A 115,343-nucleotide genomic window follows, 5' to 3' on the forward strand; every position below is an offset into this window, starting at 1 on the left:
GAAATTAGTTGGCCATAAGGAGAATTTAAGCGAATATGAAATTGGTTTCCTGGAATGTGAATGGAATTAGAGCTTGTGTTAAAAAAGGATTTTTAGATTACTTTAAAGATGTGGATGCAGATATTTTTTGCCTTCAAGAAACTAAGCTTCAAGAAGGGCAAATTTCACTTGAATTGGAAGGGTACCATCAATATTGGAATTATGCATTGAAAAAAGGATATTCAGGTACAGCCATATTCACAAAGGAAAAACCGCTTTCAGTGAAATATGGTGTTGGGGAGATGGACGAGGAGCCCGAAGGCAGAATCATAACATTGGAATTCGAGAATTTCTATATGGTGAATGTATATACACCCAATGCCAAAAGGGATTTATCAAGGCTTGATTACCGTCTCGAGTGGGAAGATGGGATGATTGATTATCTTAAAGAACTGGATTTGGTTAAGCCGGTTATTTTCTGTGGGGACCTCAATGTTGCACATCAGGAAATCGACTTGAAAAACCCGAAACCTAATATTGGGAATTCCGGATTCACTAATGAAGAACGTGGAAAGATGACTGAATTACTTGATGCAGGGTTTATCGATACATTTCGCCATTTTTATCCTAACCAGGAAGGTGCCTACACTTGGTGGTCATATATGGCAAAAGTAAGGGAGCGAAATATCGGTTGGAGAATCGATTATTTCATTGTTTCAAAACGGCTGACGGATTCTTTAATTGAGGCTAACATTCACTGCGATGTCATGGGAAGTGATCATTGCCCGGTTGTCTTGGAAACTACCCTCTAAATCGAATAAATCCGGGTAAATGGGGATACTAATGGTTATCCATATTCAATAGGAGGTAGACTATGAACACATTTATCGTGGGCTTTCATCAAGAAGATAATGTAGACAGCATGCAAGTGCAAAAATTGACGGCTGCTGAGTTTGAAAAAACAACATCACGCGGTTTTCGCAGGTTATTTGAACTGGATACAAATATCGGTTATTTCGTTTTTTTTGATGCAGAAGATGATGAGGGTGATTTATCTCATCTTGTTTTACAGTATGAAGAAGATAACCAGGATCCAAGTGATTGTTACTCCTTTACTAAAAATGATTTTTATGAGTTCATGGCACTTTATTTACAAGGCATGGATGAAGTGGAAGTTGAAGGAGAAGAAGTGGAAGATGATGACAATGAAGAGTATGGACCAATCCATCATCTTGCCCATTTGATGTTTCATATTGTTGAAGAAGGAAAATCCGTAAAGCCTTAACGCTCGAGTGAAGAGATGAAAGGTACTTGTGAGCTTTGTGACAGGGGTGAGATTGAACTGACCATCCATCATTTAACTCCTAGAGAGTTAGGAGGAAGCCTTTTACCAATTGCCTATCTCTGTAAACCATGTCATAAACAGATTCACGCATTGTATTCAAACCGAGAGCTGGCGATCCGCCTATATAACGTAGTTTTGCTGAAAGATGATGAAGCATTAAAAAAATACGTAAAGTGGATTAAAAACAACCGGTTACTAGGGCAGTTAAGATTAAAAAATCAAAAACCAAATAATGCAAAAGCCCATCTTTAATAGATGGGCTCTGTTTGTCGACAAAAGGTTAAATGAGAGTTTTATTAATATCGAGGGATCAATACTTGGGTGCCCTACTTCTGAATACATTTCTCCAGGTGACGGGGACACAAGGTGGTATAAAGCGATAATTTCAATTTGTCTCGGTGAATAGTTTGATGTTTCGAAAGCATAGTGGTCAACTAAAGTGAATTATAACCATAATTTTAAAACAAGATTTGGTTATACTTTTTTACTGTTTTATATAGGCGAAACCCTCACTGGATTGAAGAAATTTGCAAGACTCCTGCCGAATAAGTGGCTGGCCGAGACACCAAAGACGCTTGCGGCGAGGAGGCTTGGCAGACAGTCGGAGGAAAGGGAGCGGATTTCTGAAAACAACTGTAACGATTATAAAGAAAAAACTGTAGATAAACTCGCTTTTCTTCGAGATTGTCTACAGTCTGAGTCCATCTTTAATAGATGGGCTTTTGCATATATTCAGCTTGCTTTATTTTTCAACCGGTCCAGTAAAAATCCACCTTTAAAATAACGTGGTTCATATGAAATGATGAAAGCCTTAGGCTCAAACTTTTCAACGGTTGCTATCAATTCTTGTTCCCGGTTGCGTTTTGTCAATATTTCCATTCGATAACGGTTGCTATCCCTGCCCTCGCCCGTATAAAGAGTGACACCAAATCCATTATTCCTCAATGTATCAACTAAGGGTTCATTTTTGGTTTGGGTATTAACGGTTACATTTATAAAACCGATGGCGAGTTTTTGCTCAATTTTCGTACCAAAAATTATTCCGATTCCAAAACCGACTGCATATACAACCATGGCGAGTATACTTTGGTCACCGCCAAATACAAGGGATAAACCAAAAACGTATACTAACATTTCTGCGATACCCAGAATCGAGGCAAGTATGGTAATATTTTTTACTAAGAAAATGGTTCGCAGCGTGTAAATCGGAACATAAATAAGTTGTAATAGTAGAATCAGAAGTATTTCTTTCAAATGAGCACCTCACCAATATCTTCAAGTTAATTTAGATGTTTCACCTCTGGGAATGTTCATACCATATGTAACATCTTCCATTATCTAACCACAAAATAATAGAAGAATTCAATGGGAAATATTATGTATTTTTTGTGGCATTTACATTGAGGACGAATTATGTTTTTATAAGATTTTTAAATATTCTTTTTTTTATTAATTTGGTATCATTATCCTTATCAATTTAATATGGGGGAATGATCATGATTAATTATGATGGACGGATATTCAGAGCTAAAGTCAATTCTGAAAATGGAGAAGTATCAGGAAGTACATCCTTCCACTATTCACAAGAAGGTTCAATTCTTTCAGCAAGTTATCAGGGCGGAGAGGTTGTTAAGGGAACTTTAATAGGGCTTGTAAATATGGATGGATCTCTGGAATTCAGGTATAATCATATCAATGAAAAAGGTGAAATTAGAGGAGGTAGTTGTCTTTCCACCCCTGAAATGCTGCCTGATGGAAGGATACGCTTGCATGAAAAGTGGAAATGGTCAGATCTCGAGCAGAGTGAAGGACACTCCATCATAGAAGAAGAGATAAAATAACAATCTACATAGAGGGGTTTGAGGACAATTACTACTATTTGTTTAGTGCGGCATGGTCAAACAGATTGGAATGCACTGGGAAAACTTCAGGGGCAGACTGATATCCCTTTAAATGAACTAGGAAAGATACAGGCACGGCAATGTGGTGAATTTTTGTCAAAAGAGGATTGGGATGTAATTATTTCAAGCCCTCTAAAAAGGGCAAGGGAAACGGCTGATATCATTTCCCATTATATTGAAGTCCCGGTTATCGAAAAAATGGAATTCATAGAAAAGAATTTTGGTGTCGCTGAAGGAATGACAGCGGCTGAAAGGAAAGCAGCATTCAAGGATAAAGTATATCCGGGTCAGGAAAATCAGGATTCTTTACAATACAGGCTGATGAATGGGCTCCAGGAAATTCAAAAGGAGTATCCCGAAAAGAAAGTTATACTTGTTGCACATGGCGCTGTCATTCATTTCATTTTACGGTTGATGTCAAACGAGTCTATCGTTTCCAACGAAATGCGTTTGTTCAATGCATGTTTGAGTACGATTAGATTTGATGTCGATTCCTGGATAATAGATGATTTCAATCAAGTGAATCATTTAACTTAGTTTGTTTAGCGTCAAAAAATGGGTCTGGATGATATTCAGGAACTAATGAAGGAAAGAAGGAAATCATGACTAATAAGACGGCATTGATTTTAGGGGCTACAGGTGTGGTTGGTACCCAGTTGGTTAAAGAGATAAGCAACAGCAAAATTTATAAGGAAATCCACTTGCTGACAAGAAGGGAAATGAAAATCACGGAACCCAAGTGCACAGGACATGTTGTGGATTTTGAAAATTTATCCAAGTGTGCCGATTTGTTCAACGTCACCGATGTTTTCATTTGTTTAGGTACAACGATCAAGAATGCAAAATCGAAGGAAGCTTTTCGTAAAGTCGATTATGATTATGTAATCGAGGCAGCTAAAATGGCGAAAGCGTCCGGTGTTGAAAAATTACTCGTTATAACAGCCATGGGAGCCGATTCCAAATCAAAGTTTTTCTACAGTCGTGTTAAGGGCGATGTGGAAGGAACACTACAACACCTAGAATTGAATTCTGTCCATATATTTCGCCCATCCTTACTTCTTGGAGAACGAAAGGAATTTAGGGCAGGTGAAAAGATTTCTGGTATGCTAAGTTCCTTTGCTAAATTTCTCTTTGTGGGCCCATTACGTCCATATCGTGCCATAGAAGCAAACAAAGTAGCTGCTGCAATGTATGCTGCGGCCCAAACGACGGCACGAGGATATCATTTTTATAATTCTGATGAAATAGAGAAACTTGCAACAAAGAGTTAATTATTAATTAGTGAAACGAGCCTCAAAAGGCTCGTTTTTTTAAAATAAAAGCCAATTTTTATGGAGAATTCATGCCCGTTTAAGAAGAAAAGGGATCTGTTTTTATGAAACTATTGATGCTGGAAAAGCAATTGAAGCTAATGATAAAGGTTGGCAGGTATAGATTCAAGAAGGGGGGACAATTTCGGTTGTGCCGACCCAGTAGGAATTTCGAATATACTAGATCTAATCTTCCGGTTGAAACTTGATTCTAACAAGGATTTCCACTACAATTCGTAGTGGGAGGGTAAAAAATGAATATTAAAAATTTTAAATATGATGAAGTTGGACTGAATCGTTTCTTTGGTCCTTTGGAAGCTAATATCATGGAATATTTATGGGATGAAAATGAACAGAGTATTAAAGCGGTTCAACAGTCCTTGGAGCTTGATAAGCCTATTAACTTTAATACGGTAATGACAGTCATGAATCGACTGGTTGAAAAAGGCATTCTTGAAAAGCGGTCTGAAGGAAGGCTTTCATTATTTCGCCCCGTTCAGTCTAAAGCGGAGTTTTTAGAAGAGCAGTCAAAGAAACTTACTGAGAATTTGCTGGATGAATTTGGCGGGGCTGTAATTAGCCATATGCTAGATGCCATGAAAGACGCTGACCAAGGTTTAATTGAAAAATTGGAACAAAAGATTCAATCATTAAAAAAGGATAAATTATAATGTGGAGGAAAAAGTCTTATTTTGTGATAAGCCTGAGTCTTCTAATTGCCTGTTTAGTATGGAGCCAAATGGGAGCTTTTTTGGCACACATCTTTTTTGGAGTCAATATTAAAGCCAACTTTTTTAAATTTTGCTTTAGTCTATTCAGGGAAGGTTCAGTATACTACTTTGTGGTCATCACACTGCTCAATATTGTAATAGCCTATAGTATTTTGAGCACCCTATTCAAAATTGCAGAGCAATATCTCTTATCCAGAAGGTTTAAACAAAAGCTTTTTATCTACAAAAATGTTGAAAAGACAAGGTCTATAAATGAAGCATTCAAACGGGTCAACAAAGATATCTTAGTTGTGAATGCTGATCAACCTCTTGCGTTTACACTTGGTTTCAGGCGACCATTCATTGTTATCAGTACTGGTTTAATTCGATTATTGGACTTTGATGAGCTAGAAGCGGTAGTAGAGCATGAGGCCTTTCACCAAAAACAATACGATCCGCTGGTAATCTTCATTTTACAGTTGATTTCACATGCGTTATGGTTTATCCCACTGACAAAATGGTGTTATAAAAATTACAAAATAATAAGTGAATTATTAGCCGATGAATATGCGATTAATAAAATGGGGACTGAATTAGGCATAAGTGCTGCTTTGTTGAAGTTAATTAAACATTGTTGCTCTGATAAATCCTCTCCTGTCCTTGTCCACTTCTCGAATGAATCGGTTAACTATAGACTTCAGCAATTAGTCGATCCCCATAAAACAATTCCTTTGAGGGCTGATACTACCACGATTTTTGTTTCTATATATGTTTTGATTATACTATTGGGAATGACTATAGTGATTGTCGGATGACTTTCACTTGATTTTTTTACACCATTACACTACACTTTGTAGTGTGAAATAAAATAAAAGGAGATGTGTCATGAATAAACAGGAAATCGGTACCTTTTTATTAAGAGTAATATTGGGAGTTACATTTTTGTTGCATGGTCTGTCAAAATTCCAAGGTGGATTGGAAAACACTTCAGGATGGTTTCAAAGTATAGGCATTCCCGGGTTTATGGCTTATGTAGTTGGTACAATTGAATTGGTTGGAGGAATTGCTTTAATTTTAGGTCTTGGAACAAGGATAATTTCTGCCCTCCTTATAATCATTATGGCTGGTGCAATTGTTTATGTGAAATTTCCATCAGGTTTTATGGGGAATGGAGAAGGTACAGGTTTCGAATTAGATCTCATTCTTATGATAATTGCACTTCACCTGGTATTAAATGGAAGTAGATTCCTATCTATAGACTCTAAGTTACCAAATCTTAAAAGAGGACAAGATTCAGAAACGATAGCAAGTTAATAAAAATAAACATTATCACAGTGTTAAGTTTATAGCTCACCAAATTGAAACGAATAGACTAAAGTCAAAAAGGACCTAATCGATTAGGTCCTTTTTTTGATGGAGCGATATTCTGTTGAAATGCACCAGAACCTTTGATTTTCTACTATTGGATACAAATAATCGCTAAAGAAAATCGAGTCAGGGTTTAATGGTTTGGAATTTCAAAATTGGGCTATTGTGTTTTTCTCTTTGTAAAAGGTTCTACATTCTCATATTTGTCCAATAACTACCTTGTCCTATTCTGTGGTCCTTCTGGTGACACTGCTTTTTAGCAGAACAAAACAGGACAATGGTCGGAAGGGGAATATACAATCTGAGGGGAAATAAAATGGTTTAGATGCACAAAAAAAGAGGGAGATGGCGCTATGAAGAAATTACTTACTGGTATGGTAGTATTAGCAATGGCCCTGGGGATTTCTTTTTCCACCGCTTCAGCATCTGCTGGAGGTTTTCACCACCCAGAAAGCTGGGATAAAAACTCTATTTTGCGGAAGGACACTCATGGGGTAGAGGTCAGAAATATGCAGTATATCCTGAATGTCATGGGTTTTTATACGGATTCAGCAGTGGTTGATGTTGATGGGATTTTTGGGCCGAAAACCGAAGCGGGTGTAAAGAAATATCAAAAAGAAAACAACCTGAAAGTGGATGGTGTGGTTGGCCCTCGGACGTGGGATAGCTTCTCACAATACATTAAGAAGACTGGCAATGAAACATATGGAGCAGGCGGAAACATGGGTCTCAGAATCAAATGGAAGTACGACAATTCTTCCTATACATCCGGCTCTAAAGCCTATATTTACGGTAATGGAGATACATTAAGCGACCAATATCGCTTGTATGCGAATTAATAACACAGTAATGCCCTGATAAGTTAAATGAGGTTAAACAATTGAACAGCCTTGTAAAAATGGTTTACTAAGCGCTCAAGTGTCAGAGAAGGAGCAGGGAGTATAATTCTATTAAATCCTTCCTTTCTATTCGTTTCAGGTTAATTGTAAAAAGCCGATGATTCCTAAGTAGGAATCATCGGCTTTATTCATTAGAAATATGTGTTTTCTGCGTTTGTAGGTAAAAGAGAGAGGCTGATGCTAAAGCACCCCGAGGATTAAATTTCAACTGAGTTGAATATTCTTTATGTGCTTCCTAAAATATAGAAAAATATATACTAGGAGGAACTGATGTATCTACATCGCAGTCAACCGTATGTATGATTAACTAGCTTGACAACATACCCCTTTAGGTATTGTGTGATGTGATAAATTGAAACATAGTTGGTGGATATGATTTTTCAATTAATCATATTATTTGTCGTGATTTTGGTCCCGAATTTGTATAAAAGTTATGTTCCTGTTAAAAACATTCCTTACCAAAAGAATAATAGGTTACACGTTAAAGTTCGGCTTTCTAATTCAAAGACCAAGCGTTCCTGCTCTTATTGAAAACTCCCCAACCCCATTGTGCCATAATAAAAAGAGTTGATCGTCACAGCTTAATGAACTTGTACCCGTCTCCTGTCTATTTTTCTACCGTCCAGTTAATTTTCCAACAAACTCAACATCATCCACCTTCCGATCTTTTTATTGAACATATGGTTTATAAATTTTTTTAGTGGAGGTGTGTTATGGACCGTTGGACCAGCTTCTATGACTGATACAAAAGCAAAGGGGATTTCCAAAAAGGTAAGGCTTTTGTCCCCTCACTTGGTAAATTACATAGAAGAATAATATCTGCAAAAAAACCTTGATTCAACCTAAAGGTTGATTCAGTCGGTTAGTGAAACAATTAAAAGCCAAACAAAATTATTATGAGATGTAATGTACTTAAAGTGAACGGGTGAAATACTTGAATATCTGTGCAGCTTGGATATTCAAGAACGATCTTCCATTAAAGGGCGCTTTAATGGAACAAGCAGCAAAAAGGATCTTCAATTGAATTTTAATACCGATAATACCTCATTATGTTAACTAGATTTGTATAGTACTCATTTGATTTCTTTTTTAATTTATTTTAAGAAAATTAATACTTTAGTAGCTTTTTTGCTTAGTTGCTGTCTAAAAAATGGTCGTTTTTTAAATGTAAAATAGTCCCTTAGTTCATCGCAATACAAATTTTTACATGGTAAAGTTTAGGGAAAAGGGGAGCTGTTATAATGAAAAAATTATTAAATATTGGGATGATATTTACTTTTGTCTTTGGTCTGATATTTGCGGTTTCACCAGCTGAAAAAGCATTTGCCCTATCTTATGATGGTACAAATCCTATTACAACAGGTTGTTCAAGTGGTGGAGTCACCAAAGCTTCAAAACATATCATTGACTCCAACGGTTATTATCTTGGAACTGTATACCTAAAATGGAGTTATAAGTGTCAAACATCTTGGGCTTATATGAAGCTTACTAATGCTGCTCCGATAGATGCCTTTGGGAATGCAACGGTGTATAGTTATACTAGTAGCGGTACTAAAAGAACATCTTATTCTTGTGCTAGTAGTGGTGGTAACGGGAGGATAAATCGTGGTCAAACCTCCTGTCATAGCGCACAAGTGTATAATGGTGTTGGGTATAAGGCTTACGCCTTTGGAGCTGCTGGAGGTGGCACAGCAAAAACTACTTGGTATTAATCTGCGAAGAAATTTTGCGTCCATCAGTAAAATGAGATTTAGAAATTATTACTCTGATAATCCATATATATTTTGTCTTGTTGCATAATCGGGCGCTATCCTTGAATAAGGGTAGTGCTCTTTTGCATTTAAAGCCCATTTTATTGAAGAAGGATTTCTCCAATTTTTAACGAATACAGGGTTATAAATAAGCAAAAGTGGTGAGATAAATAGGAAAAAAATTAAATTTCTTTTTGGACAATAAAACGGAAAAATGTATAATTAACAGGCTTCGGAGCGCGGGTTGTGTTTTCGCAGAAGATGAGACCCGGTTACTTATCTCAGAGGCACGAACTCCAGAGGACCTCAAGAAAATGGTGGAAATGCGAGCCGATGGTTTACCTCTTGAATATGTTGTTGGATACGCAGAGTTCTGTGGTTTGCGGATAGAAGTGGACCGAGGCGTTTTCGTGCCTCGCCAACGTACCGAGTTTCTTGTTCACCAGGCAGAAGCCCTGTCATGTTCTGGTGATATCATCGTTGACCTATGTTGCGGGTCAGGTGCTGTGGGTGTAGCACTGGCGGCAGCTTTAGGACGAGTTGAATTGTATTCTGTTGACATTGACCCTGTCGCAGTACGATGCGCTGGCCGCAACGTAACGGATTTCGGTGGCCATGTTTTTGAAGGTGACTTGTATAAAGCTCTGCCTCGCTCACTTAAAGGCCATGTGAACATCCTAGTTGCGAACGTACCTTACGTTCCTACCGAGGCAATCAAGCTGCTCCCACAGGAGGCTCGCCTACATGAACTGAAGGTGGCGCTTGACGGAGGAGAGGATGGACTTGACATTCAGCGAAGAGTAGCAGAAGAAGCATTTCTCTGGCTAGCACTGGGAGGACATCTTTTAATAGAGACGAGCGAAATGCAGGCACCTCAGACCTTTGAAGTCTTTGCTGGTGCTGGGCTTACCACGAAAGTGGCTAGAGACGAGGAACTGGACGCTACTGTCGTTATCGGATCGAATTCTGGTTTTTAGAGTAAATAAGTTTTTAGTCTTAATCACTAATGAATGATAATTTCTTAGCACTATACTAATAAACAAAAAATCCTTCTTCAATTAAAGGGCGCTATTCTTTAATAAGAATCGCATTTCTTAATGAACTAACGGATGCGTTAGCTGCTGTCTTTTAGGCAGCTTTTTCTTTATGCAACTATAGGGGCAGCATTCCTGTAATATCTGAAAATGAGGTTTGAACGAAAAAAGACCTCTTGATAAGATGAATGTGTCCTGAGCTGGCCAGCTAAAAAGAACAATACATCTATATGGAGGTCTCACAATAAATTATAACCAAAATCATAAAATCTCTCAAATTACTTCTGAAACCTTAATTGTCGGAGTAGATATTGCCAAGCACAATCATGTCGCGAGAGCATAAGATTTTAGAGGATTGGAACTAGGTAAAACGTGTTTCTTTGAAAATACGAAAGCAGGATTTCATTCGTTTCTAGATTGGATTACCCAACTTGTTAAAGGGTGTAAGTTAAATCAAGTGATTGTAGGGATGGAGCCAACCGGTCACTACTGGTTAAATCTAGCTCATCTTCTAAAAGAGAATAATATTAAGTTCGTATCAGTCAATCCACTACATGTTAAACGAAGTAAAGAATTAGACGATAATTCACCTACAAAGAATGACGTGAAAGATGCAAAAGTCATCGCACAGTTAGTCAAAGACGGAAGATACGCCGAACCAACAATTCCACGAGGAATTTATGCAGAACTCCGAGTGGCCAAAAAACTTCGCGATCTTCTCAACGTTGATTTACAGGTCGTTCAGGGACAAGTTCATAACTGGCTTGATCGTTACTTTCCCGAATTTTTGACGGTGTTCAAAAGTTGGGAAGGCAAGGCAGCTATTCATTTTCTAAAGCTAGAAGCCTTGCCACATGAACTTGTAAAGTATACGGATGAAGAGCTCTTACTTTCCCTAAGACAAGTGGTAAAACGCAGTATAGGCTTAAAGAAGATACGAGCACTTAAAAGCAGCCAATCGTTCGATTGGTATTCGTCAAGGGGCAGCTATGGCGAAATTAGAGTTGAGAGCTTTACTAGAGAAGTATGATTTTATTCAAATGAAATTTGAAGAAATAGATCATCAATTAGATCAGTTATTAGACCATATCCCAGGTGTCACACAGATGTTAGAGGTGTCAGGAATCGGTCGAGATACAGTAGCAGGGTTTTTCGCAGAGGTCGGCGACCTCAGAGACTATCAACATCCTCGCCAAATCGTAAAATTAGCAGGTTTAAGTTTAAAAGAAAACACATCCGGAAAGCACAAAGGTCAGACCAAGATTACCAAACGGGGACGAAAGAAATTAAGGGCTCTCTTATTCCGGGCAGCCATGATACTGGTGGCAAAGAACAAGGCTTTTAAACCTCTTCATATATATTACACAACACGTTCTCACAATCCCTTAAAGAAAATGCAATCTCTGATAGCTTTGTGTAACAAGCTTTTTCGAATTCTGTTTTCAATGGGTAAAAAACAATTTACGTTTCAAGAAGACAAGATGTTAAAGGATATCCTTCATATGGCAACATTTGTAGACCATCAAACAGTCGCATAGTTCATTGAATTTTAAGGTTACACGGTCATTTAATTAACACTTATTTAAAAGTGAAGCACGGATTAGTCGGCAAAGCAACTAACGTGAGGACTTAGATCCTGTGGGGCAGCATGACCGACATCCACCTCATGGAAAGGTTGAACGAAGGAATGTAGGAGCATCGACTCTGTGAGACATGGGAGGGTTGACCTCCATGAGACATGTGGATATCCTAAAGTGCGATCATGACATTACTTAAACCAATTTTTTCCTATGATTGGCTAGTTTAGCATGCATTTTTTCGGTAAATCCCTATTCTTGAGGAGTATTGCTGAGCTTACATAGATAACGGTTAATGATATGGCTATGAAATCCTAAGAATTCTAGAGCAATCGTGAGATTGTGTTTAGTTTATTGAGGGAGTTTAGTTCCATAAGGAGTAAATGTTTTAATAGCAGGAAATTTTAGGAAAATAACGTATATATTGAGTTAAAAAGGAGGTGATTATTTGAATCCAACAAAAATTAGAAATTTAATGTGGGGCTTTATTTTATTAGGAGTTTTCTCTTTACTTCTACAAGGTGCAAGCATACCAAGTATTTTAGGTTCTCAAATAGGGGTTAATCCTTTTCACGTTTTAAAGATAATTGCTTTTATATCTTTACTGTCAGCTATAGCAAGTTATATCAAATACCAAAAAGCCAAAAGGATAGAAACTATTTAGCATTAACCTAATACTGCTTCGGCAGTTTTTTTTATGCAACTAACGGGTGCGCGAGTCCGTTCTATGCTAGGATTAAAAACGTTTCGAACAGCCAAACAAATCATCTGTGGAGTGGAGGTGATGCATATGCTGAAAAAAGGACAACTTCAACAAGGGATGAAGTCTGTCCAAAGTGAGATTGAATTTATACATAAATTATTTGGAGTAGCTTCATAATTCATAGATGAAAAGGATATTGAGATTCTATGTTTCTAACAGGTCATATTTGCACCAGAACCAAAGTCTATTATACCTATGAAGAGTCAAGTAATCCTTCATGTTAGTGGATTGCTTGACTCTTGATTTTCGTTCACCTGCAAGTTTCTTTTCGGAAAAGCAAAGAAATCACGAGATTGTACTTATTTGGCATTGCGCGGGGGCTTATTAGTTGGATAAATTGCTTTTTCCAAGTCTTCTGCTGCGATCACTGGATCTACTGTATTGCTATTAGCTTTTCCCTTCTGACTATAGCCTTTATCACGCTTTTGGCTCATGTTTAGAACCTCCCTCCATGTAGCTTCATTTGTTAAGATGGACTAATAGATGGCGACTTATTCACCAAACGAGAAGAGCCTTTTTTGATGTGAATACATCCATATAGGGTTTAATATGTAAATGATGTCAGCTAATGTTGATATACAATTCAATGTTTAAACATTCCCCTCTTTAAATTGTATTGATATTGTGAAATGTTGTACTTAAACAAACGGGTGCTTTAGCTGAAGATCGGAGCTGTCTTTAAGGCAGCTTTCTTTATGCAACTATCGGGGCAGGTTAGGTGAAGAGGAGTATCCTTGAAACGTGTAGCATTACATAAATCAAAGCTAAAGGAAGGAATTAAAAATGGATAAGGAAAAACAATTAGTTATTCGCGGTAATAAAATTAAAAGATAATACAACTAGATTATTTCTTAAATATACCAGTTTTGTTGTATCAACTTTTTTTAAAAAATAAAATCATAAACATGATTTACAATCTTTTATCAGTGCCTTTAAATTATTACTACTTATATTTAACCTTGGGGTATGTTTTTATCATGGAGGTAAGGGAGAATGGTTATGGTTATACATAGTTTGAAATTCATCTAGTTTACATAAGATTGATTATAGGGAGTTAAAAATACACAAAAAGTAATGTCTCAAAATTTGGGCATGCTGGGTGAAAAAAATGAATAAACAATCATATAAGGCCAATTCTATATACAAGAATGATAAAAAGGAGATTACATCGTGAAGCCATATGAAATAAAAAATATGATTATTGATGACGAGTTTGATGGTGAAGAATCGATTACAGCTGATTTTACTCACAATTATAAAGACTATAGCATTACTTTTAAAAAAGCAGATCTTGAAATAATTAATACATGGGTTTTTGAGGATGGTTCATCTCTTCCAGCCAATTTATCAGCTACTATCATTGAATCAATAAGGGAAGATATTAAAAAGAGAACCTAGTCATATGTACTAAATCTTTTTTGTGTAAAGAAGTTTGGTTTTAAAGAAACAGATGAATGGTTAGTATTAAATTTTTTTTATAATTTGTGAAGACACTTAAACAAACATGGGCGTAGAGGATCGGGTCTCTCCTTAAGGCAGCCTTTTTTAATTAAATTGGACTAAGGGGCGGAAAGCTCTCTTTAAGAATATTTATACTGCGATTAATAACAACGGTGATGCTAACTGGTGATAATCAAAGAAGTGTAGCAGCAATTTAAAACCGATCTACTACCAGAAGATAAACTGAATTTCATTAAAAAACTTCGTGGTAAACATCAAAGTGTAGCAATGGTTGGGGATGATGTCAATGATGCACCCGCACTTGCAGCATCTTCGTTTGGTGTGGCGATGGGTGGTGCTGGACCTGATACAGCATTAGAAACTGCTGATATCGCATTAATGTCTGATGACTTAAGCAAATTGACATATACTGCTGATACAATTGTCCATGTCACTTTGATCAACTCCACTTTTTCAAATGTAGGTGAGTTATATCCTTTGGTACGGGAGCAATGGGATATTCGGATCGTTTTAATAAAGGCTTCCCATTTGGAAAGCCTTTATTGATCTTTACTCCGTTACCCTTATTAAGCGTAAACTGTTTAACGTTACTATTAAGGTTGCTCCCATATCAGCAAATATTGCTATCCATAGTGTTAACCAACAGGCATAACTAACAGCAATGCTACTAACTTAATTGCTAAGGAGAAGGAAATATTTTGCTTGATGATGGTTATTTTACCTTTGGTGTATCCCTTCTTTGATTTTTACTTGAGCCGAAGCTAAAGTAAAAGTTCTACAAAATTATGGCCAAGAAGCATAAATATGTCGCTCAAGAAGTGGCAACTCATTAAAGAGGTAAAAAAGATAAATAAATCTAAACATAAAAAAGCACTAATCCCTTGGGAAATGGTGCTTCTTTTTTTACTTATTATAATCCATGTCAAATAATTATTTCATTGAGCTTTATTTATTTTACTGAGCTGATATTAAGACCTTACAAAACCTTGAGAAATCAACCTTCTTTACACTTATTTAATTCAGTTAAACCAGTTTGATTATATGAAACAAAATTGACAGGGAAGGGGGCGTGGGTTTGATTCCCTCACAGGTAATCAACTGCCAAAGGCTCAAATCCTTGATATAACAAGGGCTCGGGCCTTTTTTCTGCATGTTTATACATTGCACAAAGACTGCACGTGACGGTTAATTTATCTTACAGTACAAAGGGCTCCATAGTATGCTGTTAGAACCCGTTATTTCCAGAAGCAATCATCAAACCGATCGGCTTTGGGTTCACTTCATATGGGGTTCTTTTTTGTATAATGAGTAAAAATCGAATTGGTGAATTTTCAAAAGAGTATAAACTGAAAAGAAATAAATAACTTATCGATAAATCCTTATGTGAAATCTGTTAGTTCAAGTCAATTACATATAATGAGTTTAAAATTTATCGCTGAATAAGGAAAGCTACTACGTCTTATTTTTGAAGAGTATGGATTTGATATTGAATCATTCGTACTGACAGGATTAAAAAAACAGCCTCTAGATGGCGTACTGCTTATAAAAAATATTACTTTTAATGTAAATGTATCTATTTGATTTCATTTATTTCTTTTTGTCATTGGTGAAGTTGCATAAAAAAATTACCGATTTTTAAAAAGATTTCACTTATGTAATATTTTCTTACCAAAAAATAAGGGATTGCTCTCTTATTTCTTTTTGTTATGTTTCCTTATTTCACTTATCTATGTTTTAAAAAATAATGGACTTTAAAATGATGATGAATACTGTTGCGAAGATTGTACTTGCTGAATAAATTAATAAATAGATATGATTGTGTATTACCCTTTTTCTTCCTATAACACAGCATATTATTAAGGAGGATTTATAATGAAAAAAGTTGAATTCAATAAAGAATATTTGGAATTAATCGGAAATTTACCTGATTCTCTTGAGGAGTATCAGTTTTACCTTGGACTGAAAGAACGGAAAATTTATTATAATTATGATGTGGATACAACCATTGTCAATAAAATTGTTTATTGGATTCAAGAATGGAATCGAGAAGATGAAGAGTTAAATATTCCAATAGATAAAAGAAAGACAATACAAATTTATGTAACATCTAATGGTGGAGATGTAGTGGCTGGTTTTTCTGCCATTGATGCAATTAAATCAAGTAAAACGAAAGTTGAAACCATTGGTGTAGGATCTTGTGTTTCTATGGGTGCGTTACTGTTGATTAGTGGACATTATAGAAAAGCATATCCCAATACAATAATTCTTATTCATGATGGAAGTATGTCTGTTCAATCAACTTCTAAGAAGGCTAAAAATACAATGAATTTCTATGATCGTTTAGATAATCGTATTAAGAAGTTTGTTGTGGAAAATACCAACATTTCAGAAGAATTGTATGCTGAAAAGGAAGATGAAGAATGGTACATGTTTGCAAATGACGAAGGTTTGAGTTTAGGAATTGTACATGAAATAATTTAATAGTTATAGTTAGTTGGGAAGTGAAATTGGTTATAATTCTTGCTTGTTACTAAAGACATCATTCAATTATTTTTAGAAGAAAAACGTGAATTTTTTTCGGTTATATAGTTAAATCTGTGCTAACAAACAATAAATATCATTATTTTTTCAAGATTAATTACCTCTAAAACTTTTATATCAACATTCTATAGTTATTTTCCATCTTTTTTAGAACGTGAGAATTTAAACGAGATGGGTTACTTATATAATAGTGGGATATAAATTTAGTCTGAGAGCCATTGGTCAACCAAGGGCAAATTAGTATGATTCTAAGCTACAAAAGATTAAAGACTAGACAAACTTTCAAAAAAATTGGGAATAAAAAGAACTGATAGTCCCGAATATATGACTGACTACTCAGTATTTAAGTAAACTATGAACGCTAAAATTAAGTAAACGTCAAGTAGCCCCAAAATACTACATAAGTGGTGTATTTCGGGACTACTTTTTGTTCGCTTCATTTTTTATTGGTACTCTGCATATGGAAGGCAAAGTCCAGGAGAGAAAATCTACCATGTACCGGGCGGGGAATTTTAAGATGAATCGGCTGCGGAAGAAAAAAGAATTGATTGGTCTATGCAATCCATCAGGTTCCTTTTTTAGTTAAGTACGGCTAAAAGAGGAATACTGAAGGATTTTTCTATTAGTTCAGCAAAGAGATTCAAGAAATTCCATCTTAAACGTAATTGGGTGTCATGATCATTAGGCTTGATAAGGACCGTGATTTCTCCTGCTTCTATAGCTTTTATGAATAACAAACAAAAAATAGATTTTTTTAATGCAAAAGCATTTGTGGGTGTTTAATCGAAGAAAATTCCAAGGTGAATGGTTCAGTGTTTTGTAACAATGTGTTCATGAACAAAACAAACACTTTAAGCTAGTGGGATAATCATTTAATATTTTATTTAAACCAGTCTGTCACCTGAAAAATTGTTAGTATTCAAGTGATTTTCATTGACGAACACACGTTCTCCGTTATAAAATACAGTCATGGGTAATAATGGTATAGTGGTTATTGCCCACAACTTCAAAAAGAGGCTTGGAAGTTACTCAAGCTTTCTAACAAAAATTAGAACAAAAGGAGCTATTTAATTATGACCATGCGACTGTCTCCCTATTTAATGATGAACGGAAATGCAAAGGAAGCGATTCAATTTTACGAAAAAGCACTTGATGCGAAAGTCCTTTTTAATCAAACTTTTGGAGAAATGCCTGAAAACCCGGAATTTCCTCTACCAGAAGAAGCAAGGGATCTTGTGGCACACGCAATGTTAAAGGTTGGAGAAACGGACCTCATGTTTTCAGATATGTTTCCAGGTCAGACCAGTCAAACTGGGGACCAAGTTACGATTTGTATTTCTATTGATGATATTGAAAAATCAAAACAGATCTTTGAAACCTTGTCTCAAGATGGAGAAGTGAAAATGCCGCTGCAGGAAGCTTTTTTTAGCCCTGCTTATGGAATTGTATTGGATAAATTCGGTGTAACCTTCCAAATTTATACAGAGGGTAAGCAATAATTTTTTCTAGTTAAAAATAGCCCCAAGGAAAAAGTCAAAAGCGGCTGTTTCGTGAATCAAGTTTCAACTTAAGGCGCAAAAAAATCCCGATTTCTCATTGATATCACTGAGAGATTGGGATTTTTAAAATTAGAATATCCCTAACGTTGTAAAATCCACGTTTTGCTGCCTGTCCTTCTTATGGAATTTAGTGGTATCAAAGGAAGAATAAGACCACGTTTATGCATGATGTAGGCTCCCAGAAAAAGAATTGAATATTATTAACTCAAATAATACCCCTTACGTTGATTATTCAGTGCCATATTATGATTTTGATACGTTATCGTTATCCTTTTGTGATATCTGTCATCTATTTTTTATCTGTTTGTTCTTTGTATAGAAAATGGCTATGCTATTATTTAAACCATTAGCATGCATACTAGCCAAATAGGATGTAACAACATATGAAAAATCAAAATATCTTATCGCCATTAGGGGAGATTACACGCAGTGCTGAAATTTAGGACGTTTAAAACGAAAAAATGCAAGTCTTGAATGAACTAAATTCATATAATGGAACGTTTTATATGAAAATCGACTTAAATCAATTCAAATATATATTGATCATTTTCTCGCCAATCTGCCACATCATCCAAAGCCTGCTATTTACCAATGTTGAAATCGATTCATTTTTTTCTATTAATAGGCTAATATCACTCTGTAACATTACATGGCGTAACATGGGGGAAGGGGGAACATTGTGAACACAGATCAAGCTTTCGACCTGTTAAAGGATGCAGGGGTATCAGAAAGTAGTAGCATACAAACTGTCAGACGTTGGCTGCGTGAAGGTAAAATTAAATACGAGGGAGGAAACGGGAATAGAAAAACTGGATACATAATGGATGACACAGATCAAGCATTTGACTTGTTAAAGGATGCAGGGGTAACAGAAAGTAGTAGTATACAAACTGTCAGACGCTGGCTGCGAGAAGGGAAAATTAAATACGAGGGAAACGGGAAGAGGAAATCTGGATACATAATCGATGACACAGCCTCAAGGCTGGCTATAAATGATTTTATCGATCAAAATAAGGATGAAATCATACACCGGTTAAAATTAAAAATACAAGCTCAAGAAAAGCATATAGAAGGAATTGAAGAACTTAATGAGACTTCAAAAAAAATATTGATTCAGCAAAGGGATATGTTTAAAAAGGAAGTTGTAATTCTAAAGAACGAGAAAAGTGAATTACAAAAAGAAACAAAGGATTTATTAAAAGAAAATATTGAATTACGTAATGAATTGATAAAAGTAAAAGAGAACATTAGGAACAATTACAATCTAAGTTCCACTACTCATACAAATGATTATATTAAAAAATTAGGGCTTTCAAAAATGGCGAGTAATAAAGAAGTGTTAGCAGGATATAAAGGGTTGTTAAAAATAACTCATCCAGACCATAATGGTAACGCAAAGGTATTTCATTACATTAAGACTGATTACGATATTTTTAGAAATAGTAACAGAGGAAAATGATTTAAGTCCCTAATATGCTGAATGGGGGAAAGGAAATGCAAAGAAAGGCTAATCAGAATTAGGATTTGCACAGCTTAGGAGCCTCAGGGAAGTAACGCCAGCCGGGATTTTGGAACTAAATGAAAAGTTTAGAAAAAAAGCATTTTAATACACTTGATAGTTGGAATACATATTCAATATGGTTTAGGATCAAAAGCGCCTAGGAACTTGAACTTGAACTTGAATGAAACGAATTCATCAATTCATACTGATGCTTGAAAAAGACGTAAAAATTTACCAGTACATATAACGATAAACGGTGAGATTGATATAAATATTTTGCTTTACATATAAAAGAAGTGATGAGATGAAGTTTTGGAGGTTCAATGGACAAGTCTTCTAGGCTATTGATCTTTCTTTTTTTATGAACTCAACGTGTGGCCATTTTAAATAGGCAGATTCCTAATGAACTAATAGGTACATTAGTTCATTAAGAAAAATTAAAATTGTTCATTCCAATAGTTTTTTGACTCGCACTTCATTCTTCATCGATTAATAAAAGATATAAAGGATTGGAGTGGACATCATCTGGGAAATCTGCAGTCTATTTTTGTCTTCTCATCCATTGTGTTGCAACCCATTTTTCTCCAGTTATAACTGGCGCTCCACCGTGTAAAGTTAGTTCGTTTAGGTTTTTATCGTTATAGAAATATTCGAAATAAACCGCCATGCCTTTTTGTGGGGATACTGAAAAATTCAGTTTAGGAAAATAAGTTTCCCCCCCTTGCTCCACATCATTTAAGTACATGATGATTGTGCTAATTCTATTATTTTTTGCTGCTTTACTTGTAGATGTGAAAAAATCAAAGTGAGCTTTATATTCTTGACCAGGAGTATATTTAAGAATTTGAATACCATCCCCATGTTCAATGGGTATATTCATGATTGATGATACTCTTTTTTCAATTTTTGAAATGATGTCATTTTCATTATCTTGAAAAAACATACTACTACTTGTTCTTATCTCATTTAATTCGTGTGTAACTCCAATTTTAGAACGATGCATTTTGTCTTTTGACAATCTAATAAGTTCATCACATTCTTTGTCACTCAAAACATTTCCTAAAACCACAATTAGAGGTTCTTCTAATCTAGTAATTATATTAATTTCTCTATCTTCCGTTTTGATTTTATTTCCAATGTGATTAAAAATAGTTTGTTCTTTACTTATTTTATTGTCCACTGTCAACTTTCATCGACTCCTAAAAGAATGAATTTTCTGACTGATCATTTTGTTTTATTTCTGTAAACGGTTTCTATGATAATTATATCATGAACGTTGTTATATAACTGTTTCTTATTCTGATTACAGGTGCTTTATCTTTAATGAAGGTTGTTAAAACAACCATTTTATTATGTAACTAAAGGGGAAAGTAATCATGTAATGAATGAAATAGAGATTTGAGCGTAAAAAGTCCGATTGATATTATGAAGAAGTCGTAAAGCTTAGCAGCGAAGAGGAGAAATACAAAAAAACAACATAAAATAAATAAACTCTTAATTCCTTCGGATGTTACATAGCTCCTGGTGATTCATGCTTTAGTAGCGATTAAGTCTTGGATTGAAGAGGGAATCCATAAATTCCATGCTAGAAGCCGTTAAACGAATGATTGCCAATATCAAAAATAGGACTTAGACAACCGAACTCATAATTAACAGGCAAAAAGGATTTCCTTTCAATATGGAAGTCTTTTTACTATTTTACTTAACTCTCCATTACTTTAACTCTCGATTGGATTAAGGAGTTATAACACTTTTATACGATCGCCTTCATTTGATAACCAGACTTGCTTCTCCAAGTGTCATCTTGTGATGAAAATTTCCTTTTGGACGAACTCGGTATTTCAATAAATCTTAAAATAACGATATGTAATATTTCAAAAATAACCTCGCTAGAATATATGATTAAACCATATTTAAGCAGTTAAGAAATAACCATCATTTTCTTAAATCAGATTTCTTTTCAATTAAAATAAATCAAAAATGGTAAATAATAGATTTTAAAAAGGGAATTCAATACTTTTGTTGAACATGAATAATGTGGGCCATTTTAACAGTTTCATAATTTTATGTAAGCGATTACATCGAGACATTTAACGTATTTATCTTGATCATGGTAGTGGATTTTATCATTAGCGAATGGAGGTTAACCCATGATTGGCACGATGGCGATCAATAAGAATGATTCACGTTCTTTCCTCACGGAAAAACATTTATTATTTAAACAGTCAATTCGTGAATTTCTCGACAAGGAGGCTGTCCCCTTTTATGATCAGTGGGAAAAAGAGGGGGGGATCCCTCGCTCTTTTTGGAAAAAAATTGGGGATAACGGATTTTTATGTCCATGGCTTGATGCGGAATTCGGTGGGGTAGGAGCAGATTTCGGATATTCAGTTGTATTGGCAGAAGAATTCGAAATGGTTGGATCAGCCTTAAGAGGAATATCAATTCATTCTGACGTTGTAGCCCCTTATATTGCTTCATTCGGAACAATGGATCAAAAACAAAGATATTTACCTAAGTTCATTACAGGAGAAATGATTACCGCCTTTGCAATGGCAGAGCCAGGAATGGATTCAGAATTTGCGAACATCCAAACAACTGCCATCAAGAAAGATGGGTATTATATTGTAAATGGAGCTAAAACGTTTATCACAAATGGCTTTAAAGCTGACTTCATGATAGTAGCATGCAAAACTGATCTTGATGCTGTTCCTTCGCATGATGGAATCAGTTTGTTGCTCATTGATAAAGATACTCCAGGGTTTACCCGAGGCAGAAAGCTTGAAAAAGCAGGCCAGGATAGCTCAGACACAGCCGAACTATTTTTCGATGATGCTCCAGTTCCAATTGGGAACCTCCTAGGGGAGGAAGGGAGGGGCCTTTCATATATAATGCAAAAACTTCAACAGGAAAGACTTATGTGTGCGATTGGGTCTTTGATGGCAACTAAAGACATGCTCCACTTAACGGTGAATTATATAAAAGGACAAAAAGCATTTGGTAAGAAAATAAGTGAATATAAAAAGTCACAGTTTACCATTGCTGAAATAGCCACCGATATTCAGTTGGGAAGAACGTTTGTTGACGGTTTGATCTGTAAACATATAAATGGCGAGAATATCATAACTGAAGTATCGATGGCTAAATACTGGATCACGGAGATGTCCAAGCGAATATCCGAAAAATGCATGCAGTTACATGATCGATACGGAAATACGGGCGACGATAAAATTGCCCGGCGTCATCGGGACATTCCTTTGACAACACTCTATACAGGGTCAGATGAAAACGTAAAAACCCTGATTGCTGAAAATATCGGGTTTTAATTCATTATTAATCACTTAAATCTATTGACTGCCTCAATTAAAATGAGGTAGTTTTTTTATTCCATTTCTTCAATATAATTACAATGAACTAGTTTTTTTAATTAAAAGGTTTATACCATTTATCTTATGGGTAAAAGAGACTGTGCATATGAAAAAATAATATATTTGTAAAATTTGTAATTGTATGCGAAAGATGGAGGTGCTTGTTGTGTTAAAAATCGAAAATGTATCAAAAATCTATAAGGGAGGAAAGAAAGCTGTAAAGAATATATCATTGGATATTAATAAAGGGGAGTTCATTTGTTTCATTGGTCCGAGTGGATGTGGTAAGACAACGACTATGAAAATGATTAATCGGCTTATCGAACCATCTGAAGGCAAGATACTTATTAATGGGGAAAATATAATGGATAAAGATCCAGTCGAGCTAAGAAGGCAGATCGGTTACGTTATCCAGCAAATCGGACTTTTCCCCCATATGACAATTCTTGAAAATATCACCCTCGTTCCAAAACTTCTTAAATGGAATGATCAGAAGAAAAAAGAACGTGCACTGGAATTGCTTCAGCTTGTTGATATGGGACCGGAGTATCTGGAAAGGTATCCCTACGAATTGAGCGGCGGGCAGCAACAAAGGATAGGCGTACTCAGAGCTCTTGCTTCCAATCCTCCGCTCATTTTAATGGATGAACCTTTTGGCGCACTGGATCCTATCACCCGAGATGCCCTTCAGGAGGAATTTAAGAATCTGCAGCGCACACTTGATAAAACAATCGTTTTTGTTACCCATGATATGGATGAGGCCATTAAGCTAGCCGACAGGATCGTCATCTTAAAGGCTGGTGAAATCGTCCAAGTTGGAACACCGGATGAAATCCTCAGAAACCCAGCCAATGAGTTTGTGGAAGAATTCATCGGTAAAGATCGATTGCTTCAAACAAGACCTAATGTTGAGTTGGTTGAACAAATCATGAGTCGTAATCCCATATCCATTACAGAGGAAAAATCCCTTACCGATGCTATTACGATAATGCGCGAGAAACGGGTTGATTCTTTACTTGTGGTCGATGAGCAAAATGTTTTGAAAGGATACGTAGATGTTGAAACGATCAGTGAATATCGAAAAAAAGCTAAATTTATCAGTGAAGTCATCAATACTGAAGTTTATTCAGTGAAACAGGATTCTTTAATCCGTGATTCTGTCCAGAAGATATTAAAACGGGGATTCAAATACGTGCCGGTAGTTGACCAGAATAAACATTTGGTCGGAATTGTTACTAGGGCAACATTGGTCGATATCGTCTATGACAGTTTATGGGGAGAGGAAGAAAATCAAGTGGCAGAAATGGCAGAGATGTTCTAGGAGGTGCAAGAGATGGAAACATTGCTCGATTTTTTACAAACGAACTGGCAAGAGTTGATTTATAAGGCATGGGAGCACTTATATATATCCATGATCGCTGTTTTCCTTGGAATAATAATCGCCGTACCGCTAGGCATTATGTTGACCCGAATGAAAAGGAGCGCATCCATTATAATCGGAATTGCAAACATTATGCAAACACTGCCGAGCTTAGCAGTCCTTGCCTTTTTCATTCCTTTCTTCGGTGTTGGGAAAACCCCTGCAATCATAGCGTTATTTTTCTATTCCGTTTTACCTATACTCAGGAATACATACACAGGCATTAAAGGCGTAAATGAAAATCTGCTGGAATCCGGCCGGGGCATCGGAATGACAAGCTGGGAGAGGATTCGTCTGGTTGAATTCCCCCTTGCACTTTCCGTCATTATGGCTGGAATTCGTACGGCTTCCGTCTACCTAATTGGATGGGCAACCTTAGCTTCCTTTATTGGAGGCGGAGGTCTTGGTGATTACATTTTTATCGGTTTGAATTTATACCAAACAGAATATATCATCGCAGGTGCAGTTCCAGTGATCATCATGGCTATCCTGGTGGATTATGTATTCTCGATCATTGAACGAAAAGTCGTACCAAAAGGATTAAAAGGTATGAAGGAAGTTGCTTGAGGAGGAATACCATGTATAAAAAAATGAGAAGTTTAATTTTCATAGCCCTTATAGTATGTTCATTAATCATCAGCGGATGCTCTTTGCCAGGATTAGGGTCATCTACTGAAACTACTGTAAAGATCGGTGCCCAAAGTATGACCGAATCCGAAATCCTGGCGAACATGATCGCTCAACTCCTTGAAAGGAATACGGAATTCGATACGAAAATCGTCAAAAATCTAGGTTCGAATTTCGTTCAGCAAAAAGCGATGGAGAGCGGTGATATAGATATAGCCGCAACTCGATATACAGGGACGGATTTAACTAGTGTCCTGGGACAGGAAGTCGAAAAGGATCCAGAAAAGGCGATGGAAATTGTACAAAGGGAATTCAAAGAACAATATGGATTCAAATTTTTTGATTCTTATGGATTTGATAACACCTATGCCTTTACGATTTCAAATGAATTGGCAGAAGAAAAAGGATATAAGAAAATATCTGATCTGGAAAAGGATGCAGATAATTTAAGGTTAGGTGTCGATAGTGCTTGGCTGAAAAGAAAAGGTGATGGCTATCAAGGGTTCGTCGATACATATGGATTGGAATTTGGGGAAACTTATCCGATGCAGATTGGCCTGGTATACGATGCAGTCAAAAATGGTCAGATGGATATTGTCCTTGCATACTCTTCCGATGGTCGGATTAAGGTTAATGATTTGAAGCTTTTGGAAGATGATAAACAATATTTCCCTCCGTATGACTGTTCACCGGTCGTTACCGAAGAATTATTGGAACGATATCCTGAGATTGAAGATGAACTTAACAAGTTGATTGGCGAAATCAATACTGAAACCATGCAGGAACTGAACTATGAAGTGGATGGGAAATTAAAAGAACCATCGGTCGTAGCGACTGAATTCCTTAAAGCACATAAATATTTTGAATAAATGGGAGGTGCAAACCAATGGAAACCTTGCAACAGCTGGGAACTTATTATTCCCAAAATTGGATGTATGTACTTACTGAGTTTTATCGCCACTTTTTAATGTCCGCTTATGGAGTTTTATTTGCTGCAATCGTAGCCATCCCGATAGGCATTTTCATCGCGAAACATAAGAAATTGAGTAATTGGATATTTTCGATAACGAATGTCATACAAACCACACCAGCATTGGCTATGCTTGCTCTCCTAATGCTAGTAATGGGCTTAGGAACAAATACGGTAATCTTATCATTGTTTCTATACTCCTTACTGCCAATCCTGAGGAACACTTATGTCGGAATTACAAGTATCGATCATGCTTATTTAGAATCTGGCAAGGCAATGGGGATGACGAAGCTCCAGTTACTAAGAATGGTCGAACTGCCATTATCCTTGTCTGTCATAATGGCTGGCTTACGTACTGCACTTGTCGTTGCAATAGGAGTAACTGCTGTCGGTACATTCGTGGGCGCAGGTGGCCTGGGGGATATCATTGTGAGGGGAACGAATGCTTCAAATGGAACAGCGATAATACTTGCAGGCGCTATCCCGACTGCATTAATGGCCATTCTGTCAGATCTTTTACTCGGATGGCTGGAACGATTGCTTTCACCGATAAAAAAGAAAAAAATTCATACTGCCTAAAACAAAGTCAAGACAATAAAAGAGCCAATGCTGATGCAATGGCTCTCAGTTTCTAGACAAAAGGGGTTCGGAATAAAAAAATTCCGAACCCCTTTCGTTTCTTTGCGTTTCGCATATATAGGTTTACATCTTGGTTATTACGCAGATGATCTGTTTCTTCCACCTAAGCTTGCCAGATGCCATGTCACTACCTTTTGATGGTCACTGCTTTCTGTACACCGTGATAAAGATGAGCATGTTGCACTAATTTGTTTTGGCGATACTCGCGATAACCTTCTTTAGTTGTTGAGTACTTAAAAAATTCGTCCGAAGGGCAAAGGTAACAATCAAAGTGTTCATCGTAAACATAGTCATTATTGCGAAAGAATCCTTCTTTTGTGCGAGGGCGTGTATAGGGTAAAGCAGGTGTGATTTCTTCGTTTAATAGAATCTTTCCTCAAGTAATGTTTCCGAACCAACTGATTCGAAGCAACACCTTCAACTCTCAGGTATAGTTTCTATCTGAATTTTATAACAAAGTTGATTGGAGTGGAAGGTGCGAGACTCCTGCGGGAAAAGCGCGTCTATGGGGACCCCGCAGGCACAAGCCGAGGAGGCTCCCGGACCGCCCGCGGAAAGCGAGTGCCTGGAGCAGAAATCAACGTTCAAATTGTACAATCCATAAAAAAAACTATAGGCAAACTCATTTTCATCGGTTGTCTACAGTCTGAGAGCCAATGCTGATGCAATGGCTCTTTTTATTTGGTTTCTTTACCGGAAAATTACTATTGCCTATTAGAAGATGGAAGTCGAGCCTTGCCTGCTTAGTTTTTTATTTCAGAAAAAGGGTAACTATAAGGGTAGTTGTAAAAAAATAAAGGGGAATCAATCATGAAACTTACACCAGAGCAACGTATTGAACTTCATGGCTTTAATAATCTTACGAAATCTTTAAGCTTTAATATGTATGATGTCTGTTATACAAAAACCAGGGAAGAGAGAGAGGCATATCTGGATTATATCGATGAACAATATAATGCAGAAAGGCTTTCGAAGATTTTGCATAACGTTTCTGATTTAATAGGAGCACACGTTTTAAATACGGCCAAACAGGATTATGTCCCTCAAGGCGCGAGTGTAACCATTCTTGTTTCAGAAGGTCCTGTCGTTGAGGTACCCACTGGGACTTATGAGGAATCACCAGGACCTTTACCTGATAATGTGGTCATGCAACTGGATAAAAGCCACATCACCGTACATACATACCCTGAATTCCATCCAAATGAAGGCATTAGCACATTCAGGGCCGATATCGATGTCTCTACTTGTGGGGAAATATCTCCGCTTAAAGCCCTTAATTATCTCATACATTCCTTCGATACCGACATTATCACGATAGATTACCGTGTTAGAGGATTTACGAGAGATAAAGATGGCCGGAAATTGTTTATTGATCACGATATTAATTCCATTCAAAACTATATTCCTGAAGAAGTAAAGGGTTTATATGACATGATTGATGTAAATGTATACCAGGAAAATATATTCCATACAAAATGTAAGCTAAAAAGATTCGATATCAATAATTACTTATTCGGTTATACAGAGGAAAAACTAAATACAGAAGAAAGGGAGGAAATAATTGTAAGGCTACAAACGGAGATGGACGAAATTTTTTATGGTGCCAATGTCCCGCATCCCTCAGTAAAGAACAAGCATGCCGATTAAGGGATGCTTGTTTTTAGTGAAATATTAATTTAACTGGAAAACATGAACCAATACATAGCCGAGACACGTTAATAAAACAGAACCGATTAGTCCAGCAATAAAAGGTTTACCGCCATATTTTTTAAAAGTTATGATGTCTATATTCAATCCTAGTCCTGCCATGGACATTGCCATGAGGATATAGGAAAGCATAACAAGCTTATCAGCTATAGATTCGGGAACTGCACCAGTTGAATAGAGGGCGCTCATTAATAAAAATCCAAAAATAAACCATGGTACCTGAATGGACTTCCAGGAAAATTTCTTTCCGTCTGTTTCTCGCTCTTTCCAATTCATGATGAATCCAATTAAAATGGCAACGGGAATTAGTAGGGCAACCCTAGTCAATTTGACCATGACTGCCAAGTCGACTGCCTCATTTCCTCCTGGTGCTGCCGCAGCGATGACGTGAGCAATTTCATGCAGTGTCGCACCCGAAAATATACCGTATCCTGGCCCGGATAACTCCAGTAATGGGTAAAGGATCGTGTAACCGAAAGTGAAGGTTGTACCTAAAACAGCAACCGTCGCTACAGCGATTGCTGTATCTTTTTCTTTTGCTTTAATTTGAGTGGAAATTGCCAGGATGGCTGCAGCTCCACAAATTCCTGTTCCGCAAGCTGTCAATATGCCTAGCTTTTTCTCAACTTTAAATAGACGGGTCAGCCCATAAACTACTAATATAGCAAATATAAGACTAATGGCCCCAACTGCAAATGTTTTCGGGCCGGCATTAAAAATATCCTTCAAGTTCAAGCGCATCCCCAATAGGATAATGCCCATTCTCAAAAGGACTTTACTTGAATAATTTGTACCTGCAACAGCGTAAGCAGGAACGCCAATGACCGATTTCCAAACAACACCAATCAGTATTGCAATGACTAGCTGTCCCATTATATGAAGGAATGGAAGCTCTGCTAAGTATTTTGCTGCTATGGCAATTAGCAAAGTCAAAGCTATTCCTTTTGTAAATCCTAATTTTCTCGTTTGAACCTCTGTTTGTTCCAGTGTGATCACTCCATCTATGTTGATGCCTTTACTTTAAAGCTTAAGTAAAAATAAGTGAAATATATTTTTGCTATTTCAATGATTACTTCTACTTATGATAAAATAAAATGCATAAGTATATAGGGAGGTAACCATGGATCCTTTAAAGGTATTCGTAACCGTAATCGAACAGAAAAACTTTTCTAGAGCAGGCGATATTCTGAACCTGTCGCAGCCAGGAGTCAGTCTTCACATAAGGAATCTGGAAAATGAGTTAGGTACGAAATTAATTTACCGTTCTCCCAAACAAGTTCAAATAACAGAGCCGGGAAAAATTTTGTATAGACATGCAAAGCAAATGCTTAATCATTATGAGACAGCAATAAGGGAAATAAATGACTTTAATAACGTGGTTAGCGGAACGATGAAAATAGGTGCAAGTTTCACGATAGGGGAATACTACCTTCCAAAAGTTTTAGCGGAATATGCTGCTCAATATCCGCTGGTGGACATACAAATCATCATCTCGAATTCTAATGAAGTCATTCAAGGAATACGTTCGAATAAGCTTGATATAGGTTTGATTGAGGGAGAAACGGATTATAAAGATATAGATGTCAGCCCATTCATGAATGATGAGATGATTGTCGTCGTCCCCCCCGTTCATCCACTTTCACAGATGGATATTATCGAGGGTAGCTTGCTCCAAAACCAAACATGGGTACTAAGGGAGCAAGGATCAGGAACCCGTGCATATTCGGATAAACTTCTGAGCAGCCTGGAACTGAACATAAAGAAAAGTTTTATTTTCACCAGTATCCAAGGAGTGAAAGAAGCGGTGATGGCTGGGCTGGGTATTGCCTTGTTATCCCGATTGACTGTACAAAAAGAATTGAAATCCAATGAATTGAAAACCTTTCATTTAAAAAATGAACCCATTATAAGGCCTTTTTCAATCGTGAAAAAGTTAGATTTCGAAGCGTCAAAAGCGATGGAGTTGTTTTTAAGGAAGGTCGAGGAATTTGCGATAAAGGGCCAGCCTAAATAAATCACTTAAACTTTAAGCTCATCCTTTCAATTTTGAAGAGGATGGGCATTTTTTGTATGACGATATATTTATTATGTTAATGAAAACGTCGAAAGTATTTTGGAATATGTCAATCAATAAACAATATTTACGTATTTTAACATAATTTCAAACATATAAATTAAATAGGAACCCTCCAGGAACTTCTGAGTCCCTGTAGGACTTTTCCTGCATTTATTAATCTTAAAAGGAGCAACCACATTGGCTATAGAGGAGCAGAAAGATAAGCGGATTTCTGTTTTCGACAGAATTATAGGGTTCATGCCAAAATTTTATGTGTTAGGAACTATTTTAATTTTTGTTTATACGCTTGTTGCGATGGCTCAATTAGGTATCCAAACTTGGAATAAGCCAGAGGAAGCCGTTGATTCAGCAGTTACACAAAATCCTCCTATATCTCAAGGCTTTGAACATACATTGATAACGTTAATCATCGAACCGATAGTAACGTCAGAATTTTATCAAATCATCTTTAATACGTTATTTCTATACCTTGTATGGATACTGCTTTTCCTATTGGCACCGATTGCTTTTTACCGTTTAAAGCACTTTAAGTTTTTTAATATCGAAATTGAAATTGAAAAACAAGACGCAGCCGTTTATGAGGTATTCAGCGTCAGCAGTTCGAAAATGAAATTTGCAGCATATTTAACATCCGAGGAATATCAATTGGAGATATCAGAGGAAATTGCCAACAGCAAAGACTTTAAAACACCCTTAATCTATACATTGGAATGTGCCATGGACTTTTACTCCAATCAATTAGGACTATCCTTTACCTATGATATCTATACCTTGAACCAGTTCAAGAAAGCTAAGCTGCCTAAATCCATCAAAGCCATGATTGATAAGTCGATCGAAACCGGAGATTCGTGCATTTCGAATAAAAGCAATAGTGATAGTGAATATTACAAGAATTTTCTTCTCCATTATTTTGAAAACACAGACGGGAAATTTGTCACTGTCTTAAATAGTTATCAAACTGAATTCGATACATTCGATAAATCACTACTCAAGATCCTGCAAAATGTCATATACGATTACTATTTACAGTATAACTATATTTATGAAGTAGGCGAGAAGATAGAAAAAGATTGAAACGACTTCCCATAATAATTAAAAAAACCACCCTATAAGTGGTTATTTTTTTTTGAAAGGTGATTGTTAATTATATTTTGGACAATTACATTATTACCAATGAGCTCAGACGATTTCTTTACGTCCTGTTCCCGAAAATCCATGTTCTTTATTTTCTTGGACTTTTTCCCTTTTTTAAAATTATTGAAGGCATTTAAAAAAGCTATCTGAATCACTCCCCTTATAGATTAGTATATTCATATTATGGATAAAATTTCATGAAAAACCTCCATTTACAGAAAAATATTTTTGCGGTTTTAGATAAAAATTACATTGGAAAATACATTTATAACCTTTTAGAAGAAAGATTTTAATTTAGATTTTTATAAAGAAAAATAAAAGCAAACTATAAACAATCGAGTCCTAAGAACCTAAAATCATTAGGTTCAATTTGTGCTGTAATAATGATTGATCGGGTTTTTTAAAAGAATTAAAGAAATTCCTTCAAAAATATTGTATAGTTAGAATGCAGGGATTCGAACAAACATTCGTTTCTTGGGAGCGAGATTACTTCTTAGAGGGACAGGAGAGAGACAGTGAACGGTACAGCACACATGGCATTAGGGGCATCGGTTGGATTCTTGACGGCTAACACACTTCAAACAGATCCAACCACCACTTTATTCTTGGTTGGGATTGGGGGCGTTTCAGGCCTTATGCCCGATATGGATATTGATGGAAAGTTAAGTAATAGGATTACCTTTTCACATAAGTTTATCCGAACGTTAGCACAAACGATTGGGATTTTAATGATCCTTTATTGTGTTTTGGAAGGTTCTGAAACTGAAAAGTGGATTGGAGTAGGGGCAGGAATCGGAATCATCATTATTTCATCTTTCATTACACAAAGGCATATGCTGACCCTGACTGGGTTAGCTGTATTAGGCGGGGGATTATCTTGGCAGGAAAACTGGTTATGGCTGTTAGGCGTCTATATTATCCTAGCATCCTTTACACCGCATAGAAGTTACACCCATTCGATTGCCGGAATCGTCTTCTTTGGCATCATTGCCTTTCAATTCGAAGAATTCATGGGGATTGATGGGATTTTAACTACTTGTGTTTTAGGATACATAAGTCATTTAATTGCAGATATGAAGTTTTTACCTTTTAATAAACGTGGGATAAAGTTATTTCTTCCATTTTTCTCAAAAGAATTTTGACAGTGGTTTTCTAGTGCCGCTGTTCAGACTATAGACAAATTGGAGAAGTACCAGTTTACCTTCAATGTTTTCTTTTGAAAAAAGTTCCAGTTGATTTCAGAAATTCGCTCCCTTTCCGCCGACTGTCTACCGAGCCTCCTCGCCGCAAGCGCCTGTGGGGTCTCGGCTAGCCAGTTATTCGGCAGGAGTGTCACAAATTTCTTCAATCTAGAGAGGCTTTCATACGTATAATCAAGTAAAAAACATGAAGGATAATAAAATTTTCATTTAAATCATGGTTCGGGGTGAGAGCATTCCGAAACTCCTTTTGTCGTTAAACTGGACAGTGGTTTTCTTACTACTGTTTTTTCTATGAGGAAAAGTAAAAGTGCTTTGACAATAAGGTGATTGTTGGATGTCTGTTTCGACTTTTTTTTATCTTTTATATGGTCATTCTTCCTATATCTACTAAATGTAACATAATTGTAAAGATCCTGTGATGCGAATGATATGCCTTTTCTAGTATATTAGGTTTAGCAAATCACATCAGGGGGTAAATAATTTGTTTAAGAAAATTGTCGTCGGATTGTCATTGGCTATTATGCTTGGAACAGTATCTTTTACAGGGGACCAAGTTGAAGCTGCTTCATATCATACTAAAGCGATTAAAGTGGCAAAAAGTGAATTAGGTACAAAATATAAAACGGGTGGCATTTCTACTTCAGGTTTTGATTGCTCCGGCTTAGTGAAATATTCATATCAAAAGGCTGGTAAGAATTTACCTAGGACGGCTGCCGATATATATATAAAAGGAAAGAAAGTTAAGACTTTACAAAAAGGTGACTTAATGTTTTTTGCTCCAAACAAAGCGAAAAAACCTACACATGTGGCTATTTACATAGGGAACAATGAATTCATACACTCTTCATCATCTAAAGGAGTGTCATACGCCAAAACAAATAATAGTTATTGGAAGCCAAAGTATATTGGTGCCAAACGTATATAATAGAAGAAAATCAACTTAATATAAAATACTAAGAGACTTAATGAAGTCTCTTTTTTTGTTTTAAAAAATAAGAGTTGATGAGACAGATGATTGTTTAACGTAAGTTTTTCCTTGAAAAAAGAGTAAGTGAGTGGTGGTTTATTGGTTATGTGCGTGCTGAAATGGGTAATCAATAATAATTGAAGATGGTAGGGGCATAGAATCTTTTTATTTGACTATAAATGGATAGTTTAATATGATTAGCAAACTAATTGGAGGGAATTTATAATTTGTTTCCAAAAAAATTCCCAGACAAAATTATTGAAAGTCAAAGAAGGTCAATGTATAATAAAGTCAGAAAGTCAAAGAAGGTCAAAGATTTTATTGAGTTTAATATTTTTAAAGGAGGAGTGCTACATGCTTTGTGAAAAATGCCATGTAAACCAAGCTAATATTCAAGTTCATCTAAATATGAATGGTCAGGAGCATGATGTGAAACTGTGCTCCACTTGTTATAAAGAAGAGCGAAATAAACTGGGTGCAGCAATGGGGGGAATGGATTCAGGGAAATTCCCGTATAATGGATCCCTAAACTCATTCAATCCATTTAATTATAATGAAGTTCCTAAACCGGATTCAGTCGAACAAGGCGAGGGCGGAGGATTACTTGAAGAGTATGGCCGTAATCTGACCGATGTAGCTAAAGCAGGACTTATTGATCCGGTAATCGGAAGAGATGAAGAAATCAAACGTGTCATCGAAGTCCTTAATAGACGCAATAAAAATAATCCAGTTTTAATTGGTGAACCTGGAGTCGGTAAAACAGCCATAGCTGAAGGTCTGGCTTTAGCCATTGCTGAGGGTTCAGTGCCTGGTAAATTACGTAATAAGCTGGTATATATGCTTGATGTCGCGTCCCTTGTTTCGAATACTGGAATTAGAGGTCAATTCGAAGAACGAATGAAGCAATTGATCAGTGAATTACAGGAAAGAAAAAATGTCATTTTATTCATCGATGAAATTCATCAACTGGTGGGGGCGGGTTCAGCCGAAGGATCAATGGATGCAGGAAATATCTTGAAACCAGCACTTGCACGTGGCGAACTTCAGCTTGTCGGAGCCACCACTTTATCCGAATATAGGAAAATTGAAAAAGATGGTGCCCTTGAAAGACGCTTCCAGCCTGTACAGGTTAATGAGCCGACAACAGCTGAGGCATTGGTCATCTTACAAGGTTTAAAAGATAGTTATGAATCCTATCATGGAGTCACATATAGTGAAGAAGCGCTAAAAGCGGCTGTTGAACTCTCGAACCGTTACATTCAAGATCGTTTCTTGCCGGACAAGGCAATAGACTTGATGGATGAAGCGGGTTCCAAATTGAACTTGACCATAGAAGACGGCCAGGTAGAAAATATGAAAGAGCGCTTGGGGCAAATCTATAAAGAAAAAGAAATGGCCTTAAAAGAAGAAGCCTACGAAAAGGCTGCCCTCCTTCGTGATGAAGAAGAAAGACTGGAAAAATCTTTACAGGCTGGAGAAAATGCAATTAAGCCAACCGTTTCCGTTGAGGACATTCAAAAAATCATCGAACAAAAGACTGGTATACCTGTAGGCAAGCTGCAAGAAGATGAGCAGGAAAGAATGGTTCATCTTCAAGACGAACTTATGAAAAAAGTCATCGGGCAGGAAGAGGCTGTCAAAAAGGTTTCTAAAGCCGTCCGAAGGAGCCGTGCCGGATTAAAATCCAAAAACCGTCCAACCGGTTCTTTCCTTTTCGTAGGTCCAACAGGTGTCGGTAAAACCGAATTGGCGAAAACTCTTGCTGAGGAATTGTTCGGAGACAAGGAAGCGATGATTCGTCTTGACATGAGTGAATTCATGGAGAAACATAGTGTTTCTAAATTAATCGGTTCTCCGCCTGGATATGTAGGCCATGAGGAAGCGGGGCAATTGACTGAAAAGGTTCGCCGCAAACCTTACAGTATTATCTTATTGGATGAAATAGAAAAAGCACATCCAGATGTAATGCATATGTTCCTGCAAATCATGGAAGATGGCCGGTTAACGGACAGTCAAGGCCGGACCGTAGCTTTTAAAGATACCGTGATCATCATGACGAGTAACGCTGGAGTCGGAGAAAAACAAAAAGTAATGGGATTCGGTACAAGTACTGCTGTAGAAGAGGCTTCAATCCTCCAATCATTGGGCAATTTCTTCAAACCGGAATTCTTGAACAGATTCGATAGCATCATTGAATTTTCGGCATTGAAGAAAGAAGATCTTCTGCAAATCGTTGATATCATGATTGAAGAGCTTGACGAAACACTTGCTGCAAATGGTTTAACTTTAAGTGTAACTTCTGAAGCAAAACAAAAACTGATTGAACTCGGGTATCATCCAACTTTCGGGGCGAGACCGCTCCGCCGGGTACTTCAAGAACAACTCGAAGACGGGATCACTGACTTTATCTTTGAGCAACCTGACGTTAAGAACTTCACTGCAATAGTTGAAGATACTTCTGTGAAAATTATTAAAACACCATAAAGAGTACTAGAAATGCCTCCAAGACCGTAAAACTGTTATGGAGGCATTTTTTTCTTTTTTAGGATTCACTTTTCATTATGGGCATTCAAAAGGAAAAAAAAGGTCCAGTCAGTAACGTGAATGACTATGTTGCATTTGGTTATTTAAACTAAATAAATCCAATAATAGATTTTTGAATTTTCAACATAATCCGATGTTTTGAAGGGTAATATCTGTGGAATCATAGCATAGGGGAAGATTCACCCTTGATTATAAATATAAATAAATCCTGTTATAAAATGGGAATTTCAATGGAGGAATGACCTATTAAAGATTCACTTTCTTATTTTGAAGAGGAAAATACAAATAATCGCAAACCGGAGGATAAAGAAATGGAAAACCGGGCCGAATCCCTGCCAATTCCAAGTATTAATCCAGTAAATCCGGCAGAATTGGATGCACAGTATTTCTATGAAGGAAAAGATTTAGGAAATTCCTACCTTAAAGATAAAACGGCATTCAGGTTATGGGCACCTCTTGCATCTGAAGCTAAGCTAGTTACTTATAAACGTTGGGAGGATTCAGATGGAATGGAGGTTCAGATGGATCGTTCGGAAAAGGGAACCTGGACCATTGAACTGGCCGGTGATCAGGATGGGTTGATTTATACATACAAAGTGAAAATTGGAGAAATTTGGAGTGAAGCCGTGGATCCCTATGTTCGTGCAGTTACGGTAAATGGAAATAAAGGGGTCGTGGTAGATTTAACGGACACGAACCCTGAAAAGTGGACACGGGATAAACCACCTCTCGATAAGGCTGAGGACATAATCATTTATGAATTGCATACACGGGATTTGTCGATTCATCCTGAAAGTGGAATCCATCATAAAGGTAAATTCTTAGGAGTAATTGAAACGGGAACAAAAGGTCCAGAAGGAGCGAAAACGGGTCTTGATCATATTAAGGATCTGGGTGTAACCCATGTGCAGTTTATTCCAATATTCGATTTTGCTACAGTCAATGAAATGAAATTGAATGAACCACAATATAACTGGGGCTATGATCCACAGAATTATAACGCTCCCGAAGGCTCTTATTCGACTGATCCGTATCAACCCAAAGTCAGGATTCGGGAGTTAAAGGAAATGATTCAAGGGTTACATGATCACGGTTTACGAGTAATCATGGATGTTGTATATAATCACGTTTATTCAGTGGAAGATTCAAACTTCCATAAACTCGTTCCCACCTACTTTTTTCGCTATAACGGCGACGGTACCTTATCTAATGGAACTGGTGTAGGAAATGATACCGCATCTGAAAATAAAATGATGCGAAAATTCATTGTTGAATCCGTAACCTATTGGGCGAAGGAATTTAACCTTGATGGTTTCCGTTTCGATTTAATGGGGATCCATGATGTGGAAACGATGAATGAAGTGAAAAAAACTCTGGCAGAAATTGATCCGACCCTCATTGTTTTGGGCGAAGGATGGGATATGGATACCCCCTTGGCCCAAGAGCTGAAAGCAAATCAAAAGAACGCTTTTAAAATGCCTGGAATCGCTCATTTTAATGATGCAATCCGAGATGGTTTAAAAGGATTTGTAATGAATGAACACGATAAAGGTTTTGTGAATGGCAAACCAGGTATGGAAGATATCATAAAAAAAGGAATCGCTGGTGGCTTGAAATATGGTGATCATATCGCCACATACCAAAAACCAGATCAAGTGATCAATTATGTTGAAGCACATGATAATTATACTTTATGGGATAAGCTTCTCATCACTAATCCAGATGCGACAGAACAAGAACGAAAACAGATGCACAAACTAGCTTCCGTAATTGTCCTGTTATCACAGGGAATACCAATGATACATGCTGGACAAGAATTCATGCGAACAAAGGATGGGGATGAAAATAGCTATCAATCTTCTGATTGGATTAACCGCTTGGATTGGAAAAGGAGAGCGGAGTTAGATCACGAAGTGGAATATATGAAAGGGCTGATTTCGCTCAGGAAAAATCATTCTGTTTTTAGATTAAGCACACCAGAAGAAATTGAGGAGCATTTACAATTCATTGATGCTCCACCAAATGCGGTTGCATTCACCCTTACAACAAAGGATTCACAAATTGCAGTGATTCATAATGCAAATTGGGAGGCGATAAACATTACACTTCCCCATGAAGGAGATTGGTCCGTTTTAGTGGATGGTCAGCGGGCAGGCCTGGAAGAAATAGCAAGAATCAATGGTAGTCAGATAACCGTTCCCCCTTTAAGTCCGCTTGTATTGAAAATGAGCTTGTAATACATGAACTAAATTCGAAGTGAGCAACTATGTCTCACTTCGAATTTAGTTCATTATCTGTTGAAATTTATTGGACAAATGAAATCTTCCATAATTTACTCCCGGACGTTTGGTGAAAAATTTGTCGGGGTAGAAAATAATAACGATTGAAATTTATCGTTTATTTTGAGGGGAGCGATTTTTTTGCCAGAGAAAGTACATATAAAAATCAATGGTGCTGAAGCCACCCTGGAAGGTAATCAAACAATTTTACAAACGCTGATGGATAGCTCCATTGAAGTCCCGAATGTTTGTTACCATCCCAGCCTAGGTCCTATCGAAACATGTGATACATGTCTAGTGAGCGTAAATGGAGAACTTGTAAGGTCGTGTTCTACCAAAATCGATGATGGGGATGTAATTGATACAGTTGGACCAGATGTAAAAGAAGCACAGGTCATGGCAATGGACAAGATATTGTATAACCATGAGCTTTATTGTACGGTTTGCGATTATAATAATGGCACTTGTGAAATACACAATACCGTTAAGGAAATGAAGGTAAATCATCAAAGTGTACCTTTTGATCAAAAACCGTATGAAGTGGATGGGTCGAATCCATTCTATCGATATGATCCGGACCAATGCATCCTTTGCGGCCGTTGTGTTGAAGCTTGTCAAGATGTACAGGTCACAGAAACATTGACTATAGATTGGGAAGCAAAACGTCCACGTGTCATTTGGGATAATAATGTTCCAATCAATGAATCTTCATGTGTTTCATGTGGTCATTGTTCCACAGTTTGCCCGTGTAATGCGATGATGGAAAAAGGAATGGAAGGTGAAGCCGGATTTTTAACCGGTATTGCTAAACAAACCCTTCGACCTATGATAGAAATCACTAAAAATGTTGAAACGGGTTATGGTTCGATTTTAGCAATTTCAGATATGGAATCCGCCATGAGGGATGCAAGGATCAAAAAGACGAAAACGGTTTGTACATACTGCGGTGTAGGATGCAGCTTTGACGTCTGGACCAAAGACCGTAAAATCCTTAAGGTTGAACCGCAAGTTGAGGCACCTGCAAATGGAATTTCGACTTGTGTGAAAGGGAAATTCGGATGGGACTTCGTAAATAGTGAAGAAAGGCTTACAAAACCTTTAATTAGAGAAGGGGATGCATTCAGAGAAGCTGAATGGGAAGAAGCCCTTGAAATGATTTCCCGTAAATTCACCGAAATAAAAGATGATCACGGTCCGGATTCGATGGCTTTCATAACGTCATCCAAATGTACCAATGAAGAGTCCTATTTAATGCAAAAGCTGGCAAGGGGAATCATTGGCACCAATAATGTGGATAACTGCTCCCGGTATTGTCAGACACCGGCTACTTTGGGACTGTTCAGAACGGTTGGATATGGCGGAGATACTGGGGGCATAAAGGATATCGAAAAGTCCGAACTTGTATTGATCATAGGCTCCAATACATCCGAATCACATCCAGTTTCGGCTACGAGAATCAAACGTTCCCATAAACTAGGTAAACAGAAGCTGATAGTGGCGGACATCAGAAAGCATGAAATGGCCGAACGTTCCAACCTCTTCATCCAACCTGCTCCGGGATCGGATATCATATGGCTGTCGGCCGTGACTAAATATATCGTCGACCAAGGTTGGACAGATAAAAACTTCATTAAAAACCGTGTAAATGGGATGGCGGAATACATCAAGACTTTAGAACCTTACACAATGGAATATGCGGAAAAAGTAACAGGCGTAGCTAAAGAAGATTTAATTACGCTTGCAGAAGCCATTCATGAAGCGGGGAGCGTTACAACGCTTTGGGCCATGGGCGTTACGCAGCATGGCGGAGGAAGCGATACGAGTACTGCAATTTCCAATCTAATGCTCATAACAGGCAACTACGGTAAACCTGGAACAGGTACTTATCCTTTACGCGGACATAATAATGTACAAGGAGCCAGTGACTTTGGCAGTATGCCGGATCGCATGCCAGGTTATGAAAAAGTAACGGATAAAAAGGTCCGCACGAAATATGAAAATGTCTGGGGTGCCAAATTACCAGAAAACCCTGGCCTTAATAACCATGAAATGGTCGAAGGGATTCATGCAGGTATCCTCAGAGCAATGTACTTAAAAGGTGAAGATATGGGTCTGGTCGATTCGAATATCAATCATGTCCATGAAGCATTTGAAAAACTGGACTTCTTTGTGGTCCAAGATATCTTCTTATCAAGAACCGCTGAATTCGCGGATGTCGTCCTTCCAGCAAGCCCAAGCTTTGAAAAAGAAGGTACTTTCACGAATACCGAGCGCCGCATTCAACGTCTTTATCAAGTCTTTGAACCATTAGGTGAATCTAAGCCTGATTGGCAAATCATCATGAACGTGGCTAATTCGTTAGGAGCAGGCTGGAATTATGAGCATCCAAGTGAAATCATGGACGAAGCAGCTAAACTATCACCATTATATGCTGGAGTAAGTTACGAACGGTTGGAAGGTTATAAAAGTCTTCAATGGCCCGTAGCACCAGATGGCACAGATACGCCGCTTTTATTCACGGAGGATTTTCCATTCCCCGATGGAAAAGCAAGATTATTTCCAGTCGAATGGACCAAACCGATTGACTTTGGGGAGGAGTTTGATATCCATGTGAATAACGGCCGTTTATTGGAACATTTCCATGAAGGGAACATGACCTATAAATCAAACGGCATCACATCCAAAACGCCGAATGTATTCCTTGAGGTGTCTCGGGAATTAGCGAAAGAAAGGGGACTGGAGAATGGCACTCTTGTTCGGCTTTCTTCCCCATATGGTAATGCAAAAGTGCAATGCCTGATTACAAATCGTGTAAAAGGTAAAGAGGTTTATCTGCCGATGAACGATTCAGGTGACGGAGCAATCAACCAATTGACAAGCAGCCATTCAGATAAAGATACTGATACCCCTGCTTATAAGGAAGTTCAGTCAAAAATGGAAGTTCTTAGGATCAAAGGAGACAACCCATTACCAAGCATCAACCATCGTAATGGTAATCCACAACCGCAGATAGGTGTACAAGTACAAAAAAAATGGGCCCGCAAAGATTATATTTTCCCTGGTGACCTCTTGAAAATCAAAAAGGAGGAGAGGAACCGTGGCTAAAGCAACGAAAGTGATCAACCGAATCACCATTAGCGATGAAGATAGAAGAAAAATTGAACTCGAGGATATCGAGCGTACCCTTTTGGGAAATAAAGAAGTGATTAAAGAAACGTTTGAAGTCATGAAAGGTATGCAGGATCGTGGGATTTTATCAATGGTTAACAGTTTGTTGAAGGAAGGGGACAAAGTGCTGAACATTCTTGTCAAGACAGCAGACACCCCCGAAACCGCAAATACCCTAAAAAATCTCCTTCTCATACTTGGTACGTTAGGTACACTGAATGTTCAACAGCTTGAACCACTTATCCTCAAAGTCAATTCAGGGATTGCCCGTGTAGCCGAGTCTGATAGAACGCCAGAAAAGCCAAGTTATTTAGCCTTGCTGCGTTCCTTGAATGACCAAGAAGTCAAACAAGCTATGACTTACCTGATGACCTTCCTTAAAGGAATGGGAGAAGATACAAGCGATTTAGAAAGAACCACCCAATTACCAGAGAATCAGCATTTGCATAAAGCGAATGAAACAGCTGACATAGAACGGCCCAACTCGAGAAAGTCATACGGATCAAGTATACCCAGTAAAGGCGGAAGCGAAAAAAAACGAAACACCAGCTGGTTATGGATTGCAGCAGGAGTTTCGCTCGTAACCATTCCGCTAACTTTATCGAAAAGTAAGAAGTAAAGTACCTTACTCGTTCATATTCGGAATTTTGATTGCAACCGCTAAAATGAATGATATTGACTTTCTCTTGAGTGATGGTGATGAATTCCCACCAAAATATTAAAGCCGATGATTCCCTTATAGGGAATCATCGGCTTTTTTTGACTGGTTAAATGCGGTAATAAAATTACTAACAAAATTTTTCTCACTAGCCTTTTATTACATATATTTATTTTAGATACAAATAATAAAGTCAATCATTAGTGAAACGAACATATACACACACACTTTATCAAAAGGGGCGAAAAAGTGAGAATAGGACGTTCTCTTAAAAAGGCTAAAGAAAAACCTACAACCTATGGCAACTTATCCGACGATATAAATGAAAATGTAATGAGATTAATGAACGAGCTCGGGCACAGTTCAGATTTGTCTGTTCGAATGATTGAATCTCCACACCAAAAATCGGTAAAGGCAGCTGTAATCCACCTTGACGGTTTAGCTGATGCAAACATCATTAATGAAAACATAGTGGACCCATTAATAAAGTGGTTTAAAGAGAATGATCAAATATTGACAGAGATAGAAGAACGAGCTAGCCATATCTTAACGGTATCCCAATTAACCGTTAAAGAAAGTTGGCAGGAATTCATATCAGCGATTTTAACAGGAGATACAGTTGTATTGGTGAATGGCAGTACAAAAGCAGTCATCGCCAATACGAATAATCAGCCATCCCGTGCCATAACTGAGCCGACAAGCCAAACAGTAATTAGAGGACCAAAAGATAGTTTTACTGAAAATTTAAGAACCAATACGTCTTTAATTCGTGCTAGGATTCAAAATCCTGATGTACGCTTAGTAAGCTTGAAAATCGGAAACGTCACTCAAACGGATATTGGAATCATGTACATTCAGGGAATCGCGGATGAGAGTATCGTGAAGGAAGTCAAAGAACGAGTAAAGGGCATTGATATTGATGGGGTTCTTGAATCGAATTACATTGAGGAATTAATTCGGGATGATGGAACAACCATTTTTCCGCTTCTTTTAAATACGGAACGACCTGATGCGGTTGTAGGAAATTTATTAGAGGGTAGAATTGCCATCATCATACAAGGAACACCTTTTGTTTTAATCGTCCCGGCTGTTTTCTCTCAATTTTTTCAATCTCCGGAAGACTATTATCAAAATCAATATATCAGTTCCTTTTTAAGGTTGTTAAGATTAGGAGCCTTTTTTCTTGCTACGTATGCATCCTCTATCTATTTGGCACTGATTACTCATCATCAAGGGCTTATCCCTACAACTTTAATCGTCAGTCTAATGGCCCAAAGGGAAACTGTTCCCTTTCCAGCAATTGTCGAAATACTGGTAATGGAAATGGCCTTTGAGGTTTTGCGTGAGGCAGGAGTTCGGATGCCAAGAGCGATCGGGCCGGCTGTATCAATTGTAGGAGCACTCATTTTAGGACAAGCAGCTGTTGAAGCGGGATTTGTGGGAGCGGCAGTGGTTATTATTGTAGCCATTTCTGCAATCAGCAGTTTTACACTGCCGAATACCAGTCTAGTTAATGTGACTCGTGGAATTCGATTTATGTTGCTATTTATTTCAGCATTCATAGGCTTATATGGTATATTGCTTTTCACTTTATGTATCTGGCTTCATATGAGCAGCCTGAGGTCTTTTGGTGTACCATATTTTGCACCATTTGCTCCATTTCGTTTCAAGGAGCAAAAAGATGGTTTTTTTCGATTCCCACTACCATCACTATTGAAAAAACCATCGAGAAAATAAAACTCGGCTAGAAACAATTGGAGATGAAAAATGAAAATAAATAGTTCAATTTTATGGATAGCAGCCATTTGCTTATTGATTTCTGGGTGTTCAAATTATCGAGAACTAAACGAGCTTGGGGTCATTATAGGGATGGGAATCGATAATAACGACGATCCAAAAAATCCCTATAAAGTAACCTATCAAGTCATTAATCCAAGCGGGCTAGCTCAAACCAGCACTTCCGGAGGTAAAGGTCTTGCCGTCATCAACTATACCGTAACGGCAAAAACGATACTTGAGGCTTATGCAAAGGCATCAGCCATTATTCCTAGAGAAAGCAATAATTCACACCTTTCGCTCATTATTATCGGTGAAGAGTTAGCACGAAATGGTCTTGATTTATTATTTGATGCTATCGATAGAGGCAAAAATCAAAGGGTAAGTGTCCCGATCTTTATTGCTCGCGGGAGGACTGCTGAGTATTTGCTTGGTGTAATAGAACCACTTGAGGTCACTCCAGGTAAAAATATCATTAGCACTACTAAAAGTGAGCAAAACGAATATGGATCTTCTAGTGAAGTTTTATTATATGAAACCATTTCAGAACTTATGAGTGAAGGGAAGGATGTAGCACTTCCCGGAATCAGAATAAGGAATGATTCAAAAGAGGCAAAACAAATAAGCAATTTTGAGACGACTGCCCCAACTTATATAGAGGCGAAAGGATTAGCTCTATTTAGAAAAGGAAAAATGGTGAGATGGCTTGATGGAGAAACGGCCAGAGGTGTTCAGTTTGTCACATCGGAACTAAAAAGGACAGAAGTTGTGATACCTTGTAGTGAGAATGAAAGTGCCACGATCACGGTAATCAGAGTAAAAAGCAAAATGAAAACAAAAATCAATCATGAAAAACCAGTGATTCATACTAATTTGAATGTAATGGGAGAAATGATGCAAACATCATGTGACCTGGATATGAGCGATCCGAAGTTGTTAAAAGATTTCGAAAGAAAAATGGAAAATGAGCTAAAAAAGCAAATTACAAGGACGATTAGCATCGCTCAAAAAGAAAAGTCGGACATTTTCGGTTTTGGAGATTCTTTATCAAGAACAAATCCGGATTATTGGCGTAAGCATAAAAAAAATTGGGATAACCTATTTTCAGATGCGGAGATATCTATGAAGATTAACGTTGACATTATTAATTCTGGAATGCGAATGGAACCTTATAAGCCGAAATAAAAAATGAGGAGGTGAGAAGACATTGCCTAAAATAAAAATTGATGGACTTCAGTTATTTTGTATGATGGTCATTTTTATGTTTGGCAGTAATTTACTGCTTGATATAGGAAAGGGGGCCAAGCAGGATGTCTGGATTGTGAATCTCTTATCAACCCTTTTTGGGTGTTTACTGTATTTCGTGTATATTTCATTATATAAAAAATACCCTGACTTACCTTTGACCGGCTATGTCCGAAAAATTTGGGGTAAATATATCGGCGGTGTGTTCAGTTTTGGTTATATCATCTATTTTGTTTATCTGGCTTCAAGAGTGTTACGGGATTTTGAAGAATTATTAATTAGCTCCACGTATAGACGCACTTCCATTATAACGCTGGGGATATGCATGATATTTGTTTTAATTTATTGTGTTCACCTAGGGGTGGAAGCATTTGCACGTGTTGCATGCTTATGCTTTGCCATTATTATCGTGACCCTTTTGATTCTGAACATTATGTTTGTATTAGGAGGATATACAAAATTGGAAAACCTTCAGCCTGTATTAGGCAACGGATGGGGATTGGTATGGAAAGAGTTGATTCCTACAGGTATCACCGTACCTTTTGGAGAATTGATTACGTTTACGATGATCCTTCCGTATTTGAATAAAAAGAGCTCTGCTGTTAAAGTTGGCCTCTTTGCGATAATTATAGGTGGAGTTTCTTTAACTCTTAATTCAATCATTCTTTTGTCCGTATTAGGTCCAGAGGCGGTATTAAGGTCTAATTTCCCTGCTCTTACAGCTGTGAGTTATATTAATATCGCTGATTTTATTGAAAGACTGGATTCGTTCATTCTTGTTTTAATGATCATTTTAGGCTTCATTAAGATTTCGATCTTTTTCTTTTGTGCCATTATTGGCGCAGCGGACTTATTTCAAATGAAACCATCTCCTATATTCATTTATCTGGTTGGCGGTGTTATTTTCATCTCTTCGATTATGATTGCTCCTAGCTATCAGGCACATATAAATGAAGGGTTAAAAGTCGTCCCTTACCTTTTGCATCTACCTTTGCTCATTGGAATCCCCATTCTATTATTGCTTACCGCATATATAAAACAAAAAATGAAACCAGCAGTTTCATGAAGAGGGAGGCTGCCGGTTTTTGATTGCTGAGAATATAATCAAATATAGAAAGATTACAGTGAATAACAAGAGCAGAAAGTAATCTTCTCCACGACCTACTATCAAATATTGTTTGATGCTATAGAAAGAGTGCAATATATTCAAGCCCTGCAGGTTGTCGAGGAGTATAATAAGTAAATACGTACCTAACAAAATTAACAATGATGGTAGCGCTCTCATGACAATATCACCTCATTCTTTTTTCTTAAAGTGTGGTTAATACTTTAAAAATATGCACGAAGTCGTAACAGAAAGGCATTTTAGTATACGTTTCAGGGGATGCTTGTCCATTTTCATCCTTATATTATGGAATCTTATGCTTGTAGAATTTCTTTCCAGGCCATAAAATGGGAGTATCAAGATTGTCAAGGAGTGTAAAAATGAAGCTAAAATTAATGACCATTACTTTAGGAGTCTGTTCATCTTTAATACTTTCTGGTTGTTCAAGTGAAGAGAAAAGCGTTGTACAAAAAGAAAGCAGTCATGAAGGACATTCCGAACATACGGTATCTGGAGATCTTCAGGAAGAGACCAGCAGTAAGGAAATAGCACCGGATTTCTTAGCCGAAAAACCAGAAGACATGAAGACAATCTATTTAGCTGTTGCTCAACATAAAGATTTACTAGAAAAAATACCTTGTTACTGCGGTTGCGGGGAATCAGCTAACCATAAAAACAATTATGATTGTTTCATCCATGAAAATAAAAAAAATGGTGAAGTGGTCTGGGATGACCACGGGACTAGATGTGGAGTTTGTTTAGAAATAGCTGCACAATCCATACTGGACTTGAATGATGGTATGAGCATCAAGGATATCCGGAATAAAGTCGATGAAAAATATAAAAGTGGATATGCCAAACCAACACCAACCCCTGAAGTGTAAGGACAAAAAAAGAAATGAAATTCTACCGTGAAAGATAATCAGGAAAATGGCTTTTGCCCGATATTCATTGGGAAAATGCCATTTTTTTATTTTCTTGGCGTGATGGATTCTTTCACATATATAATATTGGTCACTAAGGGGAATACTTCCATTAAATCTTAAAGGAGGTAACCATTTGACATTAATTCGCCTAGGTTATGTAGCCATGAGTAATCATGTGCCAAACTGTTCACCATCCCAAACGATGACTTTTGCTCAGTTTTCGAAAATTAAGGACAGAGATGCAGCGATAAGGAAGCTTGAACGTATTTCAATTTCCAATCTTCATAATTGTTGGCGTTTACTGATCCATAACGAAGCTAATAATATTCAGTTTTTTAGACTTTCTTCTAAACTTATCCCTTTAGCCAATCATCCAGAAATTCCAGAATGGGATTACATTGATCCTATTGCAGAAGAACTTGCTAAATTAAAAACATTCATTACTGATCACCCAAAAATAAGGATAGATTTTCACCCAGATCATTTCGTCATCTTGAATAGTTCAAATATCGATATACTGAAGACATCATTAAAAACATTAAGGATGCATTATGCTTTATTGAAAAAAATGGGGGTGGACCCCGAGCATCGCTGTGTTCTGCATGTTGGTGGCGGTTATGGCGAACATGTACAGGCTTTGGAGCAGTTTATCCATAATTGGGGGTTGATTCCCGAATCAATTCAAAGGATGGTCATACTTGAGAATGATGATACCACCTATACTTTGTCGGAAACCCTTTACTTATGTGAGAAATTGGGGATTCCCATGGTTTTTGATTATCACCATTACCTCGCACATCAGTTACCAAGTGAAAATTGGAAAGATCATTGGGGCAGGATCTTACATACCTGGAGCAATTCCAAACTACCTCCTAAAATGCATATTTCAAGTCCAAGGTCCGATAAAGAATTTCGAGCACACGCTGACTTTGTGGATACAGGAATGTTCATTGATTTTTTGCAACAAATAAAGGGAAGCTTACCACAATTGGATTGCATGATTGAAGCTAAACAAAAGGATGGAGCACTTTTTCAGTTGATGGATGAACTGAAAAGTTACAAAGAAATAGAAATCATTGATGATGCCAGTTTTTATATTCATTAATCAATCGGTATGATTTGATAAAGAGGGTATGCATAAGTTTCTCTTTATCAAATGCAATTGTTTACATAACATAGTTATCGTTAACTTGTGGAATGCTTAATAAATGGAAAGGGAAGTCATTATTGATATTGATAGGATGATTAATATTTTATACATTATTTTACAAAAGTCTTAATGATGACAAAAAAACGACCTTCATATTTGGGTTTTAAAGCTATTGTTTGAAATACATAGAGTCTTTATTCCAGATTGAATTAAAATCGCTCTATGAGGCTATATAAGCGTTTAATGGCGGTTAATAGATTATAGGGGTTTCACAGAAGAATTTACAAGAATATTCCGAATGTAACAAAGGGCCTCTATTGATACATTCGAAAACGCGTTAAATCAAGGTTTATAAGGGGATTGAAATTTATAAAACTTGCCTTTTTTTCGCCTGTTCACGTACAATGATAGTAGGGGAAAGGGGAATGAGCCATTCATGCAAGCAACCTCTCAAAGAATTAAAAATGTTCAGCCGATACGCCGGCTGGATCACATAGATAAGATGAAAAAGTCACTATTAAAATATTGCAGCTATAGGGATTATATGATGTTTTCCATCGGGATAAACATCGGGTTACGTATAGGGGATTTATTGCAATTGAAAGTGAAAGATATCCTTGAGGGCACGCATATAGTCATTGTGGAGCAAAAGACAGATAAAATTAAGCGGTTCCTTGTCAATCCTCAACTTCGTAAGGAAGTAAGGAAATATGTCCGGAAGATGAACTTGAAAAATGAACAGTATTTATTTCCAAGTCGAAAAGGGAAAGGTCCAATCACTAGGGTACAGGCCTACCGGGTCTTGAACAAAGCAGCTGAAATGGCAGACATTCCGGATGTCGGTACACATACCCTTCGAAAAACTTTCGGCTATTTACATTACCAAAAATTCAAGGATATCGCGTTACTGCAGCAAATCCTTAATCACTCCAATCCAAAAGATACGATGATTTACATAGGACTCACACAGGATTTAATGGACGAAACATTGATGGATTTCTATTATTAACTGAACGGGACGAGTTACAGCTCTCCTGTATTTCTTAGTATTTTTATAATGGTCACCATAGTCCTACAATGGGAGGTATTCCAGTGCAAACATTATTTCGATATAACTGTCACTGAGAGTTTTGAAAAATATAAGAGTTTGGATCAGGTAATGAAATTGGATGCTGTTTTTCGGACGGAAGTGAATGACTTTGTATACAATTGGAATGAGGTTATGGAAAATAAATTATTTCATGATACTATGCCAGATGGGAAAATCGTAACAGATACTTGGGGTGAGATAATGCGGCATGTCATTGCTCACGAAATTCACCATGTAGGACAAATATCAGTTTGGGCAAGGGAAGCAGGGAAAAAGCCTGTTTCTGCAAACCTTATTGGACGGGGACTTATCTCATCCGAATGACTTACTCAAAAAAAGACTATTGTATTTAAATATATATAAGAACAATTAGTTGCCTAAATATAAAGCCTGTATCTTAGATTACCGCGTAATCATTGATACAGGCTTTTTTTATACTCCTTCTTGAACTAACGCACCCGATAGCTTAAGTGAATTTCTTCACAAAATTAACCTTTTCATGTTTCCCTATCCCCTATAAAAAACAAAAACTGCCAACAGGCAGTCGAGAAAAAAATTACTGTTATAGTTATAACAAAATATTAGATATTTTCTGAGTTAAGTATTCCACTCTAGGCAAAATTAATGAATCATCTACAGTAGAAAGCATTTCTGGTTTAAAAAGTTGTATTTTCCTTAGCTTATAAAAATCCAAAAGTACTTGTTCAATAGTCCAGTGGTTTTTCATTAAATATTTTAAATCCAACATGCTAAATAACATCTTATCCTGTAGTATTAAAAGCCTTCCATTCACTTCATTAAATATGCCTTTTTGAACTCCTTCATTATAAAAATTTAGTAACTGTTTCTCACGAATTTGGATTGTTTCCCAAAGTTTCTTATACATTAACGGATAGGTGATCTGAAGTTCTTTAAGAAAGTCATCCGTGATTAGTAGTGCGAGTGAAACTGATTGCTCAAATATTTGTTGAAACTGGGTTGCATACCTTGTTTCCTCTTTCGGTAACTCTGTAGACATTTCTTCAATATACTGAACATAACCATCTGTAACTTTATGGAATATATCTTCTTTATTAGGAAAGTATTTATACAGGGTTGCTCTGCTTATATCCATAATTTTCATAATATCATCCATACGTAATGTTTGAAATCCACTATTTCTTACAGTTGGCAGCAGTTTGAAAATAAGTCTATCTTGTATTTGTTTGAATTTTTCAGTTGTCATATTGTCATGAGCCACTTTAATTCCTCCCTACTTTTACATTATACCAAAAACAACTTACAAATTATACACAACAAATTAAACATACAAAATTAATCTTTTTTGTTTATTTAGTATTTATTTCATGCTACACTGTCTTTGTAATAAATTTTCACCCAAAGGGGAGAGATTTTATATGAAAACAAGAAAATTAGGCAATAGTGATTTAGAAGTTTCAGCTATGGGATTAGGTCTTATGGGGATGTCACCTGGAGTTTACGGTGTTAGCGATGACGAAGAATCAATTAAAACCATTCACCGGGCTTTGGAGCTTGGAGTTACTTTTCTAGATACCGCAGATACTTATGGTAATGGGCATAATGAAGAACTTCTCGGTAAGGCATTAGCGGGGCGCAGAGAAAAAGCTATTGTAGCTACTAAGTTTGGTTCCGGAGATAACTGGGAATTTTTGGGTGGACATCCTGACTACGTAAAAAAAGCAATTGATGAGAGCCTCAAACGTCTTGGGCTGGATTATATTGATTTGTAATATCAACATAGAGTAGATCCGAATGTTCCAATCGAAGAAACAGTTGGAGCCATGTCAGATTTAGTGAAGGCAGGTAAGGTTAGATATCTTGGTCTTTCTGAAGCAGGCGCAGACATTATACGTCGTGCAAATGCGGTTCATCCAATCAGTGCATTACAAACAGAATACTCACTGTGGAGCAGAGATATTGAAGAAGAAATTCTCCCTACTGTAAAGGAGCTTGAAATTACTCATGTGGCATATAGCCCTCTAAGCAGAGGTTTCATTACTGGGACACTACGTAAGTTTGAGGATTTCGAACCTAATGATATTCGCAGACATTTACCAAGATTCCAAGGTGATAATTTCAAAAAAAATGTTGATATTGTGGACAAACTTGGAAAACTTGCAAAAGAAAAGAACTTAACGGTTTCACAACTCGCAATTGCGTGGACATTAGCTAAAGGGGCATTGCCAATTCCGGGTACGAAACGAGTGAAATATCTAGAGGAAAATGTTGCAGCTATAGACATTCAGCTTACTGAAGAAGAATTAGCACAACTTGAGGAAATCAGCCCAGAAAATGCTGTACATGGCGGTCGTTATTAATAATTGAACATAACATACACATGTTTAAAATTTTCAGAATAATGCCTCGTATTTAATACCAACGAGGCATTTTTTATCGTTTTCCTTCTTCAATAAAACTGCCCCGTTAGTTGAAGAAGAAAATCAACTATCTTTATTTGTTAGCTAACTTTCCAAGTAAAAGGGCATTATCTCTTTTTAGTATTTTGTTTTCTTCATCCAATTCAGCTAACAATCATATAGTCTTTTTTTGTTGAGAAAAATAGACTCATTTTCTAGAGGGATAATTATCAACACATTATATTAGAAACATTTATGATGTAACAGCTACTAGTTACCATAATATTATTATGGTAACTAGTATGTCATCAACTGTAAACATAAAAGAACCCTATCGTTAAGATAGGGTTCTTTTTATAGCTTATTTAATCGCAATATGTATTTCCACTTTTCCATCAGGATAATATTTTTCGAAATCCAGACTATAATCCCTGTTCAATTTTTTTTCATCTTCCAACCGCCATATCTTTTTCCACGTTTCACCTATGGAATGTTCATCTTGTAGACAATCAAACACTTCGTAATCATGATCTGGAATGATCAATTTTTCATTCGATACAGGGATTTCGGTAGCTATAGATAAAGTATAATCTCCTCGATAGTTGCTTACGTACTGATGATAAATCCCATATTTCATATCATTTTCAATTGTATAATCATTTGTTTTGCCCCACAACGATCTAATTTTCTCGAAAAGATCTTTATCCGAGAAATTATTAGTCCGTATTTCGCCAATCAGATAGACTTCATTACTTATTAACTAGCAACCCCTCATTTGTATAAATTTGGTTTAATCACAAAAGATGAACAGCTAAAAACTTGTGAATTTTAAAGAAACGCAAAGTTATTTAAATAGTTGATTCTGATTTCACAGTTTCAAATTATTTCGGAATGGAAAATGAGATTTATGTTCATATGTGATGTTTACCTAATGTATTGTATCCAGTAGTTTTATAATTGGATACAATATAATTAATTTTCAGTATTGTAATCGCTTTATTTAGTTGATATAGTTAAAATTGTATCCAATATCGAAAGGTGGACGCTGAATTGGATAAAGCTAATTCGAATAAAGATAAATCAACAATCGTTAAAAATGTGACAAAAAGCCTCAGGAAAGCTATTTTGAATGGGACGTTGAAAAAGGGGGAGCGACTCATCCAAGAGGAATGGGCTGATCGCCTGGAAGTAAGCAGAATGCCCATTCGCGAAGCCCTTACACAGCTTCAAATGGAAGGGTTGGTGGAAATGGTTCCTCATAAAGGGGCAATTGTCACACCGATTACGCGGGATGATATTGAAGAAATTTATCATACAAGGTCTCTACTGGAAGGCCTTGCCGTGGAAAAATCGCTTCCTTATTTAACAAAGGAGGATAAAGAAAAATTAAAGGGAATTTTGGTTGAAATGGAAGGAATTCAGTTATCTGATGAAACCAATGAGCATTACATCATTTTGAATGCGGCTTTTCATGAAACCCTCCGAAAAGGGTGCCCATGGCCAAGGGTTCAAAAAATGGTAGAAACACTAGGGATATCACCCATTGCGCCGAATTTGCTGATTGACTATTACCCAGAAACGCAACGGGAACACCGGATGATATATGAAGCGGCACTAAGAGGCGATCCTGCAGAACTAAGGGCAGCAGTAGAATTTCACATCTTACGGACTAAGAACAATTTAATTACGTATATGGAGTTGCTGAATACTAAAAATCATCAATAAAAGGAGTGTTAATTGTGTATGATTTCGCAATTGTTGGTGGGGGAATTGTAGGATTATCGACGGGAATGGCACTTTATCAGCGTTTTCCTAATGCTAAAGTGGTAGTCATTGAAAAAGAAGCTGTTGTTGCAGATCATCAAACGGGGCATAACAGCGGCGTCATCCATTCAGGAATTTATTATAAACCAGGCAGTTTCAAGGCACGGTTTGCCCGTCAAGGAAGCAAATCAATGACTGAATTCTGCCGGATGCATGGAATTGAACATGATATTTGCGGGAAGGTCATTGTTGCAACAAAGCCAGAAGAGTTGCCTCTACTAGATGATTTATATTCACGCGGTTTGCAAAATGAACTAGCTATACAAAGAATCGGTGTGGATGAGTTAAAGGAAATCGAACCTCATGTTAATGGACTTGGTGCGATTCGCGTCCCGCAAGCCGGCATCGTCAATTATCGTCAGGTAAGTGAAAAGATGGCGGATATAATCCGGGGCAACGGCGGTGAGATTAAGCTGAATACAAAGGTGGAGAAGATTAACGAGGATTTTGATGATGTCATCATCGACACGAACAACGGTACCATAAAGGCAAGGATGGTCATTAATTGCGCTGGGTTGCACAGTGACCGTATCGCAGCAGCTGCGGGGTATAAAACTGATATGAAAATTGTCCCGTTTCGCGGTGAGTATTTTAAATTGAAGCCTGAAAAGCGCTTCCTTGTCAATCATTTAATTTATCCGGTACCTAACCCGAAATTTCCCTTTCTGGGGGTTCATTTTACGCGGATGATTAGCGGGGAAGTAGATGCCGGTCCAAATGCTGTACTAAGTTTCAAACGGGAAGGTTATAAGAAAACAGACTTCAATGCGAAAGATTTGACTGAAGTTTTAAGCTATAAAGGTTTTTGGAAGCTGGCTAGTAAATTCATGAAGGAAGGGATGGATGAATATATCCGTTCTTTTAGTAAAAAGCAATTCACGAAAAGCCTGCAGGAGTTAATTCCGGAAATTCAAGAGGATGATTTAATCCCTGCACCTGCTGGAGTCCGGGCCCAGGCGTTACAGGATGATGGTAATATGGTGGATGATTTTCATATTATCATGGGAAAACGGACCATTCATGTATGTAATGCACCATCACCTGCTGCAACAGCTTCGATCGAAATTGGAAAAGAGGTTGTTAACCGCATTCCGGAACAATCACACTTATTGGAAGCCGTATTAACAAAATAAAATTCGAGAGGAAGAAGTCACATGTTCAATGGTAAAACAATTTTCATTGCAGGTCATGCACGTTTACCTCAAGGAATGGCAGCAAAAAGTGTATTTGAAACATTGACGATCACTGCAGAAGTCGATGTAAAATATGGGGTTGTCCTTGAAGCTTCTTGTACACTGGCAACCGAGCATGGCCGGGAATTCATTGGGCGATTATTAAAAGGAATCAGTTTAAATGATGGTGTTGATGACGCGATAGAATCGATTCAATCTTATTACCGGGGGAAAGCAGCAAATGCATTGATTGCTGCCTTGAAGGACCTGGATCTCCATTTTCAGCAAATTAAAGCAGGAGAAAAAACGAAACTACCAAGTTAGGAATATAATTTATCAGAATAATTCGTAAAAAATGTTGACAATTTTACGAAAAAACGTTTTAATTGAATTAAGCCAATATTATGACATTAACACCTTTTGGAAAATACCTTTTCAGAATCGTGTAAAGATCTTAATGATTGGAAACAGGAAAAATAAATCATACATAAACTGCATATTCGCTGTGACTCTATTTGCATAGAGCAGTGAAGTGAATATAAGCCAGTTGTACAGTTGGATTCCTATTTTATTTGGGGTTCATGTGCGACTGGCTTTTTATATTTCCCGTTAACTTTGTCACCTATATTACAAATAACAGGAGGAATTATTCATGAGCATTGCAGAAAAAAAGAGAGCTAAGTTTGAAAGGAAAACAGAAAAATACGAGGTGAAAGTTCACCCTCAAACCAGCCGTTTATATCATATTGAAATTTCAAAAGAGGCAATTGCCGCTTTTTTAGAAACCGTATCGAAGGATAATCAGTCTGTTCAACATCTGGAATATACACCATATGCACGACTCATCGTTGCATCATATCTATTGGATCAAGTGGGGGAAGACTTTGGTGAAGTGCTTCGGAACATCGTTCATGATCGGGAATCCGGCGGCTTCACCCTAGGCTTGGAGGGTGTCACGGAAAATACAGATGAATATGTCATCTTTGCGACGGCCATTTCATACTTGTTGGGAACTCCAAACCATGATGCCATGTCAGGAAAATATTATGCCCGCTTTAGTGTTCAAGACACGGATAGCAGTGATTCATATTTGCGTCAGGCCTATCGTTTATTTACACTTCATACAGACGGAACATTTGTAGATGAACCAACTGACTGGTTACTAATGATGAAGATGATCGAACAAAATGCCCGCGGTGGCGAATCACGTTTATTGCACCTAGACGATTGGAAAGAGCTTGATACGTATGTTAATCATCCATTATCCAGCCAAAAGTTCACGTATAAGGCTCCAAAAAGCAAGAACATTGATCAGGAAATTGAAAGATTGACTTTCTTCAATCATAATAACAAACCTGGTGTATGTTTTATCGATCAATTTGTTTATCCTGAATCAATCGAACAAGCCAAATACTTACGCGATTTATCCAATTCATTAGAAAACGATGAAAGTGTACTTGAACTGGAACTGCCTGTTGGAGATTTAGTTGTCGTCAACAATATATTTTGGCTTCACGGCCGCGCTGCATTTGAAAAAGATCCGAATCTGAACCGTGAATTACTTCGCCAGCGCGGAAGATTCAATCAATAGTTTCATTTTGTAAACCCAAATGTTTTTTCATCCCCAAATACCATTTTTAAGATAAATTCTTTTCAACCCTTTGGTTGGAAAGTAATTTATCTTTTTTTTTTGGTTTTGTTAAAGAATAATGTTGTTATTTGATTTGCTCGAACGTTTGTTCTATGATGAACTAAAATCACTGAGAGCGAGTGAGTTTTAATGGCGTTAGCGAACATAATTAATACCATTGAACGTAAAGATACCGCTGCAAAGAGTGCGGTAAAACATTCACGGATATGACGAACCCTCCTCTTCACAGAACTTATATGCCTAGTAAATGGCTTCAGTTCATCGAATGTATGATTGAAGGGTATTCCCTTCGGAAAACAGCTAAACTCATTGGTGCTCATTATGTGACGCTTTTATATTGGAGGCATAAAATTCTAACTGCATTGAAACAGATGGATTTTGAACTTTTCGAAGGCATAGTAGAAATGGATGAAACCTATTTCCTCTATTCCGATAAAGGAAAACGGAATAACCAAGGTTGAAAACCAAGGTTACGCGGTGGTAGTTCGGAGTTTAGAGGAATAAGTAAGGACCAAGTATGCGTTCTTGTAGCCAGAGACCGCCAAAAGAGAACGTTTTCCAAAACAATAGGAAAAGGGCGTATTATAAAAATGAGTTTGGACGAAGCGTTAGGTTCCAAGCTATCAATACAAAATGTTCTATGTACGGATGCTTGGCGGGCGTTTATGACTTATGCCAAAGAAAAAGGAATTGATCTTCTTCGCTTTAAAGCAAATGGTAGGGAGCGAGTTAAAGGGATTTATCACATCCAGAATGTAAAAGTTATCACAGCCGTTTAAAGAGCTGGATGGAGCGTTTTAATGGTGTAGCGACTAAATATCTAGACCATTATTTGAGCTGGTTCCAATTCTTAGACACCATCAAACATATAAAAGATAACTTTACGATAACCAAAATGATTTTTGACAGTTGTTCTTTCTCAGTTAACACAACTTATGATAAACTATGGTTATCAGAATTTTCCAAATAACGGAACGTTCATTGTTTCGTTAAAGGGCCAGTTTAATTGAACAAGGAATTGGCATGACACCTTAATTAGTGAGCTATCTACAACAACACGCCGCAAATGAATTTTGACCAAAGGGATTATCTATTAAAGGGATTAAATTGGAGGGAATAGAAAATGGATGTAAAGACACTTTTGTTACAACAATGGGCAAGCTGCTTAGATGAAGAAGACTGGTTTCCACCACTTGAAAAAGTGCTTGAGGATATCACTTTTGAACAGGCAATTTGGAAACCAGCTGATGGGGCAATGAATTCCATTTGGGAATTAGTTTGTCATTTACTTTTCTATGAAAAGAGATTTCTGATGCGATTTCTTGGTGAAACAGCGAATGAACCACAGGCAGAAAATAATGAATCTACATTTCGATTACCAACTGAGACGTTAGAAAATTGGAAGGAAACAAAACAAGAATACTTTTATGTTCATCGTGAACTTGGAAAAATACTAGCAAAATCAGAACATGAAGATTTGTATAGACAGATCCCAGGAGAAGATAATTCATTAGTGCTTGAACTGAAGAGTTTAGCAATGCACGACGCATATCATATTGGGCAAATTGTATTCCTTAGTAAAATGCAAGGAGCTTGGCCAGGGAAACGCAGCTTTTAAAAAAGCTTCATTAGCTTTACAGTTATTCCATTATAGGGGGCTTTAATGGAATAAGAACGGGAACGTCCAAATCGGACGTTCCCATATTTTATACGAAAAACAACAATACTACTTAACAAAACCTTTTTAAAAAAACTGACCTAGGAAAGTTCCAGGGTCAGTTTTTTAATACGTTCATTAGCCAGATAGGTAATGATTTGGAAGTTATGTTAAAAGCGCACCTCTTACATCATACTTTTCTAAATCGATATCGATTTTTCTATCAAGTGCGAGGTTTGCCAATTGGGAGCCTATATAGGGGCCCATAGTTAAACCGGAAGCTCCAAGACCATTGGCTACGATAATTCCTTCCCAATTAGGTAAAGGACCAATAACCGGAAGGAATCCAGGCGTGAATGGACGAAATCCGACCCGCGCTTCAACAAACGTACTATCCGACAAGCCGGGAGCGGCATGCAGGGCCTTATTGAAAACTTCCTGCAGCCCTCCTGCAGTCATTCGGTTATCGAAGACGTCCGTATTTTCATGAGTTGCCCCAGCAACGATCTTATTATTATCGAAAGCCAAAAGATATTGATCACTGGGAGGCATGACCACAGGCCAGTTATTCGTATTTGTATTTGGTGCTTCCAGATGAATGATTTGAGCCTTTTGGAAGCTGACTTGAAAATTCACGCCCAGTGGTTTCAATAATTCCGGTGCCCAAGCTCCAGCACAAACAATCACTTTATCAGCAGGTATGATTTCATCTTCAAGTGTTACACCTGTCACATGTGCACCATTATATGAAAGTATAGCCTCACCATACATAAGTTTCGCACCGTTTTTTTGTGATGCCCTCAATAAGGAATCACGTAGCGCTCGTCCATCGACCCGAGCGGCACCACTCACGTGAACTGCTGCATATTCACTGGAAAGAGGCGGGAATAAGGCTTTTGTTTCCTCTGCAGAAAGTAATGTGATCGTCCCGATCTCCGGTGCATCTTCTTTCCGTTTTGCCGCTCGATTCTTCATGGCAATCAGTTTTTCTTCATCTGTATGTAAACTTATGGCCCCGACTTGGGCATATCCAGTCTCCGTTTCCCCATCCTGTTCAAGTTCTTCAATTAAACCCGGATAGAAAGCAGCTCCATTTTTAGCAAGGAGATACCAAGCTTGATTCCGCCTTTGCGAAATCCATGGGCACACGATTCCTGCAGCAGCAGAAGTTGCCTGTCCATCATCTTGGCGGTCTATAATAATCACTTCAGCTCCATTTTTAGCGAGCTGATAGGCAGTGGAAGCTCCTAGAATCCCTGCACCAACTACAATGATTTTTTGCATATTTAACATCTCATTTCTCTCTCATATATATAAACGCTTACCATTACTATATCGAAGACACGAAACGATTGCCACAGCCGATCTTGTAATTTCTTTCACAAAGTTATTTTATCTGTATTGAATATGCTATGATTGAAATTGCGAAAGCCTGAAAAGATATTAGGAGGACATAAAATGCTAAAAAAACAAATGGAATCATACATATCAAAATCCGTAATCGAAAACAAGGTTGAGTTGTTTAAAGAAGAAAGGGATTATGCAGAAAAGCATAAATTGATCGCTGATGATATCATAATAGTGGAAAAAGAAAATGCATCCCGTTTTACTGATGCTTATATCGAGCGCAGTAATAAAGAGAGCGAAGAATTGATTTCTGAAGAGAACTCTGCATTTTTATCACAACCGATCGGGTATTTGAAAAACAATAAAGAAGAATTCCTTTACTTTGAATCCAAATGGTTTGAATTAATCGGTGTTGAGGCACTTTCGTTGGAAGTGGATGATGTTTTCGGTACTTATAACGCGATGTTCGGATTGAAATTTCAGAAAAAAATGGGAGAAGTTTTAAAAACCTATTTAACAAAGGAACTTCAAGAAGGCATTGGATCATTCAGTGTAATGTTTAACCAGGGTGATGGGCTATGGGATGTGAATTTTGCCTTGGATAACGTAAAAGGTTTTCGAGAGGACATGTCATTGGAACAAGCTTTCAATTTAATTTATCATTTTCTTTTTATCCTTGTTCAAACAATCGAGGAAGATATGTAAAACGAGGAACCGCCATCAATTGATGGCGGTTTTTTTATTTCTTTAGCTTTATACAAGGCCTTAGCCACTGGATAATCTCCTTAGATTTATCCAATTGGCCATAAATGTAGATGATGATTAGAGGAACTGTAAATAATTCGTCGAATTGATTAATAATATACCTTTATTTAACAAACCTATCTGATTATTTCGAATTTGTGAAGTTGAAAGTTACATCGGAAGGAGAAGTTATACTTGCTGAATGAATTGAAAGTTACTCAAGTTACCATTCCAATGCCTTTTAGGTTGGACCATGTTCATTGTTTCCTGGCAGAAGGTGAAAAAGGGTGGACAATCATTGATACGGGATTAAATAATAACACTACAAGGGATATATGGAATCCCATTATTGAAAAACATGATATTACCGATATTATAATCACCCACTATCACCCAGACCATTTCGGGTATGCAGGGGCTTTACAACAATTAACCAGTGCAGATGTTTGGATGACAAAAGTTGAAGAACACGCGGGAACTACGTATTGGGAAGCGGATTCTCTGAATAAGCTTAAAGAAAATTATGAGGCATGCGGGATGGAAGACGAAATAGCTGTGGCCTTATCCAGTGACGAAAGCAGCTTTATGCCACAAGTAAAACCCTATCCTACAGTAAATCATCATCTTGACGAAGGATTGAAGCTGCGTTTTGGCAAATATGAGTATGAATTGATCATCACGCCGGGCCATTCAGATGGTCTGATTTCCTTATATAATAAGGAAAATAGTGTCCTTTTCTCAACAGATCATATATTGCCCAGGGTATCCCCTAATATTTCTTATTGGTTTAAGGGTTTAAGCAACCCATTGGAAGAGTTTTTTACATCTTTAAAAAAAATTCAAAAGTTGGACGTAGAATATGTCATCCCTTCACATGGGAAACCATTTCAAAATGCCAATAAAAGAATTGTTGAATTATTGGATCACCATCAGGACCGGTTGCATGTAATTCATGAAAACATGAAAGAGCCGATTACTGTTAAAAGTGCATGCAATATCTTATTTGGAAATCTGCCCATTCACGAAACTAGGTTTGCTGTTGGTGAAACATTGGCTCACCTTGAATACCTTCTTTTGAATGACCAATGCAGAAGGTTTAAACGTGATGGCAAATGGTATTATCAATCCATTTGAAATATTGAACATTGAATCTAGCTCATGTCATATGAGCTTTTTTTTTTGAATTAACAACGAAATTCAAACTGTCCCATATTCTAATTGATTTATAATAGTAAGAGGTCTGGTTTACATTATTTTGTAACTTATACAGCTACAGCCGCTACCTTGATTGATAAAGAAAAACCACCGCCCATCACAATTTGGGCGGTGGTTTTTTCATTGTCTGGCTCCTATTAGTCCCTTAACTTCTTTCATGATATCTTCAAGGGATGTAACTATTCCTTTATCGTCCTTATAGCTAATGTGCTTAGGTTGAAAATGAATAGGCGAATCCAAACCAGCAGCGGCTGAGATTCGAAATAATCCTTTTCTAAGGGTAACAAGAAAGTTGACCACGCGGTATTTCTTTTCATCGATGACAAGTGCCTTTTGCAATTCTGGATCGGTCGTTGCTACCCCGACAGGACAAGCATTGGATTGACATTTCATCGTCTGTATACATCCAATGGCAATCATGAAACCTCTTGCTATGTTAACAAGGTCGGCTCCCATGGCCAGAGCTATCGCTATTCTATCAGGCGTGAACAATTTACCGGAGGCGATGATTTTAACGCGATTGCGAACACCGTATTTTTCCAGGGTCGATACTAAAATCGGCAAAGCGGATTTTAGCGGTAATCCTACGCTATCTATCAATTCCTGATAAGATGCACCCGTGCCGCCTTCACCGCCATCCAATGAAATGAAATCCGGACCTTTCCCGCTTTCTTTCATATAGCTCGCAAGCTCTTCAACACTGTCATTGCCGCCAATGACCATTTTGATGCCGACCGGGATGCCAGTATGGTCCCTGATTTTTTCGATAAAATCGCACATGGATTTCACGTCATTGAATTGATGAAACCGATTCGGACTATCGATCGCTTTGTACGGAACGACCTTCCGGATCTCAGCGATTTCGGGATTCACTTTTTCAGCGTCGATATGCCCACCGCGAGTTTTGGCACCCTGAGCCAATTTGATTTCGAATGCTTTGACTTCTGGTATTTCACTTTTTCTTTTTAACTCATCCCAATCCATTTCGCCGACACTATCACGAACCCCAAACATGGCTGGACCGATTTGCATGATTATATCGACGCCCCCAATTAAATGATAAGGAGAAAGTCCGCCTTCCCCTGTATTCATCCACGTTCCTTTTGCTGCAGCCAATCCCTCAGAAAGGGCAGTGATTGCGTTCTTCCCCAAAGAACCATAACTCATGGCGGACATGCCGATAAGACCTTTTAAACGAAAGGGATTCTTAGTGTTTGGGCCGATGATCACGGCATCTTCATCATTCAATAAAAATGCAGAGGATACTTCATCTCCCCATTTTTCTTCTCGCTGTGAGAAAAGCGGATCTTTCATTAGAATGTATCTTTTAGTCGTCACTTTTGTTTCTCGATCGTATTTTTCTTCTTCGGCCAATTTTGGAAACATGCTATTCTTAACAAAGAAGCCTTCTTCATCAAAATCCCGTTTTGAACCAAAACCTATGACATCCCGTAAATATTTTGAACTTTTCACCATATGTTCATAGTCATCCCGGGAAAAGGGTTTTCCTTCATTATCACTGTTAAACCAATATTGCCGCATTTCAGGGCCGATTTTTTCCAGAAAGTAACGTATCCTCCCAAGCACTGGGTAATTTCTTAAAATTGCATGATGCTTCTGCATGCGGTCAAAGAAAATCATATAAAGTAATAGGAAAAGCAAGACAATGATGATGATGAAGATAATGGAAAATCCAAGGATAATTAAAATATTTGCGATACCACTCATCCAATCCCTCCTGATATGGAAAAAAATCATGTAATGTTAATCTACTCGGTACCTCGATCAATTATACAGAATTCCAATGCAAGGTCTTAATAGGGATAGAAACGAAAAAATTTAAATGAGCAGTCTTATTTCACAATTTTCTTCAACGATTTTTTTAATGGGTATTAAGGGAATTACGATTTATATGTATTCTTTTTGCACATTCCCCGATATTTAAGTTACTTAGGAAAAATCGGTGCAGAGTTTCAAACCATGGAGGATGAGGGACCATTATTTTATTATAGCTAAAAAATTAAATACTTTATGTCATACTAATTTTCATATAGTTTGGACGATGATTAACATATTCCCTAAGATTATAATTAAATTAATATTAAAATAAATTAAAAGGGGACCTGAGAATGAAAATTGTCATTGCGGGTAGCGCTACCAACGACGCCGGCGTTGGAATGATCCAGGCTTTGGGAATGAGGGCATTTGATGCAGTTGGTAATCCGCTGGGATTCGTGGAGCCGAACTGTCGCGCATATCAGAAATAAATACGGAGGATTTTGATCCAAGAATAGCAGATTCCGAGTTTTTGTTTGCCTCGGATGTTCAAAATCCGTTAGTCGGTCCGGAAGGGGCATCAAGTGTATTCGGACCCCAAAAAGGGACGACTCCTGCCATGGTTGAGATGCTTGATAAGGCTATAACATCATGGGCTGATTTGGTGGAAGTCAAGACAGGCATTCACCTGCATGATAAAGCTGGTGCTGCAGGTGGAATCGGAAGTTCATTTCAAGCCTTTTTCCATGCGGAAACAAAAAGGGGCCTCGATATTGTTATGGAATATACGAAACTGAGTGAAAAACTATACGATGCTGATTGTGTCTTTACCGGTGAGGGCCAAATCGATTACCAAACAGCTTCAGGAAAAACACCGATGGGAGTTGCACAAGAAGCGAAAAAGTATGGTATTCCCGTATTCGTTTTTTTGATCAATCGGAACTGGTATTGAAGCTTTATATGATTATGGAATAACAAGTGTTCATAGTCTGGTGAAAGCTCCAATACCTTTAAAGGAAGCTATGGAAAGAGGAGCTGAATTTTTGGAGCTTTCAGCTGAACAAGTAATGCGGACCTTTTTGGCAGCGAATAAAAATAGGGGGTAATCATTGTTTGTTATTTATTGTTTTGGTTATTGCGTGTTCTGGCGACAACCAAATGTAAGCTTCATCCGTTCTTATCGTTACTTCTAGGCACTTTATTAGTGGGTTTTGCCTCTGGAATGCCTCTAAATCAGATTGTGGAGAATATTAACGGCGGTTTTGGCAGACTGATGACAAGCATTGGACTTGTAATCGTTTTCGGTACAATAATCGGAACATGGTAATAATGGACAATCGGAGAGGCGTAAAACGCTTCTCTTTTTTATGCTTTCAATAAATCATATTTTCATTTTTATGTTGGTGTAAGAACTAAAATAGTGTATGATGCATAGTATAAGGTATGGTGTACGTCACATAGTATAGAGAAGAGGTGATTGGATGAGCAATTTACTGAATTCATTAACAACTGAGCTGCGGAGAGGCACTTTAACGCTAGCTGTTCTAAGTCAGCTCAAAACCCCCCAGTATGGGTACTCGCTTGTCCAGCGTTTAGAGAAGTCGGGAATTACCATTGATCAAAGTACTTTATATCCTTTGCTTCGCCGCCTGGAAAAACAAGAATTGGTGACCAGCAGCTGGGATACTTCTGAAAGTAGACCGCGCAAGTATTATTCTTTAAGTGATTATGGGGGAGGAATTTTCATTCAGTTAAAGCAGGAATGGGAAAAAACGTCGCAAGAGCTTTATATATTATTAAAAGGAGAGGAAGAAGATGGAGCTGATTGAACTTTATATTCAGGAAGTGACTCGCAGGCTGCCAGAAAAAAGTCGGGAGGATATTGCGCTTGAGCTTCAGTCAACAATCGAAGATATGCTTCCGGAGAATCATACGGAGCAAGATGTAAAAGCGGTTCTATTAAAATTAGGAGATCCTGTTACACTGGCAAGTGGTTATCGTGATCGCCCGATGCATCTGATTGGACCACGTTATTATGATGTATATATCAGTCTGTTGAAAATGATTTTGCCCATCGCTGCAGTTATATCACTAATCGGGTTAGTAGGGGATAATCCGTTTCGGGATATGGGGGATAATACGGTTATGGACGCGGTTCTCACCATAATCGGGAAAGCGATAGCAGGTATCATCAGTACTGGTATCCAAGTGTTTTTCTGGCTAACGCTTTCATTTGCCATTTTAGAACGCATGGATACTTCAAAAGACCAGTCTCCTTTAACGAAAGATTTGAAACCATGGACACCGGAAAACCTAAAAGATATTCCGAACATTTCAAAGAAAAAGGCCATTCATATGATCGAGGTCTTTGCAAGTTTGTTAGGTCTTTCTGTATTTGCGGCCCTTTATTTCAATGCAGCAAACCTCCTTGGCGTCTATGAAAAAAGAAATGGCAGTCTCATTTTTGTGACACCTTCTTTCAATCAACAGATATTGAATTCCTATTGGCTGCTGGTTTCTTGCGTCGTAATCTTTGGAGTGATCTTGGCCATATACAAATTATTCTTGAGACAGTGGACTCTGAAACTTGCTTTTTTCCATGCCATTTACCAGCTGCTATCCACTCTGACTTTCATCATCATCATCAGTAATCCGAATTTATTGAATCCGGAATTCATTGCATACGAAATGACATTGTTTTCAATTGATGATTCAATTGATGAATGGAAAAACTCGATTTACTGGGGGCTTATATTCATCACAATCTTTTTTGCCGCCTACGATTCCTATCAAGGCTTTCGAAAAGCAAAAATCCGTTAAGGCACAGCATCCTTGCTGTGTTTTTTTGTATGAGGGTTTAATTGGTAAGTGGGGAAGGGAGGGAGATAAATCAAAGCTGTGAGCTGATACGAAGGCACTACTGGATATTTCTCAAGTACTAGCGGGAAACAAAAAAACCTCATATGTTATATAGTTTATAGCTAACTATACGACATATGAGGTGTGGCATTTAACCCATTTTTTTATTGAACTGCATCGAACTGATTAACTTTCCACTTAGATCCGGACTTATAAAAGGTAACAGTTCTTTTTACTGATTCACCGTCGACTGTAGGTACAGTTAAATTGTAGGATCTTACGTTTAATTTTTGATAGACTAATTTAATTTTTGCTTTTTTCCACTCCAACATGCTGTCGCCGTCTCCGATAGGACGGGCTAATTTCCCTTTATGGGTAATGTAGTTATATTTATTCAGGCCTTTTTCAACTGCATTATTGGTAAATGTCTCTGCTAAGTAGTTAGTCAATTTAGCTTTTGTATTGAATTCTTGGCAAAGGTATGAATACTCTGTCCCTTTATAATTGAATGTTTTTTGTGAACATGAACGATTAGTGTACCCATGTAATGCATTCCAAAAATGTTTGCTGGCATTATCGGCTATCTTTAATGCATTTACGTTTGATAAATTCTGTGATGTGGTTTGTGCGGTAACTTGAGCACTCAATGTGAAAAATAGAATGATAATGAATAATAGCATACCTGAAAATTTTTTCATACTTAATCTCCCCAATCCCTAATAGGATACTTATGTAACGAAAGTTTAATTAATATTACAATTGTTACATTTATATTACAACATGATTGGCATAAGTAAAAGAGAAATATTGTTAATTTTTAAATATAATTTTAGTTTTCATTAAATATACATAAATTGTTCACTTTATTCTTTTTGAAAGGAGCGTTCATCAGTTGTAAAATGAAATGGTGATATGGAAGGACACCTGCTGTTACATACTTCATATTCCACTAACTGGCCTATTTAAAACCCAATATTTAATTCTTTTGCAATATCTGGACAAGTTAATTCAATATATTTTCATTTATATCAATATATGTGCAAAGAACTGAAATTTCCCGGTTATAACCCTAAAATAAAAAAATAAATGTTTGACAAACTTTCTAATCTTACCGTATGATAAACAATATAATTGAATACATTCTCCTAAGGGGAGTAGCTTTTACAACAATGTCGTCATTACAGAGTTCATAACTCTCGGTGTTGTTGGCAGCATATTGTTGTTAGCCAGACCTTACCTAATGGTAAAGGTCTATTTTATTTTAGTAAACCTTTACCAAAATGGGTAAAGGTTTTTTTGTAGTGATGCATACTTAGGAAATGTATGAACTTTTGGGTTGATAATATAAACAAATAAATATAAATGGAGTGTGTTCTTTGATACTTAGAAAATCTTTGTTACTTTTAGGGATAGGTTCTGCACAAATTGATTTAATCCTTCCGAAAAATACGTATAAATCTGGTGAATGTATAAATGGGTATTTCTTGATTAAAGGTGGTACACAAGAGCAAAGAATAAGGAGAATTGAATGTGATTTAATAATGGATACTCATTCTACAGGGATGGAAAGTACCCTTAAGACGAGTACCATTTTATCTTCAAGTGTGATTAAGTCTGGGGAAAGCAATGAAATTCCTTTTAACTTTTGTCTGCCTACATTGGAGGAGCCTTATAAGCGAGGGGTTTCCTATCGGCTTAAAACGAGACTCATACTTGATAAAGGGATAATAGGTAAAGATGATGACTGGCTTTTAATCGATTCTGAATAAAGTGGAAATGTAGGTGGGAACATGGATTTCTTGAATATAACTGAGCGTGCTTTGGATTTTCTGGAAGAATTCTTATTAATGAGGCTTTTTATATTGGCATTACTGTTATTGGCGGTTTATTATATTTTGAATAAAATGGTCGAATGGTTCTTTAAGAGATCCGACTTTTTTGATGAAGAAGTGGAACAAACGATACAGGGGGTTACTCGTTCTACACTTAGGTACGGCATTGCTGGGATTTTCCTCATTTATCTGATAGGACAGTTCATAGACCTAAAAGGAATTTTAGCTGGAGCTGGGATTGTAGGGGTCGTTATCGGATTTGCGGCGCAGCAAATGCTTAAAGATATCTTATTGGGATTTGTAAGGCTGTCAGATAATGAATTCAGAGTGGGGAATTTTGTGACTTTCAATGGGACAAGTTCCGGAACCGTAGAGGAAATCGGTATCCGGTTCATGCAGATCAGGGAATGGTCAGGAAAATTGCTGACAATCCCACACAGTGAAATCAGGACGATTCAAAATTTTAATAAAGGGAGAATGCGAATCATTGAGCGCATTACAGTAAGTTACCAAGAAAATCCTGAAAAGGTAAAACGGCTGTTGGAAGATATATGCCTTATCTGCAATGAGAAGTATGGTGAAACCCTGCTAAGGCTAGAGGATGGTACACCTGAAGAGGATTTTAGATACATTGGCATTACGGATTTAAATCCTAATCTCAAATATGTTGGATATGAACTATGCTTAGTCGGACTTGTTAAACCTGAACATTACTTTGAAACAGCGAGAAGTGTGAGGTTTGAAATGATGACTGCTTTACATGAGCATCAAATTCTAATGCCATCATCCCATTTGCTTGTACAGGCAAATCAGAATCATGAACGTATGATGGGGAACTGAAAAGAAGCATCACACTTGCTTGAGGTCATGAAAAAATGATCATGAAGTGTAACAAACGGCACAAACATTACTCAGCTACCTTTCCTCAAAACTTAAGGATATAAAAGGGCTTTCTTTTAAAGGAAGTCCGTTTTTTTGTACAAAAAATTGAACACGCTTCGCCCAAAAAAGTATTATTTTTATGGATTTTACCTTGATTTATCAGATTAAATCGATTATTATGAAATTAACATAAAATGGAAGGGTGACCTTGAAACGATGATCATTTAATCCTATTCTTTAAGAAAAAAATGCGTGATAAATACGATCTTTTTTTCTGGATAGGATTAGTCTGTACATTAAAATACAAACAAAGATCATTGTGTTCCTTCCATTAGGAATATTTTGCCTTTTTAAATTTGTATTGTACTGCCTCCTGTCCAGAAATTTCACAGGAGGCTTTTATATTGGAAAAAAACACATCTTTACCATTAAGTAATAAGGAACAGAACATATTTAAAAATCGTGTATTTCAGGCCATTATCTTTTCAGGCTTGTTTTTGCAAATAGGAATCTGGGTACGAAATTTTGCCGTTTTGTTATTTGTCATGGAAAAGACAAACGGGGATGCCTTTGCCATTTCCATGATTTCAGTAGCGGAATTCGCACCTATTTTCATTTTTTCATTTATTGGAGGAACTTTTGCTGACCGCTGGAGTCCGAAAAAAACGATGGTTTGGTGTGATATTTTAAGTGCAATATCCGTTTTTGCTGTGCTTATCGCACTTATCTTCGGTAGTTGGAAAATGGTGTTTTTTGCAACGTTGATTTCGGCGATACTTTCTCAATTTTCTCAGCCATCAGGCATGAAGCTATTTAAGATGCATTTACCAGAAAGTCAAATTCAGACAGGGATGTCAGTTTATCAGACCGTCTTCGCAGTATTTATGGTTCTAGGTCCGATTCTCGGTACATTTGCCTACCAATCATTCGGAATCAATATCTCGATTGGAATCACCGGCCTGGCGTTTTTACTTTCAGCTGGAGCACTCGCTTTCCTTCCAAAAGATCGCGAACTGGATGTAGAAACTGCAAAAACAACAATATGGCAAGAAATGAAAAGCGGAGTGAGCTACGTGTTGCGAAAAAAAGAACTAAGTCTGCTTGGTTTATGTTTTTTAGCCGCCGGGCTCGGACTGGGTTTCATTCAACCGCTTTCGATATTCCTTGTTACCGAACAACTCCACCTGCCTAAGGAAAACCTACAATGGTTATTTATGGTGAATGGGTTCGGTATGATTTTAGGCGGAGCTGGTGTGATGATTTTTGCCAAAAAGGTGGCACCTCAGAGATTATTAGCTTTAGGAATGCTTGTAAATGCCATTGGATTGGCGGTAATGGGGCTGTCAACAAATCTTTGGATAACACTTACTGCCGAGTTCTTTAATGGGCTGATGCTGCCTTGTATTCAAATAGGGATCAATACATTGATATTGCAGAGGACAGAAGGCGAGTTCATTGGAAGGGTCAATGGAATCTTAAGCCCATTATTCACTGGTTCGATGGTTTTGACTATGAGTGCGGCAGGCGTGTTGAAGGAGCAATTTTCACTCGTCGCCATTTTTGAAACTGCGGCATTCTTTTTTATTCTAGGGATGGTTTTCATTTTGCCATTGTACAATCAAAAGGCGGAAACACAAACCCTGGAAACTCACCAATAGGCATGGGAAAAGTGTTGTAACCTAGTGATTTACTGGGGAAGAAAAGAAAAAAATTCTCGATTCAACTTAAAAGGGTGTATCTTAGCTATATCCATATAGAACCAAAAAAAAGCAGCCAATTCCGGCTGCTTTTCTATTTTTCTTTCTGTGACAAGGTTAATCTATCCCGGTAGACTCAACGGAGCTATATTTTTACCAACAACAAATTCTGGATAAACAATTATTTTTAGACGACTGGTAAATACTAAAAATGGCTTGTTATTACTTATGTATATTTATTACAACAGATAGGTGAATAGCTTAAATGATAAAGGAGAAAAGTTAATGATCCTTAAGGACATAATGAAAGAAGAAATAAACTGGGATTTGCCGAAGGACATTGAAAATATAACCATCACAGGGGTAACCGATAATTCTAAAGAAATTAAAAATGGATACCTTTTTGTTGCCGTAAACGGATATAAGGCCGATGGCCATAATTACATTAAAGATGCAATTCGTCTAGGAGCATCGGTTGTAATAGGCGAACGTGATATTAAGGGATTGGATGTTCCTTATCTACGTGTGGGGAACAGTCGAAAAGCATTAGGAACAATCGCGAAAGGGTTTTACGGGGATCCCAGCAATCAAAAAATAATGATAGGAATTACGGGTACAAATGGAAAAACCACAACAAGCTATATGCTTCAACAAATATTAGAAGAGAATGGGGTAACCTGTTCCGTCATTGGTACGATACAGCATATTATCAATGGAAACAAAGTCGATTCCCATAATACGACTCCAGGTACCATGGAATTGAATTCCTTGCTGGCTGCAAGTAAGGACATGGTTGTCATTATGGAAGTGTCTTCGCATGGTTTAGCTCAATATCGTTTGGAAGGAATTGAATTTGATTTCTGTGTCTTCACGAATTTATATCATGACCATCTCGACTTCCACGGTACGATGGAGGATTATTTCCTGGCTAAATTACTGCTTTTTGAAAAATTGAAACCCAATGGTCTTGCGATTATTAATGGGGATAATTTCTGGGGAGAAAAACTACAAGAATACTTGCGGGAGAAAAATGTCAGAACCTATGTATTTGGAAAATCCAATCGCTTCGATTTAACGATCACCAATTATAATACCGCAACGAACCCCTTTATTTTATTGAATGAGCATCATGACTTTGTGAAAATTGAATTACCATTACCTGGACTTCATAATTTATATAATGCAACCGCAGCGTATTCCGTAGCGAAGATGTTTCCGATTAAAAAAGAGGAAATTCTCACCTCACTAAAACTATTTTCTGGTGTGCCAGGAAGATTTGAAATGTATAAGAAGGAAGATGGACCGACAATAGTCATCGATTATGCTCATACTGCTGATGCCATTCATCACATGCTTCAAACTGCCAAAGAATGCGGGGCGGAAAAGATTTTTCATATCTTTGGATTCCGAGGTGGTCGAGATACAACCAAAAGGGCAGAAATGGTTAAAGTATCATCGGAATATAGTGATGTATCGATTTTGACGATGGATGATTTGAATTCGGAGGGAATTGATGTGATGGAATCGTCACTCAATAAACTGCAAAGCGATTACTCTTCTGGTAATGGGAAGGTTATTCCAGATAGGACTTTTGCCATCCAGGAGGCGATACACGCAGGTAAGGAAGGTGATTGGATTATCATTACAGGAAAAGGAATAGAGAGGTATGAACAAAATTTCGGATTGCCTACTATATCTGACAAAGAAACGGTATTATATCTACAAAATAAAGACCAAGGAGATTTTATCGGTTATTTTGATCAATAATTTGATACTAACGAATGCTTTCCATTTCCATTCGAAAGCCATTTTATATTTGATTGGCCAGTTAAATGGTGATAATTAACATTGTATGAAATGAGGATTTCCGGTAATATAATAATACAAGCTGCACTGTTCGTAATGATAATAAAGTTTTAACCTTTAAGCTGTAATAGGGAGTTTTATATTGAAATAGGAATGTTATGCCTCGTCACTGACTTGGACAACAGGATTGTTTCTGCAAACACCCACTTTGAGGAGTGGTGGTTTAAAACTTTCTTACTGGATACGGCAATGGCGGCTTACATCTTTAATATTGAAACCGGTCTCGCTTCGAAGCCGGTTTTTTGGTTTTTCCAATAATGCACTAAAGGAATTGCATGTACCGCTTTATAGCCTGAAAAAACAAACCGAAAAGCACTTTTGAAGAAAATGCCATTGTTCATAGATTTGGAGACATCACTCTTGCTTTGTATAGCGGTTGGCATAACTTGAGGCAACGAAGGCATTGGGCTTAATTTTCGGTTCCACTCCCATGGATTCCATCCTAGCTACCATTTCATTTACAAACTCACTGGTCTTGTTCCGCTTTCCAATCCCTATATCAATATGGCCTTCCATGATGAACGTTGCCCCTTGATATACGGCAGGCAGGACAATATCGATTAACTGATTTTTCCTTTCCTCCGTAAACATGGATACAATCTCCTCAGTTAACGACAATTCTTTGGAAATTCGCTCATGTAAATGCAGCATCCTTCTAGGAATCATCACTTTTCTTATACAACCCCATACACCATTCCCGACCTGCCGTATTACGATGCCTGTAATGAAAACCGTATGTTTTTTATGTACTTGCGAATCTGTACCGACCATTAATCGAAAGTTACCGGATGGATTTAATTTCATGAATTCTACAATATGAACGAATACCTCTTCGAATGACATGTTTTTATCTTGAAGATTTTGAAATGGAATGTTATGAATTGAATTTTGCTTCATATTATTGCACCAAACCTTTCCCCGGATATAATCTGATTATTAAATTTCTACATGCCGCTCATAACATATCATATGAAGGAGGTCCTTGTTTCGTGCCGTGGGAAGAACCCGCCGTTAAATGAAGATGGTCGTCATTTGAGGGTATTTCAACAATGAGCTGTATTTATGATTGCTAAATCTTGTACATATGTAATGTTAGCCATATAAGAATGAGGAGTTTGTAACGAAGAGAAGCCTATGTATTAGGCTTCTCTTTTTTTGTAAGGAGAATATTACGAAAAAGCTTATTGGAGTATTCGATTGGTGTACCTCGTCTTTAACTGAAAAATACATAAAGCTTGTGATTTTATATCACCAAGAAACCACAATATCATTCAATTCCTATGGCAGAGTTATATTTATAGAAGAAAACCTAATGAAATTATTAAAATTTTAACAAATAACCAATATAAAGTACTCAAATTTTATAACTTTCAAAAAAAGTGTGTAATGTTTTCTCACATAAACAAAGAATTCTCGCTTTTATAAGAGTAAAATAAACGAATATTCAATTAATAAAGCATAGGAGAGATGAAAATGAAAATAACTGAATTGAAAAAAAGCGGTCATGCTCCGTCATTATTAGCTTCATTCCTTTATTTTGATATTAGTTTTATGATTTGGGTATTATTAGGTGCACTCGGTGTCTATATTACAAAGGATTTCGGGCTTTCGCCAGCTGAAAAAGGTTTGATTGTAGCTATTCCGATTTTGGGAGGCTCGTTTTTCCGGATCGTTCTTGGTTTTTTGACTGATCGCATCGGTCCACGGAAAACCTCGATCGGCGGGATGCTTGTTACGATGATTCCACTTTTTTGGGGATGGTTATTCGGAGAAAGTTTAGCGGAGCTCTATTTAATTGGGATTTTACTAGGAGTGGCTGGCGCAAGTTTTGCTGCAGCACTTCCAATGGCTAGTCGCTGGTATCCCCCTCATTTGCAGGGGCTTGCGATGGGCATTGCGGGAGCCGGTAACAGTGGAACTCTGTTTGCGACCCTGTTTGGACCGCGTATCGCAGAGTCAATTGGCTGGCATAATGTTATGGGGTTAGCTTTGATTCCATTAACCATCGTGTTTGTCATTTATATTTTAATCGCAAAAGACGCACCATCTCAACCGCCTGCAAAACCGCTCAAGGAATATTTCACAGTATTTAAAATAGCAGATACATGGTATTTCTGTATTCTCTACAGTGTGACTTTTGGGGGGTTTGTTGGGTTCACTAGCTTTTTAAGCATCTTTTTTGTTGATGAATATGGGTTAACACGAATAAGGGCAGGGGAATTTGTTACATTATGTGTCATCGCCGGAAGTTTCTTTCGTCCCGTCGGAGGCTTTATTGCCGATAAAATAGGTGGAGTTAAACTGCTAATGTTTTTATTTATTGGTCTAACATTATGTATGTTCGGTATTAGTTTTCTTTATTCTTTTTCTACCGTTATGATTTTACTGTTTATCGGAATGTTATTTCTCGGTATGGGTAACGGGGCTGTCTTTCAGTTAGTTCCACAGCGATTTTCTAAAGAAATTGGTTTCATTACAGGAATTGTAGGAGCTGCCGGAGGCGTTGGCGGATTCTTGGTTCCAAACATACTAGGAACGTTGAAACAGATAACTGGGACATACGCTACAGGATTTTTAGTATTTTCCGTAATTGGAATCGTGACGTTACTGATCCTGGTTCTAGCTCAGCTTTCATGGAGAAAAACGTGGGTACTCGGAAAGAATTCAGTTAAGATTTAGAACCATGTTTTTATTGGCTTATTTCATTACTTGTTTTTTGGGGGGATAAAATGTATAAACAAAAACTGGTCTTAATTGGGAACGGAATGGCGGGATTGCGCTGCGTTGAGGCAATCATAATGAATGATCCGAATGCTTTCGAGATTACTATTTTCGGAAGTGAACCACACGTTAACTATAATCGAATCTTATTGTCGACTGTGCTTCAAGGAAACACTTCGTTTGAAGATATCGCGATAAATGAACGAAACTGGTATACGAAGCATAATATCCAATTGTTCACGGGTGAAACGGTCGTGAAAATCGATAAAGAGACTCAAAAGATAAAAACAGACAAAAGAAGGGAAGTTTACTACGATAAGCTCATAATTGCTACAGGTTCTGTCCCATTTATTCTTCCTGTTACCGGTGTTGATAAAGAAGGGGTTATTGCATTTCGGACGATTGAAGATTGCCAAAAGATGATTGAAACTTCACGGAAGTATAAAAAGGCAGTCGTCATTGGAGGCGGTTTATTAGGTTTAGAAGCAGCGAGAGGGCTGTTAAACCTTGGCATGGAAGTGAATGTTGTTCATATTGCTGAACACTTAATGGAAAGGCAGCTTGATTCAACGGCATCCATATTACTGCAAAAAGAGTTGGAAAACCAGGGAATGCACTTTCTTTTACAAAAGGAAACACAGGAGATAATCGGTAACGAGCGTGTAGAACGTGTCCGTTTTAAGGATGGAATGGAGCTGGAAGCCGATTTAGTCGTTATGGCTGCGGGAGTCAGACCGAATATTCAGTTGGCCAAAGAAAGTGGAATTGATATAAATCGTGCCATTATTGTAAACGACTATTTAGAAACAAGCGTCGCTAATATTTATGCGGTTGGTGAATGTGCTGAACATCAAGGCATTGTCTATGGACTGGTGAAACCACTATATGAACAGGGGGAAGTGCTGGCAAAGCACATTTGTGAGATGAAATGCCAGGGATACCAAGGATCTGTTCTTTCGACCCAGTTGAAAGTATCAGGTGTTGAGTTATTCTCTGTTGGGGATTTCCTAGGTGATGAAACAACGAAATCAATCACAACCTTTGATGAATTAGATGGTATTTATAAAAAGGTGGTCTTTCAAGGAAGAAAAATCATCGGTGCAGTGCTGTATGGAGATACAAAGGCCAGCACACGATTACTTGATATGATTTTAAAGAGACAAGAAGTATCATCGGAGGAAAAGGGTGCATTGTTCCAAACACCTGGTACGACTGAGGGACTAATCGCTTCAATGGCAAATCATGATATCATTTGCAATTGTAACGCTGTTTCAAAAGGGGCAATTATTGATGCCGTTCAAAATAAAGGATTAACAACAGTGGAACAAGTAAAACAATGTACAAAGGCTTCCGGTTCTTGCGGTGGGTGTAAGCCGGCAGTGACCGAGCTTTTGGCATATATTCAAAGTAATCTTTCTGATGAGGCTAATGTACAAAAGGTAATGTGCCCATGTACGACATTAACGGAAGATGAAGTCGTGTATCAAATGCAGCTCCAAGACTTAACATCTGTTCAAGCTGTGATGGATGTTCTGGAATGGGGAAATAGCGAGGGTTGTTCAATATGCAGGCCAGCCCTGAGCTATTATTTAGGAATGATTCATCCAGAGTATGAGACCAGACAGCAAACTCTTTTCATAAACGACCAAAAGAATGCAACAGTTCAAAGCGATAACCATTACTCTGTTATCCCACAAATGTACGGCGGTATGACGAATGCGGAAGACTTGCGAAAAATTGCAAATGTTGCTGATAAATATGATATATCGCAGGTGGCAATAACAAGTGAACAAAGGATTCATTTAATGGGTGTAAAAAAAGAAGATCTCCCAGGTGTTTGGGCTGATTTAGACATGCCATTAAGTTCGAAATATGGCAATACCGTTCAAAACGTCAAAACATGTATCGGGGAACATGTTTGCCAATGTGACAAACAGCAATCCCTTTCACTTGCTGTAGACTTGGAAAAAAGATTTGAGCATCTATTAACACCTTACCGCATTAAGATGGGCATATCTGCTTGTATGCATAATGGTGCAGGATCAACAACGAAAGATATAGGTGTTATGGGTGTTGACAGGGGCTGGGAAATCTATGTAGGGGGAAGCAGCGGGCGTAATGTGCGTGCCGGTGAACTGTTATGTGTAGCCGGGACAAATGAAGAAGCAATTGAAATCATCATCGGCTTTATTCAATATTATCGTGAAACGGCTAATTACTTAGAAAGGACTTGGCAATGGATTGAACGAGTGGGTTTAATTCATGTAAGGGAAGTATTGTTTGATAAGGAACTTAGTCAGCAACTTTCTCAACGATTGGAAATGGCGTAGCTCAGGGAAAGACCTAAAGTGGCAAGTACCTTTTGATGCTTCTAAGAGATACGAGTAAATGCTTGTAACATGAATACGATCCAAAGAAATCCATGAGCAAAGGGTGAGGAGCTTGACTGAATTATTATTAAAGTATTTCCGCATGAAGCAACAGGAGGTCCAATCAGAAAAAAGGTATGATACACAATGTCCATTTTGCAGCATGCAATGTAAGATGCAGCTCTTGGAACAAACAATAGTCACAAGAAAAAAGTATATGACGATCGGAAAAGATAATCCAACCTCAGAGGGGCGCTTATGCATTAAAGGTATGAATGCACACCAACATGCTTTGCATAACGATCGAATTAAATACCCATTATTAAAAAAAGATGGGAAATTTGTTCGCATTTCTTGGGAGGAAGCATTAAACCACATTAAGGAGAATTTCGCTAAGATTCAAACGGAGGATGGTGTAAATGCATTATCTGTTTACGGGAGTGCCTCCATATCAAATGAAGAAGCATACTTGCTTGGAAAATTTGCAAGAGTAGCTTTAAAAACAAAGTATATAGATTATAATGGGCGTTTGTGCATGTCTGCAGCTGCTTCGGCAGCAAGCCAAACATTTGGTATGGATAGGGGCCTAACCAACAGCTTGTCAGAGGTTCCGTTCACGAAGTGTATTATTTTGGCAGGCACAAATATTGCGGAATGCCAGCCAACAATCATGCCGTACTTTGAGAAAGCAAAAGAAAACGGGGCGTATATAATTGCTGTGGATCCCCGAGAAACTGCAACAACGAAAATGGCTGACTTACATCTAAAAGTAAAACCAGGAATGGATGCCGCCTTGGCAAACGGATTATTGAAAGTAATTATTGAAGATGGTTTTACTGATGAAACATTTATTCGGGAACGTGCAAATGGATTTGATGAAGTTAAAGAGTATGTTTCATCTTTAGAGTTAGAAGAAATTTCAGAGATGACTGGGGTTCCAAGCGACCAAATCCGGAAAGCGGCTATAATGTTCGGGAAAGAAGAATCAGGTATGATTTTTACAGCAAGGGGTGTTGAGCAGCAAACGGATGGTTCTGCCGCCGTTCGGAATTTTCTTAATATTCTCATCACTACAGGCAAAATCGGAAAAGTGAATTCGGGCTATGGAGCAATTACTGGACAGGGAAATGGGCAGGGGGCAAGAGAACATGGGCAAAAGGCAGACCAACTGCCGGGTTATCGTATGATCGAAAATGAGGAACACAGATTACATATTGCACGAATATGGGGAATCGATGAGGCTGATTTGCCACGTAAAGGTGTCTCAGCATACGAAATGATAGAGAAAATTAATGAAGGTGAAATAACCGGCATGTTTTTAATGTGTTCTAATCCAGTTGTTTCCAATCCCAATGCAAACTTTGTCAAAAAGGCTTTGAAGAAATTAAAGTTTCTTGTAGCAGTAGATATGTTTGTTTCAGAAACTGATAGATTGGCTGATTTAATTTTACCTACTTCGTCTTATTTAGAGGATGAAGGAACGATGACAAATTTAGAGGGACGGGTAACATTGCGGGAAGCAAGTTTTTCAAAACCCGGTGAAGTCAAGCATGATTGGCAAATAATTTGTGATATAGCAAAGACACTTGGAAAAGGGGAGCATTTTTCCTTTCAATCTGCAAATGAGATTTTCAATGAATTAAGAGTGGCAAGCCGTGGGGGAACTGCTGATTATTATGGGATAACCTATGATCGTCTAAGAAAAGAAGGAGGCATTTTGTGGCCATGCCCAACCCTTGACCATAATGGGACAAAAAGGTTGTTCGAAACTTCTTTTGCCCACCCGGATGGAAAGGCAGATATGGTTGTGGTTAATAATGTGCCTATTGTTCCAAAAGAACAGCCATGTACGGAGTTTCCACTTTATTTAACAACAGGAAGAATCATGTCACATTATTTAACAGGAGTGCAAACGAGAAAAAGCTCATCATTAGCAGCAAGAAATTTTGAATCATATATGGAAATTCATCCTGAAACAGCCAAGAAATATCATATTCCAGATACTACATTGGTGAAAATTGAATCAAGGCGGGGAAGTATCGTTGTAAGAAGTAAATGGTCAGAAACTATTCGTCAAGATACTATATTCGTTCCTTTTCATTGGGCAGACTCACAAAATGTCAATCGCCTCGTTTCACAGGAGTTAGACCCGACATGCAAAATGCCAGGTTTTAAAGTAAGTGCCGTAAAAGTAAATCCCATAGATGAGATAATGTCCAATTAAAGGGAGATTACTTCCCATTCAACATAATCATTTATCAAAATCTAGTTTAATCAAAATCTAATAAGATAGAGACTAAGCGGACTGTATTCCCTATCAATGAAGTTTTAAGGAAAAAGGCGCTTATTCATGACTATCAAAAAAGGGGAAAAAGGATGGGAAAAGGTAAGGTCTATATTGTTGGAGCTGGACCCGGTGATCCGGACTTAATTACTGTCAAAGCAACCAAATGTATCAAACAAGCCGATGTTATCATGTATGATCGATTGGTAAATCGTGAATTGCTGTTATACGGGAAGGCCGAAGCTGAATTCATTTATTGTGGTAAAGCACCTGGAAACCATTGTGTCTCTCAAGGGGACATTCACCAAATGTTAATTAGTAAATCAATGGAAGGAAAAACGGTCGTTCGGCTAAAAGGGGGAGATCCTTTCATCTTTGGACGAGGCGGCGAGGAGGCAGAAGAGCTAGTAAAGCACGGAATTCAATTTGAAATAGTTCCTGGTATCACATCTGGAATTGCTGCTCCAGCTTATGCAGGAATTCCCGTGACTCATAGGGATTGGGGGAGCACCTTCGCAATTGTCTCGGGACACTGCGTGACTGGCAAACCTGATAACATCCACTGGAATCATTTGGCTAATGGTGTTGACACCATTGCTATTTATATGGGTATTAAAAACCTTCCTTATATATGTAACCAATTACGATCCTGCGGTAAGGACCCTCAAACTGCTATAGCTGTCATTGAACAGGGAACGACAGGTTTTCAACGAACTGTTATAGGCACAATCGATACAATTGTGGAGCTTGTTAAACGAGAGCAGGTCGTTAATCCCGCAATGATTGTAATAGGAGAAGTGGTGAAGTTATCCGAAAAATTATCATGGTTCCCAGAGAAGAAAGAAGATAAGGAGTTTGCATAGAAGTGGAATGATTAGTGGATATTTGTTATTGTGCATTTAGTCAATTCCCCTTTAATTGTAAGGGATTCCTGTCCTGTATTTATAGTCCCTTTTCTGGGTTTGAGTTTCCCTTCTTTAATCCAAAAAAGGGGGATGGTTCAACTGCAATGAAAATTGAAAACTGGACATGATATCATGTCCAGTCGTACTGTATGGGTTTAAGGAAGTCTAACTATTGACGGTTATAAAAACCGTATTGGATCGGCTAATATTTCCGGAGCGCTAGCATAAATCAATTACGTGTGCCAAAGTGTGCATTTAATTGACCTTGCAGCATTTTCTTTCGCATTTTTTCCTGTTCGATTTTTCTATTTTCCTTTATTTTTTCCTGTCTAATTTCATTGGTTTGTACTCCATCCTCTATTTTATCTGCGATTTCCACTAATGCCTTGACATCGGAAAAGGAGTATTTACGGCTACCTCCTTTAGACCTTTCGGGGAAAACGAGTTTTCTTTCTTCGTAATACCGAATTTGTCTATCTGATAGACCGGTTAATTCTCTTACTACTCCTATGGAAATTACTTTTCTGTCAATATAAGAATCTTTTTGTGGCTGAACGATGAAAATCACCTCATTTTTGATTTAGGCTAGATCAATAATGATATTATATCCTAATTTTCTGAATATTTGTAATAAAATCTAACATTAATTATTAATTTTCAAAAATCATGTTAGATTATGTAACACACTTGTTGTTATAAATATTGCCCTCACCTATAATCAAATACATAATCCTTTCAAAAAAATCTTATTGGAGGACAATACATGACGAAGCAAAGATTGGTACTCATTGGGAATGGCATGGCAGGAGTTAGATGTATAGAAGAAATTATGAAAATTCAACCGGAAAGGTATGAAGTTACTGTCTTCGGAAGTGAACCACATCCGAATTACAATCGAATCCAACTATCGAATGTATTGCAAGGTGCTACGTCGATAGATGATATTACAATAAATGATTGGAACTGGTACAAAGATAACAATATTACACTGTTTTCAGGTGAAACAGTAACGAATATCGACACAATAAAACAAATCATATACTCAGATGGAAATCGTGAAGTCGAATATGATCAATTAATTTTAGCTACCGGATCAATTCCTTTCATTCTACCGATAAATGGGGCGGATAAAAAAGGAGTGACAGCTTTTCGAAATATAGAAGATTGCGAAAAAATGATTGAATATTCAAAAAACAATAAAAAGGCAGCAGTCATTGGTGGAGGATTATTGGGTCTTGAAGCAGCGAGGGGCCTTTTGAATCTAGGTATGCAGGTTGATGTCATTCATCTTGCGGAATATTTGATGGATAGGCAGTTAGATCCAACAGCAGGAAAAATGTTGCAAAAGGAACTTGAAAGCCAGGGAATGAATTTTTATCTTGGGAAACAAACGCAGGAGATTTTTGGTGAGACTGATGTTAAAGGATTACGCTTTAGTGATGGTGAGGAAATTAGCGCCGATCTAGTGGTCATGGCAGTTGGAATCAAACCAAATATTCAATTGGCCAAAAATAGCGACATCCCTGTCAATCGAGGAATTATTGTGAACGATTATATGGAGACTGGAATCCCGAATATTTATGCCGTTGGTGAATGTGCGGAACACCGTGAGATGGTGTATGGTTTGGTCGCTCCCCTTTATGAACAGGGCAAAGTGTTAGCCAAAAAGATTTGCGGGCTTAAAGGCGAAGCTTACCAGGGTTCAGTACTGTCTACCAAGTTAAAAGTATCTGGTGTTGATGTATTTTCGGCGGGGGAAATTTTCGAGGATGAAAAAGCCAAATCAATCAAGGAATTTAATGAATGGAACGGCACTTACAAAAAAGTAATGATCCGAAATGGGAAAATTTCTGGTGCGGTATTATTTGGGGATACAAAGGAAAGCAATAACCTTTTGAGCATGATCAATAAAAATGCCGAAGTTTCCGAATATTTAATAGCTGGAACGAGTGAAGAACCCAGTGTTAGTCTTGTCAGTGCGATGTCAAACGAGGAAATCATCTGTGGCTGTAATGGTGTAACGAAGGGCGATATTGTATCGGCTATCGAATCTAAAGGGTTAACAAGTATCGATGAAGTAAAAGGCTGCACAAATGCTTCAAGATCATGTGGGGGTTGCAAGCCGTTAGTCGGTGATATTCTGGAACTTACATTGGGCGATGATTTCAGCAAGTCAAATCAAAAGGAATCTATATGCACTTGCACCACTTTAACTAGAGATGAGGTTGTTGCTGAAATACGCGAAAAGAATCTGACCCATACTCGAGAAGTCATGAATGTTCTCGGCTGGAATACAAGTGATGGATGTTCGAAGTGTAAACCGGCATTGAACTATTACTTAGGTATGATTCATCCTGTTGAATATGAAGATGAAAAAGAGTCCCGCTATGTAAATGAAAGGTTACATGCAAATATTCAAAAGGATGGTACATTTTCTGTTGTGCCAAGAATGTATGGCGGCGTCACTAATCCCGATCAATTGCGGAAAATAGCAAATGTTGCTGATAAGTATAATGTTAAGTTACTGAAGGTCACAGGCGGGCAGAGAATAGATTTGTTCGGCGTAGAGAAAGACGATCTTCCAAGTGTTTGGGCCGATCTGGATATGCCTTCTGGATATGCTTATGGAAAAACCCTTCGAACAGTGAAAACATGCGTCGGTGAAAACTTTTGCCGCTTTGGCACTCAAGATTCGATTGGATTGGGCATTGCCCTGGAGAAGAAATTTGAACGTGTAGGCACACCGCATAAGGTTAAGATGGCTGTGTCGGCATGCCCCCGTAATTGTGCTGAATCCGGTATCAAAGATCTGGGTGTTGTCGGTGTTGACGGTGCGTGGGAAATTTATATTGGCGGCAACGGCGGAACACATTTAAGAGCTGCTGAATTATTATGCAAAGTGAAAACAAGTGATGAGGTAATCGAAATTACAGGTGCATACATCCAACATTATCGAGAGACTGCCAACTATTTAGAAAGAACGTCTGTCTGGGTTGAGCGTGTAGGGTTCGATCCCATTAAAGCGATTATCGGTGATAAGCAAAAAAGGATTGAGCTTAATCAACGTTTAAATGAGGCCTTATCGGTATTGCAAGAACCGTGGAAAGAAATTATTGAGAGCAATGCGATCCAAACCGATTTATTTCAAAAAGTGAAAATTCCAGTTATATCAAATAAATGAATTTGGGGGAATCCTAAATGGGGAAAACTCTTCAAAAGATAAAGGTTTCAACAGTAAATGAGATGCCAAAAAATCTGGGGAAAACAGTAACGATAGGATCTCATGAAATTGCTCTTTTTCATTTAGCAAATGGGGAATTCCGAGCTATTGAAAATCGTTGCCCACATAAAGGCGGAGTCCTGGTGGAAGGTATTGTGAGTGGTGATCACGTCTTTTGCCCGATGCATGACTGGAAAATCAGTGTCGTGAATGGAGAAGTCCAAAAACCTGATAATGGCTGTGTAAAGACATTCAATGTTGCAATAGAAAATGGGGATGTTTATATTGTTCTATAAAAATGCATGCAAACTAATGGTATGGAAAATGCGAAATATTAGTCAATTAGTATAACCCGTAATGGATAGTCTTTTATAGGACTATCCATTTTTCTTTCTTTGAGGAGCTATGAACTGAATTTTCACTTTAAATGACTGTATTCCCCACAAAGCAATTGATAAATATTTCCAAAACAAATATACTTTCTAGTAAAGGATAGACTTTATTGACCGAATGCATGTAAGCGATTTCGATAACGTTCGAAAATTTCCACAATTGAATAAGTTATAGGGGAAAGGTTGGCGTTTTTATGAAAAAATTATCTATTGGCGTTTTTACCTTCATGCTGTATTTCGTTCCATTATCAAGTACTTCACCCGGATCAGCAGAAGTAAAACCAGATTACAGGCTTTATGTGATGGCCCCATTGGGTGAAATAACAGATTGGGATGCATTTGAAGCAGAGTTGATTCAGTTGAAGGAAAATGGAGTATACGCAATAACGACAGATATCTGGTGGGGATTGGTCGAGAGTAAAAAAGATAATCAATTTGATTGGTCTTATTATAAAAAATATGGGGAGACAGTGAAAGCTTCTGGTTTAAAATGGGTGCCCATTTTATCTACACATCAATGCGGCGGTAATGTGGGAGATGATTGTAACTATCCCATCCCGAGTTGGCTTTGGAATATAGACTCTGCCGAAAACATGGCATTCAAGAGTGAAAGTGGTTTCTGGAATAAGGAGGTACTTGCTCCTTGGTGGGAAGGTACAGCTGATCAATACGAAGAATTGTACAAATCCTTTGCAAAGAACTTTGCTGATGAGAAGGATTTAATAGCTAAAATATATCTAAGTGCAGGTCCAGCTGGGGAACTAAGATATCCCTCCTATCAAAATGCAGATGGCTGGGAATATCCTGAAAGGGGACAGCTTCAAGCTTATACAGAAGGGGCGAAACGGGATTTCAGGCTTACCATGAGAGAGAAGTATTCAACGATAAAAAAATTAAATGCTGCTTGGGGCAAAAATTATAAAAACTGGAGGGAGATTCAGCCGCCAGGTAACGGGGATGAATTTTTCACAAGAGGAGGAGCAGTCGACACACAATTTGGAAAAGATTTCATGCAGTGGTATCAAGGTGCACTTGAAAAACATCTTTCAAAAATCTCGAAATTTGCCCATAAACATTTTGATGAAGTCTTTGGCGTACCAATCGGAGCTAAAATCTCAGGTGTCCATTGGAAAATGAACGATCCAGTACTGCCGCATTCAGCAGAATATAGTGCAGGGTACTATAACTACTCCCAACTACTGAATCAGTTTAAGAAATCCAATATGGCCCTCACGTTCACCTGTTTGGAAATGGGAGATCAAGACGCACATAATGCACCATCCTATAGTGCTCCTAAAACGTTGGTGACCCATATTGCCACTTTAGCCAATCAAAAAGGAATTTCATTAAACGGGGAAAACGCACTCCCACTGATCAATAATGAATGGGGCTTTGACAATATAGCAGAAATGGTTTTTAACTATGATTTTGAGGGCTTTACCTTGCTAAGGATGTCATATTTATTCGATGATGAAGGAAATCCAACAAATGAGTTCAGGATGATGGCAGATAAATTGGAAGGCAAATCGATTCCAGTTACATTCACAGTTGAAAATGTACCTTCCACACAGGGAGTCTACTTAATTGGGGATAGAGGAGAAATAGGCAGATGGAATCCAGAAGATTACGAATATAAACTCACACAAAATAAAGAAGGCAGCTGGAGCGGAACATTCCGTTTAGCCGCAGATCGATACTATGAATTCAAGTTCGTCATAAAAGATGAAAATGGCAATATTACTTGGCAAGATGGAGAAAATAATAGTTATAAAACTCCTTTGAGTGGAATAGGAAACTATAAAACTTCATGGTAGTTGGTTATATATAGGATCCTGTCAAAATGATGACTTATGTTTTATATGACTAACTAAGAAGGGATTGTGGGAAGAATATAAGGTATTGAAAGCTTTTCATCACAAGTTATCTCTACTATTTCTTGAAATGAATACAATGCAAAAACCATCTTCTGTGTAGAAGTACCAATTGAGCAAATTATCCAAATGAATAAAACCTCGATAAATAATGGGGAAAATATTATTTAATACTTAATTGACCTGTACTTTCATTAAATAGACATGTGGACTATTTTTAGGACAAAACATAAGAAAGGGAGGAATTGACACAAATGAAAACAATGATTACATGGACAGGGCAAATGGCCTTTTCTGGCACTACTCCGTCAGGACATGAAATAAAGATCGATGCTGCCGAAGAAGTAGGAGGAAAAAATAGTGGAGCAAGACCCACAGAGTTACTGTTACATTCCCTTGCTGGGTGCACAGGAATAGATATTGTAATGATTTTGAAAAAAATGCGATTTGAAACAATGGCCTTTCAAATAGAAATAGAAGGGTCACGGGCAGAAAACCATCCAAAACGTTTTACCGATTTTAATATCCACTATTTATTGGAGGGGGAACTGCCTGAAGATAAAGTGGTCCGTGCGATTCAATTATCGAAAAATACCTACTGTTCAGTATATCACTCATTAAATGCCAACATTAAAATGAGCTATTCAATAAATGGAGTTAAAGGAAAACAAGAAATCTAAGCACTATCATTTATGAGTAAATTGTTATTAAATTTATCGTTTAAGAAAAGCAGCCTTCATTTCCTTAAAGAAATGGAGGCTGTTTTTGACTGAAATGAACGTTTTATAGAATGAATCTTTTTGTTTGTACAGTCAGTAAAGAGGTAACAAATATTAAAATATTTCAGTAAGTCACATTAAAATCTATGCACAAAAGTGACAACTGCAGAATCAATTCCTCTGAATGGTAATACAAGGCGTATTTCCCTAGGACATTAAATAATCAAACTTTTTTCTCCAGTAAAGAAAATATTTACCTTCAAATTGTTTTTCAGGAAAGCTCACATCCCATTGTCCTGAACCATTTATCGGCATAGATGGGTTTATTTAGTCAGCAAGTAATCAAAATGTAATCGTTTGTCATTGGAATACCCTTGATGTTAAGACTTTATCCATATAAACTTTATATATTATTGAGGAGTGGTTAAGTTGAAAGAGATAACAATTGACAAATTAATTTTTAAAAATCATTTATCGATGATTGAACAATATTCATTGAAAGATTTCATGTTTAAGTGGCTCGGCAGCCCCGACGAAGGATTAGATGATTTTCTTCCACTTAAATACACAGATGAAGTCTTTGCAAAAATGGAAACGACATTGGAAACAAAAATAAAGATCCACGATGATGAGACCTTCAGATATGTCACCATTACGGAAGATAACCAAATTGTAATAGGTGGCTTAGACTCGAATCAAGAGTTAAAGTTTAGAATTTTGTCCTTGGAGGAGCGTTTGAAAAGCTACTAAAAAATCTAATGGCTTTGCATGGCATGCTTTCAAGACTGAATCATATTTTTAGATAAAAATAAGGCCGTCCTTATCATTTAGGAGATGGCCTTATTTTTTTTTATTTAATAATTACCCTCCCCTTAGCGTTTGAACTGTACCCGAAAGTAAAAGGAAGCTGTCGATAATTAAAATCAATCATATTTTTTAATCCAAGCCAGTAATATTAGACTTAAGTGAAGTATTTCTCTTGTTCGTTGTAATCCTAACCTTCCTAATGTTGCGGTGAGCGTGCAACTCTTTAATCCGCGAGTTGTTTGGATTTATTTTACAAAATAAAAACGATTATTAATTTGTCTTAGTGTATTATAGTAATGGAGTTGATTAAAACACTTGAGGGGGAATTGTGATGGGCGAAACGATTAGCGAGTTCAATCAAAACGCTTTTGAAAGAAACGTTTGAGGGACCCGGAATTGATGGGAGCTATTATACTGAATCAAGACCGAATACAGGGGTGTTTGGGACACTTGATGGTTTAACCGCAAACGACGCTTCACTTTCAATAAATGGATCGACTATAGCTGCTCACTCAGACCACATACGATATTATTTATGGGTGATCCGCACAATGATCAGTGGCGCGGACTTTGAAAAAGATTGGGACGCAAGCTGGACCATTGCTGCTGTTGATGAGGTGAAATGGGATGAAATCAGGGAAGGATTACATAAAGAATATGTAACTCTATTGGCAGAAATCGATTCAATCGATTTAGAGGAATGGCTGACAAATGTAAATGCGACCATTGCCCACTCTGCTTATCATCTTGGAGCGTTACGGCAAATGATAAAAAGCCTTGAAAACGAAAAATAATCTTGAGGGTTTGAAAATGATTTCCTCTCCACTCTCTAGGCACCTCTTTCCGCGGACGGTCCGCCCTCGGCGCTCTATGCGCCTTTGGAGGCTCGTACCTTCCGTTCCAATCGACTGGACTTTTTTTCAAAGAAAAAACTGTAGGCTGGTCTCATTTCAAAACTTGTTTAAGACTAGTTTATCCTTTATGTTTTTTACTTTGAAGAAATTTGCGACACTCCTGCCGAATAACCGGCTAGCCGAGACACCAAAGACGCTTACGGCGAGGAGGGCTTGGGCAGACGGTCGGCGGAAAGGGAGCGGATTTCTGAAATCAACTGGCTCTTTTTTTGGCAAACCCAGCAAATGTTGCTGGGTTTATATTTTTTTCGTTAAGGAGCTAATGTAGCGTTTTTAAGCATGAAAAAGAAATAGAAGAAGCTCTACTTTAATTTTAATCCAACAAGGCAAAATCCAGGTTAGGACAGGATATGCATTCAGAAACACATACCCATTTTGTTGGTTATTGTTGGATTGTGTCAGATTATCCTAAGAAACTTTTACATTTTAAAGGGTTCAAGTCGTAATTGGAGAAGTATTATTATCATGATGTTTTTTAGCCGAGGAATACTGACTGCATGAATATCAACGTAAAAGGAGGGCTCTTAATTAAAAAACAGCTGTTTAAACTAAGTATATTTTGCTTTATATTCTTTGTTCAAACATTATGGCCTCCCGCTGTTTTTGCTGAACAAAAAACATTTATAATTGCTGGAGAAAGTGCTCTTGCTCCATTTTCATTTGAAAATGAAGCTGGTGAGCTGACAGGGATCAATATTGATTTAATGGAGGAAATAGCAAAATATAATGGCGTAGATTTCAAATATATTCCGATGGGGATGGAAGAAGCGGAAAAAGCTTTAATGAATGGAACAATTGATGCAATTGTTGGAAGCACCTATAATTCCGAAAAAGATAACCAACTTGATTTCACTCAATCCTATTTTACAATGTCCCAATCAATAATCATTCCTAGTAAAAGGAAACAGGATATTCATACGTTAACGGATTTACGTGATTCACATGTTGTCCTTGACCATAACACTCCAGTAATCAGTACATTTCTCAATATGAGGAATACAAATTTAACGACCGTTTCGAATCAATACTCGGGTATTTTAACATTATTGAACAACCGTGCAGATGTATTCATCGGAAACAAATGGACTGCAGACTTCTATTTGAAAAAGTTCCGCCAAGAAAAGAATTACATCATTCTTGATGAAGTCATTGAACCCGCGGATTATACGATAGCAGTGAAAAAAGGGAATCAATCGCTTCTTTTCATGATGGACAATACACTCACAGAACTTAAAGCAAACCGAAATATCAACGGGATAATCGATAAATGGGTCATGCCACAGTCCAATCAAAAAATTGCCAGGCTGGAGCAATTCATATTCTGGTTGATCATAATCTTAACTGCGGTAGCACTTATCCTTCTAATCATTTACATATGGAATCAAAAGCTAAAAAAATCCGTTCATAACCAGACGTTGAAATTACATTTATTAAATAAGGATTTAGAGAAACAACGGCAAAACATCGCAAATGGTAAAGCGTTCAAAGATCAAATCTTAAACAATATCAATACTGGAATCATAACATTCGATCTCGATTTCATGATTACCAGCTGCAATGCAAAGGCTTCGGACATTCTCAACATTTCCAAGGAAATGATTCTGAATCTTATGAATCATTCACAATTAATGAAGAATTTCGAAGTTTTCAATCAAGAACAGAATGAGGATAATCGTACGGGTTCTTTTCGGATCCTGGTATTTGATGAGGAAAATGAACAGAAGGTGATTTCCTATTCGATGCATAAGATGTTCAATTCTGAAGAAATGCAAACCGGATACTTACTTTCCATGAATGATGAGACAGAAAAGAAAACATTGGAGAAAAAATTGGTCACACAAGAAAAGCTGCATGCTCTTGGACAACTAGTTGCAGGTGTCGCACATGAAATCAGGAATCCTTTAACATCTATCAAAACTTTCATAGATTTACTTCCGAGTAAATATGATAACCCCCAATTCCGACAAGTGCTAATGGAACACTTGCCTACTGAAGTAAACCGACTGAATGCAATCGTTACCGATTTAATTGAATATGCACGTCCGCGCCCGCCCAATATAACGAATTGCTACGCACACGAACTTATATCATTACTTGCTTTTCATAAGGTGACAATGGAAAAGAAACAAATAAATTTCGAGCAGACCATTGATGATGACCTTATATTTTATATAGATTTACAACAAATTCACCAGGTTCTTTTAAACTTGGTGTTGAATTCGATTCATGCTGTTGAAGAAACCGAGGAAAAGAACATTAAAATAACAATTGATAAAGAGAACGAAAAGACAGGGCGGATTACCATATCCGATACGGGGAAAGGGATGAAACAGGAGGAACTGAACCATATTTTCGAACCTTTTTTCACAAATAAAGAAAAGGGCGTCGGTTTGGGGCTTACGTTATCTTATAGGCTAGTTAAGGAAAATAACGGAGATATCCATGTGAAAAGTTATCCTAATTCAGGAACGAAATTCATCATTTTACTACCTTTATATATCGAATAGAAGCTTGAAAGGAGGAGGAGTAATATGAAAATTCATGTATTGGTGATCGATGATGAACCTGCTATTTGCACCGCTCTTAGCTTTGCCTTGGAAGATTCTTATCAAGTCGTTACAACAACGGACCCGGATGAAGGTCTTCGAAAGATTGATAATCAGCCTTTTGATATTGTTTTACTTGATCTTAGAATAGGAAATAAAAGTGGACTTGATGTCCTACAGAAAATCAAACAAATAGCACCTAACGTGACAATCATCATGATGACTGCCTATTCATCCATTGAAACTTCCATCGAGGCTATAAAAAAAGGGGCATACTACTATATTGAAAAGCCAATTAATATAGAAGAACTTTCTTTGCTCTTGATGAGGGCAGCCGAATTCAAACAGATGTCCAATCAATTGGAGACGTTACATGAAGAATTAGAGATTCAAAAGGGATTTGGTAATTTTCTTGGTAACAGCAAGGCGATGCAGCGTATTTTTTCAATGATCGAAAGAGTGAAAGATATTGATTCAAGTGTTCTTATCACGGGTGAAAGTGGAACTGGAAAAGAGCTGGTAGCCCGAAACATCCATACATTAGGAAGAAGGAAACATAACGCCATGCAGATTGTCAATTGTGCAGCAATTCCTGAGATGCTGCTGGAATCTGAATTGTTCGGTTATGAGAAGGGAGCATTTTCCGGTGCAACTCAGAGGAAGGACGGGAAATTCGTTGCTGCTAATGGAGGCATCCTTTTTTTGGATGAAATTAGTGAAATGCCACTTCCTCTTCAAGCCAAATTATTACGGGTATTACAGGAACGGGAAGTGACGCCTCTGGGATCCAATACAAAAATCTCACTGGATGTCCGTATTATAAGTGCAGCCAATAAAAACCTGGAACAAATGGTTATGGAAGGGGAATTTAGGGAGGATTTGTATTTCAGGCTAAATGTCATTCCCATCTCCATGCCGCCTTTAAGAGATAGAAAAGAAGATTTACCGATCCTTATGGATTATTTTATAAAAAAGCACGCTAGGGATATGAATCGTGAAGATAAGACGTTCTCGGCAACTGCCCGTCGAATTTTACTGGATTATCATTACCCTGGGAATGTCCGTGAGCTTGGTAACATTATAGAATATGCTGTTGCCCTATCAAACTCGAAAAGCATGGAGGATACCGATTTGCCGCAATATGTTCAAGAACAGAAGTTCATTCTCCAGCCGGATGGCAATGACGACGATTTTAACAGTTTCAGGATTCCTATTGGCATATCCATGAAAGAAATAGAGGAAAAAGTTATAACGGCCACTCTTCAATACTGTAAAAATCATCGGCAAAAAACAGCTCAAGTTCTAAAAATTTCCGAAAGAAGCCTTCGGGATAAAATTAAGCTCATTTCAAAAGGAGAATAAAAGACTTATAGTGGGAACCGGCATTTTTTTCTGGGTAACCGGCAAAAATTGCCGGTTTAAACGGTTATTCCAAACAATAAATCGGCAGGATTTGCGTTTTAAAGCAGAAAATCGACTTGGCATGTTATTTGCATCTAAGTACATTAAGAAAGGAGGGCCACAATGAAAAATGGAGCACTCTTTATAAAAGTCGCTTTGTTATTTTGTTTCATGACAGGATGTTCTTTTATGAATGAGCAGCAGGAAATACCCAAACCTGCTACTACCCTGATTCAGAGTCAATTAACTTCTGAAGGACAGGATTTAAATAATAGGCTGCTAATCATTGCAACCGGAGATATGACAGGTGTTTATTTTTCATTAGGAAAAAGATTGTCAAACATGTATGAAAAATATAATGGAGCTGTTTCAGGAACCCAGGTAACCCATGCTTCCATCGAAAATACTGAATTGGTTAGCGGCCATCGGGCAGAAATTGGTTTTACCACAGTGGATGTACTTGATTTGCCTGAAACGGATAAATCCAAGTTAAGAGCTTTAACGGCCCTATATTCCAATTATGTTCAAATTGTTACTACTAAACAAAATGATATTGATTCCTTAGAAGATTTAGTTGGTAAACGCATTAGTGTGGGTACGACAGGAAGCGGTACAAGGCTTATTGCAGAACGGATACTGTTAGAATCTGATTTGCCGACTGATCAATTGAATTTATCTTATCTTTCTTTTTCTCAATCAGCAGAAGCATTACGAAATGGTACCATTGATGCAGCTTTCTTTTCTTCGGGACTTCCGAATAATGAAATCGCTTTCATATCCAATCAGACGGAACTGACTTTCATACCAATACCGGGGGACATCATTGAACGTCTTCAAAAACAATATGGAGTTTATACTCATAATGAAATTCCCAGAGATACATACAAGGGAATGAAAAAAAATGTCCAAACGATATCAATTAAAAATGTCCTGGTAACCTACAAGGAAATGTCTGACCCGCATGCTTACAATCTTGTGAAAACATTATATGAACATCTGCCTGAACTGCAGCAAACACATCCGGCGGCTTCTGATATTTCAATAGAGGAAGCAACCAAACAAGTTCCAATGGATTTTCATTCAGGGGCCATGAATTATTTTACTGAACAAGGAATGATTGAAAATCAATGAAAAACGGGAGGTAATGACTTTGAAAAAACTAATATGTCTTTTATCGATAATCGCATTGATCGCACTTGCAGGGTGTGGCAATCCTACTCCGCAAAAGCCGGGGGAATCTGTACAAACGAGTACAGGTGAAAAAGGGGAGAAGAAAATAACGATAGCCGGTAATGGCGGGGTCATCGAAAGCGCCATCCGAGATGTGATCGCTCCAAAGTTCAAAGAAGAAACGGGAATCACTGTTAATTATATTTCCGGTTTATCAGGTGAAATCCTTTCTAAAGTGGAATTACAGAAGAACGCTCCGCAAATAGATGTTGCCCTTTTTGTACCGGTTGATGTAATACGCGCTAAGGAGAAGGAACTGATCGTACCAATTGATGAGTCCAATGTTCCCAATATGAAATCGGTGGATCCCCGATTCATTCCGATTGAAAATGCTGCCGCGCCAGCATTCGGCTTAGTCATTGCACCAGCTTATAATACGGAAACCTTTAAAAAGAAAGGGTTAAAATCAATTGAATCATGGAATGATCTTGTCTCCCCGGATTACGAGGGTAAAACGGCATTTTCAGATATTACGAATGACTGGGGTTTCAATACCCTTAATGGTCTGGCGATTGCAAACGGCGGCAGTACGGAAGACATGGAACCAGGTCTTGAAAAAGCAAAAGATCTTGCAGGATACTCCAATACTTTTTATAAAAACTCAACGCAAATGATGCCAGCTATCCAACAGGGAGCTGCTGACGTAACGGTCATGGGTAGTTATTCCATAGGTGAACTAGCCGTTTCAGGAATTCCAATTAAGATGGCGGTGCCTAAAGAAGGTGTGCCGCTTCAAGCTTTCAGCGCTGGTCTAGTGAAGAATACGCCTAATAGCAAAGAAGCCCTAGAATTCATCAACTATGTAGTCAGTGAAGAAGCACAAGCACTAATTTCCGAAAAAGGATTTTATCCGACGGTGGAAGGTATGAAAATCCCAGAGAAATATGAAGAGTCAATCGGCCTTAAAGCAAGTGATAAAACATTCAAACCTGATTTCGCCAAGTTTGCAGAAATCCGTGCTGAAGTGTCAGACAGATGGGCGAAAGAGGTTACTCCTGAATTAGGGAAAAAACTCAAATAATAAGGAGCGTGTTGATCACATGGAAGTATTAAAAAAAGATATGGAAATTAATAGACAACACCTGGAGGCAGTTCAGGGGGTTGGGTCAAATAAAAATGATGTAGAGATAAAAGGAGCGTTTAAACAATTTGGCTCGAATGTGGTCCTGAATGGTATTGATCTGGAGGTGAAACAAGGAGAGTTACTCACTCTTCTTGGGCCTTCCGGGTGCGGAAAGTCCACAACCTTGAACCTCATTGCAGGATTCCTCGATGCAGACCGGGGAGAGGTCCATATTAAAGGAAATAATGTTACGAAGGTTCCTCCTTATAAGAGAGATTTAGGCATGGTTTTTCAAACGTATTCACTTTTTCCCCATATGACAGTCTATGAAAATTTAAGCTTTGGCTTGAAGCTGCGCAAGGTGGGTAAAGCTGAACAAAAAAAGAAGATAAGTAAAGCGCTTGAATTAGTGAAAATGTCAGGATTGGAGAATCGTTATCCAAGAGAATTATCAGGAGGTCAGCGTCAGCGTGTTGCGATTTCCAGGGCACTTGTAGTTGAACCGGAGCTCCTTTTGCTGGACGAACCGCTTTCAAACCTTGATGCAAAACTGCGCCATGAACTTAGGGCCGAGATAAAGCGATTACAAAAGGAAATTGGCGTAACGACCATTTTTGTGACCCATGATCAAGAAGAAGCACTTTCCATGTCTGATCGAGTCGTGGTGATGAATGCAGGGAAAATTGAACAAATCAGTACTCCGACTGATATTTACAATCATCCCAAGACAGAATTCGTCTTTCAATTCATCGGTAAGTCGAATTGTTTTGAAGGGAATGTCTCTGCTGTGGACAAGCGGAAAGTGTCAGTCAAGATAGGTTCTGATATCACACATGTAGACGCAGATAATATCATGGGAAATGATAATGATTTGAAAACCGGAGATGAGGTGAAGCTTTATATTAGACCAGAAAAACTGCAAATTTTTTCTGCAGATGACACCTCCTTACCACATTTGGATTTCCATCGTGCCAAGATTAGCCAAATTAACTATCTTGGTACCTCATGGGAAATCAATGTTCTATTACAGAGTAAAAGTATACAAGTATTGACTTCCGCTTTTGATTCATCATGGCAAAATGGAAGTGAGGTGTTGATAGGATGGAGCCCATCAGAAGTTATGCTAGTCAAGAAATAGAACGGGAAAAGAATCCGATTGAGCCGCAAAAGGAACCTAAAATCAAGAAAAGGAAGGTCTGGGTGCCGGGATTACTCCTTTTAACGCCGATTCTACTTTTCATATTTGGTTTCTTCGTCATACCGATGTTATACATTTTATATTTAAGCTTCATCTCCACTGATAATCTTGGAGGAGCGGATGCCGTTTATAGCCTAAAAAACTATACACAATTATTTTCAGATAGCTATTACTTATCATCTTTGTGGCTGACAGTGAAAATCAGCTTATATTCGGTCTTGGTTGCATTATTTCTTGGATATCCGGTAGCTTTGACGATGGCCAAAAGTTCAGCACGGATCAGAGGGTATATCACTCTCTTGATCGTGTCACCGCTTCTAGTAAGTATAGTGGTCCGTAATTTTGGCTGGTACCTCTTGCTATTACCTAATGGAACGATTAATCAAACCTTGATGGCCCTTGGCATAATAGATGCACCATTGAAACTATTGTTTTCGGAAATCGGAGTTGTGATTGGACTATCCAATGCATATCTACCTTTCATGATCTTATCCATCGTTGCCAGCTTATATAATATTGATCCTTCCCTGGATAAGGCAGGAGCCATACTTGGGGCAAGCCCATTCAGAAGGTTCTTTTCCATTACATTGCCGCTAAGTATCCCTGGTATAGTATCTGGTTGCATTCTTGTATTCAGTTTGTCTATGAGTGCTTATGTTACGCCTGCACTAATGGGCGGAGCCAATGTACCCGTGATGCCTGTTGTCATCTATGATCAAATAAATAACCTGCTGCATTGGACATTCGGTTCTGCTCTATCTTATATTCTATTAGCCACCACCGTCATATCAGTAGCCGTCTTTACCAGAGTGTTTGAAAAAGGGAAATTCAAGGAGGTATTCCGATGATGAAAACGTTTGGCGGCCTTCGGATTGCCGTAGCCGTGTTGGCGATTATTTATATCTTGATTCCGCTCATTGTCGTTATTCCTGCTTCTTTTACAAGTGCCAATTATCCAAGTTTTCCGGCTGAAGGCTTCTCACTGAAATGGTATGTCAAGATTTTGGAGCGTCCAGAATTTTTGGAAGCATTTTTGAATAGTGCGAAATTTGCAGCATTAGCTGCCCTATTCTCCGTCATATTCGGAACTTTGGGGGCCCTTGGCATCGCAAAGTATGATATACCGGGAAAATCGTATATTACGGCCCTTTTAACTTCTCCATTAAGTGTACCGCAATTAGTCTTAGGGATTGCACTGTTAATGTACTTTACACCAATGATGCTAGCCGGTACGTCTGCCGGATTCTTGATTGCCCATATCGTCATTTGCATACCATATGTAATGCGCCTGGTATTAACCGGTCTTAGTGGATTTGATTATAATCTTGAACGAGCTGCGGCCATACTTGGAGCCAATCCATATACAGTATTCATGAAAGTGACACTGCCGCTGATTGGGTCCGCGGCAATCTCTGGGGGATTATTCGCATTTTTGACATCATTTGATAATGTAACCGTCTCACTCTTTATGGTATCACCTGAAATGAGAACGTTGCCGATCGAGATTTTCTCGCAAATGCAGGATGCCTACAATCCGATTGTTGCTTCCGTGTCAAGCGTGGTTATATTCATATCAGTTCTTCTAATCGTCATACTTGAAAAAATTCAAGGTGTCGGAAAAGTTTTTGGTGGTTCCCATCATACAAACGGATAAAAAGATATAACAATGGATCATGCTGTCTAAGCTCGGTTTTTGATTTCATCTAAACGTTCCATTCAAGTGATCCAAACATCTTTTAGCAGACAATAGTGGGGCCGTTAGGATAGGGACAGAAGGATTAATTTGCTTTGCAACATGCTCCATACTATATTGTGAAAGCAAAATCACTTCTGTCTTTCCATCTAATTGTTTCACCATCTTTTTAACCCGATCGTCATGCTCCTTCTTCTTCCTTGAGACAATAAATGGATGATCCCGGGATCCACCAAAGATACGATCTTACAGTCCGGATTCTTATCTAATAAATAATTTTGAAGGGCGATGGGTGTTTCTTTTACGGTTGAAATCAGGCCGATGGTAGTATAGCCAAGTGCTTCATCAAGCATGGCCTCATCTGAACGAAATAACTTTACAGTGTAAAGAGGTTGTAAAATTGAAGTGATTCCATTAAAAGCAGAGCAAGTAAGTTGGATGCATGAAACGCGAGAATCATAGGCTAAATTCAGTAATGCAGAAAAGCGGCGAATGATTTCCGGCGTTAACTTGCCGCTCTTTTCCATCAAGGCGAGAAGTCCCGTGTCCATGAAATGAAGGAGTTCAATGTTTGGAGCAACTGTCTGAAAGGCCCTTTCTATTGGTTTGAGTGCAGTTGTGGTTGCGTGAATCAATGCGATTTTCAATAAAAACCCTCCTTTATCTTTCATCATTATATCTAGCTGAATCATAAAATTCCATTATATTACATGCAATTGATGCTTTTCCCATTTACTATAATCATGAACGGAAGTGAGAAGCATGGAGAAAGAAGCCTTACACGACCTTAGTCAGGTAATTCCAGGTGATAGAATGTTCCTTGATTTAGCAGAAAGGTATTGTTATAGCTATGACGCTTCTTTTGGGGAATTTTTACCTGAAGTCGTGATACAGCCAAAAAACGCCGAAGAAATCAGTGAAGTGGTTAAATTGGCTAATATACACAAAATACCTGTTTACCCTAGAGGATCTGGTACTTCGCTAAGTGGCGGCCCTTTACCAGTTAAAGGGGGGATGGTTCTTGATATGACCCTTTTACGAGATAAATTGATCATCGATCGGGAAAATATGCTTGCCATTGTCTCTCCGGGTGTGATTACGGCAAATATCCATAAAAAGGCGGAAGAAGCTGGCTTGTTCTATCCTCCCGATCCAAGCAGTTCAAATGTTGCCACAATAGGCGGGAATCTATTGGAAAACTCCAGCGGTCCAAAAGGATTGAAATACGGAACGACCAAAGAATATGTGATAGGCCTAGAGGTGGTCACCCCAACGGGAGAAATCATCCGTACTGGCGGAAAGACCGTGAAAAATGTAACAGGGTATGATTTGACCCGATTGATCGTAGGATCGGAAGGTACCTTGGGCATCGTTACAGAGGCAATCATCCGCTTAATCCCAAAACCGCAAGCTAAACAAACCTTTGTTGCCCACTTCAATCATTTGATTGACTCCGGCCATGCCATTACCAGCATATTATCGTCAGGAATTTTACCATCAGCCCTGGAATTGATGGATAATGCTTGTATCCGTGCTGTTGAAAGCTATCGACCTTCTGGCTTGCCTCTTCAAGCAGAAGCCATCCTTATCATAGAAATAGATGGTCACCCTTTGGCGATTGAGGAAGAAATAATTAAATGCGCCGATTTATGCAGGGCAAAGGGTGCTTCCTACGTCAAGATTGCGGAGACAGAGGAAGAACGCCAAACTATTTGGAGTGCGCGTAAATTGGTTTCCCCGGCCATTACACAAATGGGTCCTACAAAGATTTCTGAAGACGCGACTGTTCCACGCAGTCAAATTCCGGCGATGATGGAGAGATTAAACCGAATCCGGGAGAAATACGGGTTGAACTTGGTTGTTTTTGGTCATGCAGGAGATGGGAATTTGCATCCGAACATCATTACTGATAAACGAAATATTACGGAAATGAAAAAAGTGGAGCTTGCAGTCAGTGAAATTTTTGAAGCCGCAATTGAACTAGGCGGAACACTTTCCGGTGAACATGGAATCGGTACATTAAAGTCACCATATATGGAAATGGAATTAGGTATAACAGGGGTGAATATGATGAAAAAAATCAAAGAAGCATGGGATCCCAATAATATCCTGAATCCAGGAAAGATTTTTCCTGATAAGGGCCAGACAAGGGTCGTGTTGGTTACATGAACCTACCCGTTAATGTGAACGAGACAAAGGCAGCGGTCCAAAATTTATATTCAGATGCCTATGATTGGACAAACCAATGCGTAAAATGCGGTTACTGTTTACCAGCATGTCCTACATACGAATCAATGGGTGTAGAATCAGCCTCTCCACGCGGTCGAATCAATCTAGTGAAAATGGCGGCCGAAGGGAAAATAGATTTCCAAAAAGATTTAGCTGAACCGATCGACCTATGCTTAGGCTGTCGTGCTTGTGAAACCGCATGTCCTGTTGGTGTGCCATACGGACATATACTGGAAGCGGCAAAAGAAGCCATTGAAAACTCCGCGCCAACAAACCAAAAAACTAGAATGACGAAGATCAAAAAACTGGCATTGGTTCATCTTTTCCCATATCCAAAACGAATGAATAGGATTGGGAGTGCAGTCCATCTTTATCAAAAAACAGGGTTATCCAAACTTATTCGAACATCCAATGTACTGCATAAAGTTTCACCTGCCCTTGTACATTTAGAACAAGCACTCCCTGCTATCGAGTCGTCTTCCAAACGAATCAGGACAGGTACGATAATACCCGCAAAAGGGGAAACGAAATTAAGGGTGGCATTTTTTGCAGGGTGTATCATGGATTCAATGATGTCACGAATCAACCGTTTAACCATCGAGCTGCTTACCTTGGTGGGATGTGAGGTCATCCTCCCTGAAAATCAGAATTGCTGCGGTGCCCTGCATTCCCATCAAGGCGAAACAAAACAAGCGAAAGCATTAGCGAAGAGGAATATCCTTGCTTTCATGGAGGCAGATGCTGATGTAATTGTAAATAACGCAGGAGGCTGCGGTGCTTCGCTTCTTGAATATGGACATCTATTGGCAGATGATCACGAATGGGCTGGAACTGCAAGGGAATTCTCAAAAAAATCAAAAGATATTAGTCAAATCCTTTATCAATTGGGTCCACTTCCCTTTACTGAAGAATGGCAAGGCATCGTTTCTTATCAAGATTCCTGTCATTTACGCAATGTTCAAAAGGTCCAAAAGGAACCTCGATTATTATTGCAATCTATACCAGGAATTTCCTATGTGGAAATGGAAGGGTTTGACCGCTGCTGTGCATCTGGAGGCATATACAATCTTCTCCACTTTGATGAATCCATGAAAATTCTTGATGAAAAAATGAAGAACCTAAAAGAAACGAAAGCCACTACCGTAGTGACCATCAACCCTGGCTGTCAAATGCAAATGAGCATTGGCATTCAAAGGGAGGGAGCTACAAACCAAATGAAAAGTATTCACCTTGTTGAAATACTTGCCAAGGCTTGCGGCCTGGATTGATAAAAAGAATACAGAAACTTCATTGGACATTAAACGTCAGTATTTCCTGCTCTTATGCGAAAATACAGACGTTTTTATTTTTCATTTAATAATGACCATGTTAGAAACTTGATCTTACTCCATTAAAGATGTAGGTGGAAAAAGCCTTTGGAGAGCAATGATGCAGTGCAATATGTACGGATGAAAGATTGATTAACAATATTGACTAAAATGATTAAGGCAGCTTTTTCTTTATCCTTATCGGGGCAGGTTAGTAAACAGTATGTTAGTTGCACGTTAGATACATATGAAAAAAAAAACCGTTCAATTTATTGAACGGATAGAATCAAATTAGATGTGTTAGTAAATGAACTTAAATTCCTGTTTTTATGCCAAAACCTATTAAAATTAAGCCACTTGATTTTTGGAATGCTTTCTGGAATTTGGAGTTGTTCATCCATTTTTTTGCGTAATCAATTAGATAAACAAGAAATAGAAACCACAATACCGCGAGTAAGGTTAAGATGAAGGCTAAGATAATCAATTGCTGGTTTACATTTCCAGTCAAATTGATAAATTGCGGCATGATTGTTATATAAACTAAAACGGTCTTTGGATTAAGAATATTATTAAGTAATGCTTGCATAAAGGAATCTTTATTATGCCGATTTGAATACTTTGTAGGTGTATTTGCCTGTGTTTGAATTTCTTTTAAAGAAAAAACGCTTTTAGCAAAAAAACTTTTTATCCCTAAATAAATTAAGTAGGCAGCTCCCAAATATTTGATTGTACTGAAAAGAATCACAGACTTTGCAATGACAACAGATAATCCAAGAATAGCAATAAGCGTCCAAAAAGAAAGTCCCGTTGCCATTCCGAGAACAGTATAACGTCCCGCTTTTGGACCATAGCTAAGCGTATTTTTCACTAAGAGCATGGTATCTGCTCCTGGTATAATAACCATCATTGCAACTATTGATATGTATGTAAGTAAGCTATCCATACTATTTCTCCCTCCTCTTTTTATAGTGACTACTTAAGTAACTACTTATGTAAGTATATTAGATGATTATGGAAAACGTCAACAGATTTTGCTAAAATATTAGTTACAAAGGTAGCAACTAAGGTTGTGTTGGAGGGTTTATGAAAGAAAACATTTTAGAAACATTAAAAAACCTAAATTTTACCGAATATGAAGCGAAAGCATATCTTACCTTATTGGAAGAATCGCCATTAACAGGCTATGCAGTAGCAAAAAACTCCGGTGTACCACGTTCAAGAATATATGAAATTCTGGACAGTCTCGCAATAAGAGGAGATATTCTGGTTAGTCCTGGAAACACACCACAGTATACTCCTGTTCCTGCAAAGGAGCTAATAAAAAACCGTCGAATGAAAGCAGAAGAGAATTTTGAACTGGCAGAAAAATCATTGGCGGAGTTTGAACGTTCTGCAAATGACCGTGAAAATATCTGGAATATCATGGGACGCAACGAAATACTCGATAAGGTAAAAGCTTGTATATTATCTGCTAAAAAAAGAATACTCTTAGAGATTTGGGAAGACGAATTTGAAGTATTAGAATCTGAACTAAGACAGGCATCAAATAGAGGGGTCAATGTAACAATTATTGCCTATGGGGAAATCGTCTGTGATTTTGCTAATGTTTACCTCCATTATATGGGTTATGAAATTACAGAAGAGTATGGTGGGCGATGGCTTGTTATTAGTGGAGATGACTCAGAAGTAGTAGCAGGTATTGTCTCGCTTGGTAAAGATAGCCGTGCAGCATGGACAATGCATGTAGGTTTAGTAATGCCCATTACAGAAGTCATGATTCATGATTTGTATCTCATGGAAATCATGGAAAAACATAGAGAACTTTTAGAAGAAAGTTTTGGTGAAAACCTCGCCAATTTACGTAAAAAATTTTCTATCCATCCAGATTTCAAAAAACATTACGTGGACTAGATTTCCGCTATTTTTGTCTGTTTTTTACAACAAAATAAGAAAAGCTACTTCACAGTCAACTATAGGGCATGAATCCAGGGGGGGATTTATGCCTTTTAATGCTGAAATTACTTATTAAGCCATAGGGTGCAGGTAAGTTGAAGAAGCAAAGCATCGCGCCCCCAGCACCCGACTATTGAAGATATAGCAGCTGTGTAAGAAATTTAACTATATTAAGATATGGAAAAGGGTATAATAAGTAATGTAATAAACCATTCTTGTAATGGGATTATTGTAGTATCGGATTTACATTTATGAATTTCCGGATATATACATAAAGACAGAAGGAGAAATGATTCGTTTGAATAACAAAGAAACAAAAGGTATCGAGTTACCTGCCAACTATGAGGAATTAAAAAAATCTGCCAATCGCAAATCTAATTGGAGAGAACGTTTAGATGCGATCGAAGAGTTAGGCCAGTCAAAAAATAAACAAGTAATCGATATTCTCACACATATTATGGATAGTGATTCTGTATATAAAGTTCAAGAGGCCGCCTACCGTCAATTGAAAAGATTAGGCGAAGATGTTCAATTGCCTGCAAGGAGAAAGGGCGAATTGGTTAAGGGATTAACCAAAATTTTGGTAAGGATCAAGAAGAGTTTACCAGAAGATCACACATATACTGAATTCAAAGAGAAGCTTCAGAAGATGCGAATGGATATATATGATACCTATGAGGGTGAAAAAGGAGCAGACTTTGATAAGTGGCTTGAAAACACTTGGTCAACTTTATCAAAAAGATAAAACTCCATACCAAAAAAGAAAAACAAGTAATATTGGATCTGGGAGCAAAATTTTTGCTCCTTTTTCTTATGTGTAAAAACTAAAATTGTAGCTGGGGTATGCTAATATGTTTAAAAGAGGAAGCATTTGGCTATTTGACTAACATTTGTGACCACGGTGGACAACGATAAATACATACGAATTTAGGGGAGAAATGATGACTGATTATATAGAACTTTGGAAAGAAGCCATGGTAGATCATACTGGAAAAATACCTAACAGGCTTAAAGATGATGCAGCAGAAGAAGCCTTTTGGTCTTCCAGGGTTGAAGGGAAAAAACATCATAAAGCGGACCCTTATGCAAAACTTGTGCAACAAGAGTTACTGGCTTTATTAAATTCAGATGATCATGTATTGGAAATCGGCCCTGGCTGGGGCAATTATACATTTGATATTGCAAAAGAAGTCAGGAAGATGACTTGTATTGATAGTTCAAAAAGCATTATCAGTTTTTTGAAATCTCAGGCGAACGAAAAAGGTTTTGAAAACATGGATTTGATCCATGATAAGTGGGAAAGTGAAACGAAAAGGGACAAATATGATGTGGTATTTGGTTTTAATTGTTATTACCGTATGCAAGAAATCGGTCATACCTTATTAAAAATGAATGAGTCAGCAACCCGTTTAGTTATAGTCGGTATGACAACAGGACCAGAAAAACCTCATTATATGGAATTGAAGGAACGAGGATATAACATCAACTTAAGAAAGCGGGATTACATACACATCTTGAATGTATTGTATCAACTTGGAATACTGGCGGACTGTAAGATCGTGAAATTGAAAAGTAAAAAAATATATTCAACATATGAAGAAATGCTTCGCGATAACACTACAAAAATTCTCGATGAACAATATTCCCATGATGAAGTAAAAACCATCCTTAATAAATATGTAGTGGAAAAGGAAGGAGTTTTCGAATACGAATATCCGTTTCATGCAGCTTTGATGTATTGGAATCCGAGGTGAAATTAAATACTCTAGTACCTTTTTTCCTGAATTCTTTTTGAGGTCCTTCAGGAAAAAAGGTATTTTTCTGTTGGATATTCGCAAAATATACTGAACACGCGACTAAAAACCAATAGGAAAACGGAGAGTGAATAAAAAATGAAAGAAATATCCGAAAAGAGATTTTGTGAAAATTGTAAAAAAGAGACAGTTCATACAATAACGGAAGATGCATTAGAAATAGAATATTCCTGTAATGAGTGCAGTCGTCACCAAGAGGTTTTCAAGACATTTTTTTAGAAAGTATTCGACTTAGAAAGGAATGTTCTTTAAGTGGAAAGGTTTGAATTCAGGGAAACAATTCCACTTATTAGATTTTTTAAATTCAGGAAAGTTTAAGGAGTCGCTTACTATAAATGACGTAAGACTTAGTCTAGAAGGGTTCAAGGGGACTTTCGAAATAAAACAAATCAATAGGCATTCCTACATACTTCGGATATAAAAAAGAGAAAATCGAGCTTGATTTATACAGGGGAACTGTTGAAATCATAAGATTTCCGGCGAATCCGGATTAAAGTCGAAATGCTATTTGCATAAGAAGGGGGTCTTTTTTATCATGCGAAAATGATCTTTGCTTATGTTTAGCTTGGGACTCCAATGTTAATAAAGACAATCATTTAAAAATATAATGAACAGTATTAATTATTTGAAACTTTATTTCAACGGCATGCAATATGTGATATATTGCATATTAGATATTGATATTTTGAGGAGGACAAAGCCGTTGATACATTCGGATTCAACACAAAAAATCAAGCGTACTTCTGTACGTGAAGAAGCTTACATCATCTTGCGGGATTGGATTGTCCAGGGGATACTCACGCCAGGTCGACAATTACGTGACAAAGAATTAGCCGAACAATTAGGAGTAAGCCGTACCCCTATTAGAGAAGCACTATTAAGGCTAGAGGATGAGGGTTTTGTAGAGACTAAGCCGAGCCGTTCAACTATTGTTTCCCCCATTCGATTTGATGGGGTATTAAATGTATATTCCATTGTTTGGACACTGGAAAAGTTAGCTATGGAACAGGCTTTTGAAATTTTTGAAGATAAACACTTAATGGAGATGGTAGCCATCAATCATGAAGTGAAAAAAGCAATTCACGAGGGAAATCAAATAGTAGCCGTCCAGAAAGATAATGACTTTCACTCCATTTACATCAATCTTTCTACAAATGATGAATTAAAGCGGATTCTATCGGGACTAAAACAAAAACTTATACGGATAGAACTGTATTATTTCGATCAGGTAAGTGATGTTCATCATTCCATTGATGAGCATAATAAGATCATTCAGGCTTTAAGGCAAAAAAATCTCACCAAGGTGCTTGAAGTGATAGAAAAGAATTGGAAAGAAAGCTTTTTAAGAATTCAAACCCATACGGAATGTGAAAAAAGCGGGGAAGAAAAAAATGAGTAATGATGGTTTAGTTGAGGCATCACCTTCAAGAAAAAGAGGGATTTCTCTGGTACTTACCGGCGCTGCGTTATGGGGAATATCTGGAACGGCAGCTCAATATCTATTTCAACGGCAAGGGTTCAGTCCTGAGTGGCTCACAGTGGTACGCTTATTGCTTTCAGGCTTAATCTTATTGGGGGTCGCTTATAATAAAGAAAGACAGAAGGTTTTTGGAATCTGGAAAACGAAAAATGATGCACTTCAAATTATCCTTTTTGCTATTCTGGGAATGCTCGCTGTTCAATACACCTATTTTGCAGCAATTGAACATGGCAATGCAGCGACTGCCACTGTCCTTCAATACTTAGCGCCGGCCCTGATCACTTGTTATTTAGCCATTCGTTCCAAACGTTTTCCCACCATTACTGTGAGTGTAGCAGTAATCATAGCGATTGTAGGAACTTTTTTGCTTGTGACGGGAGGTAGCATACGTACCCTCTCCATTTCCGGGTGGGCAGTATTTTGGGGAGTAACATCAGCATTTGCACTGGCTTTCTATACATTGCAACCTTATAAACTCCTTTCAAGATGGGGTTCAATGATTGTTGTGGGATGGGGCATGTTGATTGGAGGTATTTGTTTTAGTATGATCCATCCTCCGTGGGCAGTTGAAGGCAATTGGACTTTATCTTCTTTTTCAGCGATTTTGTTCATCATCATTTTCGGTACGATCATTGCCTTTTACTTTTATTTGGAAAGTACAAAATACATCACGGCTTCAGAGGTAAGTTTATTTGCTTCTGTTGAGCCATTATCCGCAACCTTAATATCCGTGATCTGGCTGAATGTAACATTCGGTTTTGCCGAGTGGTTTGGCACGTTTTGCATTATCAGCACCATTACGATTTTATCGATAGTAAAAAACAAGTAGTGCCAGTTGTAAACCGGGCAAAATAATTCAACCTATCTGTAGTTATTTACTACTAGACTAATAAACTACCGTGTGGGTGAATGGAGCTGAAACATTCACGAAATGCTTAACCGGTTTTGGGGGTTTTAGGTAATAGCAGGTTTTTGAAAAAGCAATTACACAACATGTGAATTGCTTTTTTTGTATTTTACGAGTGAGCGCAGGGCATTTAGACCACGCCATTCAAATCGATAGTTAGCTTTTTCAACAATCCAGCAGAATCCTCTCCCTACTAACTATGTATTCAAAGTAATAAAAGGAGAAATGGCATAGGAATCGAAATATAGATAAAAGTATGGAAAATGAAAATGAGACTTTGGTCGTTAACTGACACTCAAAAGGAGATTTTATATGTTTACTAGAGAAGCCATTGCATCTTTTAATGAATTGGAATGCTCGTTGTATGGTTTTATTACCAAAAACGCAGAAAAGGTCACATATATGAGGATAAGGGAGCTTGCAGATGAGACACATGTTTCTACCTCCACCATCCTTCGTTTTTGCAGGAAGGTTGATTGCGCTGGTTACTCGGAATTTAAAGTGAAGCTTAAGATGTATATAAGCGAGAAACAGCATGTCAAGCTAAAGAGTACCCAGCATTCTCTGTCGGAATTTGTAGAGAGGACGCTAAAGGGAAGCTTCGAATCCTATATCCAAGAAACGGCGAGGTTGATTTCCAAAGCGGATAGTGTCATTTTTCTTGGAATTGGGAGCTCTGGTATTATGGCTGAATATGGATCGCGCTATGTTTCCAGTCTTGGGAAATCCTCCTTATACATAAAGGATCCTTTCTTTCCAATCCATTCGAAGTATTCAAGTAACAGTGTAACCATTGCTTTGAGCGTATCTGGAGAAACGTCCGAGATCATTGAGCTTATCAAATGTTTAAAAGAAGAGGGCAGTACCATTGTCAGCATAACAAATAATAAAGTCAGTACGATTGCAAGGATTTCCGATTTGAATATATCCTATTTCGTAACAGAGGAATACAGCGGGAAATCGAATATAACGACTCAAATTCCGGTCGTTTATCTTTTAGAGGCGATTGCAAAGGAAATATACAAAATATAGAGTAACATCCTGTTTCTTTTATGTAACAGATGACAACTGACGTCACAAAAAACAGAAAGGGTGAATCGTATTTACCACGCTGATGAAAGCGGATACAATTTCTTTAGAAAGAGGTGAAATAATGATTCATCAAAAGAGTGAACGCTTCCCAGATGGCTTTTTATGGGGCTCCGCATCAGCAGCATACCAAGTGGAGGGAGCGTGGAATGAGGATGGTAAAGGTCTTTCCGTCTGGGATATTTACGCGAAATTGACTGGTACGACTTATGACGGGACGAACGGTGATGTGGCGGTTGACCATTATCATCGATACAAGGAAGACATTGCCTTGATGGCTGAAATGGGATTGAAGGCTTATCGTTTTTCTGTGGCCTGGAGCCGGATTTATCCTGAAGGGAAAGGGGAAATCAACGAAGCCGGACTAAGATTTTACGATGACCTTATTGATGGACTGCTTGAACACGGCATTGAACCCATTTTAACGGTCTACCACTGGGATGTTCCCCAAGCATTAATGGAGGAATATGGTGCCTGGGAATCAAGGGAGATCATCAATGACTTCAACGAATATTGCACAACACTGTTCAAACGCTTTGGGTCCCGTGTTAAGTACTGGGTCACATTGAATGAGCAGAATGTTTTTATCGGATTGGGGTACCGTACAGGGCTGCATCCGCCGGGTGTGAAAGATTCAAAAAGGATGTATGAAGCCAATCATATTGCAAACTTGGCAAATGCTAAAGCCATCCAATCATTCAGAAGGTTCGTACCTGATGGCAAGATCGGGCCCAGTTTCGCTTTTGGACCGACATATCCATTTACTTGTGCTCCAGATAATATCCTTGCATATGAAAATGCCGAGGATCTCAATAACCATTGGTGGCTGGATGTTTATTGCTGGGGGACGTACCCTAAGATAAGCATGAAGTATTTACAGAGAAATGGTCTGGCTCCGACCATCATGGATGGAGACATGGAACTTCTTGCCTTTGGAAGGCCTGACTTCATCGGAGTCAATTACTACCGAACGGGAACAGTCGAAATGAACCCGCTCGACGGTATTGAACTGGGAGCCATAAATACGACCGGAAAGAAAGGGACATCAGAGGAAAGCGGAGTTCCCGGACTATTCAAGTCGAAGAGAAATCCTCACTTGGATGCAACGAATTGGGATTGGGAAATCGACCCGACTGGCCTTCGCATCGGCCTCCGCAGATTGACCAGCAGATACAGGCTTCCAATCCTCATTACTGAAAATGGTTTAGGTGAATATGATTCGCTCCTGGTAGGGGATGTTGTGAATGATGAGTACCGCATTCAGTATTTGAAAAGTCACGTAGCCGCCTGCCAGGACGCCATCAGTGACGGTGTGGACCTAATTGGATATTGCACTTGGTCATTCACGGATATACTAAGCTGGCTGAATGGCTATAAGAAACGCTACGGCTTTGTTTATGTAAACAGGGATGAACATAGTGAAAAAGATCTGAGGCGTATTAAGAAAAAAAGTTTCTATTGGTATAAAGAATTGATAGAAACGAATGGCAATAATTTACAGAATATTCAATCTATTATACAAAAGGAGGAATAATGAATGAAAAAAATCCTATTGGTATGCGCAGCTGGAATGTCCACCAGCTTGCTGGTTAATAAAATGAATGACGCTGCAAAGGCTAGGGGCATAGCCATCGATATTGTTGCCTTGCCCATTTCGGAATGCAGCAAAGCCGCGGAGGAAGTGGACGTCGTGTTATTGGGTCCTCAGGTCAGGTATCAAAAAGCACAGGTGGACTCCATTGTAGACGGAAGGATACCTGTAGAAGTCATAGAAATGAGAGCATATGGAACAATGAACGGAAGTGCAATCCTCGATCGGGCTTTAGAGCTTATTGACCAAAATCAATAAAACAAAAAAACAATAGATTTAGGGGGTATATTATGGGATTCATGGCTAGTTTTGAGCGTGTAATGGAAAAAGCCCTTGTTCCTGTAGCGGCTAAACTGAACTCTCAAAGGCATATTGTCGCTATTCGTGATGCGTTTATTTTAGCATTTCCCATCACATTGGCGGGATCATTGATCGTTCTATTGAATTTTGCTGTGCTGGCTCCGGATGGCTTTATTGCAAGGTTGCTGTTCTTGAATAAGCTATTTCCTAATTTAGCGGATTTCCAGCAGGTATTTGCACCAGTATTGAATGGTTCAACAAGCATTTTATCCATATTCATTGTCTTTTTAATTGCCAGGAATATAGCCTTAGCCATGAAGGCGGATGACCTTCTATGCGGATTAACTGCCCTTTCCACTTTCTTCATTGTATATCCCGCTTATACGGTGGTTGATGGGACGAATTTCCTTTCCACTCAATGGGTGGGGGCACAGGGCCTCTTCGTAGCCATGATCATTGGTTTGCTCGTGGGCGAAATCTTCAGCCGATTGTCCAAATCGAAACGCCTTCAAATCACGATGCCTGCGTCCGTACCGCCAGCCATCTCGAGAACATTCAAGGTTCTTTTTCCAATCGTCATCATTACAGTATTATTCTCAGTTGGTAATGCAATCATTCTAGCTATCTACCCAAATGGGATCCATGAATTGATTTATGCAATGATCCAGACCCCATTGAAAAACTTGGGAACCAATATATTCTCGTTAATTATCCTGGCCATAGTATCGAATCTCCTCTGGGTCTTCGGGATTCATGGTCCTAATACAGTTGCCGCAATCAGGGAAGGAATGTTTGCGGAGGCAACGCTTGAGAACCTGAACTATGTCGCTGCACATGGATCGGCATGGGGAGCCCCATACCCTGTTACGTGGGCTATCAATGATGCTTTCGCCAATTACGGTGGATCAGGCATGACCCTGGGATTGATCATTGCCATTTTCATCGCATCAAGAAGAAAGGATTATCGCGATATCGGAAAGCTTTCCATTGCACCAGGCATCTTCAATATCAATGAACCAATCATTTTTGGATTGCCGGTCGTACTTAATCCAATTTTGATCTTCCCATTCATCCTGGTGCCGGCAGTAAACATCTTGATCGGGTATATCGCGATCACAACAGAGCTGATTCCGCCGATAGCCTATACTGTGCCGTGGACGACGCCTGGTCCACTTATTGCATTCTTTGGTACTGGCGGAAACTGGATGGCCCTGATTCTCGGATTCGTCTGTCTGGCTGTTTCAACCGTTGTCTATCTTCCGTTTGTGCTCGCTTCGAATAAGGCTGCAGCCATACAGCAATCAACGGATGCCGGCAATAACGATTTACCTGCTTAGAAAGGAGAATGCATGAATACTTATCAAATTCAAATGAATTCCGGACAGATATCATATCTTTGTGATTTCTTCTCGGAATATGAAGATGAACGCATAAAAACAACCCTTCTATCCTCAAATCGGGTTCAGGCTGTATTTGAAGCAATGACTGCCCTCCCGGGGGAGGAAGCGGTGAAGCACCTTAAACAGGTCTTTCAGCAATCCAAGTTCGGCCCTGGTCTATATTATTCAATTAAAAAAATTCAGTAGAGGGGGACAGTATATCATGTCCAACTACCTAGCCTTTGACATAGGGGGAACAGAAATAAAATACGGATTACTGACCGAATCAGGAGATATTTTGGAAAAAGGAAGATTTCCAACGGCCCGTAACAACGGGGAGGCCATCCTTCAAGCGATCTTAACTAAAGTCTCCATTTTTCCCAGTTTAAGAGGAATCGCCATCAGTGCTCCAGGCTTTGTAAATAACCAGACTGGTTTTATCGAAAAGGGAGGAGCCATCAAGGATTTTGATGGTTTCAACATTAAAACATATTTTGAAGGACTGACGAATCTCCCTGTCACGGTGGAGAATGATGTGAATTGTGTGGCTCTCGCCGAGAAGTGGAAGGGTAACGCACAGGATATTGAACACTTTATCTGCATGACGGTCGGTACAGGGGTTGGCGGAGCGGTTTTCCTTAATAATCAATTATATCGAGGCATTTCCTTTGGGGCCGGTGAATTTGGATTCATGATTACCCATGGTACTAAAAATAACTCAGCTTTTAAAAATACATTGAGCTGGAATGGATCAATATCAGGCATGAGGGAACGGTATGCCAAATATAAAGGGATATTGGCTGCAGATGTAACGGGCGAGGATGTTTTTCAAGCTTATGAAAATCGTGACCCTATAGCATTGGAAGAAGTTGAACGCTTCTATGATAGCCTTGCAATCGGCATCCATAATCTGTATTTCATGTTCAATCCTAGCAAGATCTTGATGGGCGGGGCTGTAAGTGCAAGGGAAGGATTGATACCAGAGCTCAGAAGAAGAGTTGAATCATTAAATGGTTATATAAATGGATCGTGTATTGAATCATGCCATTTGAACAACGATGCAGGCATGATGGGTGCCCTGTTTCATCATCTGCAAACATATGTACAACAAGGAAGAAGGGAATAGACATGGAAGGAATGGAAGCTGTAGCATTTCAAATTATCAGCAATGTAGGAACCGCAAAGAGCTTGATCATGGAAGCTTTGTATGAGGCAAGAGATGGAAGGTATGAATCGGCCGAGAAAAAACTGAAAGAATCCCGGACTCATATGCTCGAAGGCCACCATGCCCATGCAGGGCTTATCCAGCAGGAGGCATCAGGTCAAAAGGTGGAAATCTCCCTTCTTCTTATGCATGCAGAGGATCAAATGATGAGTGCCGAGACGATAAGTGACCTAGTAGCGGAAATGATCAGAATGTATCGGGAAATGAGACAAAATAAGAATGGTGGGGTGTCATATTGAAGAATGGTATAAAAATCGTGACAATAGGCGGGGGTTCCAGCTACACGCCGGAACTGATTGAAGGTTTTATCAAACGGTATGACGAACTTCCCGTTAGTGAAATCTGGCTCGTTGACATTAACAAGGGAAATGAAAAACTGGAAATCGTAGGGAATCTTGCAAGAAGAATGGTTGAAAAGGCAGGTCTGCCAATCGATATCCACTTAACGCTTAACAGGCGCGAAGCATTGAAGGATGCAGATTTTGTAACGACCCAATTCCGGGTCGGATTACTTGACGCAAGAGCTAAGGATGAAAGGATTCCGTTAAAATATGATGTAATCGGACAGGAGACAAATGGGCCAGGAGGTCTATTCAAAGGACTTAGGACCATACCAGTCATACTTGAAATCTGCAGGGATATGGAGGAGCTTTGTCCGGATGCCTGGCTTGTGAACTTCACCAATCCAGCTGGAATGGTTACGGAGGCAGTCTTAAGATATAGCAATATCAAAAAGGTTGTGGGTTTATGCAACGTTCCCATCGGGATGAAAATGGGTATAGCAAAAGCTCTGAATGTAGAGCCAGACAGGGTCCAAGTAGATTTTGCCGGATTGAATCATATGGTATTCGGATTAGATGTATATGTGGACGGAAAAAGCGTGAAGGATAAAGTAATAACGGCTCTTGGGAATCCGGAAAATGAAATGACGATGAAAAACATTGCGGGCTTTGCCTGGGATCGTGATTTCATTAAAGGAATGGGCATTATTCCTTGCGGATACCATCGTTATTATTACAAGACCGATGAAATGCTCGCCGAAGAAAAGGAATCTTCAGCAACAAATGGAACGCGGGCAGAGGTCGTTCAACAACTGGAAAAAGAACTATTCGAGTTGTATAAGGATCCTGAACTTAATGTTAAACCACCTCAACTGGAAAAACGCGGTGGAGCGTATTACAGCGAAGCTGCCTGCAGCCTCATCAATTCGATTTATAATGATAAACGGGATATACAGCCAGTCAATACACGCAATAACGGAGCGATAGCGAGTATTCCAGATGAATCGGCCATTGAGATTAACTGTGTAATCACCAAAGAGGGCCCAAGACCGATTGCCATCGGCGACCTGCCAGTGGCAGTCCGGGGATTGGTCCAGCAAATTAAATCTTTTGAAAGAATGGCTGCTGAAGCGGCTGTCACAGGAGATTATCATACAGCTTTGGTGGCGATGACCATAAATCCTTTGGTACCATCAGATACCATTGCCAAAAAAATATTGGATGAAATGCTCGAAGCGCATAAGGAAGACCTGCCACAATTTTTTAATGAAGTGAAATCTTGAATTGAATCAATGGGATGTTTTTAAAGGTAATCTTTACAGAGGATGATTCTGAAAAGTTTTTTAGCAGGAAAGGATGACCTCGGCATTACAAGTTATTACATTCTAAATTAATAATTCAAAATAGATGACATCCTGTTCGATTCTGATCAGGAAGTCATCTATTTTTTTAGAACAAATAACCTTCTGTGGTTTAATTCTTTGCTTGTTCTGTTTTATGTACAATGGATAACCAGATTAACAGCAGTAATATCTGTTTACTAAATGACTACAGTTTCCTTGAAAATGATGGCGTACTTGTTTGTCAATCCAATTCACCGGACGATGCCCGCTCGTTTATTGGAGTATAGGACGGACTATCGGGAGTGTTGGGTTCGAAGTCATGAGTTACCACACAATCATTCCTTCTTTTGGTGACAAGGCTTTCATATGGCAGCAAAGAAATTCAAGGCGAAACCCATGGAAAAACTGTCGTCATTAATTATGTAGAAAACCTTTTTATTTAACAGGAAGCTGAACATGAA

General features: G+C 38.0%; 98 protein-coding genes, 1 other RNA gene and 9 pseudogenes (1 of these 108 running past the window's edge). 93 read left to right on the forward strand and 15 right to left on the reverse strand.

The window, feature by feature from the left end; all coding sequences use genetic code 11:
- Window positions 1–35 precede the first annotated feature (35 nt).
- From QUF94_RS13380 to QUF94_RS13390, 3 genes are all read left to right on the forward strand, one after another.
- On the forward strand, window positions 36–791 hold the full coding sequence (locus QUF94_RS13380) for an exodeoxyribonuclease III (RefSeq protein WP_289316292.1): 756 nt from the start codon (window positions 36–38) through the stop codon (window positions 789–791).
- Window positions 792–853: 62 nt separating this feature from the next.
- Window positions 854–1,264, forward strand: coding sequence for a cytosolic protein (locus QUF94_RS13385; RefSeq protein ID WP_289316293.1), 411 nt, complete (start codon window positions 854–856; stop codon window positions 1,262–1,264).
- A 15-nt stretch (window positions 1,265–1,279) separates the two neighbouring features.
- Window positions 1,280–1,576: an HNH endonuclease gene (locus QUF94_RS13390; protein ID WP_289316294.1), complete on the forward strand. Its 297-nt coding sequence runs from the start codon at window positions 1,280–1,282 to the stop codon at window positions 1,574–1,576.
- Window positions 1,577–2,056: 480 nt separating this feature from the next.
- Here the strand turns inward: QUF94_RS13390 and QUF94_RS13395 are convergent, their stop codons facing one another.
- Window positions 2,057–2,578: a DUF2179 domain-containing protein gene (locus QUF94_RS13395; protein ID WP_289316295.1), complete on the reverse strand. Its 522-nt coding sequence runs from the start codon at window positions 2,576–2,578 to the stop codon at window positions 2,057–2,059.
- 242 nt (window positions 2,579–2,820) lie between these two features.
- Between QUF94_RS13395 and QUF94_RS13400 the strand changes: the two genes are divergently transcribed.
- From QUF94_RS13400 to QUF94_RS13455, 12 genes and pseudogenes are all read left to right on the forward strand, one after another.
- Window positions 2,821–3,165 (forward strand): avidin-fold protein, encoded by a 345-nt coding sequence (locus QUF94_RS13400; protein ID WP_289316296.1) that lies wholly within the window; start codon window positions 2,821–2,823, stop codon window positions 3,163–3,165.
- 27 nt (window positions 3,166–3,192) lie between these two features.
- A complete protein-coding gene (locus QUF94_RS13405; protein WP_289318371.1) occupies window positions 3,193–3,762 on the forward strand; it encodes a histidine phosphatase family protein in 570 nt (189 codons plus the stop codon).
- Window positions 3,763–3,827: 65 nt separating this feature from the next.
- Complete coding sequence (locus QUF94_RS13410) at window positions 3,828–4,496, forward strand: NAD(P)H-binding protein (protein WP_289316297.1); 669 nt, start codon at window positions 3,828–3,830, stop codon at window positions 4,494–4,496.
- 293 nt (window positions 4,497–4,789) lie between these two features.
- Entirely contained in the window at window positions 4,790–5,206 is a 417-nt protein-coding gene (locus QUF94_RS13415; RefSeq protein WP_289316298.1) for a BlaI/MecI/CopY family transcriptional regulator, read from the forward strand.
- Window positions 5,206–6,060: a M56 family metallopeptidase gene (locus tag QUF94_RS13420; protein WP_289316299.1), complete on the forward strand. Its 855-nt coding sequence runs from the start codon at window positions 5,206–5,208 to the stop codon at window positions 6,058–6,060. Before QUF94_RS13415 ends, QUF94_RS13420 begins: the two co-directional genes overlap by 1 nt.
- A 70-nt stretch (window positions 6,061–6,130) precedes the next feature.
- Window positions 6,131–6,559 carry a DoxX family protein gene (locus QUF94_RS13425; RefSeq protein WP_289316300.1) on the forward strand — a complete coding sequence of 143 codons (429 nt, stop codon included), beginning with the start codon at window positions 6,131–6,133 and terminating at the stop codon, window positions 6,557–6,559.
- A gap of 407 nt (window positions 6,560–6,966) precedes the next feature.
- A complete protein-coding gene (locus QUF94_RS13430; protein ID WP_289316301.1) occupies window positions 6,967–7,452 on the forward strand; it encodes a peptidoglycan-binding domain-containing protein in 486 nt (161 codons plus the stop codon).
- A 1,301-nt stretch (window positions 7,453–8,753) separates the two neighbouring features.
- Window positions 8,754–9,224 (forward strand): DUF2690 domain-containing protein, encoded by a 471-nt coding sequence (locus tag QUF94_RS13435; protein WP_289316302.1) that lies wholly within the window; start codon window positions 8,754–8,756, stop codon window positions 9,222–9,224.
- Between the two features lie 233 nt (window positions 9,225–9,457).
- Window positions 9,458–10,240, forward strand: coding sequence for a putative protein N(5)-glutamine methyltransferase (locus tag QUF94_RS13440; RefSeq protein WP_289316303.1), 783 nt, complete (start codon window positions 9,458–9,460; stop codon window positions 10,238–10,240).
- 301 nt (window positions 10,241–10,541) lie between these two features.
- Window positions 10,542–11,835: pseudogene (locus QUF94_RS13445) on the forward strand (IS110 family RNA-guided transposase).
- 487 nt (window positions 11,836–12,322) lie between these two features.
- Window positions 12,323–12,538 carry a hypothetical protein gene (locus tag QUF94_RS13450; RefSeq protein ID WP_289316304.1) on the forward strand — a complete coding sequence of 72 codons (216 nt, stop codon included), beginning with the start codon at window positions 12,323–12,325 and terminating at the stop codon, window positions 12,536–12,538.
- Window positions 12,539–12,589: 51 nt separating this feature from the next.
- A pseudogene (locus QUF94_RS13455) lies at window positions 12,590–12,754 on the forward strand (IS6 family transposase); the annotation flags it as partial.
- A 182-nt stretch (window positions 12,755–12,936) separates the two neighbouring features.
- On the opposite strand, the gene QUF94_RS13460 reads toward QUF94_RS13455, so the two are convergent.
- A complete protein-coding gene (locus tag QUF94_RS13460; RefSeq protein ID WP_289316305.1) occupies window positions 12,937–13,071 on the reverse strand; it encodes a hypothetical protein in 135 nt (44 codons plus the stop codon).
- Between the two features lie 736 nt (window positions 13,072–13,807).
- On the opposite strand from QUF94_RS13460, the gene QUF94_RS13465 reads away from it, so the two are divergent.
- From QUF94_RS13465 to QUF94_RS13485, 5 genes and pseudogenes are all read left to right on the forward strand, one after another.
- Window positions 13,808–14,035 carry a hypothetical protein gene (locus tag QUF94_RS13465; protein ID WP_289316306.1) on the forward strand — a complete coding sequence of 76 codons (228 nt, stop codon included), beginning with the start codon at window positions 13,808–13,810 and terminating at the stop codon, window positions 14,033–14,035.
- Window positions 14,036–14,247: 212 nt separating this feature from the next.
- Window positions 14,248–14,509 (forward strand): annotated as a pseudogene (locus QUF94_RS13470) (HAD-IC family P-type ATPase); the annotation flags it as partial.
- Window positions 14,510–15,970: 1,461 nt separating this feature from the next.
- Window positions 15,971–16,579, forward strand: a complete 609-nt coding sequence (locus QUF94_RS13475) for a ClpP family protease (protein WP_289316307.1) — start codon at window positions 15,971–15,973, stop codon at window positions 16,577–16,579.
- 1,133 nt (window positions 16,580–17,712) lie between these two features.
- Complete coding sequence (locus tag QUF94_RS13480; RefSeq protein ID WP_289316308.1) at window positions 17,713–18,138, forward strand: VOC family protein; 426 nt, start codon at window positions 17,713–17,715, stop codon at window positions 18,136–18,138.
- A 739-nt stretch (window positions 18,139–18,877) separates the two neighbouring features.
- Window positions 18,878–19,657 (forward strand): hypothetical protein, encoded by a 780-nt coding sequence (locus tag QUF94_RS13485; RefSeq protein WP_289316309.1) that lies wholly within the window; start codon window positions 18,878–18,880, stop codon window positions 19,655–19,657.
- A gap of 583 nt (window positions 19,658–20,240) precedes the next feature.
- Here the strand turns inward: QUF94_RS13485 and QUF94_RS13490 are convergent.
- Entirely contained in the window at window positions 20,241–20,885 is a 645-nt protein-coding gene (locus QUF94_RS13490) for a 2OG-Fe(II) oxygenase (protein ID WP_289316310.1), read from the reverse strand.
- Between the two features lie 964 nt (window positions 20,886–21,849).
- On the opposite strand from QUF94_RS13490, the gene QUF94_RS13495 reads away from it, so the two are divergent.
- From QUF94_RS13495 to speD, 6 genes are all read left to right on the forward strand, one after another.
- Window positions 21,850–23,025, forward strand: a complete 1,176-nt coding sequence (locus tag QUF94_RS13495; RefSeq protein ID WP_289316311.1) for an acyl-CoA dehydrogenase family protein — start codon at window positions 21,850–21,852, stop codon at window positions 23,023–23,025.
- A 208-nt stretch (window positions 23,026–23,233) separates the two neighbouring features.
- Window positions 23,234–24,388 carry a betaine/proline/choline family ABC transporter ATP-binding protein gene (locus tag QUF94_RS13500; protein WP_289316312.1) on the forward strand — a complete coding sequence of 385 codons (1,155 nt, stop codon included), beginning with the start codon at window positions 23,234–23,236 and terminating at the stop codon, window positions 24,386–24,388.
- Window positions 24,389–24,400: 12 nt separating this feature from the next.
- The gene (locus QUF94_RS13505; RefSeq protein ID WP_289316313.1) at window positions 24,401–25,054 is read left to right on the forward strand and encodes an ABC transporter permease; all 654 of its coding nucleotides are present in this window, start codon (window positions 24,401–24,403) and stop codon (window positions 25,052–25,054) included.
- Between the two features lie 11 nt (window positions 25,055–25,065).
- The gene (locus QUF94_RS13510; RefSeq protein ID WP_289316314.1) at window positions 25,066–25,983 is read left to right on the forward strand and encodes an osmoprotectant ABC transporter substrate-binding protein; all 918 of its coding nucleotides are present in this window, start codon (window positions 25,066–25,068) and stop codon (window positions 25,981–25,983) included.
- 17 nt (window positions 25,984–26,000) lie between these two features.
- Complete coding sequence (locus tag QUF94_RS13515) at window positions 26,001–26,663, forward strand: ABC transporter permease (RefSeq protein ID WP_289316315.1); 663 nt, start codon at window positions 26,001–26,003, stop codon at window positions 26,661–26,663.
- An 870-nt stretch (window positions 26,664–27,533) separates the two neighbouring features.
- On the forward strand, window positions 27,534–28,370 hold the full coding sequence (gene speD, locus QUF94_RS13520) for an adenosylmethionine decarboxylase (RefSeq protein ID WP_289316316.1): 837 nt from the start codon (window positions 27,534–27,536) through the stop codon (window positions 28,368–28,370).
- A gap of 24 nt (window positions 28,371–28,394) precedes the next feature.
- Here the strand turns inward: speD and QUF94_RS13525 are convergent, their stop codons facing one another.
- On the reverse strand, window positions 28,395–29,417 hold the full coding sequence (locus QUF94_RS13525; RefSeq protein WP_289318372.1) for a YeiH family protein: 1,023 nt from the start codon (window positions 29,415–29,417) through the stop codon (window positions 28,395–28,397).
- 133 nt (window positions 29,418–29,550) lie between these two features.
- Between QUF94_RS13525 and QUF94_RS13530 the strand changes: the two genes are divergently transcribed.
- The 11 genes and pseudogenes from QUF94_RS13530 to QUF94_RS13580 all read left to right on the forward strand — a co-directional run bounded on the left by QUF94_RS13530 (window position 29,551) and on the right by QUF94_RS13580 (window position 46,546).
- Window positions 29,551–30,444 (forward strand): selenium metabolism-associated LysR family transcriptional regulator, encoded by an 894-nt coding sequence (locus tag QUF94_RS13530; protein WP_289316317.1) that lies wholly within the window; start codon window positions 29,551–29,553, stop codon window positions 30,442–30,444.
- A gap of 300 nt (window positions 30,445–30,744) precedes the next feature.
- Window positions 30,745–31,581, forward strand: coding sequence for a hypothetical protein (locus QUF94_RS13535; RefSeq protein WP_289316318.1), 837 nt, complete (start codon window positions 30,745–30,747; stop codon window positions 31,579–31,581).
- A gap of 575 nt (window positions 31,582–32,156) precedes the next feature.
- The gene (locus tag QUF94_RS13540; protein ID WP_289316319.1) at window positions 32,157–32,783 is read left to right on the forward strand and encodes a metal-dependent hydrolase; all 627 of its coding nucleotides are present in this window, start codon (window positions 32,157–32,159) and stop codon (window positions 32,781–32,783) included.
- A gap of 541 nt (window positions 32,784–33,324) precedes the next feature.
- The gene (locus QUF94_RS13545) at window positions 33,325–33,768 is read left to right on the forward strand and encodes a C40 family peptidase (protein WP_289316320.1); all 444 of its coding nucleotides are present in this window, start codon (window positions 33,325–33,327) and stop codon (window positions 33,766–33,768) included.
- A 396-nt stretch (window positions 33,769–34,164) separates the two neighbouring features.
- Entirely contained in the window at window positions 34,165–36,294 is a 2,130-nt protein-coding gene (locus QUF94_RS13550) for an ATP-dependent Clp protease ATP-binding subunit (RefSeq protein WP_289316321.1), read from the forward strand.
- Between the two features lie 416 nt (window positions 36,295–36,710).
- A pseudogene (gene pulA / locus QUF94_RS13555) lies at window positions 36,711–38,591 on the forward strand (type I pullulanase); the annotation flags it as partial.
- Between the two features lie 183 nt (window positions 38,592–38,774).
- Window positions 38,775–41,738 carry a formate dehydrogenase subunit alpha gene (gene fdhF, locus QUF94_RS13560; protein WP_289316322.1) on the forward strand — a complete coding sequence of 988 codons (2,964 nt, stop codon included), beginning with the start codon at window positions 38,775–38,777 and terminating at the stop codon, window positions 41,736–41,738.
- Window positions 41,731–42,252: pseudogene (locus QUF94_RS13565) on the forward strand (helical membrane plugin domain-containing protein); the annotation flags it as partial. The gene fdhF and the pseudogene QUF94_RS13565, both read left to right, overlap by 8 nt.
- Before the next feature lie 456 nt (window positions 42,253–42,708).
- Window positions 42,709–44,196 carry a spore germination protein gene (locus QUF94_RS13570; RefSeq protein ID WP_289316323.1) on the forward strand — a complete coding sequence of 496 codons (1,488 nt, stop codon included), beginning with the start codon at window positions 42,709–42,711 and terminating at the stop codon, window positions 44,194–44,196.
- A gap of 30 nt (window positions 44,197–44,226) precedes the next feature.
- Window positions 44,227–45,420, forward strand: a complete 1,194-nt coding sequence (locus tag QUF94_RS13575; protein WP_289316324.1) for a Ger(x)C family spore germination protein — start codon at window positions 44,227–44,229, stop codon at window positions 45,418–45,420.
- 22 nt (window positions 45,421–45,442) lie between these two features.
- Window positions 45,443–46,546 carry a GerAB/ArcD/ProY family transporter gene (locus QUF94_RS13580; protein WP_289316325.1) on the forward strand — a complete coding sequence of 368 codons (1,104 nt, stop codon included), beginning with the start codon at window positions 45,443–45,445 and terminating at the stop codon, window positions 46,544–46,546.
- Here QUF94_RS13580 and QUF94_RS29065 read toward each other — a convergent pair.
- Window positions 46,541–46,765, reverse strand: coding sequence for a YczF family membrane protein (locus QUF94_RS29065; RefSeq protein WP_483313651.1), 225 nt, complete (start codon window positions 46,763–46,765; stop codon window positions 46,541–46,543). The genes QUF94_RS13580 and QUF94_RS29065 overlap by 6 nt on opposite strands.
- A gap of 200 nt (window positions 46,766–46,965) precedes the next feature.
- Here QUF94_RS29065 and QUF94_RS13585 point away from each other — a divergent pair, with 200 nt between their 5' ends.
- The 4 genes from QUF94_RS13585 to QUF94_RS13600 all read left to right on the forward strand — a co-directional run bounded on the left by QUF94_RS13585 (window position 46,966) and on the right by QUF94_RS13600 (window position 50,075).
- Window positions 46,966–47,469: a PCYCGC motif-containing (lipo)protein gene (locus QUF94_RS13585; RefSeq protein WP_289316326.1), complete on the forward strand. Its 504-nt coding sequence runs from the start codon at window positions 46,966–46,968 to the stop codon at window positions 47,467–47,469.
- A 175-nt stretch (window positions 47,470–47,644) separates the two neighbouring features.
- Entirely contained in the window at window positions 47,645–48,616 is a 972-nt protein-coding gene (gene uvsE, locus QUF94_RS13590; protein ID WP_289316327.1) for a UV DNA damage repair endonuclease UvsE, read from the forward strand.
- Window positions 48,617–49,097: 481 nt separating this feature from the next.
- Window positions 49,098–49,670, forward strand: coding sequence for a site-specific integrase (locus QUF94_RS13595; protein WP_289316328.1), 573 nt, complete (start codon window positions 49,098–49,100; stop codon window positions 49,668–49,670).
- Window positions 49,671–50,075 (forward strand): DinB family protein, encoded by a 405-nt coding sequence (locus tag QUF94_RS13600; RefSeq protein WP_483313686.1) that lies wholly within the window; start codon window positions 49,671–49,673, stop codon window positions 50,073–50,075.
- A gap of 244 nt (window positions 50,076–50,319) precedes the next feature.
- Here QUF94_RS13600 and QUF94_RS13605 read toward each other — a convergent pair whose 3' ends face one another.
- The gene (locus tag QUF94_RS13605) at window positions 50,320–50,991 is read right to left on the reverse strand and encodes a TetR/AcrR family transcriptional regulator (protein ID WP_289316329.1); all 672 of its coding nucleotides are present in this window, start codon (window positions 50,989–50,991) and stop codon (window positions 50,320–50,322) included.
- A 157-nt stretch (window positions 50,992–51,148) separates the two neighbouring features.
- Here QUF94_RS13605 and QUF94_RS13610 point away from each other — a divergent pair.
- A pseudogene (locus tag QUF94_RS13610) lies at window positions 51,149–52,090 on the forward strand (aldo/keto reductase).
- A 400-nt stretch (window positions 52,091–52,490) separates the two neighbouring features.
- Here QUF94_RS13610 and QUF94_RS13615 read toward each other — a convergent pair.
- Entirely contained in the window at window positions 52,491–52,886 is a 396-nt protein-coding gene (locus tag QUF94_RS13615) for a GyrI-like domain-containing protein (RefSeq protein ID WP_353957809.1), read from the reverse strand.
- A 293-nt stretch (window positions 52,887–53,179) separates the two neighbouring features.
- Between QUF94_RS13615 and QUF94_RS13620 the strand changes: the two genes are divergently transcribed.
- The 6 genes and pseudogenes from QUF94_RS13620 to QUF94_RS13645 all read left to right on the forward strand — a co-directional run bounded on the left by QUF94_RS13620 (window position 53,180) and on the right by QUF94_RS13645 (window position 58,394).
- Entirely contained in the window at window positions 53,180–53,854 is a 675-nt protein-coding gene (locus QUF94_RS13620; RefSeq protein WP_289316330.1) for a GntR family transcriptional regulator, read from the forward strand.
- A gap of 14 nt (window positions 53,855–53,868) precedes the next feature.
- Complete coding sequence (gene lhgO, locus QUF94_RS13625) at window positions 53,869–55,086, forward strand: L-2-hydroxyglutarate oxidase (RefSeq protein WP_289316331.1); 1,218 nt, start codon at window positions 53,869–53,871, stop codon at window positions 55,084–55,086.
- 21 nt (window positions 55,087–55,107) lie between these two features.
- Window positions 55,108–55,449, forward strand: a complete 342-nt coding sequence (locus QUF94_RS13630; RefSeq protein WP_289316332.1) for a DUF3870 domain-containing protein — start codon at window positions 55,108–55,110, stop codon at window positions 55,447–55,449.
- A gap of 328 nt (window positions 55,450–55,777) precedes the next feature.
- Complete coding sequence (gene glaH / locus QUF94_RS13635) at window positions 55,778–56,716, forward strand: glutarate dioxygenase GlaH (RefSeq protein WP_289316333.1); 939 nt, start codon at window positions 55,778–55,780, stop codon at window positions 56,714–56,716.
- 227 nt (window positions 56,717–56,943) lie between these two features.
- A pseudogene (locus QUF94_RS13640) lies at window positions 56,944–57,746 on the forward strand (IS1595 family transposase); the annotation flags it as partial.
- A gap of 153 nt (window positions 57,747–57,899) precedes the next feature.
- Window positions 57,900–58,394 (forward strand): DinB family protein, encoded by a 495-nt coding sequence (locus QUF94_RS13645; protein ID WP_148358009.1) that lies wholly within the window; start codon window positions 57,900–57,902, stop codon window positions 58,392–58,394.
- 204 nt (window positions 58,395–58,598) lie between these two features.
- Here the strand turns inward: QUF94_RS13645 and QUF94_RS13650 are convergent, their stop codons facing one another.
- Entirely contained in the window at window positions 58,599–59,717 is a 1,119-nt protein-coding gene (locus QUF94_RS13650) for an NAD(P)/FAD-dependent oxidoreductase (protein ID WP_289316334.1), read from the reverse strand.
- 174 nt (window positions 59,718–59,891) lie between these two features.
- Here QUF94_RS13650 and QUF94_RS13655 point away from each other — a divergent pair, with 174 nt between their 5' ends.
- Together QUF94_RS13655 and QUF94_RS13660 are read left to right on the forward strand one after the other, a co-directional pair.
- Entirely contained in the window at window positions 59,892–60,485 is a 594-nt protein-coding gene (locus tag QUF94_RS13655; protein ID WP_289316335.1) for a branched-chain amino acid aminotransferase, read from the forward strand.
- A gap of 234 nt (window positions 60,486–60,719) precedes the next feature.
- A complete protein-coding gene (locus QUF94_RS13660; RefSeq protein ID WP_289316336.1) occupies window positions 60,720–61,658 on the forward strand; it encodes an MBL fold metallo-hydrolase in 939 nt (312 codons plus the stop codon).
- A 201-nt stretch (window positions 61,659–61,859) separates the two neighbouring features.
- On the opposite strand, the gene QUF94_RS13665 is transcribed toward QUF94_RS13660, so the two are convergent.
- Window positions 61,860–63,467: an FMN-binding glutamate synthase family protein gene (locus QUF94_RS13665; RefSeq protein ID WP_289316337.1), complete on the reverse strand. Its 1,608-nt coding sequence runs from the start codon at window positions 63,465–63,467 to the stop codon at window positions 61,860–61,862.
- Window positions 63,468–63,916: 449 nt separating this feature from the next.
- On the opposite strand from QUF94_RS13665, the pseudogene QUF94_RS13670 reads away from it, so the two are divergent.
- The 5 genes and pseudogenes from QUF94_RS13670 (at window position 63,917) to QUF94_RS13690 (ending at window position 66,335) form a co-directional block, all read left to right on the forward strand.
- Window positions 63,917–64,467: pseudogene (locus QUF94_RS13670) on the forward strand (glycerate kinase).
- Window positions 64,468–64,507: 40 nt separating this feature from the next.
- Window positions 64,508–64,621, forward strand: coding sequence for a hypothetical protein (locus QUF94_RS13675; RefSeq protein ID WP_289316338.1), 114 nt, complete (start codon window positions 64,508–64,510; stop codon window positions 64,619–64,621).
- 17 nt (window positions 64,622–64,638) lie between these two features.
- A complete protein-coding gene (locus QUF94_RS13680; RefSeq protein WP_483313652.1) occupies window positions 64,639–64,842 on the forward strand; it encodes a GntT/GntP/DsdX family permease in 204 nt (67 codons plus the stop codon).
- A 154-nt stretch (window positions 64,843–64,996) separates the two neighbouring features.
- Window positions 64,997–65,344: a PadR family transcriptional regulator gene (locus QUF94_RS13685; protein WP_289316339.1), complete on the forward strand. Its 348-nt coding sequence runs from the start codon at window positions 64,997–64,999 to the stop codon at window positions 65,342–65,344.
- The gene (locus QUF94_RS13690; RefSeq protein WP_289316340.1) at window positions 65,331–66,335 is read left to right on the forward strand and encodes an HAAS signaling domain-containing protein; all 1,005 of its coding nucleotides are present in this window, start codon (window positions 65,331–65,333) and stop codon (window positions 66,333–66,335) included. Before QUF94_RS13685 ends, QUF94_RS13690 begins: the two co-directional genes overlap by 14 nt.
- 203 nt (window positions 66,336–66,538) lie before the next feature.
- Here the strand turns inward: QUF94_RS13690 and QUF94_RS13695 are convergent, their stop codons facing one another.
- On the reverse strand, window positions 66,539–67,072 hold the full coding sequence (locus QUF94_RS13695; protein ID WP_289316341.1) for an IseA DL-endopeptidase inhibitor family protein: 534 nt from the start codon (window positions 67,070–67,072) through the stop codon (window positions 66,539–66,541).
- A 678-nt stretch (window positions 67,073–67,750) separates the two neighbouring features.
- On the opposite strand from QUF94_RS13695, the gene QUF94_RS13700 reads away from it, so the two are divergent.
- The 5 genes from QUF94_RS13700 (at window position 67,751) to ssrS (ending at window position 72,854) form a co-directional block, all read left to right on the forward strand.
- Complete coding sequence (locus QUF94_RS13700) at window positions 67,751–68,143, forward strand: sporulation protein (protein ID WP_289316342.1); 393 nt, start codon at window positions 67,751–67,753, stop codon at window positions 68,141–68,143.
- A gap of 21 nt (window positions 68,144–68,164) precedes the next feature.
- Entirely contained in the window at window positions 68,165–69,046 is an 882-nt protein-coding gene (locus QUF94_RS13705; protein ID WP_289316343.1) for a mechanosensitive ion channel family protein, read from the forward strand.
- 446 nt (window positions 69,047–69,492) lie between these two features.
- The gene (locus QUF94_RS13710; RefSeq protein WP_289316344.1) at window positions 69,493–70,746 is read left to right on the forward strand and encodes an MFS transporter; all 1,254 of its coding nucleotides are present in this window, start codon (window positions 69,493–69,495) and stop codon (window positions 70,744–70,746) included.
- A gap of 324 nt (window positions 70,747–71,070) precedes the next feature.
- Window positions 71,071–72,552: a UDP-N-acetylmuramoyl-L-alanyl-D-glutamate--2,6-diaminopimelate ligase gene (locus tag QUF94_RS13715; RefSeq protein WP_289316345.1), complete on the forward strand. Its 1,482-nt coding sequence runs from the start codon at window positions 71,071–71,073 to the stop codon at window positions 72,550–72,552.
- A 115-nt stretch (window positions 72,553–72,667) separates the two neighbouring features.
- Window positions 72,668–72,854, forward strand: a non-coding RNA gene (gene ssrS, locus QUF94_RS13720) — 6S RNA.
- 151 nt (window positions 72,855–73,005) lie between these two features.
- Here the strand turns inward: ssrS and QUF94_RS13725 are convergent.
- A complete protein-coding gene (locus QUF94_RS13725) occupies window positions 73,006–73,548 on the reverse strand; it encodes a ribonuclease H-like YkuK family protein (protein ID WP_289316346.1) in 543 nt (180 codons plus the stop codon).
- Window positions 73,549–74,124: 576 nt separating this feature from the next.
- Between QUF94_RS13725 and QUF94_RS13730 the strand changes: the two genes are divergently transcribed.
- The 4 genes from QUF94_RS13730 (at window position 74,125) to cobA (ending at window position 80,888) form a co-directional block, all read left to right on the forward strand.
- Window positions 74,125–75,330, forward strand: a complete 1,206-nt coding sequence (locus QUF94_RS13730; RefSeq protein ID WP_289316347.1) for a nitrate/nitrite transporter — start codon at window positions 74,125–74,127, stop codon at window positions 75,328–75,330.
- 50 nt (window positions 75,331–75,380) lie between these two features.
- Window positions 75,381–77,702 carry a nitrite reductase large subunit NirB gene (gene nirB / locus QUF94_RS13735; protein WP_289316348.1) on the forward strand — a complete coding sequence of 774 codons (2,322 nt, stop codon included), beginning with the start codon at window positions 75,381–75,383 and terminating at the stop codon, window positions 77,700–77,702.
- Window positions 77,703–77,814: 112 nt separating this feature from the next.
- Window positions 77,815–79,965: an assimilatory nitrate reductase catalytic subunit NasC gene (gene nasC / locus QUF94_RS13740; protein ID WP_289316349.1), complete on the forward strand. Its 2,151-nt coding sequence runs from the start codon at window positions 77,815–77,817 to the stop codon at window positions 79,963–79,965.
- 152 nt (window positions 79,966–80,117) lie between these two features.
- The gene (gene cobA / locus QUF94_RS13745) at window positions 80,118–80,888 is read left to right on the forward strand and encodes a uroporphyrinogen-III C-methyltransferase (RefSeq protein ID WP_289316350.1); all 771 of its coding nucleotides are present in this window, start codon (window positions 80,118–80,120) and stop codon (window positions 80,886–80,888) included.
- Window positions 80,889–81,159: 271 nt separating this feature from the next.
- Here cobA and QUF94_RS13750 read toward each other — a convergent pair whose 3' ends face one another.
- The gene (locus tag QUF94_RS13750; protein WP_289316351.1) at window positions 81,160–81,498 is read right to left on the reverse strand and encodes a MerR family transcriptional regulator; all 339 of its coding nucleotides are present in this window, start codon (window positions 81,496–81,498) and stop codon (window positions 81,160–81,162) included.
- Window positions 81,499–81,693: 195 nt separating this feature from the next.
- Here QUF94_RS13750 and nirB (QUF94_RS13755) point away from each other — a divergent pair, with 195 nt between their 5' ends.
- From nirB (QUF94_RS13755) to QUF94_RS13815, 13 genes are all read left to right on the forward strand, one after another.
- Window positions 81,694–84,111 (forward strand): nitrite reductase large subunit NirB, encoded by a 2,418-nt coding sequence (nirB, locus tag QUF94_RS13755; protein WP_289316352.1) that lies wholly within the window; start codon window positions 81,694–81,696, stop codon window positions 84,109–84,111.
- A 17-nt stretch (window positions 84,112–84,128) separates the two neighbouring features.
- Complete coding sequence (gene nirD, locus QUF94_RS13760) at window positions 84,129–84,446, forward strand: nitrite reductase small subunit NirD (RefSeq protein WP_289316353.1); 318 nt, start codon at window positions 84,129–84,131, stop codon at window positions 84,444–84,446.
- 290 nt (window positions 84,447–84,736) lie between these two features.
- A complete protein-coding gene (locus tag QUF94_RS13765; RefSeq protein WP_289316354.1) occupies window positions 84,737–86,356 on the forward strand; it encodes a family 14 glycosylhydrolase in 1,620 nt (539 codons plus the stop codon).
- 311 nt (window positions 86,357–86,667) lie between these two features.
- Window positions 86,668–87,093, forward strand: a complete 426-nt coding sequence (locus tag QUF94_RS13770) for an OsmC family protein (protein WP_289316355.1) — start codon at window positions 86,668–86,670, stop codon at window positions 87,091–87,093.
- 468 nt (window positions 87,094–87,561) lie between these two features.
- On the forward strand, window positions 87,562–87,882 hold the full coding sequence (locus QUF94_RS13775; RefSeq protein WP_289316356.1) for a hypothetical protein: 321 nt from the start codon (window positions 87,562–87,564) through the stop codon (window positions 87,880–87,882).
- 425 nt (window positions 87,883–88,307) lie between these two features.
- Window positions 88,308–88,733, forward strand: a complete 426-nt coding sequence (locus QUF94_RS13780) for a hypothetical protein (RefSeq protein ID WP_289316357.1) — start codon at window positions 88,308–88,310, stop codon at window positions 88,731–88,733.
- A gap of 617 nt (window positions 88,734–89,350) precedes the next feature.
- Window positions 89,351–91,360, forward strand: coding sequence for a transporter substrate-binding domain-containing protein (locus QUF94_RS13785; protein WP_289316358.1), 2,010 nt, complete (start codon window positions 89,351–89,353; stop codon window positions 91,358–91,360).
- Window positions 91,361–91,384: 24 nt separating this feature from the next.
- Window positions 91,385–92,761: a sigma-54-dependent transcriptional regulator gene (locus tag QUF94_RS13790; protein WP_289316359.1), complete on the forward strand. Its 1,377-nt coding sequence runs from the start codon at window positions 91,385–91,387 to the stop codon at window positions 92,759–92,761.
- A gap of 162 nt (window positions 92,762–92,923) precedes the next feature.
- Complete coding sequence (locus QUF94_RS13795; protein WP_289316360.1) at window positions 92,924–93,931, forward strand: TAXI family TRAP transporter solute-binding subunit; 1,008 nt, start codon at window positions 92,924–92,926, stop codon at window positions 93,929–93,931.
- Window positions 93,932–93,950: 19 nt separating this feature from the next.
- Complete coding sequence (locus tag QUF94_RS13800) at window positions 93,951–95,051, forward strand: ABC transporter substrate-binding protein (protein ID WP_289316361.1); 1,101 nt, start codon at window positions 93,951–93,953, stop codon at window positions 95,049–95,051.
- A 40-nt stretch (window positions 95,052–95,091) separates the two neighbouring features.
- A complete protein-coding gene (locus QUF94_RS13805; protein ID WP_483313687.1) occupies window positions 95,092–96,231 on the forward strand; it encodes an ABC transporter ATP-binding protein in 1,140 nt (379 codons plus the stop codon).
- Window positions 96,195–97,139: an ABC transporter permease gene (locus tag QUF94_RS13810; protein ID WP_289316363.1), complete on the forward strand. Its 945-nt coding sequence runs from the start codon at window positions 96,195–96,197 to the stop codon at window positions 97,137–97,139. The genes QUF94_RS13805 and QUF94_RS13810 overlap by 37 nt, the downstream gene beginning before the upstream one ends.
- Window positions 97,139–97,945 (forward strand): ABC transporter permease, encoded by an 807-nt coding sequence (locus QUF94_RS13815; RefSeq protein ID WP_289318374.1) that lies wholly within the window; start codon window positions 97,139–97,141, stop codon window positions 97,943–97,945. The genes QUF94_RS13810 and QUF94_RS13815 overlap by 1 nt, the downstream gene beginning before the upstream one ends.
- A gap of 197 nt (window positions 97,946–98,142) precedes the next feature.
- Here the strand turns inward: QUF94_RS13815 and QUF94_RS13820 are convergent, their stop codons facing one another.
- The gene (locus tag QUF94_RS13820) at window positions 98,143–98,631 is read right to left on the reverse strand and encodes a hypothetical protein (protein WP_289316364.1); all 489 of its coding nucleotides are present in this window, start codon (window positions 98,629–98,631) and stop codon (window positions 98,143–98,145) included.
- 115 nt (window positions 98,632–98,746) lie between these two features.
- Between QUF94_RS13820 and QUF94_RS13825 the strand changes: the two genes are divergently transcribed.
- On the forward strand, window positions 98,747–100,153 hold the full coding sequence (locus QUF94_RS13825) for an FAD-binding oxidoreductase (RefSeq protein WP_289316365.1): 1,407 nt from the start codon (window positions 98,747–98,749) through the stop codon (window positions 100,151–100,153).
- Window positions 100,150–101,481 (forward strand): (Fe-S)-binding protein, encoded by a 1,332-nt coding sequence (locus QUF94_RS13830; protein WP_289316366.1) that lies wholly within the window; start codon window positions 100,150–100,152, stop codon window positions 101,479–101,481. The genes QUF94_RS13825 and QUF94_RS13830 overlap by 4 nt, the downstream gene beginning before the upstream one ends.
- Window positions 101,482–101,833: 352 nt before the next feature.
- Here the strand turns inward: QUF94_RS13830 and QUF94_RS13835 are convergent, their stop codons facing one another.
- A complete protein-coding gene (locus tag QUF94_RS13835) occupies window positions 101,834–102,463 on the reverse strand; it encodes a homoserine/threonine efflux transporter (protein ID WP_289316367.1) in 630 nt (209 codons plus the stop codon).
- A 140-nt stretch (window positions 102,464–102,603) separates the two neighbouring features.
- Between QUF94_RS13835 and QUF94_RS13840 the strand changes: the two genes are divergently transcribed.
- The 14 genes and pseudogenes from QUF94_RS13840 to QUF94_RS13905 all read left to right on the forward strand — a co-directional run.
- Window positions 102,604–103,431, forward strand: coding sequence for a TrmB family transcriptional regulator (locus QUF94_RS13840; RefSeq protein WP_289316368.1), 828 nt, complete (start codon window positions 102,604–102,606; stop codon window positions 103,429–103,431).
- A 331-nt stretch (window positions 103,432–103,762) separates the two neighbouring features.
- Entirely contained in the window at window positions 103,763–104,218 is a 456-nt protein-coding gene (locus tag QUF94_RS13845) for a HEAT repeat domain-containing protein (protein WP_483313653.1), read from the forward strand.
- Window positions 104,219–104,414: 196 nt separating this feature from the next.
- On the forward strand, window positions 104,415–105,227 hold the full coding sequence (locus tag QUF94_RS13850; protein ID WP_289316370.1) for a methyltransferase domain-containing protein: 813 nt from the start codon (window positions 104,415–104,417) through the stop codon (window positions 105,225–105,227).
- A 763-nt stretch (window positions 105,228–105,990) separates the two neighbouring features.
- Entirely contained in the window at window positions 105,991–106,686 is a 696-nt protein-coding gene (locus QUF94_RS13855) for a GntR family transcriptional regulator (protein WP_289316371.1), read from the forward strand.
- Entirely contained in the window at window positions 106,679–107,596 is a 918-nt protein-coding gene (locus tag QUF94_RS13860; RefSeq protein WP_289316372.1) for a DMT family transporter, read from the forward strand. Before QUF94_RS13855 ends, QUF94_RS13860 begins: the two co-directional genes overlap by 8 nt.
- 390 nt (window positions 107,597–107,986) lie before the next feature.
- Window positions 107,987–108,706, forward strand: a complete 720-nt coding sequence (locus QUF94_RS13865; RefSeq protein WP_289316373.1) for a MurR/RpiR family transcriptional regulator — start codon at window positions 107,987–107,989, stop codon at window positions 108,704–108,706.
- Window positions 108,707–108,827: 121 nt separating this feature from the next.
- The gene (locus tag QUF94_RS13870; RefSeq protein ID WP_289316374.1) at window positions 108,828–110,297 is read left to right on the forward strand and encodes a glycoside hydrolase family 1 protein; all 1,470 of its coding nucleotides are present in this window, start codon (window positions 108,828–108,830) and stop codon (window positions 110,295–110,297) included.
- A 3-nt stretch (window positions 110,298–110,300) separates the two neighbouring features.
- Complete coding sequence (locus tag QUF94_RS13875; protein ID WP_289316375.1) at window positions 110,301–110,612, forward strand: PTS sugar transporter subunit IIB; 312 nt, start codon at window positions 110,301–110,303, stop codon at window positions 110,610–110,612.
- 32 nt (window positions 110,613–110,644) lie between these two features.
- Entirely contained in the window at window positions 110,645–111,991 is a 1,347-nt protein-coding gene (locus QUF94_RS13880; protein WP_289316376.1) for a PTS sugar transporter subunit IIC, read from the forward strand.
- Between the two features lie 12 nt (window positions 111,992–112,003).
- Window positions 112,004–112,240, forward strand: a complete 237-nt coding sequence (locus QUF94_RS13885; RefSeq protein ID WP_289316377.1) for a hypothetical protein — start codon at window positions 112,004–112,006, stop codon at window positions 112,238–112,240.
- A 16-nt stretch (window positions 112,241–112,256) separates the two neighbouring features.
- Entirely contained in the window at window positions 112,257–113,159 is a 903-nt protein-coding gene (locus QUF94_RS13890; protein WP_289316378.1) for an ROK family protein, read from the forward strand.
- 2 nt (window positions 113,160–113,161) lie between these two features.
- On the forward strand, window positions 113,162–113,497 hold the full coding sequence (locus QUF94_RS13895) for a PTS sugar transporter subunit IIA (RefSeq protein ID WP_289316379.1): 336 nt from the start codon (window positions 113,162–113,164) through the stop codon (window positions 113,495–113,497).
- Window positions 113,494–114,822 carry a 6-phospho-beta-glucosidase gene (locus tag QUF94_RS13900; RefSeq protein WP_289316380.1) on the forward strand — a complete coding sequence of 443 codons (1,329 nt, stop codon included), beginning with the start codon at window positions 113,494–113,496 and terminating at the stop codon, window positions 114,820–114,822. Before QUF94_RS13895 ends, QUF94_RS13900 begins: the two co-directional genes overlap by 4 nt.
- A gap of 269 nt (window positions 114,823–115,091) precedes the next feature.
- Window positions 115,092–115,234 (forward strand): annotated as a pseudogene (locus QUF94_RS13905) (spermidine synthase); the annotation flags it as partial.
- Between the two features lie 83 nt (window positions 115,235–115,317).
- Here QUF94_RS13905 and QUF94_RS13910 read toward each other — a convergent pair.
- On the reverse strand, window positions 115,318–115,343 hold the final stretch of the coding sequence (locus QUF94_RS13910) for an ATP-binding protein (RefSeq protein ID WP_483313654.1). The gene runs 1,036 nt beyond the window's last position; 26 of the gene's 1,062 nt are visible here — the last part of the coding sequence; the start codon falls outside the window, past its right edge; its stop codon occupies window positions 115,318–115,320.

Origin of the sequence: Peribacillus sp. NJ4 (assembly GCF_030348345.1) — a bacterium.
GTDB lineage: Bacteria > Bacillota > Bacilli > Bacillales > DSM-1321 > Peribacillus.

Bases quoted from the DNA above. Each gene is read 5' to 3' on its own strand.
- QUF94_RS13380 (WP_289316292.1), top strand. From the start codon at position 36: ATGAAATTGGTTTCCTGGAATGTGAATGGAATTAGAGCTTGTGTTAAA.
- QUF94_RS13385 (WP_289316293.1), top strand. From the start codon at position 854: ATGAACACATTTATCGTGGGCTTTCATCAAGAAGATAATGTAGACAGC.
- QUF94_RS13390 (WP_289316294.1), top strand. From the start codon at position 1,280: ATGAAAGGTACTTGTGAGCTTTGTGACAGGGGTGAGATTGAACTGACC.
- QUF94_RS13400 (WP_289316296.1), top strand. From the start codon at position 2,821: ATGATTAATTATGATGGACGGATATTCAGAGCTAAAGTCAATTCTGAA.
- QUF94_RS13410 (WP_289316297.1), top strand. From the start codon at position 3,828: ATGACTAATAAGACGGCATTGATTTTAGGGGCTACAGGTGTGGTTGGT.
- QUF94_RS13415 (WP_289316298.1), top strand. From the start codon at position 4,790: ATGAATATTAAAAATTTTAAATATGATGAAGTTGGACTGAATCGTTTC.
- QUF94_RS13420 (WP_289316299.1), top strand. From the start codon at position 5,206: ATGTGGAGGAAAAAGTCTTATTTTGTGATAAGCCTGAGTCTTCTAATT.
- QUF94_RS13425 (WP_289316300.1), top strand. From the start codon at position 6,131: ATGAATAAACAGGAAATCGGTACCTTTTTATTAAGAGTAATATTGGGA.
- QUF94_RS13430 (WP_289316301.1), top strand. From the start codon at position 6,967: ATGAAGAAATTACTTACTGGTATGGTAGTATTAGCAATGGCCCTGGGG.
- QUF94_RS13435 (WP_289316302.1), top strand. From the start codon at position 8,754: ATGAAAAAATTATTAAATATTGGGATGATATTTACTTTTGTCTTTGGT.
- QUF94_RS13460 (WP_289316305.1), bottom strand. From the start codon at position 13,071: ATGAGCCAAAAGCGTGATAAAGGCTATAGTCAGAAGGGAAAAGCTAAT.
- QUF94_RS13475 (WP_289316307.1), top strand. From the start codon at position 15,971: ATGAAAAAAGTTGAATTCAATAAAGAATATTTGGAATTAATCGGAAAT.
- QUF94_RS13480 (WP_289316308.1), top strand. From the start codon at position 17,713: ATGACCATGCGACTGTCTCCCTATTTAATGATGAACGGAAATGCAAAG.
- QUF94_RS13495 (WP_289316311.1), top strand. From the start codon at position 21,850: ATGATTGGCACGATGGCGATCAATAAGAATGATTCACGTTCTTTCCTC.
- QUF94_RS13505 (WP_289316313.1), top strand. From the start codon at position 24,401: ATGGAAACATTGCTCGATTTTTTACAAACGAACTGGCAAGAGTTGATT.
- QUF94_RS13510 (WP_289316314.1), top strand. From the start codon at position 25,066: ATGTATAAAAAAATGAGAAGTTTAATTTTCATAGCCCTTATAGTATGT.
- QUF94_RS13515 (WP_289316315.1), top strand. From the start codon at position 26,001: ATGGAAACCTTGCAACAGCTGGGAACTTATTATTCCCAAAATTGGATG.
- speD (WP_289316316.1), top strand. From the start codon at position 27,534: ATGAAACTTACACCAGAGCAACGTATTGAACTTCATGGCTTTAATAAT.
- QUF94_RS13530 (WP_289316317.1), top strand. From the start codon at position 29,551: ATGGATCCTTTAAAGGTATTCGTAACCGTAATCGAACAGAAAAACTTT.
- QUF94_RS13535 (WP_289316318.1), top strand. From the start codon at position 30,745: ATGCCAAAATTTTATGTGTTAGGAACTATTTTAATTTTTGTTTATACG.
- QUF94_RS13550 (WP_289316321.1), top strand. From the start codon at position 34,165: ATGCTTTGTGAAAAATGCCATGTAAACCAAGCTAATATTCAAGTTCAT.
- QUF94_RS13575 (WP_289316324.1), top strand. From the start codon at position 44,227: ATGAAAATAAATAGTTCAATTTTATGGATAGCAGCCATTTGCTTATTG.
- QUF94_RS29065 (WP_483313651.1), bottom strand. From the start codon at position 46,765: ATGAGAGCGCTACCATCATTGTTAATTTTGTTAGGTACGTATTTACTT.
- QUF94_RS13585 (WP_289316326.1), top strand. From the start codon at position 46,966: ATGAAGCTAAAATTAATGACCATTACTTTAGGAGTCTGTTCATCTTTA.
- QUF94_RS13595 (WP_289316328.1), top strand. From the start codon at position 49,098: ATGCAAGCAACCTCTCAAAGAATTAAAAATGTTCAGCCGATACGCCGG.
- QUF94_RS13630 (WP_289316332.1), top strand. From the start codon at position 55,108: ATGTTCAATGGTAAAACAATTTTCATTGCAGGTCATGCACGTTTACCT.
- glaH (WP_289316333.1), top strand. From the start codon at position 55,778: ATGAGCATTGCAGAAAAAAAGAGAGCTAAGTTTGAAAGGAAAACAGAA.
- QUF94_RS13645 (WP_148358009.1), top strand. From the start codon at position 57,900: ATGGATGTAAAGACACTTTTGTTACAACAATGGGCAAGCTGCTTAGAT.
- QUF94_RS13650 (WP_289316334.1), bottom strand. From the start codon at position 59,717: ATGCAAAAAATCATTGTAGTTGGTGCAGGGATTCTAGGAGCTTCCACT.
- QUF94_RS13655 (WP_289316335.1), top strand. From the start codon at position 59,892: ATGCTAAAAAAACAAATGGAATCATACATATCAAAATCCGTAATCGAA.
- QUF94_RS13665 (WP_289316337.1), bottom strand. From the start codon at position 63,467: ATGAGTGGTATCGCAAATATTTTAATTATCCTTGGATTTTCCATTATC.
- QUF94_RS13685 (WP_289316339.1), top strand. From the start codon at position 64,997: ATGAGCAATTTACTGAATTCATTAACAACTGAGCTGCGGAGAGGCACT.
- QUF94_RS13690 (WP_289316340.1), top strand. From the start codon at position 65,331: ATGGAGCTGATTGAACTTTATATTCAGGAAGTGACTCGCAGGCTGCCA.
- QUF94_RS13695 (WP_289316341.1), bottom strand. From the start codon at position 67,072: ATGAAAAAATTTTCAGGTATGCTATTATTCATTATCATTCTATTTTTC.
- QUF94_RS13705 (WP_289316343.1), top strand. From the start codon at position 68,165: ATGGATTTCTTGAATATAACTGAGCGTGCTTTGGATTTTCTGGAAGAA.
- QUF94_RS13715 (WP_289316345.1), top strand. From the start codon at position 71,071: ATGATCCTTAAGGACATAATGAAAGAAGAAATAAACTGGGATTTGCCG.
- QUF94_RS13725 (WP_289316346.1), bottom strand. From the start codon at position 73,548: ATGAAGCAAAATTCAATTCATAACATTCCATTTCAAAATCTTCAAGAT.
- QUF94_RS13730 (WP_289316347.1), top strand. From the start codon at position 74,125: ATGAAAATAACTGAATTGAAAAAAAGCGGTCATGCTCCGTCATTATTA.
- nirB (WP_289316348.1), top strand. From the start codon at position 75,381: ATGTATAAACAAAAACTGGTCTTAATTGGGAACGGAATGGCGGGATTG.
- cobA (WP_289316350.1), top strand. From the start codon at position 80,118: ATGGGAAAAGGTAAGGTCTATATTGTTGGAGCTGGACCCGGTGATCCG.
- nirB (WP_289316352.1), top strand. From the start codon at position 81,694: ATGACGAAGCAAAGATTGGTACTCATTGGGAATGGCATGGCAGGAGTT.
- nirD (WP_289316353.1), top strand. From the start codon at position 84,129: ATGGGGAAAACTCTTCAAAAGATAAAGGTTTCAACAGTAAATGAGATG.
- QUF94_RS13765 (WP_289316354.1), top strand. From the start codon at position 84,737: ATGAAAAAATTATCTATTGGCGTTTTTACCTTCATGCTGTATTTCGTT.
- QUF94_RS13770 (WP_289316355.1), top strand. From the start codon at position 86,668: ATGAAAACAATGATTACATGGACAGGGCAAATGGCCTTTTCTGGCACT.
- QUF94_RS13785 (WP_289316358.1), top strand. From the start codon at position 89,351: ATGAATATCAACGTAAAAGGAGGGCTCTTAATTAAAAAACAGCTGTTT.
- QUF94_RS13790 (WP_289316359.1), top strand. From the start codon at position 91,385: ATGAAAATTCATGTATTGGTGATCGATGATGAACCTGCTATTTGCACC.
- QUF94_RS13795 (WP_289316360.1), top strand. From the start codon at position 92,924: ATGAAAAATGGAGCACTCTTTATAAAAGTCGCTTTGTTATTTTGTTTC.
- QUF94_RS13805 (WP_483313687.1), top strand. From the start codon at position 95,092: ATGGAAATTAATAGACAACACCTGGAGGCAGTTCAGGGGGTTGGGTCA.
- QUF94_RS13810 (WP_289316363.1), top strand. From the start codon at position 96,195: ATGGAGCCCATCAGAAGTTATGCTAGTCAAGAAATAGAACGGGAAAAG.
- QUF94_RS13815 (WP_289318374.1), top strand. From the start codon at position 97,139: ATGAAAACGTTTGGCGGCCTTCGGATTGCCGTAGCCGTGTTGGCGATT.
- QUF94_RS13825 (WP_289316365.1), top strand. From the start codon at position 98,747: ATGGAGAAAGAAGCCTTACACGACCTTAGTCAGGTAATTCCAGGTGAT.
- QUF94_RS13830 (WP_289316366.1), top strand. From the start codon at position 100,150: ATGAACCTACCCGTTAATGTGAACGAGACAAAGGCAGCGGTCCAAAAT.
- QUF94_RS13835 (WP_289316367.1), bottom strand. From the start codon at position 102,463: ATGGATAGCTTACTTACATACATATCAATAGTTGCAATGATGGTTATT.
- QUF94_RS13840 (WP_289316368.1), top strand. From the start codon at position 102,604: ATGAAAGAAAACATTTTAGAAACATTAAAAAACCTAAATTTTACCGAA.
- QUF94_RS13845 (WP_483313653.1), top strand. From the start codon at position 103,763: ATGATTCGTTTGAATAACAAAGAAACAAAAGGTATCGAGTTACCTGCC.
- QUF94_RS13850 (WP_289316370.1), top strand. From the start codon at position 104,415: ATGACTGATTATATAGAACTTTGGAAAGAAGCCATGGTAGATCATACT.
- QUF94_RS13860 (WP_289316372.1), top strand. From the start codon at position 106,679: ATGAGTAATGATGGTTTAGTTGAGGCATCACCTTCAAGAAAAAGAGGG.
- QUF94_RS13865 (WP_289316373.1), top strand. From the start codon at position 107,987: ATGTTTACTAGAGAAGCCATTGCATCTTTTAATGAATTGGAATGCTCG.
- QUF94_RS13870 (WP_289316374.1), top strand. From the start codon at position 108,828: ATGATTCATCAAAAGAGTGAACGCTTCCCAGATGGCTTTTTATGGGGC.
- QUF94_RS13875 (WP_289316375.1), top strand. From the start codon at position 110,301: ATGAAAAAAATCCTATTGGTATGCGCAGCTGGAATGTCCACCAGCTTG.
- QUF94_RS13880 (WP_289316376.1), top strand. From the start codon at position 110,645: ATGGGATTCATGGCTAGTTTTGAGCGTGTAATGGAAAAAGCCCTTGTT.
- QUF94_RS13885 (WP_289316377.1), top strand. From the start codon at position 112,004: ATGAATACTTATCAAATTCAAATGAATTCCGGACAGATATCATATCTT.
- QUF94_RS13890 (WP_289316378.1), top strand. From the start codon at position 112,257: ATGTCCAACTACCTAGCCTTTGACATAGGGGGAACAGAAATAAAATAC.
- QUF94_RS13895 (WP_289316379.1), top strand. From the start codon at position 113,162: ATGGAAGGAATGGAAGCTGTAGCATTTCAAATTATCAGCAATGTAGGA.